Raw genomic sequence first — 112,189 nt, forward strand, 5'->3', positions numbered from 1 at the left:
CGGCGCCACTGTCGACGACCTGGATCTGCAGCCGCTCGTCATCCTGGTTGACGGTGACCTCGACCCACGGGTTGTCGCCGTCACAGGCGTCCATCGCGTTGTCGATCAGGTTGCCCAGGACGGTGACCATTTCCTGTGGACTCAAACGGGATTCGGTGGGCAGATGGGTTTCCTCGGTGATGGTCAGCTCGATCCCGCGCTCGTCGGCCTCGGCGGTCTTGCCGAGCAGCAGGGCGACCAGCGCGGGCTCGCCGACGGCGTCGGAGACCCGGTCGACCAGCTGCTGGGACAGGGCCAGCTCCTGCGTGGCGAACTTGACCGCTTCGTCGGGACGGCCCATCTCGACGAGAGTGACGACGGTGTGCAACTTGTTCGCCGACTCGTGGGCTTGCGCACGCAACGAGTCGGTGAAGCCCTGCAGCGAACTCAATTCACCGAGTGCGCCTTGCAATTCGGTGCGGTCTCGGATGGTCACCACTTCCGAGTCCGAGGCGCTCACCTGGGAGCGGTTGACCACGAGCACCCGGTCGTCGGTGAGTCGTACCTCGTCGCGCACGCCGGGGTCGTTGCCGCGCAGGAACTCTGGTAGGTCCGCGCGGGTGATGGGGCCGGATGGCAGGGCCAGCAGGCGCCGGGCCTCGTCGTTGGCCAGGGCGACGCCGTTGCGGTCCAGCACGATCAAACCCTCGGAGACCGAGTGCAGGATCGCGTCGTGATGGTCGTACATCACTCGCAGTTCGTCGGGAGCCAGCCCGTGGGTTTGATACAGCACGCGACGGCGGATCGCCCAGATGCCGACAAAGGACAGCGCCAGCGCGCCCACACCGACGCCGACGATCATCGGCCACTGGGAACGCCAGCGCGCCGACAGGCTCTCGAGGGTGATGCCGGCGGCGACCAGACCGATGACCTGCCCGCTGGCGCCCCGCACCGGAGCGATGGTGCGCACCGACGGGCCCAGGGTGCCGGTGTAGATCTCGGTGTAGGTCTCGCCGCGCAACGCCGGCTCGATGGTGCCGATGTATTTCTGGCCGATCTGGTCGGGGTTGGTGTGGGTGAACCGGGTGCGGTCGGGCGCCATGATCGTGATGAACGCGATGCCGGTGGTCTTGCGGACGGCTTCGGTCACCGGCTGCAGAACCTGTGCGGCGTTGCCGGTTTCGATGGCCTTCGCGGTCGACGGCGAGTCGGCCAATGCCACGGCGATGGCGGTGACCTGTTGGCGCGCGGCTTCGTCGCCGTGGCGTTTGGCGTCGAACAGGGCCAGAGCGCTGCCCGCGATCACGACCAACACGATGACGGCGGCCTGCAGTGCGAAGGCCTGACCGGCCAGCGAGCGGGGGAGAACTGGCACTGCTCACCTCCGCACTGAACGTAATGAACTAAAGCGTGACCTACGTCACGTACCGGGTAATCATCCTTGCAGACCTAAAGCTGTCATTACCGGAAGGAAACCGTCATGACCACGGTTGTGGATCGCCCAGGCGGCGACGACAAGCCGGCGCCGCGGAAGCGCCGGGATCGCACGCATTGGCTGTACCTGGCTGTCATCTTCGCGGTGGTGGCCGGTGTCGTCGTCGGGCTCGTTGCCCCGTCGGTAGGCAAGGAGGTCGGCGTTCTCGGGACCATGTTCGTCAGCCTGATCAAGATGATGATCGTCCCGGTGATCTTCTGCACGATCGTCCTGGGCATCGGATCGGTGCGCAAGGCCGCCACCGTCGGCAAGGTCGGTGGGCTGGCCTTCGGCTACTTCCTGGTGATGTCGACGATCGCGCTGGGCATCGGGCTGGTCGTCGGCAACCTGCTGCATCCCGGTAGCAGCCTCAAGATCTCGGAGTCGACGGCAGGCAAGGGCTCCGAGCTGGCCGAAAAGGCGCACGAGTCAGGCGGTTTGGTCGACTTCATCCAACACATCATCCCGACGTCGCTGTTCTCGTCGCTGACCGACGGCAATGTGTTGCAGGGGCTGTTCGTGGCGCTGCTCGTGGGGTTCGCTATCCAGGCGATGGGTGTCAAGGGTGAGCCGATCCTGCGCGGGGTGGAGCATCTGCAGCGGCTGGTTTTCAAGGTGCTGGCAATGGTGTTGTGGCTGGCGCCGATTGGTGCATTTGGGGCGATGGCCAACGTGGTGGGGCAGACCGGCTGGAGCGCGGTGACCAACCTGCTGACGCTGATGCTCGGCTTCTATCTGACGTGCGTGGTGTTCGTCTTCGGAGTGCTCGGCGCGCTGCTGCGGATGGTGGCGGGGGTGTCGATCTTCAAGTTGGTCCGGTACCTCGCGCGGGAGTACCTGCTGATCTTCGCGACGTCGTCGTCGGAGTCGGCACTGCCGCGCCTGATCGCGAAGATGGAGCATCTGGGCGTGCAGCAGAGCACGGTGGGTGTTGTTGTGCCGACCGGGTATTCGTTCAACCTCGATGGCACGGCAATCTACCTGACGATGGCCTCGTTGTTCATCGCCGATGCGCTGGGCGACCCGCTGTCGGTGGGGGAGCAGATCGGTCTGCTGGTGTTCATGATCGTGGCGTCCAAGGGGGCGGCCGGAGTGAGCGGGGCCGGGTTGGCGACGCTGGCCGGCGGCCTGCAGGCGCATCGCCCGGAGCTGCTCGACGGGGTTGGGCTGATCGTCGGGATCGACCGGTTCATGTCCGAGGCACGAGCGGTGACCAACTTCTCCGGTAACGCGGTGGCCACTTTGTTGGTGGGATCGTGGACCAAGACGGTGGATTCCGAGAAAGTCAACGCAGTGCTGAGCGGCAGGGATCCGTTCGACGAGGTGACCATGCTCGACGACGGTCACGCTTCGTCGGAGAAGACGGCGGCCGTCGCCGCCTGATTGCAGATCTCACGACACCCCGGGAGCCCTTCCCCCGGGGTGTCGTGCTGTGGGTACGGTGCTTATGCCGCGTTTGCGCGGCGTGGCCCCCATAGCCCAATCGGCAGAGGCAGCGGACTTAAAATCCGCACAGTGTGAGTTCGAGTCTCACTGGGGGCACGGGAACGCACTGGTGAAGGGCTGTGGGTGGTGTACTGCTAGCCGCCGGAGCCGGTTTCGATGTCACCAGTTGTCACATCTCGCCGAAAACTACCTCCGGCGGCTTGGAGTGCCTCGTCCTGGGAATGGGCGTCGACAGCCATCGTGAACGCCGACGAGGAGTGCCCCCAACCAAGCGGAGATGACCGCGATAGGTTCGCCTCGCAGGCGCATCAGGGTGCCGCAGGTATGGGGGGCGTCGCGCAAGCGGGCCGGTCTATTCTCCAACTCTTCGAGCATCCGGCCCCACCGGAACGTGAGCAGGTTGGGGTGGTACGGCCGGCCGGTCTCGTTGCAGCCCACTTGGTCGTGCGGGTTGTAGCCGTCGCCGAACCTCAGCCGCTCCTCCAGCTGCCGCTTGCGTGCTGCCCGCAGCACGGGAAGAACCTCGTCGGGAATCGGGAGGGCGCGCTTGCTTGCTCTAGATGTCGGTGGCCCGGTCTTGATCGCCATGCCGATGGCGACGCGGTTTTCGGTGATTCGCAGGTGCTTCGGCGGTATTGCGTCGTTGCCTTCACCTATGGTCGCGCCGGTCAGGTTACGTGCGGCCACCGCAGCCCGGCCAGCTCCCCTCGCCGCAGTCCAGCGACTATCAAGACTCCTTTTCTGAGACGAACATTCGAGACGCCGCCGCCTGGAGAAGCGGGGCCGGGCACGAATCAACCGGCCTCGTCTCATATGTGTCTATTTCGAGATGCTGCCCGTCGAGCTGAGGCCGAAGACTTGAACGGCAGCCGACTTGCCTTTGAGCGCATGCGATCCTCGGTCGATCAGGTCGGGCGGTCGAGAAGACAGTGCGTCAACAGTCTGGCCGGTGAGAAGGATTGCGTTGCCGGTTGCTTTGGTGAGCTGCTCGACGCGGGCGGCGACGTTCGTGGTGTCACCGATGAGAGTGAACTCAAGGTGGCTTCCCCCTCCGATAGTGCCCGCTACAACGACACCGGTGTTGATTCCGATCCCTATCCGAAGCTCGCCCTGGAATCGCTCGGCGACCCGACGCTCAATCAGCACTGCTGCTTCCACGGCGGCATCAGCATGGTTGGCAAGCTCATTGGGAGCGCCGAAGACTGCGAGCGCGCCGTCGCCGAGGAACTTGTTCACGTGCCCACCTCCATCCACGACGGCAGGCACCACGATGTCGAACAGCGCGTTGAGGCGCGCCACGACATCCTCAGCGGGGTTCGCTTCTGCGAAAGGCGTGAAGTCACGCACATCAACGAACATCACCGTAACTTCGCGGCGCTCGCCGGTGAACACGTCGTCACCCTGCTCAAGCAGCTTCGTCGCGAGAGCAGGGTCGACGTATGTGCCGAACGCGGCCTGAAGACGTTGCCGTTCAGCCAAACCCGACTGCATCCGGTTGAATGAAGCCGCCAGCGCACCGAGGTCATCGTCCTGGACCACAGGCAGCCGTTGGCTGTAATCACCTGCGGCGACACGCTTGGTTCCTTCGGCGAGATCGCGGATAGGTCGAAGCGATGGCGCGAAGGCAATTCCGACGGTGATAGGGATTCCGAAGACGAGTGTCAACGCAACCGCGATCCCGCAGAAAACAACTGGCTCCTCGAAAAGCCGATAGAGCACGGCAGCCGACATCCCGCCGATAGTCGCGAACACAAACCCGACCCCGAGCATGAAGACGCTCGACCATGCCGCAAACGTTGGACGCGAGCGGGGCAGTGAATCGCCAATATCGCTGTCATCTGAAAGAGCGGCTCTGATCGGGCGCACCGTCGCCTCCTCCAGGTTGTGGGCAGCGGTCAGCCCGACGACAAATCCTGTGGCGACTCCCAAGACTCCGTATTGCACGATCCGAGATAAGGACGCGCCAGCCATCGCAGCAATAACGACCGCCGACAGGCTTGCCCAGACAGCCTGGGCGGCCACAGTACGAACAACCACGCCGCGTGTCCAAGAGTATGTGGCGTGCAGCACCTGCAGCCGATCGATTGCGTGGCCCTGCGCCCACCGCTCGACAACGCGCCTCGGGCCTAGGCCCGGAAGCACTGTCACGTAGGACACCACTGGAATTCCGACCACGATCACGACGGCTGCCTCGGCGTAGTGACTTGAATCCTCGATGGCGACAATGAGAACCGACCAGAGAAGATACATCAGCATGGTCGGAGGAATGTGCATCGCCAACAGCGCCCACGAGTACCTCGACCCATACCGATTCCACGCCCACTGCCAGATGCGATCCATATCCGGACATTAAATCGTCCGATGCGTTGATCCGCGCCAAACTGGCAAGCCGGTATCCGGCCGCGAGACAAGCTATTGAGAGCCTCGTATGGCGTCTATTCCGGGACAGCCTTCAGCTCTGCGCGAGCCCGGTCGATCTGGTCGTATGCGTAGGTCACCACGGCGGCGGTCGTCATCGTCTCGCCCTTGCGGGCGAGTAATCCATAGGTCTGCTCACCGAGGACTTCGCGGAGGTGGGCAATTACGGTGCTGAATTGAGGGAATGCCGATGCAGTGTAGGGACTTAGTGCGAAACCGGCAATGGTGGCTGCTGGTTCGAGGCGTCCGAGGCGGTCTAGGAATAGCGCGAGAGTTGCTAGGGCGAAATGTATGTAGGCGATGTTGCCGGAATTGTAGAAATTGCTCACGGCCACCGTGATGTGATCGAGCGCTGCGAGTGGGTCGTCGTGCTCGGCTTCGAGCCGAGACAAAGTGGTGGATAGCAGCGATTCGGTCAACCGGTTCCCGCTGTCGTGTGCGATCACCAGGCCTCGACGCGCGGCTTCGAGCGCCGCCGGTGGATCAGAATCGCCGAAGGCGTAGCCGTAGGTATAAAGCGCATTCGCGAGCGCCCATGGGTTCCGGGTGGCCTCAGCGGCCTCGATAAGCCCATTCGCGGCGACCCGCGCCTCCTCGACGTCCCCGGCCGTGGTCAGTGCGATGACGAGCATCGACCTGATCAGTGTATGGGTGTCGCGGCCGCGTGCGAGCTGGGAACGACACCACTCGACGTTTCGTTCGTGCTGGCCAACAATCGAGAATACTGTTCCGAGTGTGCCCTCAAGGCCGAACAGCACCTCGAAGTGGCCGGTACTGACCACGGCCTGACCTGCGTCGGCGTAGCGGATAGCTTCCTCGATGCGTCCCGTCCAATAACACTGCGCCACATTCAAATACAGGTTCGCCAGCCTGGGATGAGCGACGGCGCGCGCAGGCTCAATCAGCTCCTCGCCCCACGTCAACGGCTCATAATTGGCGAGCAGGGCACCGACGAGCATCGTGTAGGTGGTGATGGCGGTAGCGGTGTCGAGGTCGCCCTGGTCGGCGGCCCACCGAAACGCGGTGCGGAGGTTGGCCAGTTCAATGGTGAACCAGTCGTAGGCTTTTCGCTGGCGGGGGCTGTCCCACAGGGCAAGGATGTCGGGTTCGCGTCCGGCGAAGTAGCGGGCGTGCCTTGTTCGTGCCTCGGTAGCCTCGCCGCTGGCTACGAGCTGATCTTCGGCGAACTGGCGGATCGTCTCCAGCATGGAGTAGCGGGTGTGGCCCGAGGAACGGTCGGCCACGATTAGCGACTTGCGGACCAGGACGTCGAGGTGATCCAAGACCGCATAGTCGTCCCCAGATTCTGACACCGCGCACGCGCTTTCGAGGTCAAAGCCGCCGGTGAATACCGAACAACATGTCAAGAGCGATTTTTCGGCGTCCTCGAGCAGGTCATAAGACCAAGCGACCGCATGTCGCAGCGTCTGATGGCGTGACATGCTGCGCCGCGATCCGACCAGCAACCGGAACCGATCATCGAGACGATCCCGAACCTCGCGGGCACTCATCGACGCCATCCGCGAGGCCGCCAACTCAATGGCCAACGGCAGTCCATCGAGGCGACGACATATGGTCAGCACCGCATCCGCCTCCTCCGGCATGCTCAGCGAGAACTGTGGGGCCACGCTGTTTGCCCGTTCGGCGAACAATCGCACGGCCGCCGAGTCCGTTCCGGCCTCGACGTCCAGCGAGGGCACCGGCCACAGCTGCTCATCGGCGGCCCCGAGCCCCTCGCGGCTAGTGGCCAGAATCCTCATCGTCGCCGACTGCGCCAGGATCGCCTCGATCAGATCGGCGGCGGCATCCAACACGTGTTCGCAGTTGTCGAACACCAATAGCCGGACCCGTCCTTCCAGCGCGTCGGCCACGCTCTCCACCACGCTCTTGCCGGGCTGCTGGGTGATCCCAAGAACGGCAGCCACCGCATCCGGGACGGCGGCGGCATCGGTGACACTGGCGAGTTCGAACACCCACACCCCGTCGGGAAACTCCTCAGCCAGGTGGGCGGCGACCCCCAGCGCCAGGCGGGTCTTGCCGACTCCGCCGACCCCGGTCAACGTCACCACCCGGTGCTCCCGCACCACGGCAGCTAGCTCCCCGATTTCGGCGTCGCGCCCGATCAGGCTGGTGGCCGGGACCCGCAGGTTGCCCGACGTCGGATCTTGGGTGGCAAGGGGCGGGAACTCGGTGCGCAGGCCGGGGGCAGAAACTTGGAACACCTGCACCGGGTCGGTGATGTCCCGCAGCCACCTCGGCCCCAGGTCGAGCAGATCCAGCCCACGCACCAAACCCCGCGTGAGGCCGTCGAGCAGGATCTGACCGCCGTGTCCGGCGGCCATCACGCGCGCCGCCCGATTGAGGACCGCCCCGAAATAGTCACCGTCGCGCAGTTCAGCTTCTCCGGTCGCGATGCCCATCCGAACCGGCAGTTCGAGGTCCCGCTGCGCGGCGACCGCAGCCGCGACAGCTGCCCTGGGTGAGGTGAAGACGGCGCACACCCCATCACCGGTGTGCTTGAACGCCCACCCCCCGTGCTCCTCGACGGCGTGGCGCAGCACCTGGTCGTGAGCGGCCAGCGCCGCCCGCATCGCCGTCGCGTCGTTCTCCCACCGACGGGTCGAGCCCTCCACATCGGTGAACAAGAACGTCACCACCCCCGAAGGCAGCACCCCGGCGGACACCTGCACAGAATGTCACACAAAGCCCTGCTCAACGCCACAATCGCGACGAACTCTTGGGACTCCCGAAACTCGTCATTTGAGACGCGTCCCATCGAACAAGAATCGCGGCGCAGAATGGGGTGCGCTGGCGCTTCGGTTATTGGAATTCGCTCGGCGAAGAGGGGTGTCTATGCCAGCGCGTCAGTGGTCTTGCTTCCACCAAGCAGCCATCGCGCTACTCGCAGCCCTCGTGCTGCTGAGTTTCATTGGGTGTGCGCCTCGCGTGGCCGCCAGCCCGTACTCACAGGTCGACCGCGACTTCTGGCCGCACTCGACCACGGCCGACTTTGTTGTCAGCGACAACCCGACAAGCCGATCCCGTACCCCAACCCAGCCGCTGCCATCAGCGTCGGCCACTATCTCGCCACCTTGATCAAGCGCAGTCCCACGTGCCTGACGTTCAACAACGTCCGCAACAACAACCAGAGGGACTTCGGGCTCAACTCTTTCGATGCCGGGGAGATCATTGTCATCGCTACGCGGTACTACGCCGACCCATCTGTCGAACGCCAAATGCGCCCAGATGAGAGACGAAGCCGGCTACTGGTACGGGCAGGCATAGGGTGCTGAAGCCCCCCAAGGTCGTATTTGATTCACCGCGACGAACTGAAGATAGCGGCGGATGGCGGCTAACGAAATGAGTAGTGTGCTACTGCATTCCGCTGCTGGCACACGAGAGAGACGACTCCGGTTGAGGATTCGTCGAGGTAGGACCGCCCTCGCCACGTTCGGCCTGGCTGCTATTGGTGGCATCGCATTGGCGGCATCGGGTAATGCCGAGACCAGGTCGGGCCGTTCGTCGGATAGCTCCTCCGCGTAGGGCCACACATGGCGGCCTTTTCGTAAGTCGTCCCCGACCGCCCGGCCCAACGGAGCGCCATGTTAGTTGTCACAACGTTGGCACAACCCACGCCAGGCACCCGCGAACGGTTACGTATAGCCGCGCACGAATTGCCTTAGCAGGCAACGCGAAACGTAGCGGACGAACATTCGGGAATGGGTGTCGGTGACGTGAGAGTGAGTAGTCAAAGAAGAGACCGGGTAACCCGTCGCTCGATCACACAAACCGTTGCGCGGTGGCGCGTTTGGCCACCATCAGTTGACTCCGACGATTCATCGCTCCGGCTAGTGCCGGGATTCCAGCGACGAGGTTGTCGACAAAGACTTGAGCTTGGTCCTGGTCGAGCAGCGCGTGGGCGGCCGCGGCAAGCTTGGCGGCCTGGCGCGCCAGCTGAGATTGAGTGAACTTCGCATAGCCGGGCAGCACCAGGGTTCCGATGTCGTCGTAGTTGATCCCTCGTTGGCGCCATTTCCTGCCCGTGAGGATGTACTGCTCCCTGTACTTCTTCAGCATTGCCGTGTAGCAGGCGGACTTCTTGTCGATGTAGGCCTGCTCGACCTCCAGCACCGTTGCGATCACACCTGCGGTCACCCGGGCTGTTGCCGCAAGCTGCGAAGTCGAGTTGCCGGTGATCGCGCCCTCAGTGACCGTGCACACGATGTCCAGATCGAAGTTGGCTGATGAGCCGCTCACGGTGATGTCCAAGTTCCGCCCATAAGCGTTGCAATGGATATCGATTGGCCCATGGTATGAAACCGTCTCTCGCCCAACGAATTGCTCGTAATCCACGTCGACGGTCAGGTAGTCGTTTCCCGCGATGTATGTACCGTTGACGGTCCAGCTACACAGCGGTTCGCGATAACGCTCGGTCACCACCTCCATGCGTACAGCCGCGGTGACGTCGTACACCGCCCATGAATATTCGCGATCGTCGAAGCAGCACTCCCGAAGCGAGGCACTGCATGCGGCACTGTCTGACGCGTCCGGAACGAAGACACCTTCGTCGGTTAGCGTGCGTGCCTGCTCGGCTGTGCTCCCCGTGATCCGGGCGCCGTAGTCGTCGTCGACAGGGATGACGGTGGCGTTGTGGCGGTTCGACCAGTATGCCTGCACGTTGACGCCGTTAACCCAGGCTGATTGCCATGTTTGCCCTCCCGAGCCGTCAGCGGATAGGGCGATATCGGCGATCTCCCCGCCCGTGGCGTCGCTCTCGAGGTCGGTATGCCAGCCGTCCAGTTCGGGGTCAGTGATCATTTCGACGATCTCGTGCGCGATCGTCTGCATCATGACCTCGACATCTTCGGTGGCCGCATCGTAGTAACGACACCAACCCGCCCAGTAATTGTCGGTGTCGAACGGAAAGTCCCAGTCGTAGTCGTACTTGTGTGCACCGTCAGCCCTGGTGCATTGAAATCCCGGCGGCATGCAGACGATGAAGCCGATCCGTGGTCCATCGTCGGGGTCACCGTATTCGCCGTCGTCGATCAGGTTGTCGACCAAGTCCAGCACAGCGTCTTCCGCGTCATTCGCGCTGACCGCTCCTGGTGGCTCGGGGTCGGTGACGACCTTTGCGTCGCCACCCCACACCGGTGGCTTCGCGATGTAGTACTGATCGAGTTGGTCGAAGTAGGGACTTGCCAACATCGCCTGCGTTCGTGAAATGACGAGGTCGCGTTGGGACTGGCCGGCGTCGAGCCACCACTGACCCCAGAAGATGAGGCGTATCGGCGTACCGACACCGCCGACGGGGCCGCCGTGATAGACGAACGGCGCCGCAAACGTGCTGTCGCTGAAGGTCAGAATTCGTTCGGGCGGATGAGCCCAGAGGCCGCCGAAGTTCTCGTCGTCGTAATGGTGGGTCATCACGGGCAGTACTCCCGCGCCGATGTCGACCCCGAAGTCGTTCGCTGAATAGTGTGGATCCATGGCCCCGCCCCCCTTGTTCCGGCCCTATGACGAGGATGCCGGATGCCGGAATTCCGCACCAGTCTTTTCGGCGCGCAGTATGCAACGATGCCCACTAGATGCAACTCTTCGCCAGCTCGTGAAGGGTGCGGTGCCAAACGTGCCTCGGTCACCGGGAGGGTCCCCGTGGTCCACGCCGGCGGCTCTTGACTCGGGCCGTGGGGCTGGCTCGCAGTGTCATCGAGGCGTTTACGGCGAGCGTGACATCGTGGTGACATCGGTCCTGGCCGATGACGGATCCTGATGTCGGTCAGAGCATTTCGCTCGAAGGAACGCCCACTCCCGCTCTTGAAATCTGCCGTGGTGAGTTCGAGTCGCACCGGCCTAATAGGATTGGATCTGGTGTCGGTTTACTACGGGTAGATCAGACTCCAGCCCTGGTAAGTCCAGCGGACCGCACATGGGGAGTCGGCAGATCTTCGGCGTTGTGCCCATCGCCGTAGCATCTCGAGGAGCCGAAAGAGTCTGTCCGGAGTCCGCTTTCGGAGTTGGAGATCGCGTCCTGGGCTCCGGGCATTGCCCCACGGCGCCCGCCAGGTGCGAAGAGGAGTGCCGCAGGAAGTCGAGCGGTCGGCGGCACCCGCAGATCCCGGGCGTTCATCCCTTGGCTCCGTCTACCGATGCGTGATCGCGCGTTGTGCAGGCAGCCAACGCGCGGTCGTCGTCGAAACTGTTCAGAAATCCGGCTCAATGTCGTTCCGCTGGGGGCGCGCGAGCGACGGCGCCGGAGGCCCACAAATTTTCGACCACTCAGCAAACTCGAAGATCCATTCATTGCGATGACAGTGGGATGTCGGGGATCCGGAGGACGCGCAGGTCCGCGCTTGGCGCCGGCCGCCGCGGCGGCGGTTGCGGCGGCCGCCGGGACGTCGAAGGCCGCGCAAATTGCTCAAGGTTTACATAAGCCCGGTTATGCTACTAAAAAGTAACCTAGATGACAGTTTCAGCAAACTGTTTATCTTACCCGCGGGTAAGATAACGAGTAGGAAATGGTAGCTGATCCTCCCCAGCTGTTCACCCCCGGGCAATGTCGCGAACCAGTCAATAGCGACCTGAACAGCGCATTCAGTTCCTGCAGCCGGGGTGCACCCCAGCTATCTGGGCTGCTTCCCGGCAGAACAAAAGTTTCCGGAACCGCTTCTTACTGGCGAGTAAGGTGCGGTACGTTCTTGTGCTCAGGGGGCAACTTTGGTCAAAGGAGAGTCATGAACGCTGCTGTTCGTCCGTACGCCACCGCTGGTGTTGCGCTCGTGGGAGCGAGTGTCATCGCGATTTCGCCGCTGGCACCGCCGATGCCCGGCGCCCAGGCGATGCAGCGAGCCGCGTCATCGGTCAGCGTTGAGCTCAGCGCCGCGGTGGACCCCATCCAGAACTGGATCCAGGTTTTCCAGAAGTCTGCAGCAAATCTCAGTGCGCTCGGCCAGCAGATCGCCGCGAGTCCCGCGCCGATCCTCAGCCAGATCGTCGTCAACCAGATGGCCGCATTGAAGGCGTTGCAGGCGGCGTTTGATTCCAATTCGGCGGTCGTCAAGCAGATCGTCGACAGCATCCCCGGTGTGGTCGATACCGCTCGCAACCAGCTCCAGAGCGGCAACATCAAGGGCGCCGTCAGCACCATCAACGACCAAGTCGTGATTCCGCTTGTGCTGGCGGGCGTTACGGCCGTGTCCGATCTGACGAGGCCCCTCGTCAGCACGGTGAACAACTTCGCCAAGGCATTCGCCACGCTGCCCGAGGCGGTGTTCCAGGTGATCCTGCCCATCACGTATCCGCTGGTGTCGACGATCAACGTCGTGGTTCAGGCAACGCAAGATGTGTACGACGGAGTGGTCGCCCGCGACCCGGGCGCCGTCGCCAACACTCTGGTGAACCTCCCCGCGAATCTGGTCGACGGTTTCCTCAACGGTTCGGGCACGATCCTCGGCGGATTCATCAATGCCCCGGGCCTCCTGACGCCGTACGACCCCTCGCTGGGGTTCCTGGCCAGCGGACCGATCTCCAGCCTGATCGCGCTGCGGGACGTCATCGCCCAAGCCATCGGGGCCACCCCGCCTCCTACGGCAGCGATCACCAGCGCCGCGGCGACGGTGCCCACCGCCGCCAAGACGGTCACCCTGTCCACCGCAGCCCCGGAGGCTACCGGCACGGCGTCGACCGCCAAGGGTGTCACCAAGGCTGCGTCGGAGAGCGCCGCTGAGTCCACCGATGCGGCCGATGCTGAAGCGACCGAATCCGCAACCGGCAGCACCGGTTCCACGACGACCGGCACCAAGGCCACCCCTTCCGGTTCGGCCACCGGCGGTTCCGACTCGTCGTCGAGCGACACCAAGGCGGGATCGTCGGCCACCGGCGGGAGCGATTCGAAGGCCAGTGCCGGCAAGAAAGGCTCGGGCAAGTCCGCCAGGTCCGCGAAGGCCAGCAAGTAAGTTCAGCCTCTCAGCGCCAGCCGGCCCTTCATGGCGAGGGGTCGGCTGGCGCTCTGGCTCTGTCAGACCTTGTTGAGCAGCCCGGCATCAACCGGTACGACCGTGCCGGTGACGTAGCGAGCGTCGTCGGAGGCAAGCCACGCGACCGCATTGGCGACGTCGCGCGCTTCGACATAGTCCACGGGGATCGCGTTCTCCAACGCGCGCGCCATGGCCGGCTCGTACTTCTTGAGCATGCTGAGATCGCCGTTGTTGGCCATCGGTGTCGCAACGGTCGTCGGCGCGACGCTGTTGACGCGAATATAGTGCGGTGCAAGGTAATTGGCGTAGGTACGCATGATGCCGATGACGCCGTGCTTGGCAGCGGTATACCCGAGCATCCCGCCCGAAACGACGGGGGTGCCGATGAGTCCACCGGTCGAACTGGTCAGGATGATCGATCCGCCTCGATCCTGCGTGAGCATCGTCGGGACGGCGACGCGCACGGTGTTCCAGACGCCTTTCATGTTGACGTTCACCACGTCGTCCCACTGCTCTTCGTCGGTACTTTGGCCGCCGGGGCCGATCCCGGCGTTGGCGACTACAATGTCGACGCCGCCGAGTGCGGCCGCCCCGTCATCGAACGCTTTCTGAAGCGCCGGGAAATCCACGACATCGGCCTCGTGCGCCACAATGCGCCGGCCGAGGGACTCGACCTGTCGCACGGTCTCGTTCAGATCTTCTGGCTCCGACATCTTGTAGACCACGGTGGGGTATTGCGCGCACACGTCGATCGCGATGATGTCGGCGCCCTCCTCCGCAAGCCGCACCGCGTGCGCGCGCCCCTGTCCCCGGGCGGCACCGGAAATGAAAGCGACCTTGTCGTCGAGCTTGCCCATAATTGCTCCTGTTCAGATAGGTGCCGACCTGCCCTGGGGCTGCACGGACTCAGTTTGAGCGACTGCTCAGCGTTCTGCAAGGATGAGATCGGTCGCCCAGGAGCCGACAACCCGGGCACTGGGACAAATCCGTCCAGGGCCCGTTCGGCTGCCTACCATCAGCCGATGCGCGGATCCAAGATCTTGATCACCGGAGCAAGCGGCCAAGTCGCCACTCCTGTCGCCATCGCCCTGGCGGCCGACAACGAGGTATGGGGCATCGCCCGCTTTACCGATTCGGCCGCGCGGAACCGCCTCGAGAAGGCCGGCGTCCGGTGCGAGGCCGTCAACATGGCTGCCGGAGATTTCACCGGGCTCCCGTCCGACTTCGACTACGTCCTGAACCTGGCGGTGGCCAAGAGCGGTCGCTGGGACAAAGACATCGCAGCCAACGCAGAATCGGCGGGCCTGCTCATGGCGCACTGTCGAAGCGCGAAAGCGTTCCTGCACTGTTCATCCGGGGCCGTCTACGATCCGCCGGACGACGAACTACGCACCGAGCGCAGCGTTTACGGCGACAACCACAAACCCCTGCTGCCCACGTACTCCATCACCAAGATCGCCGGTGAAGTCGTCGTCGCAACCATGGCGCGTGCGCTGGGAGTGCCGGCCACCATCGCGCGCCTCAACGTCCCCTACGGCGACAACGGCGGCTGGCCGCTGTTCCACTTGGACATGATGCTGGGCGGCATGCCGATACCCGTCCCGCCGGGCGGCTCCGCCGTCTACAACCCGATACACGAGGACGACATCATCGCGATGATCCCGAAACTGCTTGAGGTGGCGTCGGTTCCGGTGACCACCGTCAACTGGGGAGGTGACCAATACGTCAGCCTCCAGGAGTGGTGCACCTACCTCGGATCGCTTGTCGGCAAGGAACCGGTGTTCGAGGAGACCGATCAGACGCTGCGTGGAAATCCGTTGGACGTCACCAAGATGCACGAGCTCATCGGGGCAACGACCGTCGACTGGCGTGACGGAATGCGCCGCATGGCAGCCACGTTCCATCCGGAGCTCGTCGGCGCGTAGCGTGCGCAGTCGAGAAGCTCTCCGAAACGGCGCCGTCAGCGAAATAACCGACGGACCGACTTCTACCGCGTAGGGTGCGAGCCACCACTCACAGTGATTCGCTTCACGCATCCCTCAGACGGGAGGGCAGACGCAGCATGCCCGACAACAACTCCACTTCAACGATGCGGCCTCATTTCGAGGACATCCAAGCTCACTACGATTTGTCCGATGACTTCTTCGGCCTGTTCCAGGATCCGTCGCGGACGTACAGCTGCGCCTACTTCGAACCCGCGGACCTGTCCCTCGAAGAGGCCCAGATCGCGAAGATCGATCTGAACCTCGACAAGCTCGACCTGAGCCCGGGTATGACGCTGCTCGACATCGGCTGCGGGTGGGGCGCCACCATGAAACGGGCGATGGAGAAGTACGACGTCAACGTCGTCGGGCTCACGTTGTCGAAAAACCAGCACGCGCACACTACGAAGCTCCTCGAGACGGTCGATTCCGAGCGTACGTATGACGTCCAGCTGCACGGCTGGGAAGAGTTCAGTGAACCCGTCGACCGCATCGTGTCGATCGAGGCTTTCGAGCACTTCGGCTTCGAGCGCTACGACCACTATTTCAAGAACTGCTTCAACATCTTGCCGGACGACGGGCGGATGACGATCCAGAGCACCACCAGCTACCACCCGTACGACATGGCCGAGCGCGGCAAGCCCATCACGTTCGAAGGCCTGCGGTTCGTCAAGTTCATCCTCACCGAGATCTTTCCGGGCGGCCGCATTCCGACGGCCACCATGATGCAAGAGCGGGGCGAGGCGGCCGGATTCACCGTCCCCGAGGTGCTGTCGTTGCGGCCGCACTACATCAAGACCCTCGGTATTTGGGGTGACGCACTGGAAGCCAACCGGGACAAGGCAATCGAGATCCAGTCCGAAGAAGTCTATGACCGCTACATGAAGTACCTCCGGGGTTGCCGGGGGATGTTCACCGACGAGTACTGCGACGTCAACCTCGTTACCTATCTGAAACCCGCGGCCTAGCAAGCGGGGCGGCGGCGATCGTCGCGGAAGTGTCAGCAGCGGCGACCGAGTATGCCAGGGACCGCAGTCCGGGGTTATGACGACAGCGTCAAAAATGTGGTCAAGCCGCTGCGCGACAGGGTTTTTGATGTCACGACGCCCGAGTTCGCCATGGGCATCTGCACTGTCAGCAGCGCCAGTCCCGCGGTTGGGGCCATCGGTCGACCGATGATGGCTCCCGCGCCAGAGACACGCGACCTTTCACTGCCAACCCTAGTGCTTCGGCGCGTCGTTCGGCCGTTGCGTCAGTGTCGCGGCCGGAAAGCCCTCTAGCTGCGGCGTTGCCCGGGCTGGCGGGTGCGCCGGGCCGATTGGTCGTGAGACCGGACACCTTCGGCTGATCAATTCCGCGCCTTCGGGCGGTCCCTGCTTTATGGTCGAGCCGTGCCCGAATTGGATCGCCGAAGCATGATGTTGATGTCGGGGCTGGGCCTGCTGGCCGCCGCAATCCCGCTCCCAAGCGCCCACGCGGAGGCGCCCTACCTATTCCAGGACGATTTCGACGGACCGTCGGGGTCGGCCCCCAATCCGGCCAACTGGTCGATCCAGAACTGGCAGGACGACGTCTGGCCGCCGGTCGAGAGCCAGTACCGCGACGACCGCCGCAATGTCTTCCTCGACGGAAATTCCAATCTGGTGCTCCTGGCCACCAGAGAAGACGATCAATACTTCAGCGGCAAGGTACGCGGGAACTGGCGGGTCCCCATGGGCCACACCTGGGAAGCGCGGGTCAAGCTCGACTGCTTGACCTCGGGAGCCTGGCCGGCGTTCTGGACCGTCAACGAAGACCCGCTGCCCGACGGCGAGGTCGACATCGTCGAGTTCTACGGCAACCGCAGCTGGGCGCCGGGAACCACCGTCCACGCCGCATCGAACGGCAAGACGTGGGAAAGCAAGTCCATTGCCGGGCTGGTCGACGGCGCCTGGCACAACTGGCGAATGCGCTGGGACGCCGACGGTTTCAAGTTCTGGCGCGATTACGTCGACGGCGCAAAGCCCTACTTCACGGTGCCACCGAAGCCAATCCCGGTGCACGGCAACCCGACGGACCTCCGTTGGCCGTTCAATAACCCCGGTTATTGGATGGCGCCGATGTTCACCCTCGCGGTTGGCGGACCCGGTGGCGGTGATCCCGCTCTGGGTAACTTCCCAGCTGCGATGCTCGTCGACTGGATCCGCGTCTGGTAGCGACGGCCCCCAGGGGAGACGCCACCTTCCTGTCCCGGTGAGCGATGATTTGGCTCGTTCGCCGGTGTTATATCGGCGACGGCGATTCCGGGGTCTGTGCGGCGGTGACGCCTGCCTTGTGCGCGCCGGGGGTATCCGGCATCTCGTGGCGACCCCCGCCGGAGCGGCGCTGGACGAACCACACAACTGCACCCACTGCCAAGATCGCACCCACGATGACCGTCGGCCATACCAATGTCTGCGCCAGCCAAACCCGCCGCTGAAGTCTGACGATGCGCTTCTCGGCGTGCTGAAGTCGGGCGAGCTTATCCATGGGTCCATTAATGCCCACGATCAGTCGCCGGAAAACCGCCGCCAGAATTTGGAATCGGTAGCCACGCCGGCATCGTGTGATTGCGGCATGACGCTCGCACGACCCGCAACACTCCTGCTGACGGTTGTTCTGCTCGCCGGTTGTTCTGCGCAGGGGAACCCCGCGCAGCCCCCACCGACGGCAGTATCGGCGACTACATCGGCTGCGGCCGCGGCGACGCCGCCACCTGTCGCGACGGCCACCGTCACTGTTACGGCGACGCCAGTTCCCGGCCCGCAGTCGACCCCGACTGCGTCGGCTGGGTGCGCAGGCGATGGCCTGGCAGTTACCGCTGGGCCCTTGGAGTCAGCGCAGACGCAACGTCACGTCACCGTGTCCTTCACGAACACATCGGCGCATCCCTGCACACTCGTCGGCTTTCCGGGGGCCGACCTCGTCACGCCGGCCGGTGGAGTGCTGATCAATGTGCCACGCCGCCCTGCCAATGCAGCACATCACCTCACGCTCAACCCTGGTGACACCGCCACCGCGGACGTCTCGGCATCGACGATCGACTCCGCGACGGGCCAGACGTGTGCACGGTGGGGCGCCTTGGTCGTCACCGCACCGAATGACGATGTGCCCCATGCGATGAGCGTCGATGTGCCGATCTGCGACGCGACGGTCAGCGCGGTCGACTGAAGCCGCCCCGCGGCTACGGGCAACCGCCGGCCGGGGTGGTGACCACCAGGTCGTCGCTACCACCGGCGTTGGCATGCGAGCCGCAGTACGCGGTGGCCTGATTGTTGTCGCCGTTCCCCGCGAACGCCACGCTGCCGCTGCCGTCAGCGGTGGCCTGGTTTCTGTCACCGCCGCTCACCGAGGCGGTGCTGCCGTTGTCCGCATCAGCGATATTGAGCTTGCCCCCGGAAATCGTTGCAGTGCCGCCATTATGGGCCTGCGCTGTGGTGAAAATCCCGTCTTGGGTGATTGCGGTGCTGTCGTTGTCGGCGCTGGCGAAGTTCAAGACGCCACCGGTGGCTTTGGCCGTGCTGTTGTGGTCGGCCACCGCGACGTTGAACAGACCCCCGCCGCCGGCGTACGCACTACTGCCCGCACCCGCCACCGCAAAATTGAACCCGGGATCCGAAGTCGCTGTCGCGGTGCCGGATTGGACCACGGTGTGTCCGTTGAACGACAAGGCGAAATCCGCAGCAGGTCGCGGTTCGGCCGCGGCGCGAACACGCGCGGTGGCTCGGCTGCGGGGCCCGGCCTGAGGCTTGGCATTCGTCGCCGTCTGTGTGTGCGCGTTGCCGGTCCCGCCGCTAGGCGGTGATGCCGAAGCGACCGGCGCGCCGAGGCCAAGTGCGATCAGCGGCCCGCCGACCCACACCGCACAGACCTTTGCCACAAACGAAGGGCTACAGCTCGATCTCACGATGGCGTCCCTAACTACCGAGGTAGACCCGACTCGACTGCGACTGTAGTCAGACGTTTACGCTGATGCAAATACCGGCACGGTTGCTGTGTCGTATTTGAATCGGCCCCACAGGGAAAGATCGGCTGCCGGCCGGGCAGCTAGCGGTGGACGCCGGTCGTGCGAAATCGACTTCGGTACGAGCTCGGTGAAACGCCCAGAGCGCGGCGAAAAGTGCGGCGCATAGTGTCGGCCGAACCGAAGCCCGCTCGCCGTGCGACGGCTTCTTGTCCGTGATCTCCGGTCGCCAGCAATACTTTCGCCGCCTCCAGGCGGGCCTGCTCGACGAACCGGGCAGGGGTCAACCCGACTTGATCGTGGAACATGCGAACCAAGTGCCGCTCGCTCACGGCGGCGCGTTCCGCCATCGCGGCGATGGAGTGATCGGCTCCTGGGTCGGCCACCACCGCATCGAGGATCTCGCGGAGTCCGCGTGATACCGGCAAGGCCGATTCGGTCCAGACGCTGAACTGAGCCTGGCCGCCTGGACGCTGCAGGAACACAACCATCCACCGCGCTACCCGCCGGGCCACGTCGGCACCGTAGTCGCTTTCCACCATGGCCAGCCCCAGATCCACGCCCGCGCTGATGCCCGCTCCGGTGATGAACGGGCCATCCTGTACGAACAACGAATCCGGGTCGACCTCGACGTGCGGATAAATGCGGGCCAGTTCCTGGCAATGGGCCCAATGCGTGGTCGCTCGGCGGCCGTCAAGCAGTCCCAGGGCGGCAAGGACGAATGCCCCGGTGCACACCGACGCCACTCGGCGTGCCCGTGGCGCCAATTCGCCCACCATCTCCAAAGCCGCCGACACCACGTCCGGGGTCTGCTCCTCGGGGATGTCATGCTCCCCGGGCGTGAAGTTGAAGTCCGGCGGCACACCGCCCGGGACGATCAACGTGTCGAAACGGTCCGGCACGTCGGCCAGCGGCATGTCGACTTTGAGCGTCACGAACGAGGTCGTGTCTACGGGATCACCGGTCAACGACGCCAAGATGACTCGGTAGCGTGCGCCAAAGTCGTTGGCGCGCGCGAAGATCTCCAGCGGCGCGGCGACATCCTGCAGCGTTACCTTGTCGTACAACGCGAACACGACGGTCTTGGGCGCCTTCGCTTCTGTGGCCGGCTGTCGCGGCCGATTCTCGTCGGACACGTGCGCTGCCCTTTCGTGATCCCCGTCAATATGATGCGCCACATTGTTCGCCCTGTCCGCGAGAAGTGCCTGCCGTCGAGCGCGGGGCCGCGCTGCGAGGTCCGAAACTGCCCGATTTGTGTCCGGTCCTGCTGCCCAGAGCAATCCTCGCGTAACACCAACGAAACCCAGTGGCGTGAGCCTTATTTCACGGTCTTTGGCTCCGATGTCGCACCAAGGGCACGGCGGATCGTATCCCTGGAAGGTGAACCCATGGATTCTCGGACAGCCTTGACGCTGAGCATCGGCGTCCTCGGCGGCGTGGCAGTCGCTTTCACTGCCGAAGTCATCACAGTGCCCATCTGGGTGGTTTTTCTGGCTTGGGCATCGTTCTTCTTCGTCGGTGGCGGTGTCACCGGTTGGATCCGATCGGTCTCGTCGAACCTCGTCGGCGTGGTGATCGCGTCGGCAAGCCTGTATGCCGCCTACCTCATGGGCGGCAGCCTGCTGGTCACTGCGATCGCGGTGGGTGTCGGCAGCGCGGTTATGGTGCAGGCGTCCTGGCTGCCGCTGCTGGCCACCACGCCCGCCGTCGTCGTCGGATTCGCCTCAACAGTCTCGACGGTCGCCGGCCGAGGCAATGACATCACCGTCACCACCGTCTCGCACCCCGGCCTGGTCGCTGCCGTGGCGTGCGTCCTCGGTGCATCCTTCGGGTTGCTGTCCGAGTACCTGGCCACCGCGATGACGAAGAAGCCCGCGGTAGACACCGCACCACCGTCGACGGAAGGAAGCCCCGCCTGATGAAACTACAGCACTATCTCGGTGGCCTCGAAGGCCTTCCGGAACCGCTGTCCCTGGAAAAGCGTGTCTTCGTGGAAGATTGGGAGAAACGCATCTTCGGCATCCATGTCGCGATGATGGGTTTGTCGAACCATCTCGGTTCGGCGCTGCCTGCCTATCCCATCGACGAGGTGCCAACCGCGTTCAAAGACGAGTGGACGTGGGCTGATCTGCGCACCGGCGCCGAGGCGATGAATCCCTTCGACTACTTCAAGTTTCGCTACTACGAGAAGTGGCTGGGTGGCATCACCCAGTTCTTCATCGACAAGGGTTACGTCACCGAAGGGGAACTCGCCGCCCGGATCGCCGAGATGGGACCCGCTTCCGATGTCGAGGAACTGCCCGCGATCGACGATCAGGTGATCGCGTATCTGCGTCTCGGCGACAGTCCGCGGCGCGATGCGGCGCACCCGAAGTTCGTGGTCGGTGCGCAAGTGCGAATCACCAATGTGCCCGCCGACGCCCATAGCCGGCTGCCGGGATACCTCCGCGGCAGGGTTGGCACGGTGGAACGCGTTTTCGAGGGTGACTATGGCTATTTCTGCCATACCGGCGACGGGATTGGTGAGCCGATGCCGATCTACATCGTCGGGTTCGACCCTTCCGAAATCTGGGGTTCGCGAGCCGAAGACGGTCCGTTGAAGCTGTACGCCGAACTATTCGAAGCCTATCTGGCACCAATCGAGGAGGACGCATGACCGGTCAATTTGCCTACCCGCCCGACCGGGAAGAGGCAAGTGCCGCCAAGGCGGCCGCACTCGAGGCGCTGCTCATCGAGAAGGGCGTCATCACGCCTCAGACAGTGGACAAGGTACTGGCATACTTCGAGACCGAGATGACGCCGCTCAACGGCAAGAAGATCGTCGTAAAGGCCTGGACGGATCCCGAATTCGCCGCCAGGGTCGTCGTAGACACCCCCGCCGCGGTCGCGGAACTGGACCTGCCCGAGGGCATGGCCGGCGCCGAGGGTGAACACCTGCAGGCGGTGGCCAATACCGCTGGGGTGCACAACCTGGTGATCTGTACGCTGTGCTCCTGCTTTCCCTGGCCGGTACTCGGCTTGCCGCCGTATTGGTACAAGGATCCGACGTTCCGATCACGGGCAGCCCGGGAACCGCGCAAAGTGCTCGCCGAGGTCGGAGTCGATCTACCGGCCGACACCGAAATCAAGGTGTGGGATTCCAGCGGGCATTCACGGTGGTTCGTCATCCCCGAAAGGCCTTCGGGTACTGAGGATTTCACCGAGGAAATGCTGATGGATCTGGTGACCACCGAGTCGATGATCGGCGTGGCGTTGGCGGGTCCCGCGTCATGAAGCTGCACGAGACCTGCACCACCGATCAGGCTGCTCCGCAGTTCGACCACGAATGGCAGCGTCGGGCATTCGGGTTGGCACTCGCACTCTCGGAGTTCCGGCACTACCCGTGGAGCGAGTTCCAGCAGACTCTCATCGCGACGATCGGGGAGTGGGAAGCCACCCCCGAATCCGAACGGGGGCAATGGGAGTACTACGACCACTGGGTCGTGACGCTCGAGAAGCTCGTCGACCGCCACGCGTTGCTCACCGCACCGTTGCTGACCGACGCCAATGACCACGCGCTCGCCCACGATCACGACCACTAGAACTGAGGACTTCTGAGATGAACACTGCCAACCCCGCCCACGCCGTGCCGCCCGTCGATGTGCGCGCGGCTGCCACGAGTCTCGCGAGCCCGCTTCGCCTGGCCGTGCTGATGCTCCTCGCGTTGATCGTCTACTACTTCGTCGGTTACGACCAAGGTGCGGTATCGGTGTTCGGATCGGACACCCACGTCCACGAATTCCTCCACGACGCGCGGCATCTTCTGGGGTTCCCGTGCCACTGAGCGCCGAATTGCCTGCTGCTGTTCGGTATCTCGTTCCGGGCGTGTTGGCAGGTATCGCCTGTTTCGCGTTCAGTCGCGTGATGATCGAGCCTTTGATCGGCGCTGCGGTGGACTACGAGGGAGCCCGTGAACACGCCGAGGCCGAAATCGCCGGAGACGGTCACGGCCATGGCCACGAGCTCTTCACTCGCTCGGTTCAGGCAAACGTCGGTGCTGCGGTCGGAGTCGTCGCTTTCGCCGTCGTGATGGGTGTGCTCTTTGCAGTGGCCTACACGGTGATCCGCACGGTACTCGGAAGGCGCGGTGCCGAGACCGATCCGACCGGCTTGGCGTTGTTGTTGTCGGCGGGGATGTTCGGAGTGATCACGTTGGTGCCGGGCCTGAAATATCCGCCGAATCCGCCGACCGTCGGTCTGGAAGAGACCATCGGCGCCCGAAGTTCGGCGTTCTTGACCGTCACGGTGATCTCGGTGGTGAGCGCGGGCGTTGCGATGGCGGCCGGGCTGGCATGGGCGCGCCGGTGGGGGATTTGGCCCGCAGCCACCCTCGCGGTCGGGGCCTACGTGGCGGTCATGCTGGCCACCGTCGTGGTGCTACCCGACTTCGATGAAGTCCCCGGACCGCTCGGCGGCCCGAACGGCATGGTGATCGACGGCTTTCCCGCCCAGGTACTGGCCGACTTTCGGGTCTATACCCTGCTGAACCAGGCGTTGATGTGGGCGACGATCGGCGCAACCTGGGCGTTTCTGTCGGCGCTGCTCACGAGGCGCCGAAAGCGCTCCTCGGAATTGGCAGCGACTCTTCAGTGGTAGCGCTGCCACGTCGGCGTGGCTCTATGCGACACTAGCTCCCAGACGATGGGAGGGATGCAATGTCGCACTGGGCAAGAAGAATTCGCGTCGCTGCGCTGAAGGTCGCCGGGTCGGCGTCGATTGTCGGATTGATAATGACCGCGAATGCATTCCCTGCACAGGCGGATCCGGCTCCAGGTGATCCGGACGTCGTCGCCGGTCCCGCCGCCGGGCAGGACCCGACGCCGTTTACCGGCGCTGCGCCATTCGCGCCACCGAGGATCGCGCCCACGAACGGCTCGATGGTGGGGGTGGCTCAGCCGGTCATCATCGATTTCCCCGGGCCGGTCGAGGATGCCGGCGCGACCGAAAACGCCATCCACATTTCTTCCGTCCCACCGGTTCCCGGCAAGTTCTACTGGATGACTCCCACGCAGCTGCGCTGGCGGCCGCTGAGCTTCTGGCCCGCCCACACCGCGGTGACCGTCGATGCCGCTGGCATGGTCTCAACGTTCCGAACGGGAGACACGCTGATCGCCACCGCCGACGACGCCACGCATCAACTGACCGTCACCCGCAACGGAGTCGTGGAGAAGGTCATCCCGATGTCGATGGGCATGGCGGCCGGCGGCCACCAAACCGCGAACGGAACGTATTACGTCCAAGAGAAGATGCCCACGGTGGTGATGGATTCCTCGACTTACGGAGTCCCCGTCAACTCGACGTACGGCTACAAGACGACCGTCGAGCTGGCCGTCCGCTTCGATGACAGCGGGAACTTCGTGCACAGCGCTCCCTGGTCGGTCGACGATCAGGGCAAGCGCGACGTCAGCCACGGCTGCATCAACATCAGCCCCGCCAATGCACGGTGGTTCTACGACAACTTCGGTGCCGGCGACCCGATCATCGTCAAAAATTCCACCGGCACCTACACCAGGGTCGACGGCTCCAGCGACTGGCAGCGTTAGCGCCGATCCGGGCGCGCTTCGCTGACGGACCGAAACCGGGGAAGAGATGCCGTAGCGGCCCAGTCGCGCGGCATTGATCGGATTTGCCAGAAGTCGGCGTTGGCAACGCCGGACTGATCGTGCGGCCCAAACATGGCCGAGCTCTGTCGGATTCAGTGTTGTGCACCCGATGATGTGGGGTAGGTTTACGTCTGGGTCAGGGGTGACACGACGACGGGGAGTCGACATGCCTGCAATCCCTCGCCCCTTCATCGCAGCCGGCGTGGCTGTTGTGGGTACGAGCGCCATCGCGTTGAGTCCGGTCACGGTTCCGCCGCCCGACATGCTGACCACGCCGGCGATCCAACTCGCTGCGAGCACCGACTGGACCGACATTTTCACCAGGGCCGGCCAGAACGCGCAGGCGCTGTTCGAGACTTGGCGCGAGGCGCCGGCTCCGATCCTGCAGCAGATCATCGCCAACCAGCTGTCGTACCTCCAACAGCTGCCTGACGTCGCCGCCATCGCCACGCACATCCAGACGAACCTGCAGGCGGCGCTCGCCGCGCCGACCGCTCCCGATCTGAGCACTCTGGATCCCACCCACGGCACCTTCTACCAGCTTCTGCCCGCCGTCTTGCAGCTGCCCGGTGTCCCAGCTGCGTTGAATCTCGTCATTTCCCCGACAGGATTGCAGCTGCTGGCTTTCTCGACCAGCCCGCTGAGCGGCTTGATCCTCGGCATGGCCGGGCCGGTCCTGGGCCCCCTGCTGGTGTTGGCGTCCAGCCTCGACTCGGTCCGTGCCGACCTCACCGCGCCCACACCGGATGTGGCGGGAGCGCTGACCGCCCTGGCGAACATCCCCGCAGCCATGACCGACGCATTCCTCAACGGCGGGCAACACGTCGACCTCACAGCGCTGGCGAAGACTTTCGGACCGGCGATCGGCGTCAGCTTCCCCGACGGTGTCGAGGTCGGCGTTGCTCTCGGCGGCCTGCTCAGCCCGGGCGGCTCGATCTTCAATGCCCTCGATTTCGCTTACGACAACAACCTGCTCGACGTGCTGCACATCCACGTCCCGCTCGCGACCGGAACCGGGATCGGACCTATCGGTGCGTTCATGGACTTCACCAGAGCCATCGCGAAGTCCATCGGATGGACTGCTCCCGCGAGCGCCGCGGCCGCGCAGAGCGCGACCACGCCAAGTGCTTTGGCCGCGGCCAACGAGGTGCCGCGGTCCGTCCAGGCCGCCACGCCGACCACCACCGTGACGGCGCCGATCGTCCCCAAAGCCACCACGAGCCGTGATGTGAAGGCCAGCAAGGGAAGTAGTGCCGCCGGGAGTGGCAGCGCCGACGCCAAGCGCAACCCGGCAGCAGCCGGGTCCGGAAAGGGATCAAGCGCGCGGGCGAAGGCGCCGGCGAAGGCAGCCGCCGGCTAAATCAGTGAGGCCGGTGTGGTGGCATCGGCCGACGTACGGGTTCGTCGCAGCAGCGCCTGGCCCAAAGTAGGTGGGTGGGCCTCGGCGCGCCAGGATGACGATCGGGGACCGGTCGGGCGATGATACAGGTGTGGCTGCTGATGCAACTGTGACTGACCCGGGCCCGTCGGTGGAGGACCCCGCGGCGCAACCCACCGCACCCACCGAGCCGCAGGCCACCGAGCAACCGGCTGAGCTCAACCCCGCACCGCCGCCGCAGCGGACCTGGTCGATGCCGAAGTCGCCGATCACCCGCAAGCAGGCCGACGACGCGGGCCGCCTCGCCCTCAAGACCATCACCGGCATCGCCCACTTCATCGCGGTCGCTAGCCGGCGCGGCGCTCGGGCCATCACGCGGTTCTGGCGCGCGATCGAAGCGGTGCCCGCCGCCGTACAACTGGTCGGCGTCGCGAGCATCGGCATGCTCCTCGGTGTCGTCGGCGCAATCGCGCTGCACTCGACCCTCGGACTGATCTGCACCGTCGTCGTCATCCCGACCAGTGCCGCAACCCTGGGAGCGCTTGGGCACCGCTGGTACAGCGGACTCGGCATCGAAGCGGCGCGCCAGACCCAGCAGGCCGAACCCGCACAGTCCGACTTGCAGCGTTCGGTCCACTACGTCGACAAGAAGCTCGCACTGGCGCTGAGCTCCTTCGGCACCGATCACCACCAGCACGCGGTGATCGCGTTGTTCCAGGCAAAGACGGCCGTCGAGCTCACGCTGGGAACCGAGCAAGATCCGCCAAGTCACGTCGACCTATCCGTTCGCCCCGACGACTACGCGCTGCGGCCACGGATCCGCGCCGGATCGGCTTCTGCTCTGCCAGAAAGCAATTCGCTGGCGGCATCGTGACTCGGCCGGCCATCACCGGGCAGGTTGCCCTGGTCGAGGACGACTACACCCTGGTGATCAACCGCGGGACCGAGGCTGGAGTGGCAGTGGGCATGGTTTTCGCCGTGTACTGCCGCGAGGCGTCGGTGATCACCGACCCCGAATCCGGCCGCGAGTTGGGCAGACTCAATCGCGAGAAGCTTCGAGTCCGAGTCGTCGACGCGCAGCCGCTGTTCGCCCGCGCCCACACGTTCGTCGAGACCGACAGCTTCTACGGTCTACTCCGCATCCCATTCGTCGCAAGCCCCGTCGACGATGTGGTCACAGTCGACGTTGGCGACACAGTGGAGCTGGTAAGCGGGCAAGAAAGCGCGTGCCGCACCGGTACGGATCGCTAGCCGGGACGCGGGCCGGGGTACTAAGCGGGATACAAACCAGAGATTGTGGGTACTCGTGGGCGATGTTGAATCGCGCAACCACCGCCGCGGCGCTTCTTGCGGCACCCGTTTTCGTGTTGGCAGGCTGCAACTCCACGCAGAACGGCAGCCAGCAAACCACCGGTACGACGACGTCATCCGGCTCGAGCGCCCAGACGCTAAAGGCCGAGCTGAAGTCACCGGACGGCAAGCCGATCGCCAATGCGACCATCGATTTCTCGGGCGGGTTCGCGACGGTGACGGTCGAGACCGTCGCCGGCGGCAACCTGTCCCCGGGCAGCCACGGCATGCACATCCACTCCGTGGGCAAGTGTGAGGCCGATTCCGTCGCCCCGTCGGGCGGTGCGCCGGGCAATTTCCTGTCCGCCGGTGGTCATCTGCAGGTCGGTGGCCGCACGGAACATCCAGCCAGCGGCGATCTGACACCACTCTTCGTGCGCTCGGACGGTTCGGGAAAGGTCGTCGCGACCACCGACGCGATCAAGCTCGACGACCTCAAGGGACCGGAGGGTAGTGCGCTGATCATCCACGCGGACCCCGACAACTTCGCCAACATCCCGCAGCGCTACACCCATGACGGCGTGCCGGGACCCGACGCCGAGACGATGGCCACGGGCGACGCCGGTGCCCGGGTGGCGTGCGCGGTTCTGGCCCCGGCCAGCGCGACGACCACCACGTCCGTGTCGACGAGCACGTCGACGGTCACCGAGACGACTGCCACGCCGGTGCCGGCCGAGACCAGCCCGACCACGACGACGTCGACTTCTCCGTCGACCACCACCACGGTGAGCCCGACGACGACGGTGACGACGTCGACCACGGTCTCGACGACGACGTCTCCGGTCACTCCCCGCCCGGGGGGCTGACCGCGAGCAGCGGGAGTTGTCGGCCCGTCGCGATCGACATTCGCTGGCGACCCAGCGCGGGCCAGGCCTGGACAGCGCAGAACGGCGCGCACTGGTGCTGATCTGAGCTGGTGCCCACGTGTACGCAGCACTGAATCAATCGTTCTTCGATCATGGTGGACATGTCCATGAACGGTTTGACGGTGATGCGGACGATCCGTTCGCCGAGCATTCGGCGGAGCTTGCGCTGTCGCCCGGGCAGCGCCGACGCGGCCATGGTGAGCAGTGTGCTCACGCCGAGATCGCAACTCTCACAGATGGTTCGCCACACATCGCCGATGTCGGGATGCGATAGCGACGACTGCTCCGACAACAGGCCCAGTAACGATTCTTTGACCGCGAGGCGCAGCTGCTGGGGGAGTTCGGTGTCGACGATCCGGTTCGACACCAAGCCGAGTCTGGCCTTGAGCCCGTCGTGACCGAGCAGTGAAACCAGCGAGCGCCACGCGCCCGCGTCGTCGCGAATCAGGTATCCGACCGAACAGCAATGCGGATGCGAACACGGCAGTGCGGTCAGGTCACGCCAGGTGACCAAGCCGTCGGTCTGCGGACCGAGCCGCGTGAGCACCCCGGTATGGGTCAACCGATCCAACGGATCGATATGCCCGGAACGGCCCGATCCGAACTGTGGCTGGATACTGATTCCACCGACGTACGGCGTGGCCAGCGCCAACTCGACCATGTCGCCTATTTCGGCATCGTTCACCCCGAGTGCGACGGTCATCACCAGGGTCGTGAATATCTCGCGCTGCGAGAGCCGTTGCAGCGCAGACTGCTTCATCGAGCGCAGATCGCCACCGCGGTGATGGCGGTGCGCATCCTCGGTGAGGCCGTCGTATTGCAGGTACACCTCGACGCGCTGCCGGTGCTCGGTGAGCAGATCCAGCAGGTTGTCATCCCCGGCAATACGAATGCCGTTGCTGTTGAGGAGTATTCGGGTGATCGGGCGCGACGTCAGTTCGGCCAACAGCTCGGGCAGCGCCGGGTGCAGCGTCGGCTCACCGCCGGAGAGCATCAGCACGTCGAGGCGGCCGTTCTCGCGGGCCAGTCGCTGGTCCACGTTGGCCAGTACGTCGGCGACTGCCACCACATTGCGCAGGTCCGGCGAGGAGCCGGTGAAGCAGGTCGGGCAGCGCAGATTGCAGGTCTCAGCGATGTCTTCGACAAGGATGCAGGTGTGCTGGGTCTGCATCTCCGGCAGACCGCGCAAGTACGCCGCCGGGATGGGGTCGAAATTGGCGGCCACATCGGGGGTGTGGGCTTTGGTTGGTGCCGTCCACTCCTCCAGATAGGACAGGATCTCCGGATCCTCGTCGTAGAGGGTGCGCACCAATCCGTGTGTCGGGCAACCGCGCTCGAGCCAGACGCGTCCGTCCCGTTCGACGAGCCGGCCGCTCAGGCGAACGACATCGGTCAGCGGTTTATCGGGTGCCTCGTTGTGACAGGACGGACAGAACGCGGTCACGTAGCGCATCAACCGGTCGCCTCGTAACCCCATCCCGGAGTTCGTCACGTGTACAGCTCGGGATTGATGCCCGTGCAGAATCCGACGGAGACGACGGTCAGCACGGCCCACCCGATCATCAATCCGAGGCCGATTCCCTTACCGCTCGCATTCGAGGTTGCCAGTAGCACGCCACCGCCGCCGAATGCGATGAGTGCCAACACCACTGCGCCGGCGACCAGCGCCGCGTGTCCACTCCCTCCGGACATGGCCAGCACCGCGAAACCGATGACGAAATTCAGCGGCAAGTACAGGAACGCGCCGAGGAACGCCATCCCGACCGAGATGCGGGGGGTGTGTGGCTGCTGCCACGGCGGTGGCGCCGGCGGCGGATAGTCGTATTGGCCGGGCGGCCGATATCCCGGCGGTGGCGGATTCCACGGCGGCTGCGGGAGATAGGCGGGCGGCAACGGCTGATCCGGCGGCGGCGGGATGTCGTCACCGTTCGGGTCATCGCCCGGTGGGGGAGTCGTCATGCGGGTACCTCCTGCCGATGCGCTGGGAAGCGATAGTAACCGCGGCGGTAGCCGTACCATATCCGAACACCGATAAGGGCCAGCGAGGGCAGCAGAAACCATTGCGGCCGAGTCAGATCCAGCCACACCGTCTCGTTGGCGCGGGTGAACTCGACGAAGAAGCGGAATACGGCATAGGCCGCGACATAGACCACGAACAGCTCGCCCGGGCGGGTGATCCGTGACCGCAGCCACAGCAGTGCCGCGAAAGCCGCCAGCTGGAAGGCGATCTCGTACAGGAACGACGGATGCATCGGCTGCCCGGTGAGACACCCCGGACATTCGGGCGTGGTGGCGGCGGCGTGCACGCCCCATGGCAGTGAGGTAGGGCGACCCGGAGCCTCGGTGAGATAGCACCCGATCCGGCCGACGGCCATTCCGAGTGCCACCGCCGGGGCGAACAGGTCACCGGTCTTGCCCCGGTACCCGCCGATACGCTTGGCGATCAGCACCCCCACGTACGCACCGAGCAGACCGCCCAGAATGCTCTTGGAGCCGTACTCCCACGCGCGGGTCAAGGTCGGGTTGGCGGCGAAGTCCAGGTGCCGTGCCCAGCCGGAGAGGCGCATGCCGATCGCGCCGCCCACGAGTGCGCCGGTGACCGCGACAAGCGACTGGTCGTTGACGGCACCGCGCCGACGCGCTTCGACGACGAACACAACCATTGCCGTCAATACCCCGAGTCCGACGAACAGACTGTGCACCGGCACCGCCACCGGTCCGATATGCCATTCGGGGACCATGTGCGAAACCTATCGGCAATACTGCGGCTGCGACATGTGATTGACCAGCGACCGCGTCCACACTCGGTTCACCAGCGCGACCCCGCGCCCATGGCGAACATGGAATAACGTGACATATCACGTAGTTCTGCTGGCTGTAGGTTCCACATATTGAGGAGAAATCATGAGCCAACTCAACGGTAAAACGGCGCTGGTCACCGGTGGCACATCGGGCATCGGACTGGCGACCGCGCAACGCCTCGCGGCCGAAGGTGCCCACGTCTTCCTCACCGGGCGGACCCAGGACCGGGTGGACGCCGCAGCGGCCACGATCGGCGATGGTGCCACCGGGGTCGCCAGCGACGTCACCGAGATCGCCGATCTGGATCACCTCGCCGACGTGATCCGGCAGCGTGGCCATGGCCTGGACATCGTCTTCGCCAACGCCGGCGGTGGCGAGTTCGCCACCCTCGAGGCGGAGACGCCCGAACATCTCGCCGACACCTTCAACCGCAACGTCGGTGGGACGGTCTTCACCGTGCAGAAGATGCTGCCCCTGCTCAACGAGGGGGCGTCGATCGTCCTCGCCGGTTCGACCGCGGCCAGTCGTGGCGTGCCGTCCTTCGGCGCCTACGCCGCGTCGAAGGCTGCCATCCGCTCCTTCGGCCGGACCTGGGCGGCCGAGTTGGTCGATCGCAAGATCCGCGTCAACACGGTGGTGCCCGGCCCGATCGAGACACCCGGGCTCAAGGGGTTGGCTCCCAGTGGACAACACCAGGCTCTACTCGACGGCGAGGCGGCGACGGTGCCGATGGGGCGGATCGGCCATCCCGATGAAATTGCCTCCGTCGTGGTATTTCTCGCCTCCGACGCGAGCAGCTTCATGACCGGTTCCGAACTGTACGTCGACGGGGGGTCCGTTCAGGTCTGACCCGGGCGGGGCAAGGTGCCCTCCCGCAGGATGCTCTCGTAAATGGTGGCCAGGATGTCGGCCAGTTGCTTGTCCTGTCGTGCGTCGAGATCGGAGAAGAACAGGGTACGAACCCACTCGGCGTGCAGTGGCGCGGCCGAGCGCAGCGCGGCCCACCCGGCATCGCTGAGCAGTACGTCGGTTGCCCGGCCGTCGGTCTCCGATCGCACCCGATCGACAAGACCACGGCCGGTCATCCGCTGCAGGTGATGGGACAACCTGCTGCGTTCCCAACCGATTGTGGTCGCCAGCGTGGTCAGCCCCGTGCGCCGGCCTGGTGCCTGGGACAGCGCGTTGAGCACTGTGTAGTCGCTGAGCGACAGTCCGCAGTCGGCCAGCAGTTGCCGGTTCATCTCGTATTCGAGCCGGTGATACACCCGCATGTAGTTCAGCCAGGTCCGCTGCTGAGATACGTTGAGCGGGTAGCCCTTACGGCGCGAAGCCACGTTCGTAACCCCTCCGACACAGGTGACGTGTCACGCATCCTACGCGTGGATCATGCGAGGGTCGCGGTGACCCGCAGATCCCTTTGATAACGCGGCGCTTTCGACAACAAGAACACGTAAAGCGTGTCCAAGACCACGATCTCGATGTAAATCACCAGCCACAGAATGTTGCTCGGATCGTAAAGGTACTGAGAAACGGCCGCGGTCAGGGTGCCCAGCAGCTTTCCCCACGCGATCCACATACTCTGCCCGCGCCGGTCACCGCGGCGGATGAGCATCGTCAGGAACAACACCGACATGATCAGGTTGTCGACGTATGCGGTGTAGACCGAGCCGTCATCGCGCCCGAAGACGGCAACAATCGCCATCATCATTGGCGCGACCATGGAGAACGCCAAAACGAACATCGGCCAGAAGTACGACTCGGGCAGGTTCCTGGGGTAATCAGAGCGCCAGTACTTCAGGAAAATCGCCAGAATCGCGACATCAGCGGCAAACCAGACGGCGTTGATGCTCTCCTGCATCAGCCCGCCGACCGACGGATAGGCAAACGTGAAGAGAAACTCCCACGTGATATTCATGACCAGCGCAAGGAAGGGCATCGCGAAGGTGCGGTCGAGCAGTCCCTGGCGGATCACGAACGCATAGGTGATGGTCCAGAAGATTCCGCTTGCCAGCCCGAAAGCGTCAATCAGCGACATCGGGGCTCACCTTCCGCAGCGCCATCGGCTCTTCGTCGAGGTTCAACCCGTGGTTGTGCTGTGGCCTCGGATCAAGTCTTAGCAGTTGTGAATCATCACGGTGGCGAAACGGGCGCCCACCTCTCACACTTGGTGGGCGGGCTCGCCTGCCGATCCCAGGAGGGTTAACCCCATGGAGCTGAATCCCGGTGATACCGCCGTCGTGGTCATCGACCCCCAGAACGACGTGCTGAGCCCGACGGGCAGGAACTGGGAAGTCCTGGCAGCCTCCGTGACAGAGAACAACACGGTGGAACACCTCGTCGAGATCTTCACGGCTGCCAAGGCGGCCGGCTTCGCAATGGTCATCTCGCCGCACTACTTCTATCCCGGCGATCACGGCTGGCTTTTCAACGGGCCGCTGGAAGCCGACGAGCTACGTACCGGGACATTCGCCCGCCGCGGTGCTCTGACCCTGGACGGCTTCAACGGGTCCGGTGCGGACTGGCTCGACGAGTTCAAGCCGTTCATCGACGACCCCTCGACGATTGTGGCCAGCCCACACAAGGTGTGGGGGCCGCAGACCAACGACCTGGTGCTGCAACTACGCAAGCGCAAGATCACCAAGGTCGTGCTGTGCGGCATGCTCGCCAACATCTGCGTGGAATCGCATCTGCGGGATCTGCTCGAGCAGGGGTTCGAGGTGGCGGTCGTCCGGGACGCCACCGCGGGCCCGCGACATCCGAGGTGGGGTGACGGATATCAGGCAGCGCTGGTCAACTACGCGTTTCTGGCGCACGCTGTGCTGAGCACCGACGACGTGGTCGCAGCCATGGCAATTCCATCGGGAGGCGTGACGTGACGGAATCGCGACCACCCTTTCCGCCGTTCAGCCTGCACGCCGCGATGCAGAAGGTGCAGGCAGCCGAAGATGCGTGGAATACCTGCGACCCCCATCGCGTTAGCTTGGCGTACACAGCTGACAGCCAGTGGCGCAACCGAGATCGGTTCATCACCGGGCGCGATCAGATTGTGGGGTTTTTGACCGCCAAGTGGGAGCGCGAACTCGACTATGCACTACGAAAAAGCTTGTGGGACTTCCACGGTAATCGCATCGCAGTTCGCTTCCAGTACGAATGCCGCGACCCCGATGGCCAGTGGTGGCGCAGCTACGGCAATGAGTTGTGGGAGTTCGCCGACAACGGGCTGATGCGCCGGCGCGAGGCCAGTATCAATGACGTCGCGATCGACGAATCCGACCGGCGCTACTTCGGGCCACGGTCAGAAAGCGACCGTGGCCGCGACATTCCGCTGCAGTGACTCCGGCGCTGACGAGGAGACGTTCATGAGCAAGCATTACGCGTCCATCGCGTTCACCGATGATGTCCAGGCCGTCCAAAGCGCACACGGCAGCGACGAGTTCTACGGGCGCAAGCTCGCGGCGGGCAAGGCGTCGCCGGGCCGCGACCCGCTGACCGAGGACGAGAAGAACTATCTGAGCGAGCGCGACGGCTTCTATCTGGCTTCGGTTTCCGAAAGCGGCTGGCCATACGTTCAGTTCCGTGGCGGAAACCCCGGATTCATCCGTGCACTCGACGACCACACCATCGGCTGGGCCGACTTTCGGGGCAACCTGCAGTACATCAGCACCGGAAACATGACGGGCGACGACCGCGTGGCGATCATCGCTCTCGACTATGCCCACCAGCGCCGGTTGAAGATCTTCGGGCATGCCCGCATCGTGACCACCGATGAGGACCCCGCGCTGCTGAAGGCGTTGACGGATGAAACCGACAGCTCGGTGGTCGAGCGGGCGGTCCTGGTCGACGTCGATGCCTACGACTGGAACTGCCAGCAGCACATCACCCCGCGCTTCAGCGCTGCCGAACTCGAACCCGCGCTGGCACCCCTACGCGCGAAACTGGCGGCATTGCAGGCCGAAAATGACCGGCTGCGCGCGCAACTCGACGATCCGGGGCATTGACCGCGATGGCGACGCTGGTGTCGGTGAACGTCGGACTGCCCACGGATGTGCAGTGGAACGGGCGCACCGTGCACACCGGGGCATGGAAGTCACCGGTAGCCGGTCCGCGCATGGTGCGGCGGCTCAATATCGACGGGGACGGCCAGGGTGACCTCGGCGGCCACGGGGGAGAGAACCGTGCTGTGCTGGTGTATCAGGTTGCCTCCTACGACCATTGGGCGACGGTGCTCGACCGCGACGATCTGACACCGGGCGCCTTCGGGGAGAACCTGACCGTGGACGGGCTGCCCGATGACGAGGTCTGCATCGGCGATCGATACCGGATCGGTGACGTCGTCCTCGAAGTGACGCAGCCGCGGGTCACCTGCTACCGAGTCGGAATGCGGCTGGGCGAACCCCGCATGGCCGCGCTGCTGGTGTCGCACCACCGTCCCGGCTTCTACTGCCGAGTGCTGGCCGAAGGCGAACTCGCCGCGGGCCAGGACGTGGTCAAGATCGAAGACGGGCCGCACCAGGTCAGCGTCGCCGAGATCGATGCCCTGCTCTATCTCCCGGGGCATCCCCGCGACGCCCTGGAACGTGCCCTCGCCATCCCGGCGCTGAGCCAGGGATGGAAGACCTCGCTGCAGAGTCTGCTGGAGCAAGATGCGGAAACCGGTAACAGCGGGCTGACCGGGGTGGCACCGCCGCCGCCGGCGTGGCGGGGCTTCCGCCGGCTCGAGGTGACCGGCGTGCACGACGAGAGCCGAAGCGTCCGCTCGGTGTCGCTGGTTGATCCCGCTGGCGCACCGCTGCCGAAATGGCTTGCCGGCCAATCGATCGTGGTGCGGCTGCCGGTCAACGTGGGCGGACCACCGCTGGTCCGCAATTACTCACTGTCGAATGAGCCGGGTGCGGCCGAGTACCGCATCGCCGTCAAGCGGGAACCGATGGGAACGGTCAGCCAGTACGTGCACGATCACGTGAAGGCCGGCGACCTCATCGAGGTTGCGGCGCCGCGGGGGAGTTTCTTCCTCGACGACAGCCGGGACCCGGTCATCCTGATCTCGGCCGGTGTGGGAGTGACGCCGGTGCTGTCCATGCTGCACTCGCTGGTCGACAGTGGGTCGCAGCGTGGAATCTGGTGGCTGCACGGCGCCCGCGACCGACGTGAGCATCCATTCGCGACCGAAGCCCGCGAGCTACTGAACCGATTGCCGCACAGCCGGTCTCGTGTCTTCTTCAGCCAACCCGACGTCGCTGACCGGCTGGGTGTCGACTACGACCAGCGGGGACGGCTGTCCGCGCAGGCGCTGCGGGACCTCGGCCTACCGGTAGCGGCGCAGGTGTTCGTGTGCGGACCGGAGCCGTTCATGGACGCGGTGAGCGACGCACTGATCGAGTGCGGGGTGGATGCCGGCAATGTCCACACGGAGCGATTCGGTGCGCACTCGGCGATCACGCCCGGCATCGTGGCGGCCACCGAGCGACCGCCGCACCTGCCCGAGGGTCCACCCGGTACCGGACCGAGCGTGCAGTTCGCGCGCAGTGGACTCGCCGTGCCGTGGCGGGAAACCGACACCAGCCTGCTCGACTTCGCCGAAGCCTGCGACGTACCCACTCGATGGTCGTGCCGCACGGGTGTCTGCCACACCTGTGAGACGGCGCTCCTGGTGGGCCGGGTCGGTTACGACCTCGAGCCGCTGGAACCGCCGGCCGACGGAAACGTGCTGCTGTGCATCGCATCCCCGGCCGAGGACGTTGTCATCGATCTGTGAGCCTCAGGTGCGGGCGACGTGGCGCTGCCAGCGCCGCAGCGCGGTGGCCGACGCCGGCCCGTCGGTGGGGCGTAGGGCGTCGGTCATCAGTGTCCGGACCGCCGCGGTGTCGAAATGCGTTCCGATCGCCACCAGCTGGCTGGGGCCCGCGGCCGATTTGGCCGCCTTGGCAATGTGAACCGAAGGTCCGACGACGTTGACCACGTAGCCGCGAACCGAGGAGCGGTGGCGCACCGCCACGCGGCCTTTCATCCGGTACACGCCTGCGGGCGGCCACTCGAGCAGATCGATGAGGCGCTCCGGATCGATGGGTTCCTCGGCGGTCACCGTCACCGACTCGGCATGCACATGGTCGTGATCGCCGACGGTCTCGGAGAACAACGCGTCGCGGAACGACAGCTGGCCCGCTTCGTCGGTCGCCGCGGCGACGTCGTACAGCAGCGCCGGGTCAATCCGCCCGCCGATGGCCCGGACGACGTGGGCGCGCGAATTGCGTTCCCGTACCCGGGCTTCGACCCGGGCTACGACCGCGTCACGGTCTTTCTCTGGGACTTGGTCGAGCTTGTTGACCACCACCAGGGTCGCCGCGCCGTAGCGGGCGGGTGCCACGCCGCCGCAGTCGACGGTGTCGAAGTGCCGAACCGCGTCGACCACATCCACGACACCGCCGTCACGAACTCCGGCGATCTCGCTGAAGCCGATGATGCGGGCCAGCGCCGCCGGATCAGCCAGACCGCTGGCTTCCACGACGATGGCATCCAATTGGAGCCTGGGGTCGGCCAGCCGAGCCAGAGCGGTGTCCAGCTGCCCGTCATCGGGAAGACAGCAGATGCAGCCGCCGGCGATGGACGCAGGCTCGTCGATCTGGCCGCTGATCAGACCGGCGTCGACGTTGATCTCACCGAAGTCGTTGATTACCACCCCGATCCGGGCCTGTGGGGTGCGCAACACATGGTTGAGCAAGGTCGTCTTTCCTGCACCGAGATGACCGGTGAGCGCAATCACCGGGATCGTTGCACTGCTGACAGGCCGGGACACCACCTGGAGATGGTGCCATAACTCGCAACCGGGGACGCGACGCGCCGCACGCAGTTTGCTGAAAGCTGTGCAATCGCGCGTCGCAACCCACGAAGACCGAGGCCACTGAACCGGCGATTCAGCAATCCGCAGCACGTTGTCCAGCCGGTTTGACGACCCAAACATTGCTACCCGAAACACCCTCATAGACAGTGGCTAACTCGTTGCACGCGGGCTACAGTGCCTACGGCAATCGCATCTTCCCGGCCTGTCGCGCGTCGAACACGTACAGCGCCGTCGGATCATTCGCGCCACGACCGGTTCGATTCGTTTGCTGTGCAGGGAATCAGTCGTGCGCGGCGCCGCGTGGGCCGCAATGAGATCTAGCTCGGGGGGAACAATCTTCACAGATCGCTCGGCGCCGGCGTCTGGTGGACGTCGCCGCCACTCCCGTGTGTGGGCCGGCCGCGGTGCGCTGGTCGCCTTGGCCCTTCTGGTTTTCGCGATGGTCGGAAGCCCCTCGGCGAACGCCGTCGTGATGTGGCATCCGAAGGCTGCGCCGCTACCGACCCCGTGGACCAAGCTGGTCGGACCCGACAACGCGCTGCCCGACTACCCCCGCCCACAGATGGCGCGCTCCGCGTGGCTCAACCTCAATGGCGTGTGGAGCTACATGGGCCGGTCGGGCGCAACGGTGTTGCCCGCGCCTCCGGCGCCGAACGCCTACCGTGAGCAGATCCTCGTCCCGTATCCCGTCGAGTCGGCCCTCTCCGGCATCCAGCGTCACGACGACGAGATGTGGTACCGCAAGGTGGTCAAGCTACCGAGTAATTGGGTGGGACAACATGTGCTGCTGCACTTCGGTGCGGTGGATCAGATCGCGACGATCTGGGTGAACGACCAAGAGGTGGCCCACCACGAAGGCGGCTACACCGAATTCAGCGCCGACATCACCAAAGCGCTGCGGTGGCCAGGGCCCCAGGAGATCACGGTGCGCGTCCAAGACCGCAACGACGCCAACCCTTTTCCGATCGGTAAACAGCGCAACCGAGCGAAGGGGCTGTTCTACACCGGCGCGTCAGGTATCTGGCAGACGGTCTGGGCCGAGCCCGTGCACGCCACCTACATCAACAAGGTGGACATCAGCACGGATCTGACCAGCCTGACCGTGACACCGCGGATCGCCGGGACGAGAGGCCAGCGCGCCGTAGTGTTCGCCGTCGAGCCCAACGGTGGCCGGGTGGTCGCAGTCGGCTCCGCCGGTGCGGGCGACACGATTCGACTGCCGGTCCGCAATCCGCATGTGTGGACACCCGACGATCCGTACCTGTACGACCTGAAGGTCGCGCTGCTGGACCCTTCGGGCAAGGTCGTGGACACCGTCTCCAGCTACGCCGGGCTGCGGACGATCGGCACGATGCCCGACCCGCAGGGCAGACCGCGAATCGCGTTGAACAACAGAATCACGTTCCTGCACGGCCCGCTGGACCAGGGTTACTGGCCGGACGGCATCTACACCGCACCCACCGACGACGCGCTGAAGTCGGACCTGGTGCGCATCAAGGATCTCGGCATGAACTTCGTGCGCAAGCACGGCAAAGTGGAGCCGGCACGCTGGTACTACTGGGCGGACAAGCTGGGATTGATGGTGTGGCAGGACATGCCGTCACTGGATGTGTCGCTGGACATTCCGGTCGGCCCGGCCCCCGAGCCGCCTCCCGCCGCGAAAGCCAACTTCGAAAAAGAGCTGCTGTCGATGATCGACCAGCTGCGCAGCGTTACCTCGATCGTCGGCTGGGTGCCGTTCAATGAGGGCTGGGGTGAGTTCGACACTGCCAGGATCGCCGGCGTCGTGAAGACCGCGGACCCGACCCGGATGGTGAACGCCAACAGCGGGGTGAACTGCTGCAAGTCACGTGGCGATACCCTGACCGGCGATGTGTACGACGATCACACCTATGTCGGTCCCGGTGAGCCCCAAATTCACGACGACCTGATGAAGGCCCACTCGAAAGGCCCGGTCCCGGTGGACAATCGGGTGCGCGTCGACGGCGAATACGGCGGCCTGGGACTGGTACTCGATAAGAACCGCTGGCCGGGACGACCGGAAGCCTATGAAATGGCCGACAGCCCGGCACGGCTGACCGATCGGTATGTCCAAGTCAGCCGCGCTCTGGAGGACATCGTCCGCAGGACCGGCTTGTCCGGCGCCATCTACACCCAGACCACCGATGTCGAGAACGAGGTCAACGGCTTCCTGAGCTACGACCGCTGGCAGATGAAGATGCCGGTTCCCATTGTCGCCGAACGCAACCGCGCGGTCATCGCCGCCGGTACACCGGGGATGGCGCCGCAAGATCGCCGGTGACGTCGAACGGTCCCGGTTACGGCCCGGTGTGGTCTAACGTGGTGCGATTACTGGACTCTGCGGAACGGGGGGTGTGTCGATGACGAATCGACCCTGCTTCGGAATGGCTGCCGGCGTTGCCGCCGTGCTGATCGCCGGTGCGACGGGCACTGCGCATGCCGCACCGCCGCCGCCGGCCCCGGATCAGGCGAGCGCCGAATGGACCATCACCGACGGCTATTTCGTCAAACAGATCGGATGCACGCCCGAGACTCCGGGCGATCCGCGATCCATCACGTGGGATCCGCCCGGCTTCATCCCCGGAGTCGGTGGGCAGGGCATGATCAACGACGCCAATTCCGCGCTGGGCGGCCATTTCTCGGCGTGGTGGAACCCGGCGCCCGGCTTCTGGGATGTTCAGTACGAATTCTGCTGAGCCAGTAGCCGATCGGTCCGGATGCCCGCGTCCCGCTATTGGTCGCGCGAGGCCAGGCCGGCGGGGGCGTGCCCGATCGCCCGATGGATGGCATCGGCCAGTGCAAGCGCGCTCTCCTCGGTCAATTCCAGCGCCACCCGAGCCGCGGGCCCCAGCGCCGGATTGAGCACATCGATGTTCACGGTGTGGGTGTACGGCGCATGCACGGGGTGGTCGACGTAGACCGTGGCCCGGTCGGCGCCGAACCACCCAGTGGCGCCCTTGCCGCTGCCCTCGATGACCACACGTTCGGTGAGATAGGTGCACATGGGTTGGCGGACCTAGCCTTTCAAGTGGGTCGCAAAGAACTCGTCGATGTGCCGCCAGCCGTCCACGGCGGCCTCGACGCGATACGCGGGCCGGTCGACGGAGAAGAACGAATGGCCCGCGCCCGCATAGCTGTGGAACTCGTGCGGCTTGCCCAGTCGCGTCAGCTCCGTGCCGAGGGTGGCCACCGCCTCAGGCGTCGGGAACCTGTCCTCGGCCCCGAACAGCCCCAGCATCGGGGCACTCAGGTTCGGCGCCAAGTCGAGGATCGGCTTCATCGTCTTCGGCATCCCCTCGGGCGGATCCTCGACGATGAACGCGCCGTAACAATTCACCGCGGCATCGAACGGCAACGAGCATGCCGCCAGAAACGCGTGACGCCCACCCGAGCAGTGACCGATCACGCCGAACTTCCCATTCGCCCCCGGCAACCCGCCGAGGTGGGTGACCGCACCGGCGACGTCGCCGACGAGTCGCTCGTCAGGCACACCGCCGGCGGCCCGGGAGGCCGCGGCGGCATCGTCGGGATCGGCGCCGGGCGCTTCCCGTGAATACAAATTGGGGCAGACCACGTGATAGCCGCTGACGGCCAGCCGTCTCACGAACTCCTTGGTCTCGCGGTCGTAGCCGGGCATGTGGTGAATCCACACGATTCCGCCCCTGGACCCGGTGGTCAACGGTCCGGCCCAGTACGCCTCGATCTCGTCACCGCCGCGTCCGCTGATCGTGATCGTCTCCGCACGGATCGCGTCGGAACCCGCTCGTGTCATGTACACCGTCCTTGTCTGACCACCGGCCGCGGCCGCTGCTGGATTACCCGCCCCGCCGCTCGTCATGATGGAAGGTGACGTGATCCACGGCAAGGGAGTCCCATCGTGAATACCGCATCCGGGCAGCCGGCGACTGACTATCCGCAACTGGCTGCGGTCCGCGGCAGGGTCGAACCGTCGCCCCGCCGGGTCCGCGGCTTCCTGGGCAGCGAGCTCGTCTTCGACACCACCGCGGCGCGGTATGTGTGGGAGGTCCCGTATTACCCGCAGTACTACGTTCCGCTGGCTGACGTGCGGATGGAGTTTCTGCGTGACGAGGACCATCCACAGCACGTGCAGTTCGGCCCCTCGCGCACGTTTGCCTTGGTCAGCGGCTCGCAGACGCATGCGGCGGCGGCGCGGGTGTTCGACGAGGGGGAGGGCCCGGTCGCGGGCCTGGTGCGCTTCGAGTGGGCGGCGCTGAGCTGGTTCGAGGAGGACGAGCCGATCTATGGCCATCCCCGCAACCCGTACGCGCGGATCGATGCGCTGCGTTCCCATCGCCACGTCCGAGTCGAACTCGACGGTGTGGTGCTGGCGGACACCCACAGCCCGGTGCTCTTGTTCGAGACCGGTTTGCCGACAAGGTATTACATCGACCGCACTGATGTCGCGTTCGAGCACCTCGAGCCGTCGGACACCCAGAGTCTGTGCCCCTACAAGGGCGTGACGTCGGGGTACTGGTCGGTGCGGTCGGGCGATACGGTCCACGCCGATCTGGCCTGGACCTACAACACCCCGCTGCCTGCCGTCGCGCCGATCGCGAACATGGTGGCCTTCTACAACGAGAAGCTCGATATCAGCGTCGACGGGGTTCAGCTGCCGCGGGCGCACACTCACTTTTCGTAGGTTCGTGCGGTTGTCCGCTCTGGGAGATGGAGGGGGCTTACAATGACCAGCAAGGACCGGACCGCCAAGCCAGGACATGACTTGCCCTGTGGCGGTACGGCGGGGGTCGCCGGAGGTGCACATGACTGCTGATCTAGCGAACGATGCCACCGACTACACACGTGGCATGGAACGGCTGCTGCAGGCCGTGCAAGAGCTGTCGTTGGCCCGCAGTCTCGACGATGTCCAGGCCATCGTGCGTACCTCCGCCCGTGAGTTGACCGGCTGCGACGGCGCCACCTTCGTGCTTCGGGACGACGGATACTGCTACTACGCCGACGAAGATGCCATCGCGCCGTTGTGGAAGGGCAGCCGCTTCCCGATGGAGATTTGCGTCAGCGGCTGGGCGATGAACCATCGCGAATCGGTGGTGATCCCGGACATCTACAACGACGAGCGCGTGCCGACCGAGGCCTACCGGCCGACGTTCGTGAAAAGCATGGTCATGGTCCCGATCCGCAAGGTCGACCCGATCGGGGCGATCGGGAACTACTGGGGCCAGCAGCACCAACCCACCGACCAGGAAGTTTTCCTCCTGCAGGCGCTGGCCGACTCGACCTCGATTGCGATGGAGAACGTCGGGCTCTACTCCGAGCTGGAACAGCGGGTGCGCGATCGCACCTCCGAGCTGGAAAAGGCCAACGAGGAGATCCACAAGCTATCGATCACCGATGAGCTGACCGGGTTGAACAACCGACGCGGATTCTATCTGCGCACCGAGGCAGCGCTGCGGACCGCGCGCAGGCAGGGGACCAGCTGCCTGCTGGTGTTTCTGGACGTGGACGGTCTCAAAGCGGTCAACGACAAGCACGGACATGACATGGGCGACGGTCTGCTGGCCGATGTCGCCGCCGTGCTGCAAAAGAACCTGCGCCGGTCCGACGTGCTGGCCCGCGTCGGAGGCGACGAATTCTGCGCCTTCGTCGTTGAACCCGACTGCGACGCGACGCGGCTGCGCGAACGCATCTGCGAAGGATTCGACAGGTTCAACGACACCCACGACCGGCCGTACACACTGTCGGCCAGTATCGGTCTGGTCCAGGTGCCGGTGCACATGGCCGACAACGCCACCGTCGACGAACTGTTGGTCCGCGCCGACGAGCTGATGTACGAGGAGAAGAAGGGCAAGCCGGATTCGCGGCGCCCGGCCTGATCCTCAGTCGTCGGTGACGGTCAGCTTCACGTCGATATTGCCGCGGGTGGCATTGGAGTACGGGCACACCTGGTGAGCCTTGTCGGCGAGCGCGACGGCCGTCTCGTGATCGACATTGGGCAGCACGACCTCTAGCTCGACCGCCAACACGAAGCCACCGGCATCATTGCTTCCGAGCGAAACCTTGGCTCCGACAGCCGAATCCGTGACGTCAGCCTTCTCCTGCCGGCCGACCAACCGCAGGGCGGAGTGATAGCAGGCCGCATATCCGACGGCGAACAGTTGCTCGGGGTTGGTCCCGGTGCCCGTGCCACCGAGTTCTTTTTGAATGCTCAGGTCGACATCCACTTTGCCGTCCGAGGTGCGGCCGTGGCCATCGCGGCCGTCGCCGGTGGCCAGTGCCTCAGCGGTGTACAGAACCTTCATGTCGGAATCCCTTCGTGTTTTCACTGGTCGAGAGTCTCGGTCAGGCGCAGCACCGCGTCCCGCAACGTGACGATCTCGTCGAGCGTCATGTCCGAGGCTGACAGGAGTCGCTCCGGAACGCAGGAAGCCTTGGCTTGCAGGCGATCACCGGCTGGGGTGAGAACGATGTCGACCCGGCGCTCATCGTGTTGGCTGCGCTCTCTCGTCACATAGCCCACCGCCTCGAGCCGTTTGAGCAGAGGCGAGAGTGTGCCTGAATCAAGGTGTAACCGTTGGCAGAGTCGTCCGACGCTGGCGCGGCCTTCCTCCCACAACACCAGCAGGACCAGATACTGCGGGTAGGTGAGGCCGAGTTCGGCAAGCAACGGGCGGTATGCCGCCGTGACCGCGCGCGAGGCGGAATACAGCGCGAAGCACAGCTGGTCATCCAAGCGCGGGGCGGTCACGACCACAACAATAGGGCACAACTAGATTGTGCACAACCTATTTGATCGCTGCCCCTTTTCGCCGGGGCGGTCGGTCACAGCACCTTCGACAAGAAGTCTTGCAGCCGTTCGCTTTTCGGATTGCCGAATACCTCGTCGGGGGAATCGTCCTCCACGATGTTCCCGTCCGCCATGAACAGCACCCGCGACGACACCTCCCTGGCGAAGCCCATCTCATGGGTGACCACCACCATCGTCATGCCGCCCTCGGCAAGATCACGCAGGACCGCAAGCACGTCACCGACCATTTCCGGGTCCAGTGCGCTGGTTGCCTCGTCGAACAGCATCACCGACGGATCCATCGCCAGTGCACGTGCGATCGCCACGCGTTGCTTCTGCCCGCCCGACAACGTGGCGGGCTTCACGTTGGCCTTGTCGGCCAGACCCACCTGCGCAAGCAAATCCATTGCCTTCTTCTCGGCGGCGGCCTTGTCCATTTTCTTGGTGGTCACCGGCGCCAGCGTCACGTTCTGCAGCACCGTCATGTGCGGGAAGAGGTTGAAGTGCTGGAACACCATGCCGATGTGCTGACGGACCCTGTCCAAGTCCACCTTCCGGTCGGTGAGGTCGAAATCACCGACCACGACCTTCCCCGCGGTGATGTCCTCCAGCTTGTTCAGGCATCGCAGAAACGTCGATTTTCCCGACCCGGACGGGCCGATGACGCACACCACCTCGCCCTGTTTGATGTCGGTGGTGATGCCGTCGAGGACGACGAGTTCGCCGAACGACTTCTTCAGGCCGTCGATGTGGATCATGACGGTGCCGGCGGGCCCCGCCTCGGCGGACTCGGGAACGAGGCTGGTCATTTCACGATCCTTTTCTCGACGCGGTCGGAGAGTTTGGTGAGCGCCATGATGACGATGAAGTAGATGATGCCGATGATCAGCCACATCTCGAACGACTTGTAGTTGCCCGCGATGATGATCCGCCCGGTCTGGGTCAACTCCGCGATGCCGATCACCGACAGGATCGAGGTGTCCTTCAACGTGATCACGAACTGGTTGATGTAGGACGGAATCATCGTCCGGATTGCCTGCGGCAGAATCACTTTCCGCATCGTCGGCAGGTATCCGATGCCGAGGCTGCGGGCGGCCTCCATCTGCCCCTTGTCGACAGACTGGATACCGCCGCGGACGATCTCGGTCATGTAGGCGCCGGCGTTGAGCGACAGCGTGATGATGCCCGCCGTCAGCGCACTCATCTGGAATCCCAGCGCCGACGGAATACCGAAGTAGATGAAGAATGCCTGCACCAGCAATGGTGTGCCACGGAATATGTCGACGAAAGTGGTGCCGATGGCACGGAGCCAGATCGCTCGAGACACCCGGAAGAGTCCGAAGATGACGCCGAGAACCAACGCGATGGCGATCGAGATGACCGTCAGGATGACGGTCATCTTCAGGCCCTGCAGCAGCAGCGGGTAGGTGCTCTTGAGCAGGCCGAGGTACGAGGTGTCGTCGGTGTTGGCCTTGTCGCTGAGGTAGGTGTTGGTGATCTCGTCGTAGCGGCCTGACTTCTTGAGGTTGTCCAAGCCGGCGTTGAACTTCTTGATCAGCTCGGCGTTGCGGCCCTTGTTCACCGCGAACCCGTAGCCGGTCGGCTCCTCCTTGGGCCCCACGGTCTTGAACCCGCTGCCCTGCGCGATGTTGTACAACAGCACCGGATAGTCCTCGAATACGGCCTGGGAGTTACCGGTCTTCACCTCGTCGAACATCGACGACGAGTCCGCGAACGAGACGACCTGGAAACCGTACTTGTCCTTGATGGAGTTCGCGAAGGTGGCGCCCTGGGTGCCATTCTTGACGGCCACCTTCTTGCCACGCAGGTCGTCATAGGACTTGATGTCGTTGTTGGTCTTCAGTACCGCCATCTGAATGCCGGACTCGAAGTACGGCTCGGAGAAGTCGAAGACCTGCTTGCGCTTGTCGGTGATGGACATGCCGGCGATCACGCCGTCGACCTGGTTGGCCTGCACGGCCTGCAGTGCGGCGTCGAAGCCGAGTGGTTTGATGTCGACCTTGAACTTCTGGTCCTCGGCGATCGCGCGGATGAGATCCATGTCGATTCCGACGAAATTGCCTTGCTTGTCCTGGAATTCGAACGGGGCGAAGGTGGTGTCGGTGGCGATCAGATAGGTCTCGCCGTCGGCCGATGCCTGCGCGGGGGTGAACAGTCCCGATGTGAGCATTGTCAAGGTGGCGACCGCGGCGACTGCGGCCAGCGCTCGCGCGGCACCTCGGTGAGAATTTCGGCGTAACCATCCGGTCGGCATGCGCTGCCCTCCCATTTCGGTGCTTGTGCGCGTGAACTTCACGCTAACGTCACACTCGCTGCGTGTCCGGGTAACCGCCCATCAACGAGGAGTGTCATGACTGTGCGACTGCTGACCGCCGCCCAGATCGTGCTTGTGTTGTGCGCGGCCATGCCCGGCGCGACCGCTGTGGCGACGCCACCGGACGGAGACGCGGCGCGCACCGACATCGCCAAGGGCACCACCGAGACTCCGATATCCATCACCACCGACGGCCCAACGACGCTTGTGGTGCAGAGCCTGGTCATGCAACCGGGCGCAGGCAGCGGATGGCACAGCCATCCCGGGACGGAACTGTCGGTCATCAACAGCGGGTCGGTGTCGTTGCAGACGGCGACCGCATGCGCTCCGGTGACTTACGGTGCGGGACAGGCGGTGTTCATTGCGGCGGGCGTGCCGCACCGGGTCGTCAACGACTCGGGCACCGAAGCGCAGATCGTCCTCACGTACACGCTTCCCGCTGACGCCCCGGTTCGCGCGGATGCTCCGGACGCGTGCCCGAACTAGTGGATCGCATACAGCGCCCGATGCCTCGGCGCGCAACCTCTGCGGTGCAACCGAATCGCTGTCCACGCCGGGGATGAGGCGATCCCGCCGCGCTGCCCTCAGCCCTGCTCGACGGTGTTCGAGAAGCCGGATTTGTCGACCTCCGGCGAGCCGCCGTGATAGGTGACCTTGTTGTCCATCCCGGACGCTTCGATGGTGTCAGCCGCGTCGACGGTCACCACATTGTTCATGCCCGACACCTGAACGTGCCTGCAGTGTCCGGTGATCACCACGGTGTTGTCCATACCGCTGATGGTGACCACGCTGTCGTTACAGGCGAGCCGCTTGTTCTCGTTGACGCCCGAGACGCTGAGGTTGCTTCCCGGTACCGGCGGCGCCACGGTGGCGGCCGAGTTCGATGGGGGAGTCGGGGTGTTTCGGCTGGGCCGGGTGGCCGTGGTGAACGTGCCACCGCCACCGGAGATGGTCGGCAGGCCCGGTGAGGTCCGGCTGGCGTTGAGGTGGTTGGCGACCAAGATCGCGCCACCGCCGACGGTGAGCCCAAGTATCAACAGCACGAACACAATCCAACCGAGGCGAAGTCCCGGTGCGGATGGGACCGACGGCGGCGGCATCGGTGGTCCGTAGTACGGCGGTGGGGGCGGCGGGGGTGGCGACCAACTGCCCGGTGGGACGGTGGTTCCCAGCTCGCTGGTGTGCGCCTGTTCGGTCAACGGACGCTCGAGTTGCTGAATCCGCTTTTCGGGATCGTCTTCGGGGTTCATCGCGTGGCGCTCCTCGTTCCGGTTACCGACAGAATATTGCCCATCGGTGCCTGTCCGGTGGGGTTAGGCCGCATCCGATCGTCCGGTCATCGCGGCGGTCAGGCCGGCAGCAGTAGCCGAACGGCATGGGCGACCACGGCGTCGACATCGTCGCCGAGAGTGCCTGCCAGCCACTGCTGGGCCAGCTCGGCCATCGCACCCGCATACATCGCGGCCCCGACTTCGGTTGCCACCCGGTCGGATTCGGGCGCGGCGCGGCGATGCTCCTCGAGGACGAGCTCGCGGACGTGGTCCTGGGCCAATGTGCGTCGTGCGGCCAGGACCGGGTTGCTGCGAGCCTCCGTGAACAGGATCTTGCCGCGCCGCGGGTCGGCGGAGCTGAAGTCGAGCACCGCCCGGATGCCGGCCTGCAACCGGGATCGTCCGTCGCGGGCGCTGGCCATCACCGAAATCAGGATTGCGCCGAGTTCTCCTGCCACCTCGTCATACACGGCGCCCAGGAGTGCGTCGGTGTCAGCGAAACTTTCGTAGAAATATCGGGTGTTGAGTTCGGCCGCCCGGCACACCGATCGCACCGACACGGCGGCTTCGCCGCCGTCCCCGAACAAGGCGAAGGCGGCGCGGACCAGAAGAGTCCGCCGCTCGGCCTGTCGGTCTGCGGCGGACAATCCTGCCCACCGGGTGGCACTCGGCATGGGCTGAGGATATACACCGCCGGGCTGATGCCGTGTTATTTTGGTTACGGGCGTAACCAGAACCGCACGCTCGCTGAAAGGAGCCGGCCGAGATGAAACTGCTGCTGCCGCACCAACTTCTCGAACGCAAGATCAGGGGCGACTTCGACAAGAACATCCGCGGGCAGTTCTTTCGTGGCCTGGAGTTCGCCGAACCCGAGGGCGACCCGGGGTGGTTCGGACCCGGCAGCGCCGTCTGGCATGTCCATTCGCACACCTCCGCGCTGATCTTCGGATTGCAGTGCGCCGCGTTCATCGAACGCTTCGACCCGAGCATCTTCTGGATGGGGTCCGACCATTCCCGGGTCGTCGAGCACGACGAGGATGGCAATCCCACCGGCCGGCTGGACCTCAAGGGATCGGGTGTGCGGCTGGCGCATTCCGTCGCGTTCTTCATCGGAACCGCCTACGGCTCGACCGCCACGGCCGAACGAGTCGCCCAGACTGTGCGGGCCATGCACCACACCATCAAGGGGGTCCGGCCGGACGGCCTGCCCTATGACGCCGACGACCCGGATTGGCTGCGCTGGAACTACGCCACCGTGGTGTGGGGGATCGCAACGGGCCACGAGCTCTACCACCCGACGCCGCTGCGCAACATCGACCGGTACTACGGCGAGTTCGTCCGGGTCGGCCATGCGCTCGGCGGTACCGACCTGCCGGCGACCAAGGCCGAGACGCTCGAGTGCCTGCGCTCGTACCTGCCGAAGCTGGCGCTGACCCACGGCGCGGCCATGTTCACCGGCCCTAATCTGCAGAACAACCCGGATGTCCCGCAGGAAGCCAAGTTCTTCGACTGGGCGATCCGCGACAGCATGCCGGACTGGGCAGCGCAGATGCTCGGTCACCAGCCGCCGCATCCGGTCGAACGTGCCGCCCGGCGCGCGGCTACCTGGGCCGCGCTCAACGGCGCGCATCTCGCACTGGACCCGCTGCCAGAGTTTCGGCAGGCGTGCCGACGCGTCGCCAAGGGCACAGCCGTCGACCACACCGAACCGTCCTACGTGTTGGGCAGCGATCCGGTCCGCAGCCGGGAGACCGTCGAACAGATGGTGTGACCTGAACCACTGGCGAATTGCTGAGATTCACTCGCTAACCACGCCGATCAGCGAACATGCTCGTGTTCAAGATCGGCGATCGGCCCGGCAGGTCGTGCCGGACCTCCGCGGGCGTCAATTTCTTAAGGAATTTCCTTAAGAATTTAGACGCGACTGAGGCATTGTGATCTCTGCCTCTTTCGGGTTCGCGCCGGTAAGAATTTCTAAGCCCGCGTCATGTTCGGTTGCTCGTTTTGTGATCTTGAATCACAGTGAAGACGCAGCGCAGACAGTGTTTTTGCGTGGGCGCCGGGCTATTGCAACAAATTGATAACGATCCCTGCCTAAGCGTCTGCTGAGATCTTCGGGGCGCTTCGTAATGGGTTCTGAAAAGCCGCGAATTCTCTATGAATTGACTCGCTACACTCGATCAAGGCAGTTACCGGCAGGTAACGCGAAAACGACTAAAGACAATGTGCGGCGTAGTACAGGCCGCCGGAGGTGCGAGACCATGGCAAACACAACGGGAGTTACGGAAGGGTCGAATGTCACCGGTGTTGCGGTGGCGGAGCGGGTCGCCGCTGAACACTCTTTGTGGCTGTCGTCGCTGCCGACGATCCGTCGCGCGCCGATCAGTGACATGCTGCCGCAACTGCTGGGCAGCGCCGGTTTGGAGCCGCTGACCGACCCGATCGCCGCGCCGGTCATGACCGTCGCGCGCACGCTTTCGGTCGGGCACGGACCCGTCAGTGACATCGCCGTCAGCTCCGACGGCCGCTATCTCGTCACTGCCCACTACGGCGCCGACGTGGTGTGCGTCATCGACACGGCGACGCTGTCGGTGACTGCGACGATCGACGGGCTCAGCGAGCCCTATTCGGCAGTCATCGTCGGTGACCGCGCTTACGTGAGTGCGGCCTCCAACGCCGAGGACGCCGTCGTTGCCGTCGACACCCGCGCTGCGGCACCGTTGGCCGCCAAGACATTCGACCTGACCATCTGCGGCCTGGCCGTCAGCCCGGTCGGCGATGTGCTCTACGTCGGAAGAACCGGGGACGACACGGTCGACATCGCTGTCATCGACATCGAGTCCGGCTCCGTCAGCAGCATCGCGATTCCCGCCGCGCCGGGCGCCGCCATCGAGACGGTCCGAATCAACGCCGACGGCAGCCGCCTGTTCGCCGCGCTGACCACGCCGGTGGGGGGCATGCTCGCGATTGTGGACACCAAGACCCGCACGGTCAGAGCCGGCATTCCGATCGCCGGATCGATCGGTGACATCGCCGTTATGCCCAACGGCCGCACCGTGTTCGCCACTGGTTGCGACGCCGAGCTCGGTGGCGCCATCCATGTCATCGACGTCGCCCGCGCCCGGGTCGCCGACACCATCGATATGGGCGGCGTCCCCACGCAGCTGGTGCTCGGCCGCGGAGGCGCCTGCGCCTACATCGTCGACCGTGACGAGATCGTCGTGATGTGCACCGCCACCACCGAGATCGTGGACAGTGTCGTCATCGGCCCGCAGCTCTCCTGCCTGGCCGCCGACCCCGTCCGCAACCGGTTGTACGCAGCGGACTACACGGGCGCGATCACTGCGGTTCGGCTGGATCCGCCGGCTCAGCAGCCGCAGTTGGCCGTCGCGGCCTCCTGATCCGCCTGCCACGATGGAGTCATGACCTCGACTCCACGGCAGCGCGTCGTCAACTTCGTTCAGCGGCGGTTCGCCAATCCGATGATGCGGCTGATCCCGATCCAGACCCTGCTGGAAACCACCGGGCGGAAATCGGGACAACCGCGGACCACCCCGATTGGCGGGCGGCTGGACGGAGACAAGTTCTGGCTGGTCTCGGAATTCGGTGATCGATCGCAATACGTGCGCAATATCGCGGCCAACCCGCGGGTGCGGGTCCGCGTTCGCGGACGCTGGCACACCGGCACCGCAGTTGTCCTACCCGAGGACGACGCGCGGGCGCGGCTGGCCGAACTTCCGCGGATGAACAGTGCTGCGGTACGCGCGATGGGAGACAACCTGCTCACCATCCGCGTCGATCTCGACTAGCGCGCTAGTGGGCGCTGCAGTCCAGTGACACCGAGATCGTCTGGCTGGTGACGACCGGCACCAGGATGGTGCGATCGTTGCCGCGGCCGGGCCCCGTGTACGGCACCCACTGGGTGACGGTCTGCGGGTTGCGCACGTTGGTGACGACGCACTTCGACATGGGACCGGTGCCGATGCGGTCGATGTTGACGGTGTACCCCTGGCTCTGCAGCTGGCTGATCGTGGCCTGAGCGCCGCTGTCGGCCAAGGCCGTCGCGGCCGGTCCGGCGATGATGCCACCCACTGCCGCCACCGCGGCGAGCGCAAATGCGGTCCGCATGATCGCGCCTCCTCTTGTCCGACCCAATGATCCACCTCTTACATCGTCGTTGCTGTCGAAAACGTTCCCGCCGCCGCTCCGGCCTGGGGTTTGTTTAGCCACTGCGGTGCCGGGAACCCGAACCCCCGGACGGGCGTGGGGCGACGGTCAACGAAGATCGGCGCCGCAAGGTGCGCCTGCTCGCGCGGGATGCGTCGGCGCGCATGCGCCTCATCCCGCATCGCATCAACAGTCATCGAGGAGGACCCATGGGCAACAGTGGACCCGAAGAGGGCATCAAGGGCGTCGTCGAAGACGTCAAGGGCAAGGCCAAGGAAGCCGTCGGCACCGTGACCGGCCGCGGCGACCTCACCGAAGAGGGCAAGGCCCAGCAGGACAAGGCCGAAGCGCAGCGTGACGCTGCCGCCAAGGAAGCCGAGGCCGAGAAGGCCCGCGGCGAGGCCAAGACCCAAGAGAAGCGACAAGAGTCGCACCAGTAACACATCCGCAGAGGCCCGGCCGACGGTGTTGGCCGGGCCTTTGTGCGCTCCGCCTCAGGCAGTGAGTCGCGACGAAACTGCAAGCGCGCCAGGCGAGTTGCTCACACCCACGTCGAGCAGTTGCCAACGCCACAGTGTGCCAACCGGTTTTGCGGTGAATTCCACCCCGGTGACGACCACAGAACTGCCGTCGCGCACGCGCGTGCGGCTCCGGCACGAGGTCCTGCGCCTCGATGACGGCCACCGCGTCGGCATCTCGATCGGCGGACGGGGCGTGCCGCTGGTGTTTCTGCACGGCTACGGCCTCAACGCGCGCGCATACCTGCGGCTGCTGAGCCGCCTGGGCGGTCTCGGATTCACCGTCATCGCCTTGGACGCTGCGGGTCACGGGGGAACGCCGACGCTGCCCGCCGAGGCCACCCTCGAAGGCCGGGTGGATCTGACGCTGCGTGCCCTGGATGCGCTGGGCATCGGCAAGGCGGTGTTCCTCGGTCACTCGATGGGTGGCCGGATGATCGTCGACCTCGGCGCCCGCGCGCCCGAACGGGTGTTGGCCGCGGTATTGCTCAACGCTGCCGCGGGCGCACCGTTCGACGAATCGATCTCGCCCGGGCGCCGCTCGCCGCGCGCGCTGGCCGAACGCCTGCTCGCTGTCGCTGTCGACGCGCAGGGCGATCCGAGACGATTACCGATCAACGAACTGGCCGGCTATATGCGGCTGATGGCGGGCGCACTGGCCCGCAACGCCCGTGCGCCGCTCGGACTGACCGGGTCGTTGCGGGCGCTGCTCGGCTCCGGTGACTTCACGACCAAGTTGGCGGCAATGCGCGACAACGATGTGGCGACGATCGTCGTGCACGGCGAAAAGGATCGGGTAGTGCCGTTCGAGAACGCCGTCGACATGGCCGAGCGGGCCGACGCAGCCCTTTACCGCGTTCCGGGCGCACACCATTCCTGGATGCTTGCCCACCCGCGCCAGGCCGCCGACATGATGCGCCAATTGCTCGACGCCGACCTCGGCCGAGTGCTCGCGCATCGGAGCACACCGCAATTGGCTGCCGACGAACTCGATCCCGTCGAGCTCGAGCTACTCCGGTCGCCGGCTCCGCGCCGTCGGCCGCCGCGCCGCCGGTTCGCCTTCCGGTGGCCGACGCGCCGCCGGTCGCCGATGGCATTGACCGGGTAGGCGATCCCAGACCTGCCGGGTGGTCCGTCGCGCTAGATTCGGGCGTATGCAAAGCACGATGCAGAGCTTTCAGTTGACCGTTGCCGCGATCTTGCGCTACGCCGTCTTTGTTCACGGCGACCGGACGGTGACCACCGCCACCGGTGAAGGCGGCTACCGCCACGCCACCTACCACCAGGTCGGGCAGCAGGCGGGCCGGCTGGCCAACGCGTTGCGTCGCCTCGGGGTCACCGGCGACGACCGTGTTGCCACGTTCATGTGGAACAACCAGGAGCACCTCGAGGCCTACGTCGCGGTGCCGTCGATGGGGGCGGTGCTGCACACACTGAACATCCGCCTGTTTCCCGAGCAGATCGAGTTCGTCGCCTACGAGGCCGAGGACCAGGTGGTGATCGCCGACCTGTCGCTGGCGCCGATCCTGGCGCCGGTCCTGCCGAAGATGGAGACGGTGCACACCGTGATCGCCGTCGGCGACGGTGACCTGGCACCGTTCGAAGCGTCAGGCAAGCGGGTGGTGCGCTACCACGAGGTCACCGCCGCCGAGTCGTGCGAGTTCGACTGGCCCGACATCGACGAAAACTCTGCCGCCGCAATGTGTTACACCAGCGGAACCACCGGCCACCCGAAGGGTGTGGTCTACGGCCACCGGTCGAGTTACCTGCATTCGATGGCCGTCTGCAGCGGCAATGGACTCGGACTCGGCTTCTCCGACAAGGCCCTGCCGATCGTCCCGATGTTCCACGCCAACGCCTGGGGCCTGCCCTACGCAGCGTTGATGGCCGGGGCGGATCTGGTGCTGCCGGACCGCTTCATGGATCCCGCGTCGCTGGTGAACCTGATCGAGACCCAGCGTCCGACGGTCGCCGGGGCAGTGCCCACGATCTGGAATGACGTCATGCATCACCTCGACCGCAACCCCGGTCACGACATCTCGTCACTGCGGCTGGTGTCGTGTGGCGGGTCGGCCGTGCCGGTTTCGCTGATGAAGGCGTTCGAGGAGAAGTTCGATGTCGAGATCCGCCAGCTGTGGGGGATGACCGAGACCTCGCCGATCGCGACGTTGGCCTGGCCGCCACCGGGGTTGCCGCCCGAGAAGCAGTGGGAGCTCCGCGGCACCCAGGGCCGGCCGTTGTGTGGTGTGGAAACGCGCATCGTCGACGACGAGGGTGCGATGCTACCCAACGACGGTGAGGCAGTTGGCGAGCTGGAGGTTCGCGGCGCGTGGATCACCGGCTCCTACTACCGGAACACCGATGACTCGAAGTTCCAGTCGGGTTGGTTGCGCACCGGTGACGTGGGGCGTATCGATCCGCAGGGGTACATCACCCTGACCGACCGCGCCAAGGACGTCATCAAGTCCGGCGGTGAGTGGATCTCGTCGGTCGAACTCGAGAATCACCTGATCGCCCACCCGGCCGTACGGGAGGCCGCGGTGGTCGGGGTGCCGGACGAGCGTTGGCAGGAACGTCCGCTCGCGGCGGTGGTGCTTCACGAAGGCGCCGAAGCCTCGCCGCAGGAGCTACGAGACTTTCTGTCCGACAAGGTGGTTCGGTGGTGGCTGCCGGAGCGCTGGACATTCGTCGACGAGATCCCACGCACGAGCGTGGGCAAGTACGACAAGAAGACGATCCGCTCCCGGCACGCCGACGACGCCTACGACGTCACGCACCTGTCCTAGCGCTCGGCGCGCTGGTAGGCGGTGACGACCGCCGCGCCCCCCAAACCGATGTTGTGCTGCAGCGCCGCAGAGACGTTGTCCACCTGCCGCTTGTCGGCGGTGCCGCGCAGCTGCCAGGTCAGCTCGGCGCACTGCGCCAGGCCGGTTGCGCCGAGGGGGTGCCCCTTGGAGATCAGCCCACCGGACGGGTTCACCACCCACCGTCCGCCGTAGGTGGTGTCGTTGTCGTCGATCAGCTTCGGCGCCTCACCCGCACCGCACAGGCCCAGGGCTTCGTAGAGCAGCAGCTCGTTGGCCGAGAAGCAGTCGTGCAGCTCGATGACCTGGAAATCGGCAGGACCGAGACCGGATTGCTCGTAAACCTGTTGTGCCGCTTTGACATTCATGTCATAGCCGATGATGTTGGCGGCGGTGCCGTCGAAGGTGGACTCAAAGTCGGTGGTCATCGCCTGTCCGACGATCTCGACAGCCTGACCGGCGAGGCCGTGCTGGTCGACGAACTCCTCGCTGGCCACGATCGCGGCGCCCGAGCCGTCCGAGGTCGGCGAGCACTGCAGCTTGGTCAGGGGATCGGAAATCATCTTCGCGCCCAGGATGTCGTCGAGGGTGTACTCCTCCTGGAACTGCGCGTACGGGTTGTTCACCGAATGCTTGTGGTTCTTGTAGCCGATCTTCGCGAAGTGCTCGGCGGTGGTGCCGTACTTTTTCATGTGCTCGCGGCCGGCCGCACCGAACATCCACGGGGCCACCGGAAACGTCATCGAGTCGGTCTCGTTGAGAGCGACGATGTGACGCATCAGCGGTGACTCGCGGTCCTCTGCGCCGCCGCCCAGCGAGCCGGGCTGCATCTTCTCGAAACCCAGGGCGATCGTGCAGTCGGCGAGTCCGCCGCGGATAGCCTGCGCGGCCAGGTACAACGCGGTCGAACCCGTCGAACAGTTGTTGTTGACGTTGACGATCGGGATGCCGGTCATGCCGAGCTCGTAGAGCGCGCGCTGTCCGGACGTGGAGTCACCCGAGCAATAGCCGACATAGCCCTGCTGCACGTCCGCGTAGTCGATGCCCGCGTCGGCCAGCGCCTTGTTGCCCGACTCGTTGGCCATCTGGGGGTAGTCCCAGCCTTCACGGCGGCCCGGCTTCTCGAACTTCGTCATCCCGACCCCGATGACGTAAACGCGTCCCTTCGACCCCATGCGGAAATTCCCTTCAGCTTGTCTGCACCCGCAGCGTAACCGGACCGATTGCCGGCGGCGCCGACCCGACACAACGGCCCACATGGCGGGGACCGACGGCGGGGATACCCGTGTCCAAAGTCCCTAGGTCCGAATTGACGGGTTGGGCAAATTCGAATTAGCCGATTTCGGTGGCCGGCAGAGGTCGCCAGGACAGGGGGTCCCACCATGGCTGACAAGATGGCCAGGCGCGCCGTGGCCGTAATCGCAGGCGTGGCTATCACCGCCTCGGTGACGGCCGGTGTGACCGGCCCACTCCATCGCATCGCGGCGGTCACATCCGAGGTGGCGTTGACCACCACGGTGCTGGCCATGGGCGGCCTGGGCTATGAGGACGTCGACCCGGCTCTGATCAGAACGGTGCTGGGCGGTTACTTCGCCAACGTGGACGACGTGATCGGTTTGCCCTGGCCGGGCCAGATGGCGCCATGGAACGGCACGCTGACGTTGGGTGAGTCGGCCGCAGTTGGCCTCACGATCATGGACGACGCGATTCGACATACAGCAGGGCCGAAAATCGTCATCGGTGCCTCGGGCACCACGGTCGTTGTGGACCAAGAGATGCAACTGCTCGCCAATGACCCGACCGCTCCGCCCGCCAACGAACTCTCGTTCGTGGTGATGGGAGACGCCAACCGCGGAGCGTTCAAAGGGTTTCAGGGAGTCAAACTGCCGATCTTCGACTACACCCCCGTCGTTCCGGAGACCAAGTACAACGTCATGGTGATCAAGGGCGAGTACGACGGCATCGGAGACTGGCCCGACCGCTGGTGGAACGTGCTGGCCGATCTCAACGCGATGGCGGGCACCGGGTTGCTCCAGCAGATCATCCCCGAAGAGATCGTGAATCAGTACGCACTCGAGGAGTGGGGCTCGGTTCACTACGACGCCATGTTTGCCGATCTCTCCAAAGTTCCACCGCAGAACATCACCTCCACCACTAATGCGCTGAACGGAACCACCACCACCTACCTGATCCCGACCGCCGATCTCCCGCTGCTGCGGCCTCTCAAGAAGTTGGGTGTGCCACAGAACGTCATCGACGGTCTCACCGGGGTGCTGCGACCCATCATCGACTCGGCGTACTACCGCAATGATCGGCGCCAGGGGACCAGCGGCCGGCCGGCCGAGGCGACGGTCGACACGGTGGACACGCCGACAGCGAGAAGCGGACGAGCCGCGGCGCAGGCGGCAACCAAGGTCTCACCGGCGAAGCAGAAGCTGATGAAGCCGGCGAGCGCGAAGGCGACGGGCACGGCCGGCAGTAAGCGTCACCCGCGCTGAGGATCCAGCTACTGTAGAGCCGCTGGTAACACGTTCTCGTTTTCCCGAGGAGCACCAATGGCGTTGCGGGTCGTGCAGTGGGCTACCGGGTCGGTCGGGATAGCCGCCATCAAGGGTGTGCTGGAGCATCCCGACCTCGAACTGGCCGGCTGCTGGGTGCATTCCGGGGACAAAGCCGGCAGGGACGTCGGCGAGATCATCGGCACCGAGCCCCTTGGAGTCAGGGCGACCAACAGCATCGAGGAGATCCTGGCCCTGGACGCTGACGCGGTGATCTACGCGCCGCTGCTGCCGAATCTCGACGAGGTGACCGCGCTGCTGCGCTCAGGAAAGAACGTCGTCAGCCCGGTTGGCTGGTTCTACCCGAGCGAATCCGAGGCTGCCCCACTGGAAGCCGCCGCCCGCGAGGGCAACGCCACGCTGCACGGGGCCGGCATCGGACCGGGTGCGGCCACCGAGTTGTTTCCGCTGCTGCTGTCGGTGATGTCCACCGGGGTGACGTACGTGCGTGCGGAGGAGTTCTCCGATCTGCGTACCTACGGAGCACCTGACGTGCTGCGTCACGTGATGGGCTTTGGCGGCACCCCGGAGAGCGCGCTGACCGGCCCCATGCAGAAGCTGCTCAATGGCGGCTTTTTCCAGTCGGTTCGGCTCATCGTCGACCGCCTGGGCTTCGCCGCCGAGCCCCTGATCCGGACCTCCCAAGAGGTGGCCGTGGCGACTGCGCCCATCGACTCGCCGATCGGGGTGATCGAACCGGGCCAGGTCGCCGGACGCCGGTTCCACTGGGATGCGGTGGTGACCAACACGGTCGTCGTTCGCATCACCGTCAACTGGTTGATGGGCGAGGAAAACCTCGATCCCGCATGGTCTTTCGGACCGGCGGGTGAACGCTACGAGATGGAGGTGCGCGGCAATCCGAACACCTTCGTCACGGTCAAGGGCTGGCAGCCGGAGAGTGTCGAGGAAGGGCTGGTGAGCAATCCGGGCGTGGTGGCCACCGCCGCGCACTGTGTCAACTCCATCGCGGCGACGTGTGCGGCCGAGCCCGGCATCGCGAGCTTCTTCGACCTGCCGCTGATCACCGGACGGGCGGCGCCGCAGCTCGCGCGCTGACTAACATCGACGAGATGGCTCACCCCGTCGTCGTTCAGCAGTCCCGCGCCATTCCCGTCGCGGTACCGGACGCGTTCGCCAAGACGCTGCCGATGCCGCTGCCCACCTTGTTCAACCGCTGGTATGGACCGATTCCGCCGATCAAGGCCGTGCACGACCAGACCGGCGACTGGTCGGCGGTGGGGCAGACCCGTCGGATCGCCCTGACCGGGGGAGGGGGCATGCGGGAGACGCTGACCCGCGTCGATGCGCCACATGCCTTCGGCTACACCCTCACCGACGTCAAGGGTGCGATGGCGCCGCTGATCGACCACGTCGAAGGACTCTGGCAATTCAGCGAGCACGGCAGCGCCACCGTGGTGACGTGGCGGTGGACTCTGCACCCGAAGTCGGCGCTGACCGCTCCGGCGCTGCCGGTGTTCGCCCGAATCTGGCGCGGCTATGCCAGTCAGGCGCTGGGCACCCTCTCCGACTACCTGCTGAAGTCGTGACCGGAGCAGCGTCGACGGGCTGAATTGGGCTGGAGCCCTTGGGGTTTCAGGGCACCGAGCTCGAAGCCCATCATCGATGAATCTGCCTCGGGCCGATGTGATTGACTGACTGTTCAATCTGGTTGAGTATTAGGTTCTCGTCGCAGGAGCCGGCGCCGCAGAGGGGGAGTACGACGAGATGGCAGATCCCGCACCCGCGAACGACAACAACGAGGCCAGGCGCACCCAGATGTTGCGCGCGGCAGCGGAGCTCATCTGTGAACGGGGCTTCTCCGAAACCCGAATCTCCGATGTCGCCAAGCGGTCCGGAGTCAGCTCGGCGTTGGTCATCTACTACTTCGGCACCCGGGACAGGCTGCTCGTGGACGCGCTGAGGTACTCCGAGGATTCGTTCTACGCAGCGGCCGAACGGATGCTGTGTGAAGTGCCCGCAGTGCGGGAACGGATCTCCCTGCTGATCCAGTGGACGTGTGTTGCCGAGGTGGAGGACGAGATCCCCGGCGCGTGGGGTCTGTGGTTCGACCTGTGGGCGCAGGCATTCCGGGACGAGGAAGTCAGGGCAGGCCGGGTCGAACTCGATGCGCGCTGGCGCCGGATGATCGTCGATGCTGTGCAGTCACCCGAACTGGACTCCGGCGTGGACGTACGGATGTTCGCCCTGGAGTTCTCCGCATTGCTCGACGGCTTGTCGATCCAAGTGGCGCTCGACGATCCGGAAGTGGACTCGACGGCGGCCTACGAGATAGCGATGCGGTTCGCCGAGCGGGAACTGAACCTGCCACGCGAGAAGCAGGCGGTAGCGGGCACCGGCCGCCGGTCTCGCTGAACGACCCTCGGCGATAAGCACTTACGACTCAGCTGGCAGACTCGCACGTTGTGACCACGAAACGGGCCCTGATATTGGCCGGCGGCGGCATTGCCGGCATCGGCTGGGAGACCGGCATTCTGCGCGGGATCGCCGATGAATCCCCGGCGACCGCGCAGGCCCTGCGGATGTCAGACGTCCTGGTCGGGACGTCGGCCGGCTCGACGGTCGCCGCCCAGATCAGCAGTTCGCTGTCGCTGGAGGAACTCTTCGAACGCCAGACGGCCGAGACCTCCTCGGAGATCGACTCGGGCGTCGACATCGATGCGATCTCCGCGCTGTTCCTGACGGCGATGGCACAACCCGGTGAGTTGACGGAGAAACTGCGTCGAATCGGCACCATCGCCCGGGATACGCCCACCGTCAGCGAGCCGATCCGCAGGCGTGTCATCGAAGCGCGGCTTCCCGAACATCGTTGGCCGCAGCAGGATCTGCGCGTCACCGCGATCGACACGGCAACCGGCGAAATGGTGGTGTTCAAGTCGTCGTCGGGGGTGGACCTCGTCGACGCCGTGGCCGCCAGTTGTGCGGTGCCCGGCACGTGGCCGCCGGTGACGATCGGCGACCGGCGCTACATGGACGGCGGCGTCAGCAGTTCGGTGCATACCGGGGTGGCCGCCGACTGCGCGACGGCGGTGATTTTGGTGCCGGCAGGCGAATCCGCGCCGTCACCGTTCAGTAGCGGCACTGCCGCCGAGATCGCCGCGTTCGGCGCGCGAACCTTCACCGTCTTCGCCGACGACGCGTCGCTGGCCGCATTCGGGCCCAATCCGCTGGACCCCCGCTGTCGGATCCCGTCGGCACTGGCCGGCCGCGAACAGGGCCGCCGGGTGGCGGCGGCGGTCAGGGAGTTTCTGGGGTGATGATGATCTCCGGACCGGTGTGGCGGTAGCCGTCCAACGCTTTTGCGGCGAGCTCGCGACCGAGGGCGATCATCTCGGCGGCGCGGTGAAAATCCAAACTGCGACAAGCGGTTCGGGGAACCTCGATGAGCAGGTCGGGTGGGTAGGCCGCCATCTGATGGCGGGCCAGTGCCGCCTGCGCGATGTCGATGGTGCGGTTCATCACCGCGAAGCTGCCGAGTTTGGGGATCGAGACTTCCCGCGAACTGTCGATCAGCTGATCAGCACTGCTGGGCTCCACGTCCTCGCCGTCGTCGGTGACCGAACTGGTGCCGAACCGGCTCAGCATCGACCGGGCCGCGGGTGTGTCGAGGATCGAGCGCGCTGCATTGGTGTCCAGCAGAGCCGAGGTGCTGCGCAGCAATCGGCCCAGCCATTCGCTGCTGGCTCCCGGTTCGGGGGTCTCGGTGGTGTCCTCGGGTCCGCCGGGGTCAGGGCCGGACAGGCTGATCGCAATGGTCAGATCGGCGTTGACCGCGGCGATCGGAGCCAGCGGCAGGGGGTCGAGGATTCCGCCGTCGGCCAGCAGCCTGCCATCGAGCACATGGGGGATGATGACGCCCGGGATGGCGATGGAGGCGCGGATCGCAGCATCGACCGGCCCACGTTGCAGCCACACCGATTTGCCCGCGATCAGGTCGGTGGCCACCGCGGTGTAGGGAATCGGCAGATCCTCGATGGTGACATCGCCGAGGATGTCCCGGACCGCGTCGAGGATCTTCTCGGCGCGCAGCACGCCCGCGGCGGTGATCGACGGATCGAGCAGCCGCAACACGGCCCGCTGCGTCAAAGTCTGGGCCCACTCCGAGAATTCGTCGAGTTTGCCGGCGGCATGCAGGCCGCCGACCAGAGCGCCCATTGACGAGCCGGCGATACCGACGATGTCGTAACCGCGGCCCCGGAGTTCAGTGATGACGCCGATGTGGGCGTACCCCCGTGCGCCGCCGCTGCCGAGCGCCAGTGCGACCCGGCGGCTAGGGGGGTGATCGGCCATGGGTTCCATTCTGCTCACCGAAAGCTGAAGGGCACCCCTTTCGGGATGCCCTTCTCCGGTGCGCGTCACCGCGCCCACGCTCAGTCGCGCTGGATCACGTCGATGGTGCCGAGCTTCTCGCTCCCCACCGTGTATCCCAGCGAGTCGAATGTGGTGTGGCGGGTGTCACCGGACCCGCTAGGGGCGGCCGCCGCGGGAGCGGCCAAGCCGATGACGAGCGCGCTCATCGCGGTGCCGAGCAGGCCCGCGACCGCGTACTTGGTCATGATGATCTGCCTCTTCTTCGTTTCCTCGTCCGAGCGGCTCTCGCCGATCGATTACAACGGGGTAAACCGCGAGGTCAGACAAATAATTCCACTGGCAGCAACTGAGTGCCTGCTGGCAGTAATCCGACGCGGTGGCGGACTTTTGCTACCCGTGATTGCAACGCTCAGCAGCCGCCCTCGGCGGCCGCCTTCACCGCGACGATGACCGCGGCCTGCTGCGCCGTCGACAGCTGCCCCCACGTGCTGTTGAACGTCGCCGGCCCGGGGGTGGCGTTGCTCTGCACTTCTTTGAGGAACGGTTCGACCAACGCCGCCGGGTCGCCGCCCTTGGCGTCCATCCACTTCTTCGTGGCCATGCAGGCCTGCGCATATTGTTCTTCGGTCGATTCAGCGGGCGCGTCAATCTGGGTGGTGACTCCGCCCGGCGACACGCCGATCGTGCCCGACGGTGACGCCGCTGCCGTCGACATCCCGCTGCCCGACGGCGCTGGGGCCGAGGCCGGGGTATGTCCGCCGCCACCCGACGAGCAGGCCGTCAGCACGGCGGCAACGGCCGCAGCGCACGCCGCGACGACGGACAGGGAGCGACATCGGTGGGCGCGCATGATTTCAATCTATGCAACACTGGCGGCCATGACGGAGCGCAGTGGGTTTCGGGAGTGTTGTCGGCGTTAGCCGCCCCCCGATCTGCCCCTGCAATTCTGCCGAAAGTCACCTGTCATGCCGTATTCGGGCGCCGCCCTTTCCCTTGCCACGTTCCCATCCGTCGCACCAGCCGTTTCCGCACCCACTCGGCTGCGGTTGCCCGACCTGATGCATGCCACCGACCAGTACGCCGATGACGTACTGCGTGGTCGATTCGATCAACTGCTGCCGGCTGGTGGTCCGCCGACCGACGAACGGTGGTACACCCGCTTGCACGCCGACGACGAGCTCGATGTCTGGCTGATCAGTTGGGTCCCCGGCCACACCACCGAGTTGCACGACCACGGTGGATCCCTCGGTGCGCTCACCGTGCTCTCTGGCGCGCTGCACGAATACCGTTGGGACGGTGAGCGATTGCACCGCCGACGTCTCGATGCCGGAGACCAGGCGGCCTTCCCGCTCGGCTGGGTGCACGACGTGGTCGGCGCGCCGGCCGTCGCGGCGCCCCCGTCGGAGACCCTGAGCGTGCACGCCTACTCGCCGCCGTTGAGCGCGATGTCGTACTACGAAGTGACCGAACGCAACACACTGCGGCGGACCCGCACCGAGCTGACCGACGGTCCTGAAGGATGATGAAGTCATGACCAGCCGAATCGACCGCGTCCTCGACGACGCCAGGGGCGGGCTGCGCCGGCTGGCAGCCGAGGAGATTCCGTCGGCGCTGCGCCGCGGCGCGATCCTGGTGGACATCCGCCCGGCCGCGCAGCGCGCCGCCGAGGGCGAGACGCCGGCCGCTCTGGTCGTCGAACGCAATGTGCTGGAGTGGCGGTGCGATCCGACCAGCGACGCCAAACTGCCCCAGGCTAAGGACGACGACGTCGAGTGGGTGGTGCTGTGTTCGGAGGGATACACCTCCAGCCTGGCCGCGGCCGCGCTACAGGGCCTCGGGCTGCACCGGGCCACCGACGTCGTCGGGGGCTACCACGCGCTGGCCGAGGCCGGCGTGCTCGCCGAACTGAGTGAGCTCACTCCGGCGCGGTGACGAGTGCGCGCAGCCGGTCGGTCTTCTCCGGTGTCCACCCCGGCGGCTGCAGGATCGCCGCCCAGGCGTTGACGACGTCACGCACGTAGCGGTGCCCGTGCCCGTCGGGCACATCGACGGCCACCGCCATGTCCGCCGACACCTGCAGGAACGTCACGATCGGGATCCAGTACATGTCCGGCGACACGTCGTATCCGCGGGTCTCCCGAAGCCAATCCGGTTCGGCGAACAGCAGATTGGGGTTCCACCACGAGATGGGATCGGACGCGTGCTGTAGGTAGACGATGCGCGGATAGCCCCACGGCTTGTCGGGGCGGCCCAGGTTGTCCGGGCGCGCCGCGAACCGGATGTTCTGCCCGTCATCGAAGATCGGCAGCCACATCGGGGAGCCGGCATCGCGGTTGACGGTGACGTCGTCCCACATCGTGTTGTTGAACGTCGGGCCGGAGAACAGCGCCCCGTCGGTACGGGCGATGATGTTGTTCGGGCTCAGGAACGGCGCCTCACCGCCGAAGGACCCCAGGCTCTCGCCGAACACCACGATCTTGGGCCGCTGCGCCTCGGGCATCGCGCGCAGCCGCGCATCGACCGCTTCGAACAAGGCCTGGCCGGCCTGGCGGGCGTTCTCCTTGTCCACCAGGAACGACAGCCAACTCGGCAGGAACGAGTACTGCATGCTGACGATCGCCGTGTCGCCGTTGTACATGTACTCCAGTGCGGAAGCTTCGGCCTCGTTGATCCAGCCGGTTCCGGTCGTCGTCGCGACGGCGATGACCTTGCGCTTGAACCCACCGGCGCGCTCCAGCTCTCGGGCGGCGAGCTCGGCGGCGGCCTTGATTCCCTCGGCGGAGTTCTTTCCTGCGTACGCCCGGATCGGTTCGACCGCCGGAGCGCCGTTGAATGTGGTGAGCTTCTGCACGGTGGGTCCGCCGGCGACGAAGGTGCGACCCTGATGACCGATGGTGTCCCAGGCGACCAGCGAGCCGGGGCCGCCGGAGCGCAGGGGCGTGGTGGGTGCGGGGTTGTCGGGATCCATCTCGTCGTTGACCGAGGCGAATGTGCTGTTCAGAAAGCTCATTCCGCCTCGGACCACCACGCCGTTGAGGATCGCGATCGTCAGGCTCAGCAGTATCGCGACCACGACCACGAATGAAACGCGCGGTGGGGCATAGCGATTCAGCAGACGCACCAGATATCTGACGAGTTTGCCTACCAGCTGGCCGATTTCGACGAACAAGAACAGCACGACCACGCCGATGATCCCGGCCTGCGGGTAGTTGTACCACTGCAGCCGAGGCACGCCCATCAGGTCGCGGACGTGGTCCTGCCAGACGTGGAACCAGTAGATGGTGAGGACCAGCCAGATGACTCCGACGACGACCAGCACCGGCCACGCCCACCGCGGCGGGTGCGGGCTGGCGGGCCGCGACAGCATGAAGCGCACCAGCCAGACGGCGAAAACGCCGAGTCCGTAACCGACCGCACCGGCGGCGCCGCTGACCAGTCCCTGGAACAGCGGCCCGCGCGGCAGCAGCGACGGACTCAGGGACAGGCCGAGGAAGGCCAGGCCGACAGCACTACCGGTGAACGTGTAGCGCCGTTGCCACCAGTCCGGTTTGAACTCATCTTCCGGCTCGGTGGCGGCCGCCTCCGGGTCGGCGGCGGCTTCGGTCGGCTCCGACTCGGCGACGCTCACGTCAGCACCTTAGCGGTGCGTGAAGTTCGCAGGGCGCTTCTCGGTGAAGGCGGCCATCCCCTCGGTCTGGTCGTCGGTGGCGAACGCCGAATGGAACAGCCGGCGCTCGTAGAGCAGGCCCTCGGTCAGGGTGGATTCGAAGGCCCGGTTGACGGCTTCCTTGGCCATCCGGGCTGCCGAGCGCGACATCTGCGAGATCGTCGTCGCGACGGACTTCGCCTCGGTGAGCAGGTCGTCGGCGGGCACGATCCGCGACACGAGACCGCTGCGCTCGGCCTCGGCGGCGTCGATGGTCCGGCCGGTCAGGATCAGATCCATCGCCTTGGCCTTTCCGATGGCGCGGGTCAGCCGCTGCGAGCCGCCCATCCCGGGCAGCACGCCGAGCTTGATCTCGGGCTGGCCGAACTTCGCGGTGTCGGCGGCGATCAGGACGTCGCATATCATCGCCAGCTCGCACCCGCCGCCCAGGGCGTAACCGGCGACCGCCGCGATGGTCGGGGTGCGGACCGCGGCCAACTTGCCCCAGGCCGCGAAGAAGTCGGAGTCGAAAACCTCGGAGAACGAGAGGCCGGCCATCTCCTTGATATCGGCGCCGGCGGCGAACGCCTTTTCATTGCCGGTGATGACGATGGCGCCGATCCCCGGGTCGGCGTCGAATTCCGCAGCGGCCGTGGTGACCTCGACCATCACCTGGCTGTTGAGAGCGTTGAGCGCCTTGGGCCGGTTGAGCGTGATGGTGCCGACCCGCTCGTCGCGATCGACCAGGATGGTTTCAAAGCTCGATTGGGGGCTCACTTGTCCTCCTCGAAGGTCAGGTCCGGGTCCGCCGGCGCGAAGTACTGTTCCACATCCTGCTCGGTCACCGCTGCCAGTGACGGCGGATTCCATTTCGGGTTGCGGTCCTTGTCGACGATCTGTGCGCGGATGCCCTCGACAAAGTCGTGGGACTTCAGCGATGCCGACGACACTCGGTACTCCTGCACCAGAACGTCTTCGAGGGTGTTGAGCCGCGCGGCGCGGCGCACCGACGCGAGGGCGACGGATGCTGCGATCGGGGAGCGGGAGGCGATGAGGTCGGCGGCTTTCTTGGCGTCTTCTTCCTCGCGGCCGCGCAGGGCGTCGATGATGGCGGATACGGTATCGCCCGCATAGCACTCGTCGATCCAATACTGTTGCGTCAGAAGCTGACTCGGCGGTGGATCGATCGCGAAGGCCTTGACGGCGGCGTCCACGCCGTCCTCGACGATCGCGGCGACGAGTCCCTCGAGCTGCACCTGCGGGACGTAGTGGTCGGCGAACCCGAGCGCGATGGCGTCCGCTCCGGAGAACGGCGCGCCGGACAGTGCGGCGTGCAACCCGAGGTGTCCGGGCGCCCGGGACAACAGATAGGTGCCGCCGACGTCGGGGACGAAGCCGATGCCGACTTCGGGCATGGCGATCTTCGAGGTGTCGGTCGCGACGCGGACGCTGCCGTGGGCCGCGACGCCGACGCCGCCGCCCATCACGATGCCGTCCATGATCGCCACGTACGGCTTCGGGTAGCTGCCGATCTGGGCGTTGAGCCGGTACTCGTCGAGCCAGAAGCGGCGCGCTTCGGAGCCGCCGTCGGCACGAGCACTGTCGTAGATCGCCACCACGTCACCGCCGGCGCAGAGGCCGCGTTCGCCGGCACCGGCGAGGACCACCGCCCGGACGTCGTCGTCGTCGGCCCACTGATCAAGGGCGCCGGCGATGATCGTGACCATGTTGTGGGTCAGCGAGTTGATGGCCTTTGGGCGGTTCAGTGTCAGGAAGCCGACACCACCGTCGACACGGGTCAAGACTTCGTCGGATTCGGCCGTCACGGGTGCGAGGTCCTTCCGTCCATGAAATTGGTTGGATGTCCTACTAATCTCAGCGGCAAAAGTACCAGTCGGCAAAAGATCATCACCCGCCGGATGCCCCTCACAGGTAAGGTCAGGCTTCGTAGCGCCGGACACGCCGGGAAGAACATTGTGGACTTCCTGGGAACCGGTTCCGGCAGCCGTTCGTTGACGGTGTGTTACGCGACTTCCACGAGAGGATTCCGACGGTGCGGGAGACCAGCAACCCGGTATTTCGTTCGCTGCCCAAGCAGCAGGGCGGATACGCACAATTCGGTACCGGTGTCGCCGGTGCCCAGCAGGTGGCTTACCAGACCGATCCCTACGCGGGCGCCTACCAGCCGCAGACCGGTGTCTCGCGGCCCATGACGATCGACGACGTCGTCACCAAGACCGGCATCACCCTCGGTGTGCTGTCCGTCGTCGCGGTCATTTCCTACTTCCTGGTGTCGGCCAACCTGGCGCTGGCCATGCCGCTCACCCTGATCGGTGGGCTCGGCGGACTGGTGCTGGTGCTCATCGCCACCTTCGGCCGTAAGCAGGACAACCCGGCCATCGTGCTGAGCTACGCGGCGCTCGAAGGGCTGTTCGTCGGCGCGGTGTCGTTCATCTTCGCCAACGTCGTGGTGTCCGGCGCCAACGCCGGGGTGTTGATCAGCCAGGCGGTGCTCGGCACCATCGGCGTGTTCTTCGGCATGCTCGTCGTCTACAAGACCGGCGCCATCCGGGTGACGCCCAAGTTCACCCGCATGATCGTCGCCGCCATGGTCGGCGTGCTGGTGCTGATGCTCGGCAACTTCGTGCTGGCGATGTTCGGTGTCGGTGGCGGCGAGGGCCTCGGCCTGCGCAGCGGTGGTCCGATCGCGATCGCCTTCTCACTGTTCGTGATTGCGCTCGCGGCGTTCAGCTTCCTGATCGACTTCGACGCCGCGGACCAGATGATCCGCGCCGGCGCGCCGGAGAAGGCAGCCTGGGGCGTGGCGCTCGGCCTGACCGTGACGCTGGTATGGCTGTACATCGAAATCCTGCGACTGCTCAGCTACTTCCAGCAGCGCTAGCAGCTCTCTGCGTGCAAAGCCCCGGCCTGATGGCCGGGGCTTTGTCGTATGCGGGGAGTCCTCCATCGAGTCAGACCTCACGGCAGTGCGCGGGGCTTTCTCATCGCAGCCAGTTCTGGCTCGATGGGCTGTGGATGGGTGAACACCGGAATGCGCCGCATGCGTGACGCTCTCATGAATGCAACGGGTGTTCATCGGGAGTGCGGCGGTCGCTGCGGGTGAGCTGACCAGGTACCAACTTCGCGCTCACTGTCGCCGGATCTTTCCCGACGTGTACGCCTATGGCAGCGGCGAACTCTCGATTCGAGATCGCGCGGTCGCGGCGGTTCTCTGGTCTCGGGGTCGCGCGGTCGTGACGGGCTTGGCGGCATCCGCAGTGCACGGAGCGAAATGGATCGACGCGTCAACTCCGATCGAGCTCAACTATCCGAACAATAAGGCGCCGCGGGGGATCATCAGCCGCGCCGAGACCCTGCTCGACGACGAAGTGCACCCCATACCGGGTCTACCGGTCACCACCGTGCCACGCACCGCGTTCGACCTCGCGCGGCTCGGGACGATGAGGCAGGCGGTGACCCACGTCGATGCACTGGCGAATGCCACCCGGTTGTCCGTCGACGACGTACTGGGGCTGCTGCCGCGTCATCCCAACGTGCGAGGTGTCCGCCGAGTCCCCGCGGTCCTAGACCTCGCAGACGCCGGCTCGCAGTCCCCGCGAGAGACCTGGTTGCGGCTACTGCTGATAGCCGCCGGATTCCCTCGCCCCGAGACCCAGATACCGGTGCTCAGAGCCGACGCGCGCTCGTACTACTTCCTGGACATGGGCTGGCGCGATGTGATGGTCGCGGTCGAATACGACGGCGAGCAGCACCGCCTGGATCGCGGCATCTATCGCGACGATCGGACCCGATCGGAATACATCGCCGACGTCGGGTGGCGGCGGATCCGGGTGATCGCCGGCGACCGAACGCCCGACATCATCGAACGGGCCAGGCGTGCATGGACATCCAGTCAGACCTCAGGGCGATGAAGTCGAGCCACCGTCGCCCTGAGGTCTGACTCGATGCGAGGAGGCCTAGCTGAGCCGCTCGATGACCATGGCCATGCCCTGGCCGCCGCCGACGCACATCGTCTCGATGCCGAACGTCTTGTCGTAGGTCTGCAGGTTGTTCAGCAGTGTGGCCGTGATGCGCGCGCCCGTCATGCCGAACGGGTGCCCGAGCGCGATCGCGCCGCCGGAGACATTGAGCTTGTCCTCGTCCATGCCCAACGCCCGCGCCGAGCCGAGCACCTGGACCGCGAAGGCCTCGTTGATCTCGTAGAGGTCGATGTCGTTGATCGACATCTTCGCCTGCGCGAGCGCCTTCTTCACGGCCTCGATCGGGCCCAGGCCCATGATCTCCGGCGACAAGCCGGAAACGCCGGTCGCCACGACACGCGCCAACGGGGTCAACCCCAGCTCCTTGGCCTTGGTGTCCGACAGGATCACCAGCGCGGCGGCGCCGTCGTTGAGCGGGCAGGCATTGCCCGCGGTGATCGTGCCGTTGGGCCGGAAGACCGGCTTGAGCTGGCTGATCTTCTCGTAGCTGGTGCCGGCGCGCGGGCCGTCGTCCTTGGCGACGACGGTGCCGTCGGGCAGCGTGACGGGCACGATTTCGCGCTCGAAGAAGCCGTTGTTGATGGCCTCCTCGGCCCGGTTCTGGGAGCGGACGCCCCAGTGGTCCTGGTCTTCCCGGCTGATTCCGGTGTGCAGTGCGACGTTCTCTGCGGTCTGGCCCATCGCGATGTAGACGTCAGGCAGCAGGCCGTCCTCGCGCGGGTCGTGCCACTCGTCGGCACCGGCGGCGGCTTGCTCCGACCGGGACATGGCGTCGGCGAAAAGGGAGTTCTTGGTGTCCGGCCAGCCGTCGGCGTTGCCCTTGCCGAAGCGCGACACGGTCTCGACGCCGGCCGAGATGAACGCGTGGCCCTCGCCGGCCTTGATCGCGTGGAACGCCATTCGCGTGCTCTGCAGCGACGACGAGCAGTACCGATTCACCGTGGTGCCGGGCAGGAAGTCGTAGCCCAGCTCGACGGCGACAGCGCGGCCGATGTTGAACCCCGACTCACCGCCGGGCTGGCCACAACCCATGATCAGGTCGTCGATCTCACGCGGATCGAGCGCGGGCACCTTGTCGAGTGCAGCACGCACCATCTGGGCGGCCAGATCGTCGGGACGAATGTCGACCAGCGACCCCTTCATCGCGCGACCGATCGGCGAGCGGGCAGTGGACACGATGACGGCTTCGGGCATGACGACTCCTTGGTGTGCAGCTTGGGTGCAGCGAGACTGCACACGAACCTAGCTCGCGGTCGCAACGATCGGTGCGGGGACCCCAGTCGTTTTACGACGGAGGAGCCGCGTCAGCGGCCCGAGCCGGTCGGTCAGCGCCCGGGCCTCCGATTTGGTCAGCCACGGCAGGTCCGGCACCGTCGCTCCCGTCCACTCGCCGAGCGCGTGGCACAGCGCCGGCATCAACTGGTTGGCCGCCAACGCATACCCCGCCGCCGACGGGTGGTAGCGGTCCTCGGAGAACATCACGTCGGGCGCCTGCAGAAAATTCGGCGAGAGCAGGTCGGCCAGCGGCACCGGCACCCCGCCCGCGGTGCGCACCGCGGCGGCCTGGGCGCGGGCCAGGCGCAGTCCACGGTTTCGGGCGGTCCACCGCAGCGGCTGCGGGATGTCTTTGATGACACCGAAATCCGGGCACGTCCCGACGACCACCACCGCACCGGATGCGCGCAGGCGTTGCACCGCCGCGCCGAGCCGGCGCGCCGACGGGCCGATGCCATTGAGGGCGGTGATGTCGTTGGCGCCGATCATGATCACCGCCGCATCGGGGGGTGGACCGGCGACGAACATCGCGTCGACCTGACCGGACAGGCCCTTGGACGTCGCGCCCACGATCGCCTTGGTCGACAGCCGGATCAGCTTGCCGGACTCCTCGGCGAGGCCGCGGGCGAGCAAAACGCCGGGCACTTCGTCGGCGGAACGGCAGCCGTACCCCGTTGCCGTCGAGTCGCCGAACACCATCAGATGCAGGTCGAACTCCACGCCGCGTTCCCAGCGGTGGACCGGGCCGCCGCCCGGGGCGTAGACGCCGTCGGCGCGCGGCGGCATGTCCCATGACTTGGGGATCACGTTCCGAACCTGGTCCGCCTGTCCGGTGAGCAAACTGCGTGCACCCAGTACGGCGGTCCCGGTCGAGGCCAGTAATCCCGCCGCCGCCAGCGCGGCTGTCGACTTCCGCGTCGCGCGTATCCCCACGCCGCCAGTTTAGGTGCTGTTCGGGCGGGACTTCGAGTCCCAACAGTGGCCCCGCGATTACGGACAGATATCAGATCCGGTAAGAAATCAGATCGTTAGTTGTTGTAGGTAATGCAGGTGGCAAGCTAAGTTACCGGGCTTCGCTCGATGGTCCGGGACACGTATCTACATTGGCGTAGGGAGTGTTGACGATGACCGCACCCAGTAAAGTCCGGGCCTCTGCCCCTCATCATGTTCATGCTGGCAGCGGTGGTCGTCCGCGCCGGTACCCGGTCTCCGACGGCGCACCGGTCGAGGTTGTCGAGAGCGGCCCCAGTATGGCCGCGCGATTGGTCTCGATGGGAACCCGAGTCACCATGTGGCCCACCTTGGCCGTGCTCAGCCATGTGCCGCACTGGCCGTGGCCGTTCGGCGTGGTCGACTTCGTCGCACGCGCGTTGCTTCCAACCCCCGGCACCGTCCGCGCCACGGTCGGTCTGCCGAACGCCTCCGCGCAACTGGTCCGTGCCCCCGGCGTCCTGCCCGCCGACGGCAACCGTCGCGTTGTGCTGTACATGCACGGCGGAGCCTTCCTGACGTGCGGCGTGAACTCGCACAGCCGGATCTCCGTCGCGCTGTCGAAGTACGCCGACTCGCCGGTGCTCGTGGTCGACTACCGGCTGATCCCCAAGCACTCGATCGGCAACGCGGTGGACGACTGCTACGACGCCTACCAGTGGCTGCGGACGCGCGGTTACGAGCCCGATCAGATCGTCCTGGCGGGCGACTCCGCGGGCGGCTACCTGGCGCTGACGTTGGCGCAGCGGCTGCAGGCCCTCGGTGAGGAGCCGGCCGCGTTGGTCGCGATCTCGCCGCTGCTGCAGCTCGACCACGAGCAGAAGCTGGCCCATCCGAACATTCACACCGATGCGATGTTCCCGCCCAGGGCCTTCGACGCCTTGGTCGCGCTGGTGGCCCGGGCGGCGGCCAAACAGATCGTCGACGGCGAGCCCGAGGGCGTCTACGAGCCGCTCGACCACATCGAGCCCGGCCTTCCGCGCACGCTGATTCACGTGTCCGGATCGGAGGTCCTGCTGCACGACGCCCGGCTGGCGGCGCGCCGGCTCGCCGCCTCCGGTGTGCCCACCGAAGTGCGGGTGTGGCCGGGTCAGATTCACGACTTCCAGCTGGCCGCCCCGATCATCCCGGAGGCCAAGCGCTCGCTACGGCAGATCGGGGAGTACATCCGCGAAGCCACCGGCTGAACGTCGACGCGCGCGGCCTGACACGATGTAGGTATGCGAATCGCGTCGCACATCAGCGAGCTGATCGGGAACACCCCACTGGTCCAACTGAACTCTGTCGTGCCCGAGGGTTCGGGGATCGTCGCGGCCAAGATCGAGTACGTCAATCCCGGCGGTAGCGCCAAGGACCGCATCGCCGTGAAGATGATCGACGCCGCGGAGGCCAGCGGCGAACTGAAGCCCGGCGGAACGATCGTCGAACCCACCTCCGGCAACACCGGCGTCGGCCTGGCCCTCGTCGCGCAGCGGCGCGGTTACAAGTGCATCTTCGTCTGCCCGGACAAGGTCAGTGAAGACAAGCGGAACGTGTTGCGCGCCTACGGCGCCGAGGTCGTCGTCTGCCCGACAGCCGTGGCCCCGGACGATCCGGACAGCTACTACAGCGTCTCCAACCGGCTGGTCACCGAGATCGAGGGCGCGTGGAAGCCCGACCAGTACTCCAACCCGATGGGGCCGGCCAGCCACTACGAGTCGACCGGCCCGGAGATCTGGGCCGATACCGACGGCAAGGTGACGCACTTCGTCGCTGGCGTCGGCACCGGCGGCACCATCACCGGCGCCGGGCGGTACCTCAAGGAGGTATCCGGCGGGAAGGTGAAGATCATCGGCGCCGACCCGGAGGGCTCGGTCTACTCCGGCGGCACCGGACGCCCCTATCTGGTGGAGGGTGTCGGCGAGGACTTCTGGCCCGCTGCGTACGACCCGGCTGTGCCGGACGAGATCATCGCGGTCTCCGACGCCGACTCCTTCGACATGACCCGTCGGTTGGCCAGGGAAGAGGCCCTGCTGGTCGGCGGCTCCTGCGGCATGGCCGTCGTCGCCGCGATCAAGGTCGCCCAGGAGGCCGGGCCCGATTCGGTGGTCGTGGTGCTGCTGCCCGACGGTGGCCGCGGCTACCTGTCGAAGATCTTCAACGACGGCTGGATGTCGTCCTACGGGTTCCTGCGCAGCCGCCTGGACGGTTCGGTGGTCGAGCCGACCGTCGGCGACGTGCTGCGCGGCAAATCGGGGGCGCTGCCCGACCTGGTGCACACCCACCCGTCGGAAACCGTGCGCGACGCCATCGGCATCCTGCGCGAGTACGGCGTCTCCCAGATGCCCGTCGTCGGTGCCGAACCTCCGGTGATGGCCGGCGAAGTGGCCGGCAGCGTGTCGGAGCGGGAGCTGCTCTCCGCGGTGTTCGAGGGACGGGCCAAGCTTGCCGACGCGGTGTCGGTGCACATGAGTCCGCCGCTGCCGCTGATCGGCGCGGGGGAGTTGGTCAGCGCGGCAGCCAAGGCGCTCGGCGAACGGGATGCGCTGATGGTCGTCGAGGAGGGCAAGCCCGTCGGCGTCATCACCCGCCATGATCTGCTGGGCTTCCTGTCCGACGGGCCGCGCCGACGGTGAAGTAGTTACTCGGGCAAATTCTTTAAAGCGGCATATTGCGCTCAGATGAAGATTGCGCTTTGCCGCGATACGCAGGTTTCTCTCAGGTACATTTAGGCCGCTTTATCCCAGGTGATCTCCGTCGAACTGGAAGGCGCCATGACCGAACAACCGCCAGGTCCCCCGCCGGGGAACTACCCGCCGCCGCCTGCCGGGAACTACCCGCCGCCACCGCCGCCACAGGGCGGTTACGCACCGCCGCCGCCTGGCGCCGGTTTCGGCGGCCCGCCCGCGCCCGGCCAGCCGGTTCCCCAGCTGCCGCAGAGCGCCTACACGTCGTGGTTCACCCGCGTCGTCGCGTGGCTCATCGACTACATCCCGGCGTACATCATCCTGGGCATCGGCTATGGCGTGGTGATCGGCACGACGGACACCGAATGTGTGACCGACACGTCGGAGTACGACACCGGCGCCTACTGCGCGTCGGGGACCTCGACCGCAGGCACCGTGGCCCTGATCGTCGCCGGTCTGATCGCGGTCGCGTTCGTGGTCTGGAACCTCGGTTACCGCCAGGGCACCACCGGCTCGAGCATCGGCAAGTCCGTGATGAAGTTCAAGGTGGTCAGCGAAAAGACCGGCCTGCCAATCGGTTTCGGCCTGTCGTTCGTGCGCGAGATCCTGTACCTGGTGGCGTCCTACATCTGCCTCGGCGTCGTGTGGTTGATCGCCGTGCTGTTCCCGCTGTGGGACAGCAAGCGCCAGACCCTGGCCGACAAGATCATGACCACCGTCTGCCTCCCTCTGTAGACAAGGACTTTCGATGACGCAGCCTCCTCCTCCCCCCGGCAACTACCCGCCCCCTCCGCCGGGCAACTATCCGCCGCCGCCTCCGCCGGGCAGCTACCCGCCGCCGCCTCCGCCGGGCGCCGGTGTGCTGTCCAAGGAGGCCTACACACCGTGGATCAAGCGGGTCGGCGCCTGGATCATCGACGTGATCCCGATCGCGATCCTGTCCGGAGTAGGACAGGGCCTGATGGTGGCCACCGGTGAGAACAACTGCACCTCGAGCAGCGTCGACAACAGCTATGGCGTGTACTGCACGTCGCAGCCGTCGACGCTGGGGCTGATCCTGTCGTTCGTGTTCGGCCTCGCCAGCCTGGCGTTCGCGCTGTGGAACTACGGCTACCGCCAGGGCACCACCGGGTCGAGCATCGGCAAGTCGGTCCTGAAGTTCAAGGTGATCAGCGAAAAGACCGGTCAGCCGATCGGTTTCGGGTTGTCGATCGTGCGCCAGATCGCGCACTTCGTGGACGCGATCATCTGCTACATCGGCTACCTGTTCCCGTTGTGGGATGCCAAGCGGCAGACGCTCGCCGATAAAATCATGACGACGGTGTGCGTGCCGCTCTGACGTCGCGAGCCGATAGGCTCGAAACCGATGAGTGAGCAGCGCAGCGCAGCCGACCGGCACCGGGCACAGGGGTTCGCGACCAGGGCCATCCACGCCGGGTACCGTCCCGACCCCGCGACCGGTGCGGTCAACGCGCCGATCTACGCCAGCAGTACGTTCGCCCAGGACGGCGTCGGCGGCCTTCGTGGTGGATACGAGTATGCGCGGACCGGGAACCCGACCAGGGCGGCGCTGGAGGCGGTGCTCGCCGCGGTCGAAGACGGCACGTTCGGGCGGGCGTTCAGTTCTGGCATGGCCGCCACCGACTGTGCGTTGCGCGCGGTGCTGCGTCCCGGTGACCACGTCGTCATTCCCGACGACGCCTACGGCGGCACGTTCCGGCTCATCGACAAGGTGTTCACCCAGTGGGGAGTCGCCCATACCCCGGTGGCGTTGTCCGACCTCGGCGCGGTCCGCGCGGCGATCACTCCCGACACCAAGCTGATCTGGGTGGAGACCCCCACCAATCCGCTGCTGTCGATCGCCGACGTCACGGCGATCGCTGAAATCGCGGCGGCCGCCGGCCAGAAAGTCTTGGTGGACAACACCTTCGCCTCACCGGCGCTACAGCAGCCGCTGAACCTCGGTGCCGACATCGTGCTGCACTCGACGACGAAATACATCGGCGGGCATTCCGACGTCGTCGGTGGCGCGCTGGTCACCAACGACGAGGAACTCGACACCAAGTTCGCCTTCCTGCAGAACGGTGCCGGCGCGGTGCCGGGCCCGTTCGATGCGTATCTGACCATGCGCGGTCTGAAGACCCTCGAGTTGCGGATGCAGCGGCACAGCTCCAACGCCGCTCGGGTGGCGGAATTCCTGTCCGAGCATGACGCGGTAAGCCAGGTCCTCTATCCCGGTCTGTCGTCGCATCCCGGCCACGCGGTGGCCGCGCGGCAGATGAGCGGATTCGGTGGCATGGTGTCGGTGCGGATGCGCGGCGGTATCGAGGCGGCGCGCCGGTTGTGCTCGCGCACTGAGGTTTTCATTCTCGCGGAGTCGCTGGGCGGGGTCGAGTCGCTGATCGAACATCCCGGTGCCATGACGCACGCGTCGACGGCGGGATCGCAGCTCGAGGTGCCCGACGATCTGGTTCGCCTCTCGGTGGGGATCGAGGATCCGGCAGACCTGCTCGGCGACCTCGAGCAAGCCCTAAACTAGCGCGTACCGCACTGCGGCGGTGGTCACCGCCAAATTGACCTCAGCCATCTTGGTGTCGTCCACCCATGTGCCGCTTGCGATTTCGCTTGCCCGGTCAACGACCCAGTGCCAGCCGCGGTCGTTGAGGCTCAACACCGCGCCGAGCCCGCCGATGGTGTGCAGCAGCGAGACGATCGTCGCCGTCGCGGGATCGGGACAGGTGCCGTCGAACAGCGTCGACAACATCGCCGACCGGGCCGCATCCACCCGCGCGCGGCTGGCCAGCGGCCAGGCGTAGGAGTTGCGGCGAAACCGATTCTGCGACAACGCAATCTGATGCACCTGGCCGGTGCGCAGCAACTGATCGATGACCCGGTCCTCGGTGTGCTTGCGCAGCTTGTTGATCGCGGCGCTGGGCGTCACCGGTGCCTCGTGGAGCAGGCTCAGCGCTGGACGCACCACGGGATCCAGTGGTGGCGGCCCGGCGAGTGCGACCAGGTGATCGGGCGGGACCGGTTCACCCGGCAGCGCAGGCCGGACCCGGCAGTCGTAGGCCAGATCCAACAAGACCGCGGCGGCCAGTAGCCGTTGCAGCAGGCTCGGCTCCACGGCCGGCTGTGCCGCACCGTTGTCGAGCAGCAGCAGTAGAAGGTCTTCTGCGATGCGCGCCACGCGCGAGGGGGTTACGAGTGGTAGGGCTCGGCGCTGACCAGCGTGACCTTGACGGTCTTGCCGCTGGGTACCGCGTACTCGCGGGTGTCGCCGACCTTGGCGTTGAGCAGAGCAGCGCCCAGCGGGGAGTTGGGCGAGTAGACCTCGAGCTTGTCGTGGTCGATGCCCTCCTGGCGGGTGGCGATCAGGAAGGTCTCGGTATCGGACTCGTCGCCGTCGTAGTAGACCTTGACCACCGAGCCGGGCAGCGCGACACCGGACTGCTTGGGTGCTTCGCCGACCTTGGCGGTGTTGAGCAGCTCCTGCAGCTGGCGGATGCGCGCTTCCTGCTGGCCCTGCTCCTCGCGCGCGGCGTGGTAGCCGCCATTCTCGCGCAGGTCGCCTTCTTCGCGACGGTCGTTGATCTCGGCGGCGATGACCGGACGATTGGCGATCAACTGATCCAGCTCGGTCTTGAGCCGGTCATACGACTCTTGGGTAAGCCAAGTCACCTGGGTGTCGGTCATCTGGTCGCGCTCCTCATTCGTTGGTTCCGCGCATGTTGGCGTTGCAGTCTGTTGTTGCTGCCGGGAAAGTGCGGATCACTCCGCGTGTATTGCCGTCGAAGAGCTGCGAGCAAACGCGCTAATGAAGCAATACACGGCTCCCAGCAGGAACCGTGTATCGACCAAGTCTACCACCGCGAGGACAGCCGCCCTTCATGCTTTCGCAGTTCCGTGTTAGTGGTTCGGTCGCCGGTCAGGGCGCGACGAGATAGCCGGGAACGTCGTTTCCGCAGCCGTAAATATCGCCGACGAACGGTCGTTTGTACGACTTCACAACGGTGGTGACCTGCACGGTCTCCTCCGACGACGGCGGCACCAGAATTTCTCGCCGGCCGGTTTCGGCGCCGTCGTGAGAACGAACTCGGACGATGCAGTGCGCCGGCTGGGACGGGTCCTTTCGGGTCACGCTGATCGTCACCGAGACGGTGTGGTCGTCAGTGACCTGATACGCGGCGATCTTGCCTTCCACGTCGTTGCCCTCGAAACGCTGGTAAGCGATCAGAGCGAGTACGACGCCGGCGGCCAGAACCAGGACACCCAGCGCGAACGCCACCCGCCGCCGGGCGGCCGGCGCCAGGCGGGTGCGCCCGTAGCGCGACTCGGGGAGCTGCGGCGGGCTGGCGGTCATGAGTTTGGGATGAGTCTCTCGTCGGCAGGCATCGATTGGGGGTATCCACACCCCGAATGGAACTATTGGACTATAGGGCGCGCCGCAGCTGTTACATCAGCAGGTAAGCCCGATGACGACACAGTGAGTACAGGGGAGAAGTGACCGAACTGCGGTTGATGGCCGTGCACGCCCACCCGGACGACGAGTCCAGTAAGGGCGCCGCCACCCTTGCCCGTTACGCCTCCGAAGGCCACCGGGTCATGGTGGTGACCCTGACCGGCGGCGAGCGCGGCGACATCCTCAATCCGGCGATGGACCTGCCCGAGGTGCGGGGCCGGATCGCCGACATCCGTCGCGACGAGATGGCCCGGGCCGCGGAAATCCTGGGAGTGGAACACAAGTGGCTTGGGTTCGTGGATTCCGGGCTGCCCGAGGGGGACCCGCTCCCGCCGCTGCCCGACGGCTGTTTCGCGCTGGTTCCGCTGGAGCAGCCGGTTGGCGAACTGGTGAAGCTGATCCGAGAATTCCGCCCGCACGTCGTGACCACCTATGACGAGAACGGCGGCTATCCGCACCCGGATCACATTCGCTGCCATCAGGTTTCGGTGGCCGCCTACGAAGCTGCCGCCGACCACCGGCTGTATCCGGACGCCGGCGAGCCCTGGGCGGTGAGCAAGCTCTACTACAACCACGGCTTCTTGCGCGCCCGGCTGCAGCTGCTGCAGGACGAGTTCGCCAAGCACGGCCAGGAGGGTCCGTTCGCCGACTGGCTGAAGAAGTGGGATCCCGAGATCGACATCTTCTCGGGGCGGGTGACCACCCGGGTCCTGTGCTCGGAGTACTTCAACCAGCGTGACGAGGCGCTCAAAGCGCACGCCACCCAGATCGACCCCGGCGGATTCTTCTTCGCGACGCCAATAGAGTGGCAGCAGCGGTTATGGCCTACCGAGGAGTTCGAATTGGCTCGTTCGCGGGTGCCCGTCAATCTTCCTGAAGACGACCTGTTCACCGGAATCGAGATCTTCGAGTGAGAGACCTGTTCACGACGGCCGTGTCGATACTGGCCGATCCGCCCAAGAACACCGGCCCGGATTTCGGCAAGGCCAGCCCGTTCGGCCTGCTGATCGTCGTGATCCTGCTGATCTGCGTTTTCGTCCTGGTGTGGTCGATGAACAAGCACCTCAAGAAACTGCCGGAAAGTTTCGACGCGACGCCTTCGCAGGACGCCGAGTCCACCGACCATCCGGTGAGCGCGACGACAGACGAGGGGGCGGCACACGAGGGTGAGGCCAAGAGACCCCCGCATGAGCCCGGCGGCTAACACGCTCGGCAACGCGACCAGCCCCTATCTGCGTCAGCATGCCGACAACCCCGTCCATTGGCAGCAGTGGACCCCGGAGGCGCTGGCCGAGGCCACCCGCCGCGACGTGCCGATCCTGCTCTCGATCGGGTACGCCGCCTGCCACTGGTGCCATGTGATGGCTCACGAGTCGTTCGAGGACGACGACGTGGCCGCAGCGATGAACGCTGACTTCGTGTGCATCAAGGTCGACCGGGAGGAACGGCCGGACCTCGACGCGGTGTACATGAACGCGACGGTGGCGATGACCGGGCAGGGCGGCTGGCCGATGACCTGCTTCCTGACCCCTGACGGACGGCCGTTCTTCTGCGGCACCTACTACCCGAAGCCGCAATTCCTGCAGCTGCTGAGCGCAGTGGCCGAGACCTGGCAGTCCCGTCGCGACGAGGTCGAAGAGGCCTCCGACCAGGTGGCCGGGGAGCTGCGGCGGATGGCGGCCGGGCTGCCCGATGGCGGTCCCGAGATCGAGCCCGCGCTGTGTGACCACGCGGTCATGGCGGTCCTGCGCGACGAGGACGTCGAGCGCGGAGGCTTCGGGCGGGCCCCCAAGTTCCCGCCGTCGGCGTTGTTGGAGGCGCTGCTGCGCACCTACGAGCGCACCGGTTCGCCGCTGCCGCTGGACGCGGTGATCCGCGCCGGCACCGCGATGGCGCGCGGCGGCATCTACGACCAGCTGGCCGGCGGCTTCGCGCGCTACAGCGTCGATGCCGACTGGGTGGTGCCGCACTTCGAGAAGATGCTCTACGACAACGCGCTGCTGCTGCGGGCGTACGCGCACTGGGGCCGGCGCACGGGCGATCGGTTGGCACTGCGGATCGCGGCCGAAACCGCCGGGTTCCTGCTGGGCGACCTCGCCGACGGCGACATGTTCACCTCCGCGCTTGATGCCGATGCCGCGGGTGTCGAAGGCTCCACCTACGTGTGGACACCGGCACAGTTGAACGAGGTGCTCGCCGACGGCGACAGCGCTTGGGCGGCAACCCTTTTCGAGGTCACCGAGCGCGGCACCTTCGAGCATGGCGCCTCGGTGCTGCAATTGCCTACCGATCCCGACGACGCCGAGCGCTTTGAGCGGGTCCGGTCGGCGTTGCTTGCCGCCCGGTCGACGCGGGTGCAGCCCGCGCGCGACGGCAAGATCGTCACGGCTTGGAACGGGTGGGCCATTACTGCGCTGGCCGAAGCCAGTGTGGCCCTTGATGTTCCACCACTGCTGACGGCGGCGGCGCGGTGTGCCACGGCCCTGCTGGACCTGCATGTCGTGGACGGCCGGTTGCGGCGGGCGAGCCTGGGCGGGGTGGTGGGCGACAGCGCGGCCATCCTCGAGGACCACGCGGCGCTGGCCACCGGGTTGCTGACGCTCTACCAGCTCACCGGCGATGCAGCGTGGCTGTCGAGCGCCACCGATCTGCTCGACATCGCGCTGCGGCACTTCGCCGACCCGCAGCGTCCGGGTCGCTGGTTCGACACCGCCGACGACGCCGAGCCGCTGATGGTCCGGCCCGCCGACCCACTGGACAACGCCACGCCGTCGGGTGCGTCGTTGATCGCCGAGGCGCTGCTGACTGCCGCGCATCTGGTCGACGCCGATCGCGCGACACGTTACGGCCAGGCTGCCGACGCCACGCTCCTGGCGCATTCGCCGCTGCTGGCCCGCGCCCCGCGGTCGGCCGGTCACTGGCTGGCGGTCGCCGAGGCTGCCATTCGCGGGCCGTTGCAGGTGGCCGTCTCCAGTGACCGCCCAGACTCCGAATTGCTCGCCGCTGCACGGCAATTGGCGCCCGGCGGCGCGATCGTCGTCGGCGGGGCGGTCGATTCCTCGCCGCTACTGGAAGGCCGCGACCGGATCGGCGGCAAGGACGCCGCCTATGTGTGCCGCGGGCGGACCTGCGACCTGCCGGTCACCGGTGCCAGGGAACTCGCCGACGCGCTGGGTGTGTCCGTGTAGCGTTCCGGCCATGAGCGATGCCCTCGATCTGGAAGCCCTGGTCAACCGTTACCTGAGCACCGTCGCCGCGGGCAAGGCGGCCGACGTCGCGGCGCTGTACGCCGAGGACGCCACGCTGGAGGATCCGGTGGGGTGCGGCGAGGTCCACATCGGCAGGCAGGCCATCGAAGGCTTCTACAAGACGATCGAGGGCGCCGAGGTGTCCTCGGAGCTGCTGGAGTTCCGCGCCGGCGGCAGCGAGGCGGCGTTTCTCTTCGCCCTGACGGTCGCCGGCGCCATGCGGATCGACGTCATCGAGGTGATGACGTTCAACGGCGACGGTCTGGTGACGTCGATGAAGGCCTACTGGGGCCCGGAGAACGTCACGCAGCTCTGAGCGGTCCCAACGCCGGGTCGCTTCGCTCCTGCCCGCCGAGCTAGAAGACCGCGAACCACATCGCGATGTAGTGGCAGATCGCGGCTACCGCGGTGCAGGCGTGGAAGAACTCGTGATGGCCGAACGTCGTCGGCCACGGGTTGGGCCACTTCAGCGCGTAGAGCACCCCGCCGACGCTGTACAGCGCGCCGCCGACGATCAGCAGCACCAGCGCGGCAACCCCCGCGCCGTTCATGATCGGCACGATGAACCAGGCGGCCACCCACCCCAGCAGTAGATACAGCGGCACCCCGACCCACCGCGGGGCGGACGGCCAGAACATCTTGAGCAGTACGCCCGCCAGCGCCCCACCCCACACGATGCTCAGCAGGATGAGGCCGCTGCGCTCGGGCAGCGCCAGCATCGCGAACGGGGTGTAGCTGCCCGCGATGAAGATGAAGATCATCGAATGGTCGGCGCGCTTCATCCACTTGCGCGCCGTCGCCGACTTCCAGTTGACCCGGTGGTACGTGCCGCTGACGGCGAACATCGCGACGATCGTGATCGTGTAGACGAACGTCGAGAGCCCTGCCCGCAGACCTTCCAGCGCCCATGACACCGAGATGAGCGCGGCGCCGGCGATGAAGGCCACGACGGCGGCGTAAACGTGGATCCACCCGCGGGCGCGGGGCTTGCCGAGGAATTGGGCGGCGGCGTCGACCACCGCTTCGGGGAAGTCTTCGGCGTAATCGCGGGGCGATGGCTGCTGAGCCTCGTCGGCGGCCTCGACTCTTGCGGTCATGTCACCTCCAATTCGCGACCGGGGGTACCTGCTCGTCACAGTAGTCTGGTTTGTCGTGGAGATCATTCCGCCTCGCCTCAAGGATCCGGCCTACCGGCTCTACGAGATGCGGCTGCGCCAGGAGTTGGCGCGCTCCAAATCCCAGCTGCCCCGGCATATCGCCGTGCTGTGCGACGGCAATCGGCGCTGGGCTCGTGATGCTGGTCACGACGACGTCGCGTACGGGTACCGGATGGGCGCGGCCAAGATCGCCGAAATGTTGCGCTGGTGTGCAGAATCCGGCATCGAGATGGCCACGGTCTACCTGTTGTCGACCGAGAACCTGCAGCGCGATCCCGACGAACTGTCGTCGCTGATCGAGATCATCACCGACGTCGTCGAACAGATCTGCGCGCCGGCCAACCGCTGGAGCGTGCGCACGGTGGGTGATCTGGAGCTGCTCGGCGAGGAGCCCGCGAAGCGGCTGCGCGACGCCGTCGACAGCACCACGCCGCTGGCGTCCACCGCCGTCTTTCACGTCAACGTCGCCGTCGGTTACGGCGGGCGGCAGGAGATCGTCGACGCCGTGCGGGCGCTGTTGAGCAAGCAGCTGGCCAACGGCGCCACCCCGGAACAGCTGATCGAAGCCGTCACGATCGAGGGCATCTCGGAGAACCTCTACACCTCGGGGCAGCCCGACCCCGATCTGGTGATCCGGACGTCGGGGGAGCAGCGGCTGTCCGGATTCCTGTTGTGGCAGAGCGCCTATTCGGAGATGTGGTTCACCGAGGCGCACTGGCCGGCGTTCCGGCGGGTGGACTTCCTTCGCGCGCTGCGCGCCTACAGCCGCAGGCATCGGCGATTCGGGATGTGATGGCTGCGCTGTCGGCGGTGGTCTTCACGCTCAGCTGGTGGCTGGGCCTCTATCTGCTGGCGCGCGATCCGCGCAAGCCCGTGCTGGTGCTGGCCGCCGTCGGACTGTGCGGCTTCGCCGGCGTGGTGGCGCTGGATGCGGTGCGGCTGGTCAGTGTCGGGAACGCCGAGCTGCTCGGGCAGATCGAGATCTACCTCGTCGCGGTGCCGGGGGTGGCCTGGTTTGCCGTGGTCCTCGAGTTGGCCCGCCCGATCGACACCTGGCGCAGCCGCGTCGTCGAGCTGACCCTGATCGGCGTCGTCGCGGCGCTCACGCTCGTCGGCGCAGTGCTGGCCGGCTCGGTGGTGGGCCCGCTGCGCACCGGTCATTGGGTGATGTTCGCGGTGATCTCGGTGTCCACGCTGGGTGCGATGCTGGCCGCCGTCCGCCGGGCCGCGCAGCCCGGTCGGGTGGCCGGTGTGGTGGTTATCGCGACGCTGTTCTTCGCGTTGGGCAACGCGATCCTGGTGATTCCGTTGGGGTTGGTACCGAGCTGGTTGGCGTTGGCCTCCACCGGTTTTGACGTGTTGCTGCTGGGCCTGGCGGTCGCGTTGTGGGATGCCTTCGACGAGGGTCAGGCGCTGCGGGCCGACATGCTGCGGTCCTTCATCGCGACCGTGGTGGTGGCGGTGCTGTTCGGCGGGCAGGCGCTGATCGGGATGTCGGTCACCGGTGCCGACGGGTCCGGCCGTACCGCGCTGACCGTGCTGCTGTTCACCAGCCTGGCCGTCGCGATCGCCATCAATGTGCTGGCCGACCCGCTGGCCGGGTTGTTGGACCGGCTGGCCTTCTCGCGCTCACCGCGCCTGCGCGCCGACCGCGCCGCGCTGCGCGGCGCGGAAGCCGCGCTTCCGCTGGTCGCCGCCAACCCGCTGGACGCCCTCGACGACGAGGCCTTCGCGCGGCTGACCCGCCGTGCGCTGGGCCACTACGGCGATCTGTCCAAACTTGTCGCCAGTCCGCTGACCCAGTTGCCCGTCATCGATGAGCGGTTGGCCGCCCGCGGGGCGCCCGACCAGCCGCTGGAGCGGGCCAACGAACTCAAGGCCGTGCTCGCCGAGCACATCGCCCGCCTGAAGCCGCGCAGCGGCGAACCGTTCGGTACCACCGAGCACTGGCGCTACTACAACGCGCTGTACTTCCCCTACGTCGTCGGCGTGCGGGCGTACGCACAGAACGCCACCGCCGCCGGCCTGGATCCGGTGGCCCGGCAGGCCTGGCAGTGGTTCGTCACCGAGGTGCCACAGCGCTCGCTGCACAACTGGCAGAACGCTGCGGCGCGATTGATCGCCGCAGACCTGCGCGGACGCGTAGCCGTATCACAGCCCTGAGCTGCACCCTGGCAGTGCTTGGCAGTGCCAGGCGTCGATCTGGCAGTGCCTTCTGAGCAACCTCGACACCATGACCGCCATCACTCCCAGGACCCACCCGTTCGCTGATTCAGGAGACTCACTACTGCGTTTCGCGATGCGTGTCGACGCCACCGGAACCGGTGTGCTCGGCTTGGCCATCGCAGCGATGGCCGACCCGCTGGGCCGGCTGACCGGACTCACCGCCGCGCAGGGTTACATCGCCGGAGCGGCCTTCGTGCTCTGCGGACTCGTCGTCTATGCGCTGGCCGCCGCGCCCGACCTGCGTCGGGTCGGCACGGGGCTGGTCGTGTTCAACAGCGTCGGGACCGTCGGCTTCGTCGTCCTTGCTGAGGCCGGCGTGTTGCCGCTGACCACTTTCGGATCCCTCACCGCACTGGCCGGCGCCCTCTACACCGCCACCTTCGCCGTCCTGCAGTACCTCGGAGTGCGCCGTCTGGCGTGATTCGCCACGGCACCGGCACTTCACAACCCCCCACGAAAGGAACAGTTATGACCACCACCCTGTCGACCACCACGTCGGACTCGCTGCTGCGGATGGCCATGCGGGTCGACGCCGTCCTGTCCGGTCTGTGCGGCATCGTTTTGATGGCCGCCGCCGGACCGATCTCCGGTTTCACCGGCTACCCTAAAGCGGCCGAGTTCGCCACCGGCGCAGTGTTCGTCGTCTACGCCGTCGTGGTGTTCCTGGCGGCAGGCCTGCAGCGGGTGCGCACGGCTGGCATCGCCACCGCGATCGCCAACCTGGTCTTCACCGTCGCGGCCGTGGTGGCCGTGATCGAGTTCGATATGACGACTGCGGGCGTGGTTGTCACTCTGGCCAGTGGGGTGTACACGCTGGTGTTCGCCGACCTGCAGTACCTGGGTGTGCGCCGCATCAAATAGGGTTTGCGGCATGCATGTCGTAGCGTTCGCCGCCGCGCGCAAGGCGGTCCTGGAAGAGGCTGGCGGGGTAACCGCCGAAGGCTTCCCGATGACGAGCTGCTACGTGGAGAGTTTGCCTTCGCAGATCACCGTGCCGCTGGTGCTGGCCGTCCACGCGCCGGGCGGCAGCGACTACGAGCCGCGCCGCTACATCGTCGCGAAATCGCCCGAGGGAGAGCGGGTCGGTCTCCTGGAGTTCGCCTGGCAGTGGCCGGACAACCCCGGGGTGCCGGTCAAGTTCCGGGTCTTCGCCCACCATCTGCCGATCACGGTGTACTCCGCAGGCGTCTACAGCGTCGGTATCTACTCCGATCCGGACGCCGGGGAGGCGGAGTTCGCGTTCCCGCTGCCGGTGCTGCGGCTCAACCCGCTCACCCGAGTGCCGCAGAACTAGAGCTTGCGCAGCCGCAACCGGTTGATCGCGTGGTCGGCGTCCTTGCGCAGCACCAACGTCGCCCGAGGCCGCGTCGGCAGGATGTTCTCGATCAGGTTGGGCCGGTTGATCGAGCTCCAGATGTCGCGGGCGGCGGCGACCGCCTGAGTGTCGGTCAGGCCGGCGTAGTGGTGGAAGTGCGAGGCCGGGTTGGCGAATGCGCCTGCCCGCATCGCCAGGAAGCGGTCGACGTACCACTGCTCGATGTCCTCGATGCGGGCGTCGACGTACACCGAGAAGTCGAACAGGTCCGACACCATCAGGGTCGGACCTGTCTGCAGGACGTTGAGCCCTTCGAGGATCAGGATGTCGGGATGGGTGACGACGTGTTTCTCGCCAGGCACGATGTCGTAGATCAGGTGTGAGTAGACCGGAGCGCACACCTGGTCGGCGCCGGACTTCACCGTCGTCACGAACCGCATCAGTGCCCGGCGGTTATAGCTCTCCGGGAAACCCTTGCGGTGCATCAGATTTCGACGGGTGAGCTCTGCGTTCGGGTAGAGAAAGCCGTCGGTGGTGACCAGGTCGACGCGCGGGTGGTGCTCCCAGCGGGCCAGCAGCGCCTGCAGCACGCGGGCGGTGGTGGACTTGCCGACGGCCACGCTGCCTGCGACGCCGATGATGAACGGCACCGGCCGATCCGGATTCTGCTGCGGCTCACCGAGGAACTCCGAGGTGGCGGCGAACAGTCGCTGGCGCGCGGCGACCTGCAAATGGATGAGCCGGGCCAACGGCAGGTAGACCTCTTCGACCTCGAGCAGATCGACCTGCTCGCCCAGACCGCGCAGCCCAACCAGTTCGTCCTCCGTCAGCTTCAACGGAGTCGACATGCGCAGGGAACGCCATTGACTCCGGTCGAACTCGACGTAAGGGCTGGGTTCGCTCAGCCGCGCCATCGTGCCAGTCTTGCAGTTAGCTTGGTTGACATGCAGCCCGGCACCCTCATCCGCGATTACTTGACCCTCGGCTTGCGGTTCGACCGTATCGAGGAAGGCTACGTCGACTCCTTCACCGGCGATCCCGAACTGCGTCGCGCGGTGGCCGACGAGCCCGCCCCCGAACCGGCTGACCTGGCGCGGCAGGCCGACCGGTTACTGACCGAATTGCCGCAGGTTCCCCGCGAAGCGGGCTTCACCGATCAGCGCGCCGACTTCATCGGCGCGCATTTGCGGGCCCTGCAGTTCTCGGCGCGCAAGTTCGCCGGCGAGGAAGTCGGCTTCGTCGACGAGGTGCGCAACTACTTCGACGTCGAGATCAGCCGCGGCGACCCCGAGCGCTACCGCGCCGCCCACGCCCGCATCGACGAGGTGCTCGGCGGCAGCGGGCCGTTGGCCGACCGGATGGAAGCGCACCGCCGCTCCGACGAGATCCCGCCCGATCGGCTCGAGGAATGCATCCACGCGTTCTCCAGCGCGCTGCGCGACAAGGTGCGCGCGACCTATCCGCTCCCGGACGCCGAGACCATCGTCTACGAGGTGGTCACCGACAAGCCGTGGTCGGGCTTCAACTACTACAACGGCAACTACACGTCGACGGTCGCGGTCAACGCCGACCTCAAGCAGCAGATGGCCAACCTGCCCCGGCTGGTCGCACACGAGTCCTATCCCGGCCACCACACCGAGCACTGCCGCAAGGAGGCCGGGCTGGTGGCCGCCGGAGACCAGCAGGAGCAGACCATCTTCCTGGTGAACACCCCGCAGTGCCTGATGGCCGAGGGTTTGGCCGACCTGGCCCTGTACGCCGCGGTGGGGTCCGGGTGGGGGAGTTGGGCGACGGAGATCTACGCCGACCTGGGACTGCGGTTCGACGGCGCGCGTGCTGAGGCGCTGTCGGAGGCGACGGCGGCGCTGGCCGACGTACGCCAGGACGCGGCGCTGATGCTGCACGACGAACACCGTGACGTCGACGACGTCGTCGCGTTCCTGCAGCGCTGGCTGCTGGTCGACGACACCCGGGCGCGGCAGATGCTGCGGTTCCTGTCCTCGCCGCTGTGGCGGGCCTACACCAGCACCTACGTCGAGGGATACCGGTTGCTGCGTGGCTGGCTCGACGACCGGCCGGCCGGGATGGGGCTCACCGAACGGTTCGGCCGGCTGCTCGACGAGCCGCTGATCCCGTCTGCGCTGCGGGTGGACGCGGCCTGAACAGCGGCGGATAGGCTTGGGGCATGACCGCAGACTCGACGATCTCGCCTTCGACCGTCGCCCCGGGCGCCGACTACGCCGCCACCGCCAGTGAGGCCTACCGTGCGGCCCTGGCAGTCATCGAAACCGTCGAGCCGCGGATCGCCGATGCGACCCGCAAAGAGCTTGCCGATCAACGGGATTCGCTCAAACTGATCGCCAGCGAGAACTACGCGTCGCCGGCTGTGCTGCTGACCATGGGCACCTGGTTCTCGGACAAGTACGCCGAGGGCACTGTCGGGCATCGCTTCTACGCCGCCTGCCAGAACGTCGACACCGTCGAGTCGCTGGCCGCCGAGCACGCGCGCGAGCTCTTCGGCGCCCCGTACGCCTACGCCCAGCCGCACTCCGGGATCGACGCCAACCTGGTCGCGTTCTGGGCCATCCTGGCCACCCGGATCGAGGCGCCTGCGCTGACCGATTCCGGGGTCAAGCACATCAATGACCTGTCCGAGGCCGAGTGGGAGCGGCTGCGCGCGCGGCTGGGCAGCCAACGGCTGCTGGGCATGTCGCTGGATGCGGGCGGCCACCTCACCCACGGCTTCCGGCCCAACATCTCCGGCAAGATGTTCCACCAGCGCAGCTACGGCACCAACCCGGAGACCGGCCTGATCGATTACGACGCCGTCCGGGCCACCGCCAAGGAGTTCAAGCCGCTGATCCTGGTGGCCGGTTATTCGGCGTACCCGCGGCGGGTCAACTTCGCCACGATGCGTGAGATCGCAGACGAGGTCGGCGCCACCCTGATGGTCGACATGGCACACTTCGCCGGGTTGGTCGCAGGCAAGGTCTTCACCGGCGACGAGGACCCGGTGCCGCACGCCCACGTCACGACCACGACCACGCACAAGTCGCTGCGCGGGCCGCGCGGGGGCCTGGTGCTCGCCACCGAGGAATTCGCGCCCGCCGTCGACAAGGGCTGCCCGATGGTCCTCGGCGGCCCGCTGTCCCACGTCATGGCGGCCAAGGCCGTCGCGCTGGCCGAGGCACGGCAGCCGTCGTTCCAGGCCTACGCCCAGCGGATCGCCGACAATGCCAAGGCTTTCGCCGAGGGTCTGTCCAAGCGCGGCGCCACGCTGGTCACCGGCGGCACCGACAACCACTTGGTGCTGCTCGACGTCCAGTCCTACGGACTGACCGGTCGCCAGGCCGAGTCGGCGCTGCTGGATTCCGGTGTGGTCACCAACCGCAACGCGATCCCGTCCGACCCGAACGGCGCCTGGTACACGAGCGGGATCCGGTTCGGCACCCCGGCGCTGACCACCCGCGGGTTCGGCCCGGACGAGTTCGACCGGGTCGCCGAACTGGTGGTCGAGGTGCTGTCCAACACCGAGGCCGAGGGTTCGTCGAAGGCGAAGTACAAGCTGGCCGACGGCACCGCTGACCGGGTCCACGCCGCCGCCGCCGAGCTGCTGACGGCCAACCCGCTGTACCCGGGATTGACTCTGTAGCGACACGAAACGCCGGGTGGCAGATTTTTTGAACACCCGTGTCTTTGAGTTACAGTTACTTCATGGCACAGAAACCTGTCGCGAATGCGCTGACGCTCGAACTCGAGCCGGTTGTCGCTGACAATCTGGTTCGCTATCTGGCCACCGCCGACGAGTGGTATGGCCACGACTACGTCCCGTTCGACCAGGGCGAGAACTTCGCCTTCCTGGGCGGCAAGGACTGGGATCCCTCCCAGGTGACGTTGCCCGCCGAGGTCGTCGACGCCTTGGAGATCCTGCTGATCACCAAAGACAACCTCGCCGGATACCACCGCGAGCTGGTCGAGCACTTCATCCTCGATGAAAAATGGGGTCGCTGGCTGGGCCGCTGGACCGCCGAGGAGAACCTGCACGCGATCGCGCTGCGGAACTACCTCGTGGTCACCCGAAACTTCGACCCGACCGCGAATGAGGACGTCCGCGTCAATCACGTCATGCGCGGCTACCGGGCCAAGAGCTTCACCCAGATCGAGACGCTGGTGTTCATGGCGCTCTACGAGCGCGCGCACGCGGTGTTCGCGCGCAACCTCGAGGCCAAGATCGACGAGCCGGTACTCAAGGGACTGGTCGGCCGAATCGCCACCGACGAGGAACGGCACGAAGAGTTCTTCGCCAACCTCGTCGCGCACTGCCTGCAAACCCACCGCGACTCGACGATCAACTCGATCGCCCGGCGCGCGGCCGGCTTCGGTCTGGTCGGCGGCGACATCTGGGAGTACCGGGACAAGCTGCAGAACGTGGCCGAGGCCGGCATCTTCGACTACGAGACCTCGCGCAAGGTGGTCACCGATCGCATCGCGGCCTGGGGCCTGGGCGACGAGCCGACCTTGAAGAAAATCGTTCGCTCGTAACACGCCCGCGCGCCTGATCGGCGCGCACGCCGCTACCGGAGTAGCGTCACTTTCGATGGCTAGCGACATGCTCTGCTGTCCGGGCGGTACCTATCGTTTCGACTACGACAGGACCGGTCCCGGTCCTGGTGCCGCAGTGTCCGCCGAGGGGTTCGCGGGGACCGCGTGAGCCTGAGGAGCGCCCAGTGACCGATTCGCAGTCGCCCATTCGGACGTATGTGCTCGACACCTCAGTCTTGCTGTCCGATCCGTGGGCGTGCACCCGGTTCGCCGAACACGAAGTGGTGGTACCGCTCGTGGTCATCAGTGAACTGGAAGCCAAGCGCCACCACCACGAGCTGGGCTGGTTCGCCCGGCAGGCGCTGCGGCTGTTCGACGACCTCCGCCTGGAGCATGGTCGCCTGGATCAGCCGATTCCCATTGGGACAGAAGGCGGAACGCTCAATGTCGAACTCAACCACAGCGATCCGATGGTGCTGCCGTCCGGCTTCCGCACCGAGAGCAACGACACCCGGATCCTGACGGTCGCGGCCAACCTCGCGGCCGAAGGCAAGCGAGTCACGTTGGTCAGCAAGGACATTCCGCTGCGGGTGAAGGCCGGCGCGGTAGGCCTGCTGGCCGACGAGTACCACGCCCAGGACGTGATCACCTCCGGCTGGACCGGCATGACCGAGCTCGACGTCGCGAGCGAGGATGTCGACACAATCTTCGCCGAGGGCGAGATCGATCACGAGGAAGCGCGTAATCTGCCGTGCCACACCGGGGTTCGGCTACTCGGCGCCAACTCCAGCGCGCTCGGTCGGGTGAACGCGGACAAGAAGGTACAGCTGGTGCGCGGCGATCGCGAAGTGTTCGGCCTCCGGGGAAGGTCCGCCGAACAACGCGTCGCGCTTGATCTGCTGCTCGACGAGTCGGTGGGCATCGTGAGCCTCGGCGGCAAGGCCGGCACCGGCAAGTCGGCGCTGGCGCTGTGCGCGGGCCTCGAGGCGGTGCTCGAGCGGCGCACCCAGCGCAAGGTTGTCGTGTTCCGGCCGCTGTACGCCGTCGGCGGGCAGGACCTCGGCTACCTGCCGGGCAGCGAGAGCGACAAGATGGGCCCGTGGGCGCAGGCTGTCTTTGACACGCTCGAGGGCCTGGCGTCGCCGGCCGTGCTGGAAGAGGTGCTCTCCCGCGGGATGCTCGAAGTGCTGCCGCTGACCCACATCCGCGGTCGTTCGCTGCACGACTCGTTCGTGATCGTCGACGAGGCGCAGTCGCTGGAGCGCAACGTGCTGCTGACGGTGCTCTCGCGGCTGGGCAGCGGGTCGCGGGTGGTGCTGACCCACGACGTCGCGCAGCGCGATAACCTGCGCGTCGGGCGTCACGACGGTGTGGCGGCGGTCATCGAGAAACTCAAGGGTCACCCGCTGTTCGCGCACATCACCCTCATGCGTAGCGAACGTTCGCCGATCGCCGCGCTGGTCACCGAGATGCTCGAGGAGATCAGCCCCGGCGCCTTGCCATGAGCCGCCGGTAAACTCACTGGCGTGCCGCGCCGACCCGACAGCCTGTCCTGGTCCTATCTGCGGACCGCGATCGGGGTCTGCGCGGGTGTCGCGGTCGTCGTGATCGGCGGTTTCACCGGGCACGTCAAGGTGGCCAAGGCCGACTCGGTCGACTGCTCGGTCGTCAAGTGTGTGGCGCTGACGTTCGACGACGGGCCGTCGCCGTACACCGACCGGTTGCTGGGCATTCTCGAGAAGGCTGACGCCAAGGCGACGTTTTTCGAGATCGGCAACAAAGTGGCCGCCAACCCGGCCGGCGCCAAGCGGGTCGTCGACGCCGGGATGGAACTGGGCAGCCACACCTGGGAACACCCCAACATGACGACGATCCCGCTGGAGGACGTGCCGGCCCAGTTCAGCAAGGCCAACGACGCGATCAAGGCCGCCACCGGACAGACGCCCGTGCTGTGGCGGCCGGCCGGCGGGCTGACCGACCACGCGGTCAACAAGGTCGCCGCCCAGTACGGGCTGGCCGCGATCCTGTGGGACGTGATCCCGTTCGATTGGATGAATGACTCGAACACCAACGCCACCCGCTACATGCTCATGACTCAGATCAAGCCGAACTCGGTGGTGCTGTTCCACGACACCTACTCGTCCACGGTCGATCTGGTCGAACAGTTCATCCCGGTGCTCAAGGCCAACGGCTATCACCTGGTCACCGTGACCCAGATGCTGGGACCGCGCGCACCGGGCAGCGTGTACGGATCACGCGACAACGGCCCGCCGGCCAATCAGCTGCAGGACATCCCGGCTTCCGACATCCCCACCCTGCCGAATACTCCGTCGCCCAAGCCGATGCCGAACATCCCGATCACCGACATCCCGGGGGCCAATTCCGGCGGCTCCAACAACGGTGCCTAGCGCTGGCCCCTAGTTGCACACCGCCACCTCGTTCGTCCTGACGCTGCTGGTCCTGGGCTACGCCGTGATGTCCGGCCTGGTCGCCCGGTGGTACGTTGCCCCGGCGTTGATCTTCGTCGGATTGGGAATGTTGTTTGGGCCCTTCGGTTTCAACCTGCTGCAGGCCGGCCCGGGCACCGAGGGCTACACCCTCCTAGCTCAGCTCGCGCTGACCGTCATCCTGTTCAACCAGGCGGCGAAGCTGGACCCCGCCAAGGTCTTTCGGCGTGGGCATGTCACCTTTCGCCTGCTGGTGATCGGGATACCGCTGACTCTGGTGCTGGGCACGCTGACGGCGGCGGTGCTGCTGCCGGTGTTGCCGTGGTGGGAGGCGGTGTGCCTGGCGGCGATCGTGGCGCCCACCGAGGTGGCCCTCATCGAAGCGCTGATCGAGGATCGCCGGGTTCCGGAGCGGGTGCGCAACGCCCTCTCGGTGGAAAGTGGTTTCTACGACGGCTTTGCGCTCGCGGTGTTGTTGGCCGCGCTCGCGCTGGCGTCGGCGCAGACCGATGAACGCCCCCGCGACTGGACCTGGTTCGTCGTGCGCACCGAGCTGGTGTCGCTTGTCATCGGTGCAGGCGTCGGGCTGCTCGGTGCGGTGCTGATCGCGTGGTCGCGGCGGCGCGAATGGATGAACGACACGTGGGCGCAGCTGGCCACGCTGGCCGTGGCGCTCATCTGCTTCGAGTTCGGGGAACGTGTGCACGCCAGCGGATTCGTTGCCGCGTTCACCGGAGGGCTTGCGTTCGCAGTGGTGGCGCGCCGCAGCAATACCGAAGTGTCCAACCAGGTAACCGATGCCACCGCGCAGCTGCTGGAGCTCTTGGTGTTCGCGATGTTCGGCGCGTTCGCGGTGATCGACGCCTGGCAGCACGCCACTTGGCGAGTTGTGCTGTTCTGCGTCGTGGCCCTGTTCGGGGCGCGTCTGATCGCGGTGCTGGTGGCGTTGATCCGCACCGACCTACCCGCCTACAGTCGCGTCTTCATCGGCTGGTTCGGGCCGAGAGGGATCGGCACCGTGGTGCTCGGGCTCTTGGTGATCGAACGCGGTGAAATCCAGCATCCCGACGTCCTCACCCAGGCCGGGGTCATCGCGGTGACCCTCAGCTTGGTGGTGCACAGCCTCACCGCGCCGCTGGGGATCCGCCGCTACGGCTCAATTGGAACGGCCCCGGCTGTGCCGTAGCTTGCGGCCCTCCTCGATCAGGGCGTTGTCTTTGGCCTCGTTCTTCTCCACCATCCTGGTGTCGCGGGGAGGCAGCTGCAGTTCCCGCTCGGCGGGCAGCCCGGCCTGTAGTTGGCGCCCGCGCTCCAGTTCCGCATCGAGTTCGGCGCCAAACAGCAAGGCCAGGTTGGTGATCCACAGCCACAGCAGAAACACGATGACCCCGGCGAGCGTGCCGTACGTCTTGTTGTAGCTGGAGAAGTTCGCGACATAGACGCCGAACAGTACCGAGGCCAGGATCCACACCAGGATGGCCAGTGCGGCCCCGACGCTGATCCACCGGAAGCGGGGCTGCCGGATATTCGGCGACGCGTAGTAGAGCATCGCCACGGCGCCGACGACGAAGATCAGCATCACCGGCCAGCGCAGGATCGTCCACAGGGTGACGGCGAGGTCCCCGGCGCCGATCAGGTTGCCCAGTGACTTGGCCACCGGTCCGCTGACCGCGAGCATGAAGGTGACGGCGGCGGCCATCACCAGTCCGGCCAGGGTGAGCACCAGCTGCAACGGGCGCAGCTTCCAGATCGGCCGGCCTTCCTCGATCTCGTACATCCGGTTCATGGCACGACCGAACGCGCCGACAAACCCCGACGCCGACCACAGCGCACCGAGGATGCCGAGCACCAGCGCCACGCCCGCCGACGGGTTCTCGACCAGTTGCTGGATGGTCGGGCGCAGCGAGTCGACCGCCGAGGCGGGCAACACGTCGTCCACGATGCCGAGGACCGCGTCGGTGGTGCGCCTGCCCTGGCCGAAGACGCCGAGCAACGACACCACGACCACCATCGCCGGGAACAGCGACAGCACCGCGTAAAAGGTGAGCGCCGCCGCGAGGTCGGTGCACTGGTCGGCGGTAAACTCCCGCGCCGTCTTGCGCAGCACGTAGAACGCCGACGGTTTGGTCAGGTCGGTCGGGGACTCGGGCTTGCGAGGGTCGTCGGGATCGACCTCGGGCGGGGCCGTCGTCGTCGACGTGTCATGGTCCATGCCCACCCGTACCCGGGTGGGCATGGCAGCAAACGATTTCTAGTCGCCGTCTTCATCCAAAAGCGCTCCGGGCTCGTTCGCGCAAGCGCTCACTCGCCGTCGCGGACCTTCGCCATGGCGAGAACGTCGAGGCGTTTGTCGAGTTCGGCCTCCGTGAGCTTGTCGCCGATCAGGCCGCGGTCGATGACCGTCTGCCGGATCGTCTTCTTCTCCTTCAGGGCCTGCTTGGCGACCTTCGCGGCCTCCTCGTAGCCGATCGCGGAGTTCAGCGGCGTCACGATCGACGGGGAGGACTCGGCCAGCTCGCGCAGGTGCTCCTCCTTGGCGATCAGGCCGTCGATGCACTTGGTGGCGAACAACTTCGAAACGTTGGACAGCAGCGTGAACGACTCCAGCAGGTTGCGGGCCATCATCGGGATGTACACGTTCAGCTCGAATGCCCCCGACAGTCCGCCGACGGTGATGGCGGCATCGTTGCCGATGACCTGGGCAGCCACCTGGGTGACGGCCTCGGGGATGACCGGGTTGACCTTGCCCGGCATGATCGAGCTGCCCGGCTGCAGATCCGGAAGCTGGAGCTCGCCCAGCCCGGTCAGCGGACCCGATCCCATCCACCGGATGTCGTTGGCGATCTTGGTCAGCGACGCCGCGATGGTCTTCAAGGCGCCCGACGCCTCGACCAAGCCGTCGCGGGCGGCCTGGGCCTCGAATGAGTCCTTCGCCGTTCGCAATTCGGCCAGGCCGGTCTGCTCGACGAGCACATCGACGACCTTGGCGCCGAAGCCGTCGGGAGCGTTGAGGCCGGTGCCGACCGCGGTGCCGCCGATGGCCAGCTCACCGAGGCGAGGCAGGGTCGCCTTCACTCGTTCGATGCCGGCCTCGACCTGACGGGCGTAACCGCCGAACTCCTGGCCCAGGGTGACCGGGACCGCGTCCATCAGGTGGGTGCGACCGCTCTTCACGACGGTGCGCCACTGACGGGCCTTGCCGGCCAATGACTCGTGCAGCACTTCGAGTGCCGGAATCAGGTGGCGCACAGCGGCTTCCGTCGCCGCGATGTGGGTCGCGGTGGGGAAGGTGTCATTGGAGCTCTGCGACATGTTGACGTCGTCGTTCGGGTGTACCGTCACGCCATTGCGCTCGCAGATCGACGCGATGACCTCGTTGGCGTTCATGTTGGAGCTGGTGCCCGAGCCGGTCTGGAACACGTCGATAGGGAACTGGTCGTCGTGCAGCCCGTCGGCGATCTCGCCGGCGGCGGCGATGATTGCATCGGCCTTCTCGGCGGAGAGCTTGCCGAGGTCCTTGTTCACCTGTGCGCACGCGGCCTTCAGCAAACCGAGCGCGCGAATCTGGGTGCGCTCGAGACCGCGGAAGGAGATCGGAAAGTTCTCGACGGCACGCTGGGTCTGGGCGCGCCACAGGGCGTCCTTCGGTACCCGGACCTCGCCCATGGTGTCGTGCTCGATGCGGTATTCGCCCTCGACCACACTGTCGGTGCTCATGTGCTCCCTTTTGTTCGGTTACGGAAGTGGATATGCGGCGGTCTTGTCCCCGGTGAAATCCACCGCGGAGTACTCGTTGAGCTTCGAAAGCCGGTGGTACGCCTCGATCATCCGGACGGTGCCGGACTTGGACCGCATGACGATCGACTGCGTGGTCGCACCGCCGCCGGAGTACTGGACGCCCTTGAGCAGGTCGCCGTCGGTGACGCCGGTTGCGGAGAAGAAGACGTTCTCCCCGGAGACCAGATCTTCGGTCTGCAGCACCCGGTCCAGGTCGTAGCCGCGGTCCAGTGCCTTCTGCCGCTCATCGTCGTCGGTGGGGGCCAGCTGGGCCTGGATGGCACCGCCCATACAGCGGATGGCCGCGGCGGCGATGATGCCCTCCGGGGTGCCACCGATGCCGACGAGCAGATCGGTGCCCGAACCGGGACGGCAGGCGGCGATCGCGCCGGCCACGTCACCGTCGGAGATCAACCGGATCCGGGCGCCGGCCTCGCGGACATCGGCGATCAGCTGCGCGTGCCGGGGCCGGTCCAGGATGCAGACGGACAGATCGGCGACGCTGGACTTCTTCACCTTGGCCACGCGCTTGATGTTCTCGGCGATGGGGGCGGTGATGTCGATGACGTCGGCAGCGTCCGGGCCGACGGCGATTTTGTGCATGTAGAACACGGCGGACGGGTCGAACATCGCACCGCGCTCGGCGACCGCGAGCACCGAGATGGCGTTGGGCATGCCCTTGCTCATCAGGGTGGTGCCGTCGACCGGGTCGACCGCGAAGTCGCAGTCCGGCCCGTCGCCGTTGCCCACCTCTTCGCCGTTGTAGAGCATCGGGGCGTTGTCCTTCTCGCCCTCACCGATGACCACGACGCCGCGCATCGACACCGAGTTGACCAGCTGGCGCATGGCGTCGACGGCCGCGCCGTCACCACCTTCTTTGTCGCCTCGGCCGACCCATCGGCCGGCGGCCATCGCACCTGCTTCGGTGACCCGAACCAGTTCGAGGGCGAGGTTGCGGTCGGGCGCTTCACGGCGGCGGGCGTCTGGCATGGCTGAGATTGTCCCAGAAGCCGGTCAGCGGTCCAGACCTGGGATACTGGCGGGCGTGAGCACCCCGTCCGAGACCGGCATACCGCCCAGGGAACCCAAGCCCCGGCTGCTCCAGGACGGTCGCGACATGTTCTGGTCACTGGCCCCGCTGATCGTGGCCTGCATCGCGCTCGCCGGGCTGGTGGGGATGTGCTCGGCCCGGCCCAACAGCCCCCGCGACGGAGTGCCACCCCCCTTTGACGCGGTCGCCGCCCTGCAGGCCGACGCCGAGGCGCTGCCCATCCCGATTCGGTTGCCGCAGGTCCCCAGCGGGTGGCAGGCCAATTCCGGCAGCCGGGGCGGGATCGATGCCGGGCGCACCGACGCCAACGGGCAGCGCCAGCGCGCCGTCACCGCGACCGTCGGCTACCTGGCCGCGTCCAAGCTGTACGTGAGCCTCACCCAGAGCAACGCCGACGAGCAGCCGCTGGTCGACTCGATCCACCGGTCGATGTATCCCACCGGTGCCCAAGACGTCGACGGCGTGAAGTGGATCGTCTACGAGGGCGGCGAGGACACCGAACCGGTGTGGACCACCCGTCTGGACAGCCAGGCAGGCCCTGCTCAAGTGGCCATCACGGGTGCCGGAAGCACCGCCGACTTCCGTACGCTGGCGCTTGCCACACAGACGCAGAAGCCCCTGCCGCCTGGCCGTTAGGAGACGTCGATGCCCGGACCTGAAGCCGACCTGACCGGATGGACCGAGGCGCCGTTCACGGCGGCCGGGATCACCCATGATGTCTACCGCAAGGGCAACGGCCCGGGCGTGGTGCTGATTCCGGAGATCCCGGGCATCCACCCCGGCGGACTGGCGTTGGGAAACTATCTGGTGGACAACGGCTTCAGCGTCGCGATGCCGTCTTTGTACGGCACACCGGGGGCGCCGGCGATGAAACCGTCGATGCTGCCGGTCCTGGCGCGCGCCTGTGTGGCGCGGGAGTTCGCCGCGTTCGCGACGAACAAGGATCGGCCCGTGTCGCACTACCTGCGGGCGTTGGCACGCGATGTGAAAGAGAAGACCGGTAGCAAGGGCGTCGGTGTGATCGGCCAGTGCTTCTCCGGCGGCTTCGCTCTCGCGGCCGCTGTCGATGACAGTGTGCTGGCCTCGGTGCTGAGCCAGCCGTCGGTGCCGATCGCGCTGACGCCCAGGCACAAGCGCGACCCCGGAATGAGTGAGGGGGAGCTGAAGGTCATCGAGAAGCGGGCGGCCGAGGAGGGCCTGTGCGCGTTGGGCCTGCGGTTCAGCGAGGATCCGATGGCGCCCGCCGAGCGGTTCAAGACGCTCAAGGACCGGCTCGGTGACGCGTTCGAGGTCATCGAGATCGACTCGTCGCGGGGTAACGCCGGGGGTTTCAACCGGATCGCCCACTCGGTGCTGGCTCTGGAGGTGCGCGAGCAGGACGGGCATCCGGCCTACGAGGCGCGCAAGCGGGTGGTTCAGTTCCTGAAAGAGCGGCTCACGTAGCGACGGCGAACAGCCGCCACTCCCCGGGCACGCCCTTGAGGACGTGAGCGCCGCGCTCGTCGAACTTCAGGCCTGACCCGATCACCAGGTCCCGCAGCGTGCTGGACACCAATACATCGTCAGGGCCGGCCAGTGCGCTCACGCGTGCGCCGATGTGGACGCCGATGCCGCCGATGTCCTCGCCGCGGACCTCACATTCGCCGGTGTGCAATCCGGCCCGGACCTCGATGCCGAGGGTATGCACGGCATCGCGAATTGCCATGGCGCAGCGGATCGCTCGCTGCGGGCCGTCGAACATCGCGAGGAATCCGTCGCCCGAGGTGTTGACCTCGCGGCCGCGGAAACGGGTGAGCTGTGCGCGCACGATCGCATCGTGCGCATCGAGCAAGGCATGCCAGTCCCGGTCACCCATGTCGGCGGCTCGCCGCGTGGAGTCCACGATGTCGGTGAACAGCACGGTGGCAAGAACACGGTCGTCGGCCACGGTGGGCTGCTCGCCGGTGAGGAATTGGGCGATCTCGTTGAACGACTCCCGCCACGGTTCCACAAAGTGATAGGTGTTACGCCCTGATAGCTCAACGTATTTCGCTCCGGGTATCTGGTCAGCGACGTATTTGCCCATCGCGGGTGTGATGAATGAGTTGCCAGTGTGTTGAAGGACCAGGGTGGGGACACGGACGGTCGGGAGGATCGCTTGTACGCGCATTTCCCCCGTCAGCTGCAGCATCAAAGCGACGGTTCCCGGACTCGCTGCCAAGCGTTCAAATCGAGCCCATGCCGACCGAATCTCTTCGTTCCATGGCATATCCGGATTCATCGCGTGCTGGAACTGCCCGGTTCCCCACATGGCGACTATGGCCGTATTCAGTCCGGCGAGATCGGGGATGCTCGACGAATCTGCAAGTCCCTCGAGCGCGAGCAGCGCGGCCGTGCGGGAGGGATGCGTCGCGGCGAACAGTGCCGCTGCCGGTAGCGCGCCGGGTAGCGCCAGGAGTACCGCTTCGCTGCTGCCCAGATCGTCGAGCACCGCGGTGATGCTGTCCGCCCATTGCTCGAGTGTCGGCAGCTCACCGGGTGAGACGGGATCGGAGGCGCCCGTGCCCGGCTGGTCAAAGAAGATGAGCCGGCCCAGCGTCGACATCCGATCGACCCACCCCTGAAGGGACGGCAGCTCCGGCGCCAGCTCGCAGTTCGTGAACCAGTTCGGAACGAACACGATGTCGCGATCAGCCTTGGGCGACGCGCGATAGGCGACGCGCAAGCCGCCGTTCATCGCATATCTCGTCTCCGAGAACACGTCCGAAGTCTATTCGCGTTCGACGCGTCGCAGGCCCTGCTCGGGGGCCCACCATTGAATGACGAGCAGCGTGGCCGTCTCGTTGAGGTGGATGAGCACGACCTCGCTGATGTCGGCGCGGAAGTGGTCTCCGTCGGGTCCGGCTTCGATGGCCCCGGTGTAGATCGCTCGGCCGGCGATCTTCGCCTCGCCCGGCCAGTCCGCCTCCTTGCCGTCGACCGGATCGACCGTCGCCGTGTGCAGGGCGAAGCGCGGATCCCGACGCAGGTCGGAACCCTTGCGCGCGTTGGACATTGACCCGAATGTGAGCTCACCGTCGTCGAACGTTGCCTCGATCCCGGAGATCCGCGGCGCCCCGTCGGCGCGCAGCGTCGCGATGGTCTTGTGCTTGTGCGCGTCGAACAGAGCCTGCACCCGGTCGGCGAAATCGGGTGCGGACGCTTGGACATCCCGCCATGTCGTCACGAGGTGACCGCCGACAGCCGCCATTCGCGGGGCACACCTTTGAGCTGGTGGGTACCGCGGTCTTCGACCTCCAAGCCGGTTCCCCACACGGCGGCGGCCACGGCAACGACGTCCTGCATCGACTCAGTGCGGTTCACCCCATCCGGAATGCTTTCCGGCAAGACCACCGCGGTCGTGCGGGACGGATAGGTTGCGGCGAACAATGCGGCCGTGTGGATTGCGCCTGCGTATGCGACCAGTGCTGCTTGCGAGATGGCCAGAGCGTCGAGCACCGCCGTGATGCTGTCGGTCCATTGCTCCAAGGTCGGCATTGCACCCGCGGGGAGAGGATCGGACGCCCCGCTGCCCGGCTGATCGAACAGGATCAGTCGACCCAGGGACGTCATCGCCTCCATCCACTCCCGGACGCCCGGCAGATCGGGAAGCACCTCGCAGTTCGTGAACCAGTTCGGGACGAGGACGATGTCGCGCTCCCCGGCGGGCGATGCGCGATAGGCGACGCGCAAGTCCCCGTTCATCGCGTAGCGCGTCTCGGAGAACACGCTGGAAGTTTAGTTCTCGGAGCAGCGCAGGATCCGGCGTTCACGCACCTGGCGTAGGACATCCCAAGGATCAGCTCGGATTGCTCGCGGGTCGTGACGGCCCACGGCGCGGGGGGCCGTCGAACTGTTTCTCCGCCACTCGCCAGTGATGGAGCCGACGGAACACCCTGGCGGCAACCACAACCGAACCGTCACATTTGCGGCGATCAGCGGTCCTGTTCTCAGGAGTACCGTTGGAGGCGCGCTCAACGTAGAGGCATTACTGGCGAAGGGGTCTGAGCAATGAACGCTCTCCGTATTGCAGCCCCAGTGACTTTCGGCGTGGCCGCGCTGGCGAGTTCCGTCTTGGCGTTGGCCCCAGTGGCATCGGCGACCCCCGGGCCCAGCCAGCCTTCGCGCTGTTACAACGGCGTCGCCCCCTTCAATCCCTACGTCGACAACTGCGCCATTCCGTCGCGCCCGCCGCATATCTTGGGGGCGGCTCCGGACCAGACGGCAATCCTCAACTGCGGTGTCGGCAGCAAGGTGTTGAAAGCGGTGTGCTTGTCGCAGTACGTGAATGGCGGGCCATATCCCGGGATCGCACTTGGTGTCGGATAGTCGACCCCGGCATCTGAACTAACTGACTAAGCGCCTTTCGCCCAAGCCCAGGCCGTAAGACGCCATTCTGTGTCGACCTTGCGAAGTGCAACGGTGTAGACCGAACCCGTTTGTGTGACCTGTTTGCCTCGCAGCGCGAATGTCATGGTCGCCGGGACAACCACGTAGGCGCTCTCGCCGTTGACATCGACATGCCGTGGCTCGCCGAGTGCGATGCGGTAACCGGAGGCACCGAGGTGCTCGCCCTCGGCGAGCACGTCCCGCCACCAGTCTTCGGCGGCGGTTGGCCCCTGCCACACATGCGGCGACATCCCGTCGAGAATCTGCATCGGGTCGGCGCAGGCCGCTGCCATCGCTGCCGGGTCGGCGTTATTGAAGGCTTCGACGTATTGGCGCACTGCCGTCATTGGGTCGACCGACTCAGGCATGACGTTGGTCCCCTGTCTGTTGGTCATACCCTAAGCGCACGAGCCATGCGCAGAAGATGAATCGCCATGCGCGTCTGCTCGGTTTAAGAGTGCTCTTCGGTCAATCGCCGCTGGCACCTGCTGCCGATGTTCTGGGGTTTTAGCCGCACCGGCAAACGGCAGCGGCGTCGCGCGCGTCAATATACGATGCCCGCGTGACCTCCACAACGCCCCCTGAGGCGGAGTCCCCGGCGCCCCCGCCCAGCGCCGCAAGCGCGAAGCGCCCTGCGGGCCGCAAGGCCGCCATCGTCACGGTGGTGGTCGTGATCCTGGCCTACCTAGCCACCTTGTTCGGCTACTGGTGGCTGTCCGGTTCCGCCAAGGAACTCGAGGCGACCAACGAGGGCAGCGGATCGGAGACCGTTGTCCTGATCACGTTGCAGGCGTTGCGCACCGTCGATTACAAAGCGGATGCGAAAGTGCTTGTTGTGCCGGCTGACTCGCTGGTCGACGGCAAACTGGATGTCCTCAAGGAGGACATCGCGGTGCGGCTGCATCCGTGGAACTCGCTGGGCGACCTGAAGTTTCCGGCAGGTGCGGCACCGGCAGAGGTGACGACGACCATCGACGTGAACGGCGACGTGAACACCTGGCCGTTCGACCGCTACAAGACCGAGGGCATCAGCGCCGACCTGCTGATCGGCGAGGGCGAGGACCGCAAGGTCGTGCCGGCCAAAGTTGCGATCGTCGGCGCGCTGCAGGGATGGGACCTGTCCAGCGCCAGCGTGGCACCGGCTCCGGCGGCCAAGGGTGACGGCGACGCCACGCAGGTGACCTTCAGCCGCGCACTCGGCCCGCTGGCCTTCGACCTCGGCATCGTTGTCGTTCTGCTCACCCTGCCGACCATCGCGATCTTCACCTCCGTGCTGGTGATCACCAGGCGCAAGCAGTTCCAGATGCCATTCGCAACGTGGTATGCCGCAATGCTGTTCGCCATCGTGCCGTTGCGCAATATCCTGCCCGGGGCGCCCCCGCCGGGCGCCTGGATCGACGTCAGCCTCGTGCTGTGGGTGATTGTCGCCCTGGTCGCCGCCATGGTGATGGTCGTCATCTCCTGGTACAAACAGGTCGACTAATCCTGCGCCGGCTCGCCGTCCGCGGCGGCCTGCGTTTCCTCCTGGATCCGCCGCCGGAACAACCGGCGGCGTTTCTCGGGCGGCTCGTGCGACGTCATCTCGACGCCCTTGTACACGGCCAGATACACCGAGATCGTCGTGACGATGATGATCATCAGGACCGGGCCCAAGACGATGCCCCAGAAGCCGAACATCGCGATGCCGGAAAACACCGCCAGAAGCATCAGCGCGGGATCGAGCCGGGCCTCGCGCGGAACCAGGATGGGCCGCAGGAAGTTGTCGACGTTGGTGACGCCGATGATATGGAACAGCACCACGAAGAGGCCGCCGCCGATGTTGCCGAAGAACATCATCCCGATGCCGAACGGGATGGTGATGATGCCGCTGCCCAACGGAATCACCGACAGCGCGGTCAGGAAGATCGCGAAGATGAAGAACCCGTTGTGGAAGCCGCCGATGTAGATCGACGCTGCACCGAGCAAGCCCTGAACCAGCGCAATGATGAACTGGCCCTTGACCGTTCCCTTCACCATCGCGCCCATCTTGGCCAGGTAGAGGTCGGTGACCTCTTCGCCGAGCGGGTTGAGCCGGCGAATCAGGGTCAGCAACTGCTCCTGATTGGTCAGCAACGACACCAGGACATACAAGAAGATGATCGCCGACGTGACGACGCCGATCACCCCACCGGCGGCACCCTGCAGTGCGTGCAGCAGCCACCGGCCGAGGTTTTGGGAGACGGTCACCATCGTGCCGCGCACCGATTCGGTCGTCACGGAGAAGTGGCCGAACGGCAGCTTGGCCAGCGCATGATTGGCGTACGTCAGTGCCTGATTGCCGACCGTCGACATGTCGGCGCTCTGCACCCAGTCCGCCACGTGCACCACCATGTGTGAAATCTGAAGTACCGCAAGCGTTAACAGCGCACCGACTGGAATTATCACGGTGGCCAGCGCAGCCAGCACGGTCAGCGTCGCCGACAGACCGGACCCGAACCGGCGCCGGCACCGGTTGTACAACGGAGTGAACAGGTAAGCCACGATCGCCGCGATCACCACCAGAATGAAGTAGTGCCGCAGGAAGTAGGCACCCAGCAGTACGGCGACCAGCGTGATGACCGCCAGCGCGCGCTTCTGGGTGACGGTGAATTCGGTGTTCACCGAACTACGGATTCGTCAGCCGGGTCAGGTGTTCAGCGATGTTGGGGTAGCGCTTGAGGTGTGCGCCACCGTTGAGGTCGAGAATCTCGCCGGTGAGCCAGGAGGACTGCGGTGAACACAGGAAGGCCACCGCGTCGGCGATGTCCTGTGGCGTCCCGGCCCGGCCCAGTGCGGTGTTCTCGACGTACTCGTCGACGACACCGGGAACCATGGCCGCACCCTCGGTCAGCGGGGTGTGCACGAAGCCGGGCGCGACGGCGTTGACCCGGATACCGCGCGGGCCCAGCTCGAGCGCGGCGACCTGGGTCAGCATCGACAAGCCGGCCTTGGCCGAGCAGTACGCGCTCATCCCGATCGCGGGCTGGCGGGCGTTGAGCGATGTCAGCGACACCAGCGCGCCGCCCTCGCCCAGATGGCGGCCGGCATGCTTGATCACCAGGAACGCACCGTTGAGGCAGACGTCGATCACCGAGCGGAACTGCTCGGCGTCCAACTCGGTGATGGCCCCGAAGCCGCTGAACCCCGCACAGTTCACCACCACATGCAGGGCACCTTCGCGGGCCACCACGTCGTCGAAAAGCTTTGCCACCGTGGCTTCATCGGTGACTTCTACCTGCGCCCAGGTGTGCGGATCGCCGAGCTGTCGGGCACGTTCGCGGGCCAAGTCGGTGTTGCGGTCGGCGATCGTCACGCATGCGCCCTGGGCGGCCAGTGTCTGGGCCGTCGCCCAGCCAATCCCGGAGGCACCGCCGACGATCACGGCTACTCGGCCGGTCATGACACCTTCCCGTCGTTCTCCGGGGCGCCCCACTTGCGCCGGACCGCCTCCCACGGGTTGCCGTATCCCGGCGGCTGACCGTAGTACGGCGACTGGCGTTTGAGGTACTCGCGGGCCAGTGGTGCGACCACCCGGAACAGGTAGCGCTTCCAGCCGACCTTGTTCGCGGTCTCGGCCAGCATGTCCGGCCACGAGTAATGCTGATGCTTGAGCACCTGCTGCGCGGTGGCCGAGTCCATCCAGTCGGTGGCGAACCAGCCGTCGTCGTCGTTCGGATCTCCCTTGCGGCCGGCGGGGAGCGCGCCCACCAGGCCCATCGCCGCAGCGGTCGACTGACCGATATCGCTTTGGCGTAGCCGGTGGCTGTCGTCACCACCGATCAGCAGTGTCTGGCCCAGCACATCGGCGGTAGTGGCTGCGGCGAAGGCGAACGCCACGTCGCGGACGTCGACCGTCTGCAACCGGCCGTCGGCGGGCAGCACACCCTCGAAGAAGATGAGGTTGGGGTCCATGCCGAGATTGGGCTCGGTGGTCAGCACGCCGCCGAGCCGCAGGATCACCCAGTCCAACTTCGACGCCCGCACGATGCCCTCGGCCTCGACCTTGTGCTTACCGTAGTTGTCGTACGGGTTGACCGGGGTCTGCGCGGTGAGCACGTCGGTGATGCGATACGGGTTCCGCGGCCCGTATACGGCAATACTGGAAGCTTGTACCAGTCGCGCTGGATTCGGATTAGCCTCAAGGGCTTTCACCAGATTGGCGGTCGCGCCGACGTTGACCTTGTAGGCGAGCTGGGGTTTGGCATAGCACAGCGGCGGGATCACCGCGGCCAGGTGAATGACCGCAGCGGGGGAGACCTCGGCGAGCAGCTTTTCGACCGCGGCCGGGTCGGTGAGATCCGCCCAGCGCACCTGCACGCCGGCGGGTAGGTCAGCGGCCGCCTTTTGGGTCGCCGGAGTTTCGAGGTCGGTGGCGACCACGCGGCGGCCGCTGGCCGCCAGCTGCTTGACCGTCGCACTTCCCACCAACCCGAACGCGCCGGTTACCAGCACAGCGTCGGACATCGAGCTCCCTTCGGACTATGAGAACGCGTTCTATCCAAGCACGGGCGCGGTACTGGTCCTAGCGCTTCACGCAGCGGAATCCGATGTGGCTCATGCCGGTGTCGATCATCTGCGGCCGGCGCGCGGCGGGACGGTAGCGCATGCAGTAGCTGTCGGCGCACAGGAAGGACCCGCCTTTGACGACCTTGCGCGGAACCGTGAACTGCGGTTGAGCTGGGTCGTAGCTGGCCGCCTCGCGGCCGCCCCACCAGTCGGTCGTCCACTCCCATACATTGCCGGCCATGTCGAACAGCCCGTATCCATTGGGCGGAAAGGTGCCGACGTCGGTGGTGCGCCCGTAGCCGGGTTCCGGCCGCCACGGGAAGTCGCCGTGCCAGTAATTCGCCAACCGCTGGCCCGGACCCTCCGGTTGTTCGCCCCACGTGTATTCGGCCTGATCGAGGCCGCCGCGCGCCGCGGTCTCCCATTCGGCTTCGGTCGGTAACGCCAACCCGGCCCAGGCCGCATAGGCCTCGGCGTCTTCGTAGGCGACATGGACGACCGGGTGCTGAGCACGTTTGGCGATCGACGAGCCAGGGCCGAGCGGGTGTCGCCATGAGGCGCCGGGAGTCCAGAGCCACCACTGGCTGAGGTGGCGCAGGTCGACCGGTCCGCTGGTGCGGCGGAACACCATCGAGCCCGGTTGCAGGTTCGCCGGCGGCGCGCCCGGGTAGTCGGCGGGGTTCAGTGGTCGTTCGGCGACAGTGAGATAGCCGGTGGCCGAGACGAATTCGGCGAAGTCGGCGTTGGTCACCTGGTGGAATTGGATCCAGAAGCCGTCGACGGCGACCGCACGGGCGGGGGCTTCCTCGGGGTAGTGGCGGTCGGATCCGAGCACAGCAGTCTGTGGTGGAATCCAGACGAGCTCAGGTTCAGCCACTGAAGACGGTCTTCCAATCGTCGCGCATGCTGGCCCGGGTCCACCCCGATCTCTCGGCATGCTCGCGTGCGCTCTCGGCGCCTGCGTCGTAAGCGAATTCACGGTCCGCGTCGTCGTGGTGGACCAGCAGCGCCAGCGACGGACCAGGGCCGGCCGTGGCGTACTGCAGCATCTCGATGTCACCGTTGGAGTTGCCCGCGGCGAAGATCGGTCGTCGGCCCACCCGCCCCCAGATGCGGACCGGCTTGACCGGGCCGTCGTTGAGGAATTCCGGTTGCGCGGTCGTGAGCAGCTCGCCGTTCTGGAAGATCAATCCGACCGAACTACCGATGACCCGCTCGGGCGGCACGCCATACATCGCGGTCGTGACGGGGCGCATGAAGTCGCGGCCGCCGCCGGAGACGATGTAATTGGTGAAGCCGAACGACTCGAGGTAACGGAGCAATTCGATCATCGGCTCGTAACCGCACGCGGTGTACGGCCTGCCCAGAATCGGGTGCTGTGCGTCGGCGAAAAAGGCGTTCACCCGCGCGGCGTGCTCGTCGGTGGTGATGGTCGCATTAGCCGAAAGGACGGCGGCAGCAAGCAGTTTGAGATCCGAGTCGTCCCCGGCGTAGTGCTTGGTGACGGCGTCGCCGAACCAACCCAAATCGCCGGCCGCCGCGGCGGTGTAGGGCTGCCTGTCGGCCAGCGCCGGATCTGCTGCCACCTGTTCGGCGATCCGGCGTACCAGGAAATCGAGCTGGATGTACGCCGGCTTCTCACACCACAGCGTGCCGTCGTTGTCGAAGACGGCAACGCGTTCCTCGGGCGCCACTACGTCGGCCGCGTGTGCGGCGAACTCGACGATCGCCGACTTCGCGGCCCCGTCGTGCCAGGAGTCCAGCATCTAGTCGTTCGCCAGGAATTCGTGCAGCTTCCGGACAGCCTGATCGATGCTGAAGGTGGCCGGTGGGTGCCGAGGTGGGAACTCGCGGAAGGTTTCCAGGAACTTGGTCGCCATCGCGGTGGCGTACAACACGATGAACGCGTGCCGCAGGAGGAAGTCGTAGTACGTGTTCGATGTGATGTCGGCGTACTCGAAGGGATCGGTGCGCAGGTTGAACAACTTCGGCACCCGCAACGGCGTGAACGGCTCCGCCCACACCCGCAGCGTGCCCTGGGCCCGTTGTTCGGCGAAGACGATCTTCCAGTTCTCGAATCGCATGGCGACCAGGTCGCCGTCGTCGGAGAAGTAGAAGAAGCCGCGGCGCGGGCTCTGCTCGACCTCACCCATCAGATAGGGCAGCAGGTTGAACCCGTCGATGTGCACTTTGTACTCGACGTCACCGATCCGGTAGCCCTTCTTCAGCTTGTCGCTGACATCAGGATCGCCGGCGGCGGCGAGCAGCGTGGGTAACCAGTCGTGGTGCTGGATGATGTCGTTGGAGACGCTGCCGGCTTTGATTTTTCCGGGCCAGCGGACCATCTCGGGCACTCGGAAGGCACCCTCCCAGTTGGTGTTCTTCTCGCTGCGGAACGGGGTGGTGCCCCCGTCGGGCCAGGTGTTGCGATGCGGGCCGTTGTCGGTGGAGTAGATGACGATGGTGTCGTCGGCGATGCCGAGTTCGTCGAGCACGTCGAGCACCGTGCCGACATTGCGGTCATGGTCGATCATGGTGTCGTGGTAGCGCGACTGCCACAGCCCCGCCTGCCCGACACTCTCCGGCTTGGTGTGGGTGTATACGTGCATGTGGGTGAAGTTGCACCACACGAAGAACGGATTGCCCGCCTGGTGCTGGCGGCGGATGTAGTCGACCGTGGCGTCGGCGATGTCGTCGTCGATGGTCTCCATCCGCTTGGTGTTCAGCGGCCCGGTGTCCTCGATGATCTGCTTGCCGACGGGACCGAACTTGGGGTGGTCGGGCTCGGTCGATACCTCCTCGGTAGCAAGGCATTTGAGTACGCCACGGGGCTTGGCGAGGTTGTACAGCCGCGGGTAACGATCCTCATGCGGATAGTCGAAGTTCTCCGGTTCCTCTTCGGCGTTGAGGTGGTAGAGGTTGCCGTAGAACTCGTCGAACCCGTGCACGGTGGGCAGGTACTTGTTCAGGTCGCCGAAGTGGTTCTTACCGAACTGGCCGGTGGCGTAGCCGAGTGGTTTGAGCAACTCGGCGATGGTGGGATCCTCTGCGGCCCAGCCGATATCGGCGCCCGGGACGCCGACCTTGCTCATCCCGGTGCGGTACACGCTCTGGCCGCTGATGAACGCCGCCCGCCCCGCCGTGCAGCTTTGCTCGCCGTAGGAGTCGGTGAAGCGCATCCCCTCGTTCGCGATCCGGTCGATGTTGGGGGTGCGGTAGCCCATCAGGCCGTCGCTGTAGCAGCTCAGGTTCGAGATGCCGATGTCATCGCCCCAGATGACCACGATGTTGGGTTTGTCTGCAGGCATGGTGGCCCCTTCCGCTCGCGTTGCCCTGTGTTTCGACGCTAGAACAACGCCGGCCGCGATTGGCCGAAACGTCAGCGGTCCATCCAAGAATTCATGGGAGCCGACGCCACAACCGCACCCCGGCCGTAATCTATAGGCTCGGTGTATGCCCGCGAAATATGCTCTGCTCGCTGTGGCGCTCGTGTTGGCCGCGGCTGTCCAGGGCTGCGGTGCCAGTCAGACGCACCCGGCTCCGACGACGGCGGGCG

General features: G+C 65.9%; 118 protein-coding genes and 1 tRNA gene (2 of these 119 running past the window's edge). 68 read left to right on the forward strand and 51 right to left on the reverse strand.

All coding sequences use genetic code 11. The annotated features are described in order from the left end of the window. On the reverse strand, positions 1-1,354 hold the 5' portion of the coding sequence (locus tag AB431_RS05865; RefSeq protein ID WP_047329143.1) for a sensor histidine kinase. Its footprint begins 179 nt before the window's first position; 1,354 of the gene's 1,533 nt are visible here — the first part of the coding sequence; it begins with the start codon at positions 1,352-1,354; its stop codon lies beyond the left edge, outside the window. A 105-nt stretch (positions 1,355-1,459) separates the two neighbouring features. Between AB431_RS05865 and AB431_RS05870 the strand changes: the two genes are divergently transcribed. Both AB431_RS05870 and AB431_RS05875 read left to right on the forward strand, forming a co-directional pair. Continuing rightward, a complete protein-coding gene (locus tag AB431_RS05870; protein WP_047329144.1) occupies positions 1,460-2,836 on the forward strand; it encodes a cation:dicarboxylate symporter family transporter in 1,377 nt (458 codons plus the stop codon). An 85-nt stretch (positions 2,837-2,921) separates the two neighbouring features. Further along, positions 2,922-2,995: transfer RNA gene (locus tag AB431_RS05875), tRNA-Leu, on the forward strand. 90 nt (positions 2,996-3,085) lie between these two features. Here the strand turns inward: AB431_RS05875 and AB431_RS31145 are convergent. The 4 genes from AB431_RS31145 to AB431_RS05895 form a co-directional block, all read right to left on the reverse strand. Further along, positions 3,086-3,586, reverse strand: a complete 501-nt coding sequence (locus tag AB431_RS31145; RefSeq protein WP_052960206.1) for a hypothetical protein — start codon at positions 3,584-3,586, stop codon at positions 3,086-3,088. Between the two features lie 132 nt (positions 3,587-3,718). Further along, entirely contained in the window at positions 3,719-5,239 is a 1,521-nt protein-coding gene (locus AB431_RS05885; protein ID WP_047329145.1) for an adenylate/guanylate cyclase domain-containing protein, read from the reverse strand. A 95-nt stretch (positions 5,240-5,334) separates the two neighbouring features. Further along, a complete protein-coding gene (locus AB431_RS05890; protein ID WP_047329146.1) occupies positions 5,335-8,007 on the reverse strand; it encodes an NB-ARC domain-containing protein in 2,673 nt (890 codons plus the stop codon). 1,090 nt (positions 8,008-9,097) lie between these two features. Further along, entirely contained in the window at positions 9,098-10,807 is a 1,710-nt protein-coding gene (locus AB431_RS05895; RefSeq protein ID WP_047329147.1) for a hypothetical protein, read from the reverse strand. A gap of 1,244 nt (positions 10,808-12,051) precedes the next feature. Here AB431_RS05895 and AB431_RS05900 point away from each other — a divergent pair. Further along, a complete protein-coding gene (locus AB431_RS05900; protein WP_047329148.1) occupies positions 12,052-13,272 on the forward strand; it encodes a hypothetical protein in 1,221 nt (406 codons plus the stop codon). Between the two features lie 62 nt (positions 13,273-13,334). Here AB431_RS05900 and AB431_RS05905 read toward each other — a convergent pair whose 3' ends face one another. Then, on the reverse strand, positions 13,335-14,150 hold the full coding sequence (locus tag AB431_RS05905; protein ID WP_047329149.1) for a mycofactocin-coupled SDR family oxidoreductase: 816 nt from the start codon (positions 14,148-14,150) through the stop codon (positions 13,335-13,337). Positions 14,151-14,315: 165 nt separating this feature from the next. Between AB431_RS05905 and AB431_RS05910 the strand changes: the two genes are divergently transcribed. From AB431_RS05910 to AB431_RS05920, 3 genes are all read left to right on the forward strand, one after another. Beyond that, on the forward strand, positions 14,316-15,218 hold the full coding sequence (locus AB431_RS05910; RefSeq protein ID WP_047329150.1) for an NAD(P)-dependent oxidoreductase: 903 nt from the start codon (positions 14,316-14,318) through the stop codon (positions 15,216-15,218). A gap of 137 nt (positions 15,219-15,355) precedes the next feature. Continuing rightward, positions 15,356-16,243 (forward strand): cyclopropane mycolic acid synthase family methyltransferase, encoded by an 888-nt coding sequence (locus tag AB431_RS05915; protein WP_047329151.1) that lies wholly within the window; start codon positions 15,356-15,358, stop codon positions 16,241-16,243. Between the two features lie 432 nt (positions 16,244-16,675). Next, the gene (locus tag AB431_RS05920; RefSeq protein ID WP_047333124.1) at positions 16,676-17,470 is read left to right on the forward strand and encodes a family 16 glycosylhydrolase; all 795 of its coding nucleotides are present in this window, start codon (positions 16,676-16,678) and stop codon (positions 17,468-17,470) included. Positions 17,471-17,537: 67 nt separating this feature from the next. Here the strand turns inward: AB431_RS05920 and AB431_RS05925 are convergent, their stop codons facing one another. Then, positions 17,538-17,783, reverse strand: coding sequence for a hypothetical protein (locus AB431_RS05925; protein ID WP_047329152.1), 246 nt, complete (start codon positions 17,781-17,783; stop codon positions 17,538-17,540). 87 nt (positions 17,784-17,870) lie between these two features. Between AB431_RS05925 and AB431_RS31150 the strand changes: the two genes are divergently transcribed. Next, positions 17,871-18,464: a DUF4232 domain-containing protein gene (locus tag AB431_RS31150; RefSeq protein WP_082135564.1), complete on the forward strand. Its 594-nt coding sequence runs from the start codon at positions 17,871-17,873 to the stop codon at positions 18,462-18,464. Between the two features lie 13 nt (positions 18,465-18,477). On the opposite strand, the gene AB431_RS05935 is transcribed toward AB431_RS31150, so the two are convergent. Then, a complete protein-coding gene (locus AB431_RS05935) occupies positions 18,478-19,173 on the reverse strand; it encodes a hypothetical protein (RefSeq protein ID WP_047329153.1) in 696 nt (231 codons plus the stop codon). A gap of 167 nt (positions 19,174-19,340) precedes the next feature. Next, positions 19,341-20,393, reverse strand: coding sequence for a GlxA family transcriptional regulator (locus AB431_RS05940; RefSeq protein WP_047329154.1), 1,053 nt, complete (start codon positions 20,391-20,393; stop codon positions 19,341-19,343). 252 nt (positions 20,394-20,645) lie between these two features. Here AB431_RS05940 and AB431_RS05945 point away from each other — a divergent pair, with 252 nt between their 5' ends. From AB431_RS05945 to AB431_RS05995, 11 genes are all read left to right on the forward strand, one after another. Next, complete coding sequence (locus tag AB431_RS05945) at positions 20,646-21,176, forward strand: DUF1097 domain-containing protein (protein ID WP_047329155.1); 531 nt, start codon at positions 20,646-20,648, stop codon at positions 21,174-21,176. Then, positions 21,176-21,913, forward strand: a complete 738-nt coding sequence (gene nthB / locus AB431_RS05950; protein ID WP_047329156.1) for a nitrile hydratase subunit beta — start codon at positions 21,176-21,178, stop codon at positions 21,911-21,913. Before AB431_RS05945 ends, nthB begins: the two co-directional genes overlap by 1 nt. Further along, a complete protein-coding gene (gene nthA, locus AB431_RS05955) occupies positions 21,910-22,530 on the forward strand; it encodes a nitrile hydratase subunit alpha (RefSeq protein ID WP_047329157.1) in 621 nt (206 codons plus the stop codon). Before nthB ends, nthA begins: the two co-directional genes overlap by 4 nt. Then, positions 22,527-22,838: a nitrile hydratase accessory protein gene (locus AB431_RS05960; protein ID WP_047329158.1), complete on the forward strand. Its 312-nt coding sequence runs from the start codon at positions 22,527-22,529 to the stop codon at positions 22,836-22,838. The genes nthA and AB431_RS05960 overlap by 4 nt, the downstream gene beginning before the upstream one ends. A 17-nt stretch (positions 22,839-22,855) precedes the next feature. After that, the gene (locus AB431_RS05965) at positions 22,856-23,080 is read left to right on the forward strand and encodes a CbtB domain-containing protein (RefSeq protein ID WP_047329159.1); all 225 of its coding nucleotides are present in this window, start codon (positions 22,856-22,858) and stop codon (positions 23,078-23,080) included. Continuing rightward, positions 23,071-23,892 carry a CbtA family protein gene (locus tag AB431_RS05970; RefSeq protein ID WP_082135565.1) on the forward strand — a complete coding sequence of 274 codons (822 nt, stop codon included), beginning with the start codon at positions 23,071-23,073 and terminating at the stop codon, positions 23,890-23,892. Before AB431_RS05965 ends, AB431_RS05970 begins: the two co-directional genes overlap by 10 nt. A 59-nt stretch (positions 23,893-23,951) precedes the next feature. Then, positions 23,952-24,839, forward strand: coding sequence for an Ig-like domain-containing protein (locus AB431_RS05975; RefSeq protein WP_047329160.1), 888 nt, complete (start codon positions 23,952-23,954; stop codon positions 24,837-24,839). A 226-nt stretch (positions 24,840-25,065) separates the two neighbouring features. Then, the gene (gjpA, locus tag AB431_RS05980; RefSeq protein ID WP_144418205.1) at positions 25,066-26,259 is read left to right on the forward strand and encodes an outer membrane porin GjpA; all 1,194 of its coding nucleotides are present in this window, start codon (positions 25,066-25,068) and stop codon (positions 26,257-26,259) included. 130 nt (positions 26,260-26,389) lie between these two features. Continuing rightward, on the forward strand, positions 26,390-27,151 hold the full coding sequence (locus AB431_RS05985) for a hypothetical protein (protein WP_047333128.1): 762 nt from the start codon (positions 26,390-26,392) through the stop codon (positions 27,149-27,151). Then, positions 27,148-27,528 (forward strand): hypothetical protein, encoded by a 381-nt coding sequence (locus AB431_RS05990; protein WP_047329161.1) that lies wholly within the window; start codon positions 27,148-27,150, stop codon positions 27,526-27,528. The genes AB431_RS05985 and AB431_RS05990 overlap by 4 nt, the downstream gene beginning before the upstream one ends. A 62-nt stretch (positions 27,529-27,590) precedes the next feature. Next, the gene (locus AB431_RS05995) at positions 27,591-28,433 is read left to right on the forward strand and encodes a superoxide dismutase family protein (RefSeq protein WP_047329162.1); all 843 of its coding nucleotides are present in this window, start codon (positions 27,591-27,593) and stop codon (positions 28,431-28,433) included. Here AB431_RS05995 and AB431_RS06000 read toward each other — a convergent pair. Genes AB431_RS06000 through AB431_RS06010 form a run of 3 tightly spaced genes read right to left on the reverse strand, consistent with a single transcriptional unit; the run spans position 28,411 to position 31,234 of the window. After that, entirely contained in the window at positions 28,411-29,970 is a 1,560-nt protein-coding gene (locus tag AB431_RS06000) for a radical SAM protein (RefSeq protein ID WP_047333129.1), read from the reverse strand. The genes AB431_RS05995 and AB431_RS06000 overlap by 23 nt on opposite strands. An 11-nt stretch (positions 29,971-29,981) precedes the next feature. Further along, positions 29,982-30,452 (reverse strand): hypothetical protein, encoded by a 471-nt coding sequence (locus AB431_RS31155; RefSeq protein ID WP_235435839.1) that lies wholly within the window; start codon positions 30,450-30,452, stop codon positions 29,982-29,984. Beyond that, entirely contained in the window at positions 30,449-31,234 is a 786-nt protein-coding gene (locus tag AB431_RS06010) for a prolipoprotein diacylglyceryl transferase (protein ID WP_047329163.1), read from the reverse strand. Before AB431_RS06010 ends, AB431_RS31155 begins: the two co-directional genes overlap by 4 nt. Positions 31,235-31,397: 163 nt before the next feature. Between AB431_RS06010 and AB431_RS06015 the strand changes: the two genes are divergently transcribed. Beyond that, entirely contained in the window at positions 31,398-32,144 is a 747-nt protein-coding gene (locus tag AB431_RS06015) for an SDR family oxidoreductase (RefSeq protein WP_047329164.1), read from the forward strand. On the opposite strand, the gene AB431_RS06020 is transcribed toward AB431_RS06015, so the two are convergent. Then, positions 32,135-32,629 (reverse strand): MarR family winged helix-turn-helix transcriptional regulator, encoded by a 495-nt coding sequence (locus tag AB431_RS06020; RefSeq protein ID WP_047329165.1) that lies wholly within the window; start codon positions 32,627-32,629, stop codon positions 32,135-32,137. The genes AB431_RS06015 and AB431_RS06020 overlap by 10 nt on opposite strands. Positions 32,630-32,679: 50 nt before the next feature. Beyond that, positions 32,680-33,330, reverse strand: a complete 651-nt coding sequence (locus AB431_RS06025; protein ID WP_047329166.1) for a hypothetical protein — start codon at positions 33,328-33,330, stop codon at positions 32,680-32,682. Positions 33,331-33,502: 172 nt separating this feature from the next. Here AB431_RS06025 and AB431_RS06030 point away from each other — a divergent pair, with 172 nt between their 5' ends. From AB431_RS06030 to AB431_RS06045, 4 genes are read left to right on the forward strand one after another with little or no spacing between them, the layout of a single operon-like run. Beyond that, positions 33,503-34,171, forward strand: a complete 669-nt coding sequence (locus AB431_RS06030; protein ID WP_047329167.1) for a cysteine hydrolase — start codon at positions 33,503-33,505, stop codon at positions 34,169-34,171. Then, entirely contained in the window at positions 34,168-34,629 is a 462-nt protein-coding gene (locus AB431_RS06035) for a nuclear transport factor 2 family protein (protein ID WP_047329168.1), read from the forward strand. The genes AB431_RS06030 and AB431_RS06035 overlap by 4 nt, the downstream gene beginning before the upstream one ends. A gap of 25 nt (positions 34,630-34,654) precedes the next feature. After that, positions 34,655-35,293, forward strand: a complete 639-nt coding sequence (locus AB431_RS06040) for a pyridoxamine 5'-phosphate oxidase family protein (RefSeq protein WP_047333131.1) — start codon at positions 34,655-34,657, stop codon at positions 35,291-35,293. 5 nt (positions 35,294-35,298) lie between these two features. Then, a complete protein-coding gene (locus AB431_RS06045; RefSeq protein ID WP_047329169.1) occupies positions 35,299-37,050 on the forward strand; it encodes an MOSC domain-containing protein in 1,752 nt (583 codons plus the stop codon). Positions 37,051-37,053: 3 nt separating this feature from the next. On the opposite strand, the gene AB431_RS06050 is transcribed toward AB431_RS06045, so the two are convergent. Next, on the reverse strand, positions 37,054-38,091 hold the full coding sequence (locus AB431_RS06050; protein WP_235435840.1) for a GTP-binding protein: 1,038 nt from the start codon (positions 38,089-38,091) through the stop codon (positions 37,054-37,056). A gap of 481 nt (positions 38,092-38,572) precedes the next feature. On the opposite strand from AB431_RS06050, the gene AB431_RS06055 reads away from it, so the two are divergent. Together AB431_RS06055 and AB431_RS06060 are read left to right on the forward strand one after the other, a co-directional pair. Further along, positions 38,573-40,435 carry a glycoside hydrolase family 2 protein gene (locus AB431_RS06055; protein ID WP_052960446.1) on the forward strand — a complete coding sequence of 621 codons (1,863 nt, stop codon included), beginning with the start codon at positions 38,573-38,575 and terminating at the stop codon, positions 40,433-40,435. Positions 40,436-40,514: 79 nt separating this feature from the next. Further along, positions 40,515-40,850 (forward strand): hypothetical protein, encoded by a 336-nt coding sequence (locus AB431_RS06060; protein WP_047333133.1) that lies wholly within the window; start codon positions 40,515-40,517, stop codon positions 40,848-40,850. 35 nt (positions 40,851-40,885) lie between these two features. Here AB431_RS06060 and AB431_RS06065 read toward each other — a convergent pair whose 3' ends face one another. Continuing rightward, the gene (locus AB431_RS06065) at positions 40,886-41,158 is read right to left on the reverse strand and encodes a DUF6295 family protein (RefSeq protein WP_036343599.1); all 273 of its coding nucleotides are present in this window, start codon (positions 41,156-41,158) and stop codon (positions 40,886-40,888) included. A gap of 12 nt (positions 41,159-41,170) precedes the next feature. Then, on the reverse strand, positions 41,171-41,926 hold the full coding sequence (locus AB431_RS06070) for a dienelactone hydrolase family protein (protein ID WP_047329171.1): 756 nt from the start codon (positions 41,924-41,926) through the stop codon (positions 41,171-41,173). 105 nt (positions 41,927-42,031) lie between these two features. Between AB431_RS06070 and AB431_RS06075 the strand changes: the two genes are divergently transcribed. Next, positions 42,032-42,814: a DUF427 domain-containing protein gene (locus AB431_RS06075; protein ID WP_047329172.1), complete on the forward strand. Its 783-nt coding sequence runs from the start codon at positions 42,032-42,034 to the stop codon at positions 42,812-42,814. Between the two features lie 121 nt (positions 42,815-42,935). Continuing rightward, complete coding sequence (locus AB431_RS06080; protein WP_047329173.1) at positions 42,936-44,006, forward strand: sensor domain-containing diguanylate cyclase; 1,071 nt, start codon at positions 42,936-42,938, stop codon at positions 44,004-44,006. A gap of 3 nt (positions 44,007-44,009) precedes the next feature. Here the strand turns inward: AB431_RS06080 and AB431_RS06085 are convergent, their stop codons facing one another. The 4 genes from AB431_RS06085 to AB431_RS06100 form a co-directional block, all read right to left on the reverse strand. Continuing rightward, the gene (locus AB431_RS06085) at positions 44,010-44,432 is read right to left on the reverse strand and encodes an organic hydroperoxide resistance protein (protein WP_047329174.1); all 423 of its coding nucleotides are present in this window, start codon (positions 44,430-44,432) and stop codon (positions 44,010-44,012) included. 20 nt (positions 44,433-44,452) lie between these two features. Then, positions 44,453-44,878, reverse strand: a complete 426-nt coding sequence (locus AB431_RS06090) for a MarR family winged helix-turn-helix transcriptional regulator (protein WP_047333134.1) — start codon at positions 44,876-44,878, stop codon at positions 44,453-44,455. A gap of 74 nt (positions 44,879-44,952) precedes the next feature. Then, positions 44,953-45,726, reverse strand: coding sequence for an amino acid ABC transporter ATP-binding protein (locus AB431_RS06095; RefSeq protein ID WP_047329175.1), 774 nt, complete (start codon positions 45,724-45,726; stop codon positions 44,953-44,955). Continuing rightward, positions 45,723-47,108 (reverse strand): amino acid ABC transporter substrate-binding protein/permease, encoded by a 1,386-nt coding sequence (locus tag AB431_RS06100; RefSeq protein ID WP_144418438.1) that lies wholly within the window; start codon positions 47,106-47,108, stop codon positions 45,723-45,725. Before AB431_RS06100 ends, AB431_RS06095 begins: the two co-directional genes overlap by 4 nt. Positions 47,109-47,288: 180 nt before the next feature. On the opposite strand from AB431_RS06100, the gene AB431_RS06105 reads away from it, so the two are divergent. Next, entirely contained in the window at positions 47,289-47,738 is a 450-nt protein-coding gene (locus tag AB431_RS06105) for a cupin domain-containing protein (protein ID WP_047329176.1), read from the forward strand. A 98-nt stretch (positions 47,739-47,836) separates the two neighbouring features. On the opposite strand, the gene AB431_RS06110 is transcribed toward AB431_RS06105, so the two are convergent. Together AB431_RS06110 and AB431_RS06115 are read right to left on the reverse strand one after the other, a co-directional pair. Next, the gene (locus AB431_RS06110) at positions 47,837-48,502 is read right to left on the reverse strand and encodes a DUF3060 domain-containing protein (protein WP_047329177.1); all 666 of its coding nucleotides are present in this window, start codon (positions 48,500-48,502) and stop codon (positions 47,837-47,839) included. Positions 48,503-48,600: 98 nt separating this feature from the next. Further along, positions 48,601-49,197 (reverse strand): TetR/AcrR family transcriptional regulator, encoded by a 597-nt coding sequence (locus tag AB431_RS06115; RefSeq protein ID WP_047329178.1) that lies wholly within the window; start codon positions 49,195-49,197, stop codon positions 48,601-48,603. Positions 49,198-49,295: 98 nt separating this feature from the next. Between AB431_RS06115 and AB431_RS06120 the strand changes: the two genes are divergently transcribed. The 3 genes from AB431_RS06120 (at position 49,296) to AB431_RS06130 (ending at position 52,332) form a co-directional block, all read left to right on the forward strand. Then, positions 49,296-50,294, forward strand: coding sequence for an oxygenase MpaB family protein (locus AB431_RS06120; RefSeq protein WP_047333136.1), 999 nt, complete (start codon positions 49,296-49,298; stop codon positions 50,292-50,294). Between the two features lie 490 nt (positions 50,295-50,784). After that, positions 50,785-51,924 carry a YncE family protein gene (locus AB431_RS06125; RefSeq protein ID WP_158423520.1) on the forward strand — a complete coding sequence of 380 codons (1,140 nt, stop codon included), beginning with the start codon at positions 50,785-50,787 and terminating at the stop codon, positions 51,922-51,924. Positions 51,925-51,945: 21 nt separating this feature from the next. After that, positions 51,946-52,332 (forward strand): nitroreductase/quinone reductase family protein, encoded by a 387-nt coding sequence (locus AB431_RS06130; protein ID WP_047329179.1) that lies wholly within the window; start codon positions 51,946-51,948, stop codon positions 52,330-52,332. 4 nt (positions 52,333-52,336) lie between these two features. Here AB431_RS06130 and AB431_RS06135 read toward each other — a convergent pair whose 3' ends face one another. Continuing rightward, positions 52,337-52,651 (reverse strand): hypothetical protein, encoded by a 315-nt coding sequence (locus tag AB431_RS06135; protein ID WP_047329180.1) that lies wholly within the window; start codon positions 52,649-52,651, stop codon positions 52,337-52,339. Between the two features lie 248 nt (positions 52,652-52,899). Here AB431_RS06135 and AB431_RS06140 point away from each other — a divergent pair, with 248 nt between their 5' ends. The 3 genes from AB431_RS06140 to AB431_RS06150 all read left to right on the forward strand — a co-directional run bounded on the left by AB431_RS06140 (position 52,900) and on the right by AB431_RS06150 (position 55,994). Beyond that, positions 52,900-53,130 (forward strand): CsbD family protein, encoded by a 231-nt coding sequence (locus AB431_RS06140; protein ID WP_047329181.1) that lies wholly within the window; start codon positions 52,900-52,902, stop codon positions 53,128-53,130. Between the two features lie 169 nt (positions 53,131-53,299). Next, positions 53,300-54,316: an alpha/beta fold hydrolase gene (locus AB431_RS06145; protein WP_082135866.1), complete on the forward strand. Its 1,017-nt coding sequence runs from the start codon at positions 53,300-53,302 to the stop codon at positions 54,314-54,316. A 46-nt stretch (positions 54,317-54,362) separates the two neighbouring features. After that, positions 54,363-55,994, forward strand: a complete 1,632-nt coding sequence (locus tag AB431_RS06150; protein WP_047329182.1) for a long-chain fatty acid--CoA ligase — start codon at positions 54,363-54,365, stop codon at positions 55,992-55,994. Here the strand turns inward: AB431_RS06150 and AB431_RS06155 are convergent. Beyond that, on the reverse strand, positions 55,991-57,187 hold the full coding sequence (locus AB431_RS06155; protein ID WP_047329183.1) for a lipid-transfer protein: 1,197 nt from the start codon (positions 57,185-57,187) through the stop codon (positions 55,991-55,993). The two genes, AB431_RS06150 and AB431_RS06155, sit on opposite strands and share 4 nt — an antisense overlap. A 207-nt stretch (positions 57,188-57,394) precedes the next feature. Between AB431_RS06155 and AB431_RS06160 the strand changes: the two genes are divergently transcribed. From AB431_RS06160 to AB431_RS06180, 5 genes are all read left to right on the forward strand, one after another. Further along, entirely contained in the window at positions 57,395-58,510 is a 1,116-nt protein-coding gene (locus AB431_RS06160) for a PE-PPE domain-containing protein (protein ID WP_052960211.1), read from the forward strand. A gap of 57 nt (positions 58,511-58,567) precedes the next feature. Then, positions 58,568-59,626 (forward strand): dihydrodipicolinate reductase, encoded by a 1,059-nt coding sequence (locus AB431_RS06165; RefSeq protein ID WP_047329184.1) that lies wholly within the window; start codon positions 58,568-58,570, stop codon positions 59,624-59,626. A gap of 14 nt (positions 59,627-59,640) precedes the next feature. Further along, a complete protein-coding gene (locus tag AB431_RS06170) occupies positions 59,641-60,117 on the forward strand; it encodes an SRPBCC family protein (protein WP_047329185.1) in 477 nt (158 codons plus the stop codon). Between the two features lie 178 nt (positions 60,118-60,295). Continuing rightward, entirely contained in the window at positions 60,296-60,943 is a 648-nt protein-coding gene (locus tag AB431_RS06175) for a TetR/AcrR family transcriptional regulator (protein WP_047329186.1), read from the forward strand. 50 nt (positions 60,944-60,993) lie between these two features. Beyond that, entirely contained in the window at positions 60,994-61,845 is an 852-nt protein-coding gene (locus AB431_RS06180) for a patatin-like phospholipase family protein (protein ID WP_047329187.1), read from the forward strand. On the opposite strand, the gene AB431_RS06185 is transcribed toward AB431_RS06180, so the two are convergent. The 3 genes from AB431_RS06185 to lpqV all read right to left on the reverse strand — a co-directional run bounded on the left by AB431_RS06185 (position 61,826) and on the right by lpqV (position 63,749). Then, positions 61,826-62,878, reverse strand: a complete 1,053-nt coding sequence (locus tag AB431_RS06185; RefSeq protein WP_047333140.1) for a patatin-like phospholipase family protein — start codon at positions 62,876-62,878, stop codon at positions 61,826-61,828. The two genes, AB431_RS06180 and AB431_RS06185, sit on opposite strands and share 20 nt — an antisense overlap. 80 nt (positions 62,879-62,958) lie before the next feature. Continuing rightward, positions 62,959-63,144 (reverse strand): hypothetical protein, encoded by a 186-nt coding sequence (locus AB431_RS06190; protein ID WP_047329188.1) that lies wholly within the window; start codon positions 63,142-63,144, stop codon positions 62,959-62,961. 164 nt (positions 63,145-63,308) lie between these two features. Further along, the gene (lpqV, locus tag AB431_RS06195; protein WP_047329189.1) at positions 63,309-63,749 is read right to left on the reverse strand and encodes a lipoprotein LpqV; all 441 of its coding nucleotides are present in this window, start codon (positions 63,747-63,749) and stop codon (positions 63,309-63,311) included. A 115-nt stretch (positions 63,750-63,864) separates the two neighbouring features. Here lpqV and AB431_RS06200 point away from each other — a divergent pair, with 115 nt between their 5' ends. Both AB431_RS06200 and AB431_RS06205 read left to right on the forward strand, forming a co-directional pair. After that, complete coding sequence (locus tag AB431_RS06200; RefSeq protein ID WP_082135566.1) at positions 63,865-64,422, forward strand: cysteine dioxygenase family protein; 558 nt, start codon at positions 63,865-63,867, stop codon at positions 64,420-64,422. 7 nt (positions 64,423-64,429) lie between these two features. Then, positions 64,430-64,831, forward strand: a complete 402-nt coding sequence (locus tag AB431_RS06205) for a rhodanese-like domain-containing protein (RefSeq protein WP_047329191.1) — start codon at positions 64,430-64,432, stop codon at positions 64,829-64,831. On the opposite strand, the gene AB431_RS06210 is transcribed toward AB431_RS06205, so the two are convergent. The 3 genes from AB431_RS06210 to AB431_RS06220 are packed head-to-tail and all read right to left on the reverse strand — an operon-like array spanning position 64,815 to position 68,371. After that, positions 64,815-66,527 (reverse strand): alpha/beta-hydrolase family protein, encoded by a 1,713-nt coding sequence (locus AB431_RS06210; protein ID WP_047329192.1) that lies wholly within the window; start codon positions 66,525-66,527, stop codon positions 64,815-64,817. The two genes, AB431_RS06205 and AB431_RS06210, sit on opposite strands and share 17 nt — an antisense overlap. 9 nt (positions 66,528-66,536) lie before the next feature. Then, entirely contained in the window at positions 66,537-67,322 is a 786-nt protein-coding gene (locus AB431_RS06215) for an enoyl-CoA hydratase (protein ID WP_047329193.1), read from the reverse strand. After that, positions 67,319-68,371: an enoyl-CoA hydratase/isomerase family protein gene (locus tag AB431_RS06220; protein ID WP_047329194.1), complete on the reverse strand. Its 1,053-nt coding sequence runs from the start codon at positions 68,369-68,371 to the stop codon at positions 67,319-67,321. The genes AB431_RS06215 and AB431_RS06220 overlap by 4 nt, the downstream gene beginning before the upstream one ends. 227 nt (positions 68,372-68,598) lie before the next feature. Here AB431_RS06220 and AB431_RS06225 point away from each other — a divergent pair, with 227 nt between their 5' ends. Beyond that, positions 68,599-69,447, forward strand: a complete 849-nt coding sequence (locus AB431_RS06225) for a Bax inhibitor-1/YccA family protein (RefSeq protein ID WP_047333141.1) — start codon at positions 68,599-68,601, stop codon at positions 69,445-69,447. A gap of 178 nt (positions 69,448-69,625) precedes the next feature. Continuing rightward, positions 69,626-70,477, forward strand: a complete 852-nt coding sequence (locus tag AB431_RS06230; RefSeq protein WP_047329195.1) for a hypothetical protein — start codon at positions 69,626-69,628, stop codon at positions 70,475-70,477. Between the two features lie 45 nt (positions 70,478-70,522). Here the strand turns inward: AB431_RS06230 and AB431_RS06235 are convergent, their stop codons facing one another. Both AB431_RS06235 and AB431_RS06240 read right to left on the reverse strand, forming a co-directional pair. Further along, on the reverse strand, positions 70,523-71,740 hold the full coding sequence (locus AB431_RS06235) for an acetyl-CoA C-acetyltransferase (protein ID WP_047329196.1): 1,218 nt from the start codon (positions 71,738-71,740) through the stop codon (positions 70,523-70,525). Between the two features lie 48 nt (positions 71,741-71,788). Continuing rightward, positions 71,789-72,754, reverse strand: coding sequence for an SGNH/GDSL hydrolase family protein (locus AB431_RS06240; protein ID WP_047329197.1), 966 nt, complete (start codon positions 72,752-72,754; stop codon positions 71,789-71,791). Positions 72,755-72,945: 191 nt separating this feature from the next. Between AB431_RS06240 and AB431_RS06245 the strand changes: the two genes are divergently transcribed. From AB431_RS06245 to AB431_RS06265, 5 genes are all read left to right on the forward strand, one after another. Then, positions 72,946-73,998 carry an alpha/beta hydrolase gene (locus tag AB431_RS06245; protein ID WP_047333142.1) on the forward strand — a complete coding sequence of 351 codons (1,053 nt, stop codon included), beginning with the start codon at positions 72,946-72,948 and terminating at the stop codon, positions 73,996-73,998. Positions 73,999-74,031: 33 nt separating this feature from the next. Next, positions 74,032-75,426: a cystathionine beta-synthase gene (locus AB431_RS06250; protein ID WP_047329198.1), complete on the forward strand. Its 1,395-nt coding sequence runs from the start codon at positions 74,032-74,034 to the stop codon at positions 75,424-75,426. A 138-nt stretch (positions 75,427-75,564) separates the two neighbouring features. After that, a complete protein-coding gene (locus AB431_RS06255; RefSeq protein ID WP_052960447.1) occupies positions 75,565-76,212 on the forward strand; it encodes an RDD family protein in 648 nt (215 codons plus the stop codon). Positions 76,213-76,225: 13 nt separating this feature from the next. Then, the gene (locus AB431_RS06260; RefSeq protein ID WP_047329199.1) at positions 76,226-76,816 is read left to right on the forward strand and encodes an RDD family protein; all 591 of its coding nucleotides are present in this window, start codon (positions 76,226-76,228) and stop codon (positions 76,814-76,816) included. 27 nt (positions 76,817-76,843) lie between these two features. Further along, entirely contained in the window at positions 76,844-78,016 is a 1,173-nt protein-coding gene (locus AB431_RS06265) for a cystathionine gamma-synthase (RefSeq protein ID WP_047329200.1), read from the forward strand. Here AB431_RS06265 and AB431_RS06270 read toward each other — a convergent pair. The 3 genes from AB431_RS06270 to AB431_RS06280 form a co-directional block, all read right to left on the reverse strand. Continuing rightward, positions 78,008-78,667, reverse strand: coding sequence for a GPP34 family phosphoprotein (locus AB431_RS06270; protein WP_047329201.1), 660 nt, complete (start codon positions 78,665-78,667; stop codon positions 78,008-78,010). The genes AB431_RS06265 and AB431_RS06270 overlap by 9 nt on opposite strands. Before the next feature lie 11 nt (positions 78,668-78,678). Further along, positions 78,679-79,173 carry a transcription elongation factor GreA gene (gene greA, locus AB431_RS06275; RefSeq protein WP_047329202.1) on the reverse strand — a complete coding sequence of 165 codons (495 nt, stop codon included), beginning with the start codon at positions 79,171-79,173 and terminating at the stop codon, positions 78,679-78,681. 232 nt (positions 79,174-79,405) lie between these two features. After that, positions 79,406-79,840 (reverse strand): DUF4307 domain-containing protein, encoded by a 435-nt coding sequence (locus AB431_RS06280; RefSeq protein ID WP_047329203.1) that lies wholly within the window; start codon positions 79,838-79,840, stop codon positions 79,406-79,408. A gap of 140 nt (positions 79,841-79,980) precedes the next feature. On the opposite strand from AB431_RS06280, the gene mca reads away from it, so the two are divergent. From mca to AB431_RS06300, 4 genes are read left to right on the forward strand one after another with little or no spacing between them, the layout of a single operon-like run. Beyond that, positions 79,981-80,853, forward strand: coding sequence for a mycothiol conjugate amidase Mca (gene mca, locus AB431_RS06285; protein WP_047329204.1), 873 nt, complete (start codon positions 79,981-79,983; stop codon positions 80,851-80,853). Continuing rightward, positions 80,850-81,143, forward strand: coding sequence for a hypothetical protein (locus AB431_RS06290; protein WP_047329205.1), 294 nt, complete (start codon positions 80,850-80,852; stop codon positions 81,141-81,143). The genes mca and AB431_RS06290 overlap by 4 nt, the downstream gene beginning before the upstream one ends. Beyond that, the gene (locus AB431_RS06295) at positions 81,127-83,127 is read left to right on the forward strand and encodes a thioredoxin domain-containing protein (protein ID WP_047329206.1); all 2,001 of its coding nucleotides are present in this window, start codon (positions 81,127-81,129) and stop codon (positions 83,125-83,127) included. The genes AB431_RS06290 and AB431_RS06295 overlap by 17 nt, the downstream gene beginning before the upstream one ends. Positions 83,128-83,137: 10 nt before the next feature. Further along, entirely contained in the window at positions 83,138-83,503 is a 366-nt protein-coding gene (locus tag AB431_RS06300) for a nuclear transport factor 2 family protein (protein WP_047329207.1), read from the forward strand. Positions 83,504-83,543: 40 nt separating this feature from the next. On the opposite strand, the gene AB431_RS06305 is transcribed toward AB431_RS06300, so the two are convergent. Then, positions 83,544-84,284: a hemolysin III family protein gene (locus tag AB431_RS06305; RefSeq protein ID WP_047329208.1), complete on the reverse strand. Its 741-nt coding sequence runs from the start codon at positions 84,282-84,284 to the stop codon at positions 83,544-83,546. Positions 84,285-84,339: 55 nt separating this feature from the next. Here AB431_RS06305 and AB431_RS06310 point away from each other — a divergent pair, with 55 nt between their 5' ends. From AB431_RS06310 to AB431_RS06330, 5 genes are read left to right on the forward strand one after another with little or no spacing between them, the layout of a single operon-like run. Next, the gene (locus AB431_RS06310; protein ID WP_047329209.1) at positions 84,340-85,137 is read left to right on the forward strand and encodes a (2Z,6E)-farnesyl diphosphate synthase; all 798 of its coding nucleotides are present in this window, start codon (positions 84,340-84,342) and stop codon (positions 85,135-85,137) included. Then, positions 85,137-86,507: a hypothetical protein gene (locus AB431_RS06315; RefSeq protein ID WP_047329210.1), complete on the forward strand. Its 1,371-nt coding sequence runs from the start codon at positions 85,137-85,139 to the stop codon at positions 86,505-86,507. Before AB431_RS06310 ends, AB431_RS06315 begins: the two co-directional genes overlap by 1 nt. Before the next feature lie 52 nt (positions 86,508-86,559). Beyond that, entirely contained in the window at positions 86,560-86,991 is a 432-nt protein-coding gene (locus AB431_RS06320; RefSeq protein WP_369803052.1) for a hypothetical protein, read from the forward strand. 47 nt (positions 86,992-87,038) lie between these two features. Next, positions 87,039-87,431 carry a hypothetical protein gene (locus AB431_RS06325; RefSeq protein ID WP_047329212.1) on the forward strand — a complete coding sequence of 131 codons (393 nt, stop codon included), beginning with the start codon at positions 87,039-87,041 and terminating at the stop codon, positions 87,429-87,431. Positions 87,432-87,441: 10 nt separating this feature from the next. Further along, positions 87,442-87,864: a hypothetical protein gene (locus AB431_RS06330; RefSeq protein WP_047329213.1), complete on the forward strand. Its 423-nt coding sequence runs from the start codon at positions 87,442-87,444 to the stop codon at positions 87,862-87,864. On the opposite strand, the gene coaA is transcribed toward AB431_RS06330, so the two are convergent. Beyond that, on the reverse strand, positions 87,861-88,799 hold the full coding sequence (coaA, locus tag AB431_RS06335) for a type I pantothenate kinase (protein WP_047329214.1): 939 nt from the start codon (positions 88,797-88,799) through the stop codon (positions 87,861-87,863). The genes AB431_RS06330 and coaA overlap by 4 nt on opposite strands. A gap of 30 nt (positions 88,800-88,829) precedes the next feature. On the opposite strand from coaA, the gene AB431_RS06340 reads away from it, so the two are divergent. The 6 genes from AB431_RS06340 (at position 88,830) to AB431_RS06365 (ending at position 96,060) form a co-directional block, all read left to right on the forward strand. Continuing rightward, entirely contained in the window at positions 88,830-90,047 is a 1,218-nt protein-coding gene (locus tag AB431_RS06340) for a hypothetical protein (RefSeq protein ID WP_047329215.1), read from the forward strand. A gap of 23 nt (positions 90,048-90,070) precedes the next feature. Further along, positions 90,071-91,537 carry a glycine hydroxymethyltransferase gene (locus tag AB431_RS06345; protein WP_047329216.1) on the forward strand — a complete coding sequence of 489 codons (1,467 nt, stop codon included), beginning with the start codon at positions 90,071-90,073 and terminating at the stop codon, positions 91,535-91,537. Positions 91,538-91,599: 62 nt separating this feature from the next. Next, the gene (locus AB431_RS06350) at positions 91,600-92,427 is read left to right on the forward strand and encodes an acyl-ACP desaturase (RefSeq protein WP_047329217.1); all 828 of its coding nucleotides are present in this window, start codon (positions 91,600-91,602) and stop codon (positions 92,425-92,427) included. A 206-nt stretch (positions 92,428-92,633) separates the two neighbouring features. Next, a complete protein-coding gene (locus AB431_RS06355) occupies positions 92,634-93,932 on the forward strand; it encodes a PhoH family protein (protein WP_369803053.1) in 1,299 nt (432 codons plus the stop codon). Positions 93,933-93,953: 21 nt separating this feature from the next. After that, positions 93,954-94,835: a polysaccharide deacetylase family protein gene (locus AB431_RS06360; protein ID WP_047329219.1), complete on the forward strand. Its 882-nt coding sequence runs from the start codon at positions 93,954-93,956 to the stop codon at positions 94,833-94,835. Positions 94,836-94,848: 13 nt separating this feature from the next. After that, positions 94,849-96,060 carry a sodium:proton antiporter gene (locus AB431_RS06365; protein ID WP_047329220.1) on the forward strand — a complete coding sequence of 404 codons (1,212 nt, stop codon included), beginning with the start codon at positions 94,849-94,851 and terminating at the stop codon, positions 96,058-96,060. On the opposite strand, the gene AB431_RS06370 is transcribed toward AB431_RS06365, so the two are convergent. The 3 genes from AB431_RS06370 to glpX all read right to left on the reverse strand — a co-directional run bounded on the left by AB431_RS06370 (position 96,031) and on the right by glpX (position 99,641). Further along, positions 96,031-97,086, reverse strand: coding sequence for a YihY/virulence factor BrkB family protein (locus AB431_RS06370; protein WP_047329221.1), 1,056 nt, complete (start codon positions 97,084-97,086; stop codon positions 96,031-96,033). The genes AB431_RS06365 and AB431_RS06370 overlap by 30 nt on opposite strands. A gap of 89 nt (positions 97,087-97,175) precedes the next feature. Then, entirely contained in the window at positions 97,176-98,591 is a 1,416-nt protein-coding gene (locus tag AB431_RS06375) for a class II fumarate hydratase (protein WP_047329222.1), read from the reverse strand. 18 nt (positions 98,592-98,609) lie between these two features. Then, on the reverse strand, positions 98,610-99,641 hold the full coding sequence (glpX, locus tag AB431_RS06380) for a class II fructose-bisphosphatase (protein WP_047329223.1): 1,032 nt from the start codon (positions 99,639-99,641) through the stop codon (positions 98,610-98,612). 55 nt (positions 99,642-99,696) lie between these two features. On the opposite strand from glpX, the gene AB431_RS06385 reads away from it, so the two are divergent. Both AB431_RS06385 and AB431_RS06390 read left to right on the forward strand, forming a co-directional pair. Then, positions 99,697-100,338 (forward strand): DUF4245 domain-containing protein, encoded by a 642-nt coding sequence (locus AB431_RS06385; RefSeq protein ID WP_255353535.1) that lies wholly within the window; start codon positions 99,697-99,699, stop codon positions 100,336-100,338. A 9-nt stretch (positions 100,339-100,347) separates the two neighbouring features. Continuing rightward, positions 100,348-101,145, forward strand: coding sequence for a dienelactone hydrolase family protein (locus tag AB431_RS06390; protein ID WP_047329224.1), 798 nt, complete (start codon positions 100,348-100,350; stop codon positions 101,143-101,145). Here the strand turns inward: AB431_RS06390 and AB431_RS06395 are convergent. The 3 genes from AB431_RS06395 to AB431_RS06405 are packed head-to-tail and all read right to left on the reverse strand — an operon-like array spanning position 101,138 to position 103,449. After that, positions 101,138-102,442: an adenylate/guanylate cyclase domain-containing protein gene (locus AB431_RS06395; protein ID WP_047329225.1), complete on the reverse strand. Its 1,305-nt coding sequence runs from the start codon at positions 102,440-102,442 to the stop codon at positions 101,138-101,140. The genes AB431_RS06390 and AB431_RS06395 overlap by 8 nt on opposite strands. A 9-nt stretch (positions 102,443-102,451) precedes the next feature. Beyond that, entirely contained in the window at positions 102,452-102,907 is a 456-nt protein-coding gene (locus tag AB431_RS06400; RefSeq protein WP_047333145.1) for a pyridoxamine 5'-phosphate oxidase family protein, read from the reverse strand. After that, positions 102,904-103,449, reverse strand: coding sequence for an alpha/beta fold hydrolase (locus AB431_RS06405; protein WP_052960212.1), 546 nt, complete (start codon positions 103,447-103,449; stop codon positions 102,904-102,906). The genes AB431_RS06400 and AB431_RS06405 overlap by 4 nt, the downstream gene beginning before the upstream one ends. Positions 103,450-103,758: 309 nt before the next feature. On the opposite strand from AB431_RS06405, the gene AB431_RS06410 reads away from it, so the two are divergent. Then, on the forward strand, positions 103,759-104,049 hold the full coding sequence (locus AB431_RS06410; RefSeq protein ID WP_052960213.1) for a hypothetical protein: 291 nt from the start codon (positions 103,759-103,761) through the stop codon (positions 104,047-104,049). A gap of 26 nt (positions 104,050-104,075) precedes the next feature. On the opposite strand, the gene AB431_RS06415 is transcribed toward AB431_RS06410, so the two are convergent. Beyond that, entirely contained in the window at positions 104,076-104,504 is a 429-nt protein-coding gene (locus AB431_RS06415) for a nuclear transport factor 2 family protein (RefSeq protein WP_235435841.1), read from the reverse strand. Between the two features lie 167 nt (positions 104,505-104,671). Here AB431_RS06415 and AB431_RS06420 point away from each other — a divergent pair, with 167 nt between their 5' ends. Then, on the forward strand, positions 104,672-105,592 hold the full coding sequence (locus AB431_RS06420) for a DUF4436 domain-containing protein (RefSeq protein ID WP_047329227.1): 921 nt from the start codon (positions 104,672-104,674) through the stop codon (positions 105,590-105,592). On the opposite strand, the gene AB431_RS06425 is transcribed toward AB431_RS06420, so the two are convergent. From AB431_RS06425 to AB431_RS06450, 6 genes are read right to left on the reverse strand one after another with little or no spacing between them, the layout of a single operon-like run. After that, a complete protein-coding gene (locus AB431_RS06425) occupies positions 105,589-106,749 on the reverse strand; it encodes an AI-2E family transporter (protein WP_047329228.1) in 1,161 nt (386 codons plus the stop codon). The two genes, AB431_RS06420 and AB431_RS06425, sit on opposite strands and share 4 nt — an antisense overlap. A gap of 4 nt (positions 106,750-106,753) precedes the next feature. Continuing rightward, complete coding sequence (locus AB431_RS06430) at positions 106,754-107,527, reverse strand: SDR family NAD(P)-dependent oxidoreductase (protein WP_047329229.1); 774 nt, start codon at positions 107,525-107,527, stop codon at positions 106,754-106,756. Continuing rightward, positions 107,524-108,591 carry an NAD(P)-dependent oxidoreductase gene (locus AB431_RS06435; protein ID WP_047329230.1) on the reverse strand — a complete coding sequence of 356 codons (1,068 nt, stop codon included), beginning with the start codon at positions 108,589-108,591 and terminating at the stop codon, positions 107,524-107,526. The genes AB431_RS06430 and AB431_RS06435 overlap by 4 nt, the downstream gene beginning before the upstream one ends. Positions 108,592-108,649: 58 nt before the next feature. Continuing rightward, on the reverse strand, positions 108,650-109,510 hold the full coding sequence (locus AB431_RS06440; RefSeq protein ID WP_047329231.1) for a formylglycine-generating enzyme family protein: 861 nt from the start codon (positions 109,508-109,510) through the stop codon (positions 108,650-108,652). Continuing rightward, positions 109,503-110,399 (reverse strand): HAD family phosphatase, encoded by an 897-nt coding sequence (locus AB431_RS06445; protein ID WP_047329232.1) that lies wholly within the window; start codon positions 110,397-110,399, stop codon positions 109,503-109,505. Before AB431_RS06445 ends, AB431_RS06440 begins: the two co-directional genes overlap by 8 nt. Beyond that, positions 110,400-111,941, reverse strand: a complete 1,542-nt coding sequence (locus AB431_RS06450) for an arylsulfatase (protein ID WP_047329233.1) — start codon at positions 111,939-111,941, stop codon at positions 110,400-110,402. Between the two features lie 145 nt (positions 111,942-112,086). Here AB431_RS06450 and AB431_RS06455 point away from each other — a divergent pair, with 145 nt between their 5' ends. After that, on the forward strand, positions 112,087-112,189 hold the 5' end (the start) of the coding sequence (locus tag AB431_RS06455; protein ID WP_052960214.1) for a hypothetical protein. It continues 302 nt past the right edge of the window; the window shows 103 of its 405 coding nt (coding positions 1-103); it begins with the start codon at positions 112,087-112,089; its stop codon lies beyond the right edge, outside the window.

The organism is Mycobacterium sp. EPa45 (genome assembly GCF_001021385.1).
Taxonomy (GTDB): domain Bacteria; phylum Actinomycetota; class Actinomycetes; order Mycobacteriales; family Mycobacteriaceae; genus Mycobacterium.

Coding starts and splice junctions, on each gene's coding strand:
- AB431_RS06095 (WP_047329175.1), bottom strand. CDS start 45,726: ATGACCAGCCTCGTTCCCGAGTCCGCCGAGGCGGGGCCCGCCGGCACC.
- AB431_RS05960 (WP_047329158.1), top strand. CDS start 22,527: ATGAAGCTGCACGAGACCTGCACCACCGATCAGGCTGCTCCGCAGTTC.
- AB431_RS05995 (WP_047329162.1), top strand. CDS start 27,591: ATGTTGAATCGCGCAACCACCGCCGCGGCGCTTCTTGCGGCACCCGTT.
- coaA (WP_047329214.1), bottom strand. CDS start 88,799: ATGGCGCGGCTGAGCGAACCCAGCCCTTACGTCGAGTTCGACCGGAGT.
- AB431_RS06125 (WP_158423520.1), top strand. CDS start 50,785: ATGGCAAACACAACGGGAGTTACGGAAGGGTCGAATGTCACCGGTGTT.
- AB431_RS06055 (WP_052960446.1), top strand. CDS start 38,573: ATGGTCGGAAGCCCCTCGGCGAACGCCGTCGTGATGTGGCATCCGAAG.
- AB431_RS06110 (WP_047329177.1), bottom strand. CDS start 48,502: ATGAACCCCGAAGACGATCCCGAAAAGCGGATTCAGCAACTCGAGCGT.
- AB431_RS05885 (WP_047329145.1), bottom strand. CDS start 5,239: ATGGATCGCATCTGGCAGTGGGCGTGGAATCGGTATGGGTCGAGGTAC.
- AB431_RS06025 (WP_047329166.1), bottom strand. CDS start 33,330: ATGTCGCTGATTGACGCTTTCGGGCTGGCAAGCGGAATCTTCTGGACC.
- AB431_RS05925 (WP_047329152.1), bottom strand. CDS start 17,783: ATGGATAAGCTCGCCCGACTTCAGCACGCCGAGAAGCGCATCGTCAGA.
- AB431_RS06370 (WP_047329221.1), bottom strand. CDS start 97,086: ATGGACCATGACACGTCGACGACGACGGCCCCGCCCGAGGTCGATCCC.
- AB431_RS06135 (WP_047329180.1), bottom strand. CDS start 52,651: ATGCGGACCGCATTTGCGCTCGCCGCGGTGGCGGCAGTGGGTGGCATC.
- AB431_RS06295 (WP_047329206.1), top strand. CDS start 81,127: ATGAGCCCGGCGGCTAACACGCTCGGCAACGCGACCAGCCCCTATCTG.
- AB431_RS06065 (WP_036343599.1), bottom strand. CDS start 41,158: ATGTGCACCTATCTCACCGAACGTGTGGTCATCGAGGGCAGCGGCAAG.
- nthB (WP_047329156.1), top strand. CDS start 21,176: ATGAAACTACAGCACTATCTCGGTGGCCTCGAAGGCCTTCCGGAACCG.
- AB431_RS06080 (WP_047329173.1), top strand. CDS start 42,936: ATGACTGCTGATCTAGCGAACGATGCCACCGACTACACACGTGGCATG.
- AB431_RS06230 (WP_047329195.1), top strand. CDS start 69,626: ATGCAACGGGTGTTCATCGGGAGTGCGGCGGTCGCTGCGGGTGAGCTG.
- AB431_RS06415 (WP_235435841.1), bottom strand. CDS start 104,504: ATGACCAACAGACAGGGGACCAACGTCATGCCTGAGTCGGTCGACCCA.
- AB431_RS06300 (WP_047329207.1), top strand. CDS start 83,138: ATGAGCGATGCCCTCGATCTGGAAGCCCTGGTCAACCGTTACCTGAGC.
- AB431_RS06060 (WP_047333133.1), top strand. CDS start 40,515: ATGACGAATCGACCCTGCTTCGGAATGGCTGCCGGCGTTGCCGCCGTG.
- AB431_RS05910 (WP_047329150.1), top strand. CDS start 14,316: ATGCGCGGATCCAAGATCTTGATCACCGGAGCAAGCGGCCAAGTCGCC.
- AB431_RS06130 (WP_047329179.1), top strand. CDS start 51,946: ATGACCTCGACTCCACGGCAGCGCGTCGTCAACTTCGTTCAGCGGCGG.
- AB431_RS06160 (WP_052960211.1), top strand. CDS start 57,395: ATGGCTGACAAGATGGCCAGGCGCGCCGTGGCCGTAATCGCAGGCGTG.
- AB431_RS31150 (WP_082135564.1), top strand. CDS start 17,871: ATGACGCTCGCACGACCCGCAACACTCCTGCTGACGGTTGTTCTGCTC.
- AB431_RS06140 (WP_047329181.1), top strand. CDS start 52,900: ATGGGCAACAGTGGACCCGAAGAGGGCATCAAGGGCGTCGTCGAAGAC.
- AB431_RS06040 (WP_047333131.1), top strand. CDS start 34,655: ATGAGCAAGCATTACGCGTCCATCGCGTTCACCGATGATGTCCAGGCC.
- AB431_RS06105 (WP_047329176.1), top strand. CDS start 47,289: ATGACTGTGCGACTGCTGACCGCCGCCCAGATCGTGCTTGTGTTGTGC.
- AB431_RS06070 (WP_047329171.1), bottom strand. CDS start 41,926: ATGACACGAGCGGGTTCCGACGCGATCCGTGCGGAGACGATCACGATC.
- AB431_RS06205 (WP_047329191.1), top strand. CDS start 64,430: ATGACCAGCCGAATCGACCGCGTCCTCGACGACGCCAGGGGCGGGCTG.
- AB431_RS06435 (WP_047329230.1), bottom strand. CDS start 108,591: ATGTCCGACGCTGTGCTGGTAACCGGCGCGTTCGGGTTGGTGGGAAGT.
- AB431_RS06115 (WP_047329178.1), bottom strand. CDS start 49,197: ATGCCGAGTGCCACCCGGTGGGCAGGATTGTCCGCCGCAGACCGACAG.
- AB431_RS05895 (WP_047329147.1), bottom strand. CDS start 10,807: ATGGATCCACACTATTCAGCGAACGACTTCGGGGTCGACATCGGCGCG.
- AB431_RS06200 (WP_082135566.1), top strand. CDS start 63,865: ATGCCGTATTCGGGCGCCGCCCTTTCCCTTGCCACGTTCCCATCCGTC.
- AB431_RS06045 (WP_047329169.1), top strand. CDS start 35,299: ATGGCGACGCTGGTGTCGGTGAACGTCGGACTGCCCACGGATGTGCAG.
- AB431_RS06170 (WP_047329185.1), top strand. CDS start 59,641: ATGGCTCACCCCGTCGTCGTTCAGCAGTCCCGCGCCATTCCCGTCGCG.
- AB431_RS06390 (WP_047329224.1), top strand. CDS start 100,348: ATGCCCGGACCTGAAGCCGACCTGACCGGATGGACCGAGGCGCCGTTC.
- AB431_RS06260 (WP_047329199.1), top strand. CDS start 76,226: ATGACGCAGCCTCCTCCTCCCCCCGGCAACTACCCGCCCCCTCCGCCG.
- glpX (WP_047329223.1), bottom strand. CDS start 99,641: ATGCCAGACGCCCGCCGCCGTGAAGCGCCCGACCGCAACCTCGCCCTC.
- AB431_RS05975 (WP_047329160.1), top strand. CDS start 23,952: ATGTCGCACTGGGCAAGAAGAATTCGCGTCGCTGCGCTGAAGGTCGCC.
- AB431_RS06375 (WP_047329222.1), bottom strand. CDS start 98,591: ATGAGCACCGACAGTGTGGTCGAGGGCGAATACCGCATCGAGCACGAC.
- lpqV (WP_047329189.1), bottom strand. CDS start 63,749: ATGCGCGCCCACCGATGTCGCTCCCTGTCCGTCGTCGCGGCGTGCGCT.
- AB431_RS05945 (WP_047329155.1), top strand. CDS start 20,646: ATGGATTCTCGGACAGCCTTGACGCTGAGCATCGGCGTCCTCGGCGGC.
- AB431_RS31155 (WP_235435839.1), bottom strand. CDS start 30,452: ATGACGACTCCCCCACCGGGCGATGACCCGAACGGTGACGACATCCCG.
- AB431_RS06280 (WP_047329203.1), bottom strand. CDS start 79,840: ATGACCGCCAGCCCGCCGCAGCTCCCCGAGTCGCGCTACGGGCGCACC.
- AB431_RS06190 (WP_047329188.1), bottom strand. CDS start 63,144: ATGACCAAGTACGCGGTCGCGGGCCTGCTCGGCACCGCGATGAGCGCG.
- AB431_RS06330 (WP_047329213.1), top strand. CDS start 87,442: ATGCATGTCGTAGCGTTCGCCGCCGCGCGCAAGGCGGTCCTGGAAGAG.
- AB431_RS06100 (WP_144418438.1), bottom strand. CDS start 47,108: ATGCTCACATCGGGACTGTTCACCCCCGCGCAGGCATCGGCCGACGGC.
- AB431_RS06085 (WP_047329174.1), bottom strand. CDS start 44,432: ATGAAGGTTCTGTACACCGCTGAGGCACTGGCCACCGGCGACGGCCGC.
- AB431_RS05870 (WP_047329144.1), top strand. CDS start 1,460: ATGACCACGGTTGTGGATCGCCCAGGCGGCGACGACAAGCCGGCGCCG.
- AB431_RS05915 (WP_047329151.1), top strand. CDS start 15,356: ATGCCCGACAACAACTCCACTTCAACGATGCGGCCTCATTTCGAGGAC.
- AB431_RS06305 (WP_047329208.1), bottom strand. CDS start 84,284: ATGACCGCAAGAGTCGAGGCCGCCGACGAGGCTCAGCAGCCATCGCCC.
- AB431_RS06450 (WP_047329233.1), bottom strand. CDS start 111,941: ATGCCTGCAGACAAACCCAACATCGTGGTCATCTGGGGCGATGACATC.
- AB431_RS06350 (WP_047329217.1), top strand. CDS start 91,600: ATGGCACAGAAACCTGTCGCGAATGCGCTGACGCTCGAACTCGAGCCG.
- AB431_RS06155 (WP_047329183.1), bottom strand. CDS start 57,187: ATGGGGTCGAAGGGACGCGTTTACGTCATCGGGGTCGGGATGACGAAG.
- AB431_RS06255 (WP_052960447.1), top strand. CDS start 75,565: ATGACCGAACAACCGCCAGGTCCCCCGCCGGGGAACTACCCGCCGCCG.
- AB431_RS06000 (WP_047333129.1), bottom strand. CDS start 29,970: ATGGGGTTACGAGGCGACCGGTTGATGCGCTACGTGACCGCGTTCTGT.
- AB431_RS06010 (WP_047329163.1), bottom strand. CDS start 31,234: ATGGTCCCCGAATGGCATATCGGACCGGTGGCGGTGCCGGTGCACAGT.
- AB431_RS05905 (WP_047329149.1), bottom strand. CDS start 14,150: ATGGGCAAGCTCGACGACAAGGTCGCTTTCATTTCCGGTGCCGCCCGG.
- nthA (WP_047329157.1), top strand. CDS start 21,910: ATGACCGGTCAATTTGCCTACCCGCCCGACCGGGAAGAGGCAAGTGCC.
- AB431_RS06015 (WP_047329164.1), top strand. CDS start 31,398: ATGAGCCAACTCAACGGTAAAACGGCGCTGGTCACCGGTGGCACATCG.
- AB431_RS05900 (WP_047329148.1), top strand. CDS start 12,052: ATGAACGCTGCTGTTCGTCCGTACGCCACCGCTGGTGTTGCGCTCGTG.
- greA (WP_047329202.1), bottom strand. CDS start 79,173: ATGACCGACACCCAGGTGACTTGGCTTACCCAAGAGTCGTATGACCGG.
- AB431_RS06315 (WP_047329210.1), top strand. CDS start 85,137: ATGGCTGCGCTGTCGGCGGTGGTCTTCACGCTCAGCTGGTGGCTGGGC.
- AB431_RS06265 (WP_047329200.1), top strand. CDS start 76,844: ATGAGTGAGCAGCGCAGCGCAGCCGACCGGCACCGGGCACAGGGGTTC.
- AB431_RS06245 (WP_047333142.1), top strand. CDS start 72,946: ATGACCGCACCCAGTAAAGTCCGGGCCTCTGCCCCTCATCATGTTCAT.
- AB431_RS06030 (WP_047329167.1), top strand. CDS start 33,503: ATGGAGCTGAATCCCGGTGATACCGCCGTCGTGGTCATCGACCCCCAG.
- AB431_RS06150 (WP_047329182.1), top strand. CDS start 54,363: ATGCAAAGCACGATGCAGAGCTTTCAGTTGACCGTTGCCGCGATCTTG.
- AB431_RS06340 (WP_047329215.1), top strand. CDS start 88,830: ATGCAGCCCGGCACCCTCATCCGCGATTACTTGACCCTCGGCTTGCGG.
- AB431_RS06175 (WP_047329186.1), top strand. CDS start 60,296: ATGGCAGATCCCGCACCCGCGAACGACAACAACGAGGCCAGGCGCACC.
- AB431_RS06445 (WP_047329232.1), bottom strand. CDS start 110,399: ATGCTGGACTCCTGGCACGACGGGGCCGCGAAGTCGGCGATCGTCGAG.
- AB431_RS06235 (WP_047329196.1), bottom strand. CDS start 71,740: ATGCCCGAAGCCGTCATCGTGTCCACTGCCCGCTCGCCGATCGGTCGC.
- AB431_RS06185 (WP_047333140.1), bottom strand. CDS start 62,878: ATGGCCGATCACCCCCCTAGCCGCCGGGTCGCACTGGCGCTCGGCAGC.
- AB431_RS06165 (WP_047329184.1), top strand. CDS start 58,568: ATGGCGTTGCGGGTCGTGCAGTGGGCTACCGGGTCGGTCGGGATAGCC.
- AB431_RS06325 (WP_047329212.1), top strand. CDS start 87,039: ATGACCACCACCCTGTCGACCACCACGTCGGACTCGCTGCTGCGGATG.
- AB431_RS05965 (WP_047329159.1), top strand. CDS start 22,856: ATGAACACTGCCAACCCCGCCCACGCCGTGCCGCCCGTCGATGTGCGC.
- AB431_RS06430 (WP_047329229.1), bottom strand. CDS start 107,527: ATGACCGGCCGAGTAGCCGTGATCGTCGGCGGTGCCTCCGGGATTGGC.
- AB431_RS06345 (WP_047329216.1), top strand. CDS start 90,071: ATGACCGCAGACTCGACGATCTCGCCTTCGACCGTCGCCCCGGGCGCC.
- AB431_RS06250 (WP_047329198.1), top strand. CDS start 74,032: ATGCGAATCGCGTCGCACATCAGCGAGCTGATCGGGAACACCCCACTG.
- gjpA (WP_144418205.1), top strand. CDS start 25,066: ATGCCTGCAATCCCTCGCCCCTTCATCGCAGCCGGCGTGGCTGTTGTG.